Consider the following 111,968-nt stretch of genomic DNA (forward strand, 5'->3'; position numbering starts at 1 on the left):
GGGTTCACGTCGGGGTGCAACTGACGAGCGAGACGGCGGTACGCCTTCTTGATCTCGTCGGCGCTGGCGTCTCGTTCGACGCCGAGGACCTCGTAGTGGTCAGCCACAATCGCCTTCCTGTCCGCGGGTGCGGGGTCGTTCTCGGTGGGGTGCTCGTCAGCGCGCGCTGTCGTCGTCTTCGAGCATCCGGGTCAGATAGTGCGCGACGGCGCGAACCGCCGCGAGGTTGGAGGAGTAGTCCATGCGGGTGGGGCCGAGCAGGCCCACGCGGGCACCGCCCGTCGAGCCGTCGTACCGGCTGGCGAGCACCGAGGCCTCGATGAGTCCGAAGGGTTCGTTCTCGCGGCCGATGCTGGCCGACAAGCCCTTCTCGTCGGCGACCATCTCGGTCATGAGCCGCAGCAGGGTCACCTGCTCCTCGATGGCTTCGAGGAGCGGGTAGATGCTGCCGCGGAAGTCGGACTCGCGCTTGGCGAGGGTCGCCGCCCCAGCCATGACGAGGCGATCCTGACGGAACTCCTCGAGCTCCTCGCCGACGACGCGGAACACGGCGTCGGCGACGGCGTCGAGGGCGATGCCGGGGCGGGGGCCGTCGGCGACGACCGCGGCGACCTGCTGCGCGCAGTCGGCGACGGAGCGCCCGACCAGCACCGCGCCCACACGCGCGCGCAGCTGCACGATGTCGGCCTCGGCCGGCTCGGCCGGGACGAGCGCGATCCGCTGCGAGACGCGGCCGGTGTCGGTGACGAGGATGACGAGCACGCGGGGACCGCCGAGAGCCACGAGCTCCACGTGCGAGAGGTTGGCGCGCGCGAACGACGGGTACTGCACGATCGCGACCTGGCCGGTCAGCTGCGTCAGGGCACGCACCGTGCGGGCGAGCAGGTCGTCGAGATCGCCCGCCTCGTCGAGGAACGAGGTGATCGCGCTGCGCTGCGCTCCCGAGAGCGGGCGCAGTTCGGCGAGGTGATCGACGAACACGCGGTAGCCCTTGTCGGTGGGCACGCGGCCCGACGAGGTGTGGGGTGCGACGATGAGGTCTTCGTCTTCGAGCAGCGCCATGTCGTTGCGGATGGTCGCCGCCGACACACCGAACGCGTGCCGGTCGACGATCGCTTTGCTGCCGACGGGTTCACGCGTGTCGACGTAATCCTGCACGATCGCGCGGAGCACTTGGAGGCCGCGTTCCGACACCATGCGCTGCTCCTCCCCGTCTGGCACTCGACTTGACTGAGTGCCAATTCTACGCCGATCGACGACCTGCCCCGTCGGGGGCTCGCGGATGCCGGATCCTCCGCGCCTGCGTGCGGTCCCGCCGCGGGATGCGACGGCGCGGATCAGACCGTGAGGGCTCGCACCACGGCATCCGCCAGCAGGCGTCCGCGGCGGGTCAGCACGATGCGGCCCCGGATGGCATCCGCCCCCTCGATGAGCCCGTCGGCGATGAGCGACGCCACGGCCTTGCGGCCCTCGCCGTGCAGCTCGCCGACGGCGAGACCCTCGCGAATGCGGCTGCGCAGCAGCACCGACTCGAGTCGTCGGGCCGTCTCGTCGGGGCGCTCGCGCGCGGCGGCCGGTGACTCGTTCGCCGCGAGGCGCTGGGCATAGGCGGCCGGGTGTTTGACGTTCCACCAGCGCAGCCCCGCGACGTGGCTGTGGGCGCCCGGTCCGAACCCCCACCAGTCCGTGCCGCGCCAATAGGCGAGGTTGTGCCGCGAACGGTGGGCGACGCCGCGCGACCAGTTCGACACCTCGTACCAGTCGTACCCGGCATCGGCGAGCAGCTCGTCGGCCAGTTCGTACATGTCGGCCTGCAGGTCGTCGGAGGGCTCCGCGACCGCGCCCGAGCGGATCTGGCGGGCGAGCTTCGTGCCGTCTTCGACGATGAGCGCGTAGGCCGAGATGTGATCGGGAGCGAGGGAGACGGCGGTCTCGAGAGACGACCGCCAGTCGTCGAGCGACTCCCCCGGTGCGCCGTAGATGAGGTCGAGCGACACGTCGAGCCCGGCGCGGCGGGCCGCGGCGACGGCGGTCGCGACGTTCGCGGGGTCGTGGGTGCGGTCGAGGGCGGCGAGCACGTGCGGGCGGGCCGACTGCATGCCGATCGACACGCGCGTGACGCCCGCCGCAGCCAGCGTCTCGACCACGGCGTCGTCGACGGTGTCGGGATTGGCCTCGACGGTGACCTCGGCCCCCTCGGCGATGCCGAATTCCGCGCGCACCGCGTCGAGCATGCGCGCCAGATCGCCGGGAGGCAGGAGCGTCGGCGTACCCCCGCCGAAGAACACCGTGGATGCCGTGCGGCGGCCGCCCGTGGCATCCATCACCCCGCCCGCCAGGCGCACCTCGGCGGCGAGCGTGTCGGCGAAGTCGTCTTGCCGGGCGCCGTGCAGCTCGCTGGCCGTGTAGGTGTTGAAGTCGCAGTAGCCGCAGCGCACGCGGCAGAACGGCACGTGCAGGTAGATCCCGAAGTCGACCGACGGATCGATGGTCAGGTCGTCGGGCAGACGACCATCGGTGGGCGCGGGGTCTCCGAGGGGAAGCGGTCCGCCCATCAGGACGTGTACAGCGGCGAGATCGCGCGAAGGTACCGCGTGAACAGCGCCTTGCGACGACGGCGCACGCGGCTGGTGAGGAGCTTGTAGGACGGCGCGGTGGGGCGGTCGAACGCGCGCACGACGAACCAGACCTCGTCGTTGTCGCGCCACTCGAGCGAGAACAACTCTTCGCCGCTCACGATGGAGTGTCCGACCGTGCCGAGGATGAATCCGACGCGGCGCGGCTCCTCGAACACCGAGATGACCCGCAGCTCGGCGTCGGCGCGGTGGCCATCGACCTTGCCGTGCAGGCGCACGCCCGTTCCGGGGCTGACGAACGGGGTGCCGTCGGCGGCGAAGCGCTGCTCGGCCTCGAGGCGGCTGGGGGCGACGGGAGCGCCCTCGGCGTCGAAGCCGACGCCCGCGTAGCCGGCGCCCGACGCGGGACGCACGTCGGTGATGCTCAGCTCTTCGCTGCGCAGCGGCGCCCACGCGAGCAGCAACTCGCCCGCGGCGACGAAGCGCTCTTCGCCGCTGCCGATACGCCACGCATCTTCGGCGGGGACGGAACGCTCGGGCGGATACTGCATGAGGTCGGGGGCCTGAGTGGCGCCCACCGCCGCGTAGTCGACCGTGTCGTCGGTGAAGTTCTGCCGGCGCATGATCTTCCTCTCGAATCGGTCGTTACTTCTTGGCCTCGACGTCGCCCGAGAGGGCGGCGATGAAGGCTTCCTGCGGCACCTCGACGCGGCCCACCATCTTCATGCGCTTCTTGCCCTCTTTCTGCTTCTCGAGCAGCTTGCGCTTTCGGGTGATGTCACCGCCGTAGCACTTCGCCAGGACGTCCTTGCGGATGGCGCGGATCGTCTCGCGCGCGATGATGCGGGCGCCGATCGCGGCCTGGATGGGCACCTCGAACTGCTGGCGCGGAATGAGTTTGCGCAGGCGCTCGGCCATGAGCGTGCCGTAGGCGTAGGCCTTCTCGCGGTGCACGATCGAGCTGAACGCGTCGACCTTGTCGCCCTGCAGCAGGATGTCGACCTTCACGAGCTCGGCGGTCTGCTGACCGGCGGGTTCGTAGTCGAGGCTCGCGTAGCCCTGCGTGCGCGACTTGAGGTGGTCGAAGAAGTCGAACACGATCTCGCCGAGGGGCATGTGGTACCGCAGCTCGACGCGGTCCTCGCTGAGGTAGTCCATGCCCAGGAGTGTTCCGCGGCGCGACTGGCAGAGTTCCATCACGGTGCCGACGTAGTCCTTGGGCAGCAGGATGCCGACCTTGACGATCGGCTCCGAGACCGAGGCGACGCGACCGTCGGGGTACTCGCTGGGGTTGGTGACCGAGACGGTGTCGCCCGTGTCGGTGGTGACCTCGTAGGTCACCGACGGGGCGGTGGTGATCAGGTCGAGACCGAACTCCCGCGAGAGGCGCTCGGTGATGATCTCGAGGTGCAGCAGGCCGAGGAACCCGGCGCGGAAGCCGAAGCCCAGCGCGACCGAGGTCTCGGGCTCGTACTGCAGCGACGCATCGGACAGCTTGAGCTTGTCGAGGGCTTCGCGCAGCTCGGCGTAGTCGCTGCCGTCGATGGGGTAGATACCCGAGAAGACCATGGGCTTCGGATCGGTGTACCCCGGCAGGGCCTGGGTGGCGGGCTTGCGGTGCGTCGTGATCGTGTCGCCGACCTTCGACTGGCGCACGTCTTTCACACCGGTGATGAGGTAGCCGACCTCGCCGACGCCGAGACCGCGCGTGGGCACCGGCTCGGGGCTCGACACACCGATCTCGAGCAGCTCGTGCGTCGCCGTGGTCGACATCATCTGGATGCGCTCACGCGGCTGCAGCGAGCCGTCGATCATGCGCACGTACGTGACCACGCCGCGGTAGGCGTCGTAGACCGAGTCGAAGATCATGGCGCGTGCCGGGGCGTCGGGCTTGCCGACCGGGGCGGGGATCTTGTCGACGATGAGGTCGAGCAGCTCTTCGACGCCCATGCCGGTCTTGCCGCTCACGCGCAGCACGTCTTCGGGCTTGCCGCCGATGAGGCCGGCGAGCTCGGCCGCGTACTTCTCGGGGTCGGCGGCCGGCAGGTCGATCTTGTTCAGCACGGGGATGATCGTCAGATCGTTCTCGAGTGCGAGATAGAGGTTGGCCAGCGTCTGCGCCTCGATGCCCTGCGCCGCATCGACGAGCAGGATCGCTCCCTCGCACGCGGCGAGCGAACGGCTGACCTCGTACGTGAAGTCGACGTGGCCGGGCGTGTCGATCATGTTGAGGGCGAACGTGCCGTCGCCGGTGGCCCACGGCATCCGCACCGCCTGCGACTTGATCGTGATGCCGCGCTCACGCTCGATGTCCATGCGGTCGAGGTACTGCGCCCGCATATCGCGGTCGCTGACGACGCCGGTGATCTGCAGCATGCGGTCGGCCAACGTCGACTTGCCGTGGTCGATGTGAGCGATGATGCAGAAGTTGCGGATCTGCTCCGGCGGAGTGGCAGACGGCTCGAGGGGCTTCAGGGCGCGCGGTGACATGTTCCGTCGATTCTACGGTGGCGCGCCGACATCGCCGTCCGCGGATGCCCGGGGTACGGCATCCGGGGGTCCCCCACGGGTCGAGATCGCCCGTTCCACGCGCGGGAACGTGCGGCGCGTGCCGCGCAGCGCGTCGGGGGACGCGGACGCACAGCCGGTCGGTAGCGAACGGCTTCTACCCTGGATGCCATGACGGTCCAGGTCGTGTTCGTGCACGGTATCCGCACCTCGGCGACGATGTGGCGCGCGCAGCTCGCCCACCTCGAGGAGCGCGGCAACCCGGCCGTCGCCGTCGACCTGCCCGGACACGGCACCCGCCGCGGCGAGGAGTTCACTCTCGACGAGGCGTTCGCCACCATCGACCGGGCGGTGCAGGATGCCGCGACCCGCGGCCCCGTGCTGCTCGTGGGCCATTCGATGGGCGGGTTGCTGTGCATCGAGTACGTCGGGCGCGAAGACCCGCCGCCGGTCGCGGCGTTCATCGCCGCATCGTGCACCTCGATCCCGCGGGGTGTGGGCCTCGCGGCCTACCGCTTCCTCGCGCGGCGATTCGACAGCCTGCCCGACCGCGGCCTGGGGCTCACCAACCGCGTGCTCGACCGCACACTCCCACCCGAGACGCGGCCCGACTTCGGCGCGGGCGGATACGCCTTCGAGGCGCAGGACACCGCCCTGGCGAGCCTGTCGGTGCTCGACCTTCTGGCGTCGCTGCGCCGCATCGAGGTTCCGCTGTGGTTCATCAACGGGCAGTGGGACCAACTGCGCGCCAACGAGAAGCTGTTCGTGTCGGTGGCGCGCGAGGCCGAGTTGATCGTCGTCCCCCGCACCACGCACCTGGTGACGGCGATGCGGCCCCGCGTGTTCAACGCGCTGGTCGACGTGGCGCTCACCACCGTCGAGGCGACGACCTGATAGGGTTGGTCCTTGGCTTGCGTGTGGGGTTTTTCCCGACCTCCACGATGCCGGTGCAGCGTCCCTCTACCGCTCGCCCGGCTCTTCCATATTCACTTCAAACGAAAGACCGTCGACGTGGCGAATATCAAGTCGCAGATCAAGCGCAACAAGACCAACGACAAGGCGCACGAGCGCAACAAGGCCGTCAAGAGCGAGCTGAAGACGCACGTGCGTCGCACCAAGCAGGCTGTGCTGGCCGGTGACAAGGAAGGCGCTCTCAAGGCGCTCGCCACCGCGACCAAGAAGCTCGACAAGGCCGTGAGCAAGGGTGTCATCCACCAGAACCAGGCCGCGAACCGCAAGTCGGCCATCGCGAAGTCGGTCGCCGCTCTCTGAGTCGCACCTTTTCGACAGCCCGTCCCGCATCACGCGGGGCGGGCTTCGTCGTTTTCGGGGTGGGGGCGCGAGAGCGTAGGAGGCGTCGGGGGTGCGTGCTGCGGATTGCGCGGGGGCCGATGAGGCGTGGCGAGCGGAGGGGTGGGGGCGAGCGGAGGATTCGCGGCCTTGATCCGGTCCTCCGCTGAGCCCGGGCCCTCCCCTGGGCACGGATCTGCGCCGCGGATTGCGCGGCGCAGGGCTTGTGGGACGTCGACTCCGGGCGAGCGGAGGTTCAGGGACGAGCGGAGGACACGCGGCCTCGATCCGGTCCTCCGCTCAGCCCACGCCCTCCCTGGCTCACGGAGCTGCCCCGCGAGCCCACGGCCGGCGAGCCGACCGTGCGCGGTCAGCCGCCGTACGGCGCGCGGGTGGCGATGATCGTGATCATGCGCTCGAGCGCGAAGACCGCGTCGCGCGACGCGCCCTTCACCTCGGCGTCGGCGCGGGCCGTGGCGTGGATGGCCATGCCGAGGGTGTTGCCGGTCCACCCGACCAGGTCGCGCCGGGCGCGGTCGACCTGCCAATCCTTCATGCCGAGGCGTTGGGCGGCCGCCGACGAGGATTCGCGGGTGCCGGCGACCCGGGCCATGGTGCGGAGCTTCATCGCGACCGCGGCCACGAGGGGTACGGGGTCGGCTCCGGATGCCAGCGCGTGCCGCAGCGCCAACATGGCGGGGCCGTAGTGCCCGGCGATGGCGGTGTCGGCGACCGTGAAGGCCGAGGTCTCAACCCGCCCGCCGTAGTACCGCTCGACGATGCGCTCGTCGATGTCGCCGGGGACGTCGGCGATGAGCTGCTGGCACGCGGCGGCGAGCTCGGTGAGGTCGTCGGCGAACGCCGAGACCAGGGAGCGGAGGGCGACGGGGGCGATGCGCTTCTGCGCGGCCTTGAACTCGCCCACGGCGAAGTCGAAGCGGTCGGAGTCGCGCTTCACCGCCGCACACGGGATCTCGATGCCGGCGCCCTGCCCGGCACGGATGGCGTCGAGGAGCTTCTTGCCGCGCACGCTCGCCCCGGTGTGGCGCAGAATGACGGTTGCGCCATCTTGCGTCTGCGAGAGGTACGACACGGCTTCGCTGAGGAACGTGTCGCTGCACTTCTCGACGCCGCTCACGCGGACCAGGCGGGGCTCGCCGAACAGCGAGGGCGACGTGACGCCGAGCAAGGTGCCGGCGGCGTAATCGTCGGCGCGGATGTCGGTGACCTCGAGGCTCGGGTCTTCGCTCTTGAGAAGCGCCCGGATGCCGGCGGTCGCGCGCTCCGCGCACACTTCTTCGGGACCGGAGATCAGCACGACCGGCGCGGGCTGGGGGGTGCGCCAGGACACCTGCGGAATGGCCGACTTGGTCTTCGCGGGGGCGGAGCGTCGGGGTGCCGGGGTCACTCCCCCAGCCTACCGACCGGGTCCGACATCGGAGCCGCCGCGCGGAGGCGCGGAACCCCGACGACGACGCGGCAACGGGTGTCGCCACGCGTGGCCCGGTGCGAGGCTCTCTCACCGGTGCGGCGAGCCACCGACGCCATCTGAACCGGAGCATGCACGGCTATCGAGGTGCAGACGATGTCGGGCTCGGAACGCTGTCGACAGCGGGACCGTTCTCGCGCCAGAGCGACAGACGGCCCTGCTCGTCGATCCACACGGCGAGCGCCCCGTCTCGATCCGTGCGGCCCACGGTCGTGCCCGTGCTCTCGAGGATCGACAGGAGGGATGCCGTGGGATGGCCGTAGCGGTTGTCGGCACCGACGCCGATCAGTCCGATCGCCGCGTGGAGTCGCCGGTAAAGGTCGGCGTCCTGGTCGGCGCTGCCGTGGTGCGCCACCTTGACGACCTGCACCGGCGTCACGTCGGCGCGTCGGAGCAGGGATTCCTGCGCGTCCTCGCCCAGATCGCCGAGCATCTCCGTGCGGGGGAAGCCGGGGCCGGCGACGTCGAGGGCGACGCTGGCGTCATTGCCCGGCTCCGCTCGCGGCGGCGGGTGCAGAGCCTGCCAACGCGTGGCGCCCAGCGTGCCGGTCATCCCGGCCGTCGCCTGCGTGAGCGAGGCGCCGGTGGCGGCGAAGCGCTCCAGCAGCCGCTGATCGGCGCCCTCGTCGGTCGGGCCGTGGAGCACGAGGTCGGTGCGCCCGAGCACCCCCGCCGCGCCGCCGACGTGGTCGAGGTCGAAGTGGGTCAGCACGACGAGGTCGAGGTGCTCCACCCCGAACTTCTCGAGGCAGCCGGTGAGCGCCGCCGGGTCGGGCCCGGTGTCGACGAGCGCGATGGACGCTCCGGATCGCCAGAGCGTGGCATCGCCCTGCCCCACGTCGCACATGACCACCTGCCACGGCGCGGGGACGGTGAGCGGTCCCGCGACCGTGCGGACGGCCGATTGACCGAGCATCAGGCCGAGACTGACGGCGGAAGCCGCGGCGGCGAGGGCTGCGGTGCGGGGCAGACGGCGGGGGCGGACGACCGCGACGAACACGGCGGCGCCGACAAGCCCGAGCAGCCCGGCGCCGAGCAGGCCGTCGGGCCACGGAATGTTCTGCGCCGAGATCCCCGCGGTCGTGTGCGCGACAGCGGCGATCCACGAGGCGGGGATCCAGGCCAGGGCGGTGAGCCCGTCTTGCAGCCAGGGGAACGGGGCAATGGCGGCGAGAGCGCCCGCGATGGTGGCGGGGGCGGCCGCCGGATCGGCGAGGAGGTTCGCGACGATGCCCAGGAGCGGCACGTGCGGATCGATCAGCACGATCAGCGGGCCGCAGATGAGCTGCGCCGAGGCCGGCACGGCGATCGCGAGCGCCAGAGCCCGCGGCATCCAGCGCTCGAGGCCGGCGGCGAGGGGCCGCGCGAGGACGAGCAGGGCGGCGGTGGCCGCGGCCGAGAGCGCGAAGCCCACGGACCTCGAGAGCCAGGGGTCGACGATCAGCAGCACGGTCGTCGCCAGCGACAGCACGGCGATCCCGACCGCCGGTCTGCCCAGGGCCAGGGCGAGGAGTGCCACCGATGCCATGGCCGCGGCGCGCACGACGCTGGGTTCGGGGGTGACCAGCGCGACGAAGCCGGCGAGCACGAGCAGCGCCCCGACGATACGTGCTCCCCGTGGCGCACGGCAGAGGGCGAGGACGGCGAAGGCCGCCCCGACCACGATGACGCAGTTGGCACCCGACACGGCGGTGAGGTGCGAGAGCGACGAGACCGTCATCGCGGTCTCGGTCGCCGCGTCGAGGCTCGAGGTGTCGCCCACCGCGAGGCCCGGCACGAGGCCGGCACCGGGCTGCGGGAGTCCGTCGGTCGACGCGACGAGGCGGCTGCGGAGCCCTTCCAACCACCCCCAGACCCCGCCCGGCGGTGCCGCTCTCGCGACCTCCTCGGCCCGGACGACGAGCACCGCCCGCTCTCCCGGCTCGGCGGGCAGAGCGCGACCGACGACCTCTACCTCGCTGCCCATCGCGGCCTCGGCGAGAGCCCGGCGCCCCTCGGCATCCACTCCGATGCGGGCCGGGATGTCTCCCGAGAGCTGCACGCTCCCGGCGCGGACCTCCGTGGCGACGGCGTCGAACCACGCCCCGCCGTCCGGGGCGCCGTCGATACGTCCGGTCACCGTGAGCTCGAGCACGAGCTGCCGGCCGCCCTCCACCCGCAGGGCGTCGACCTGCTCGCGTACGGCGTCCACGAAAGCCACGCTCGATACGGATGCCGCGGCGCAGGCGACGGCGATGGTGGCGACGGCGAGGACCGCGTGCCGTCTGCCCAGAAAGGCGAGGGCGGTGAGGCCCGCCACCGCGGCGAGGACGAGAGCCAGGACGCGGGCGTCGGGGAGCCCGGTGGAGAGCCCCGCGAAGGCCCAGGTGGTGGCGGCCACCGAGATCGGCCGGAGTGCCCGTCGCCGCAGCGCACGCCGCTCGCTCACACCCGCACCAGGTCGCGCAGGGCCTCGATCATCTTGTCGCCGAACCCCGGTATCGACGACAGGTCGTCGACGCTGGTGAAGCGGCCGTTCTCGTCGCGCCACGCGATGATGCGGTCGGCCAGAGCGGGGCCGATCCGCGGGAGCGTGTCGAGCTGCTCGCGCGTCGCCGTGTTCAGATCGACGACGCCGCCCGAGGCTCCCGAGGCCGGAGCGGCTCCCCCGGCGCCGACGTCGGCTCCTGCCACCGGGACGACGATCTGCTCGCCGTCCGCGACGGGCCGCGCGAGATTCACCCCGTCTCGAGCGGCGTCCTCGGCGAAGCCGCCCGCGCGCGCGACCGCATCGGCGACGCGGTCGCCGACCTCGAGCCGGTAGAGCCCGGCCTCGCGCACCGCGCCCGCCACGTGCACGTAGACACCGACCTGCGGGACGGCGGCCGAGGGGGGCGACGCCGACACGGCGGGATCGACGACCTCCGTCCCGGCCGCGCCCCGGACCATGCCGATCCCGATGGTGACGGCGAACGCCAGCAGCACCAGCACCACGACCGCCCCGATCCCCAGCCGCGCCCGCGCCGGCAGAGGCTCCCCCGCGTGCGGCGGGTGGGCCTCGGCGGGGAGGACGACGTTCTCGGTCACACCGCGACAGTAGGCAGCACCCCCGCCCGCCCGTGCCGCGCGACGGCGATCGGTGAACGCTCGCGCGAAAAGCCTCCCTGGGGAGGAGCGGCGTCTCCTATGCCCTGAGGAACGAGACCGACGGTCCGAGGTCGCCGCCCACGGACGAACGGTCGGATCAGAGCGACGGATGCCACGCCCCCGCGCTCCGTGGAGCGCCGGGGACGTGGCATCCGGAATCAGAACCTACTTCGTCGAGAAGCTGACCACCTTCGGCGGACGCACGACCGCGCGCACGATCTCGCGCTCACCGAGCGCGCGGAGCACGCGCTCGTCGCCCCGGGCGAGGGCTTCGAGCTCGTCGCCGCCGATCTTGGCCGACACCTCGAGCGTGGCGCGCACCTTGCCGTCGATCTGCACGACGGCGGTGACGGTGTCTTCGACCAGCAGCGTCGGGTCGGCCTGGCGCCAGGTCGCGAGCCCCACGAAGCCGGTGTAGCCGAGCGTCTGCCACATCTCTTCGGCGGTGTGCGGGGCGAACAGGTCGAGGGTCATCGCGATGACCTCGGCCGCCTCGCGCACGGCGGGGTCGCTCGCGCCGGCCTTTCCGTCGATCGCCTTGCGGGTGGCGTTGACCAGCTCCATCAGGCGGGCGACGACGACGTTGAACTTCGTCTGCTCGACGAGGTTCGGCGCCTCGGCCAGCAGGCGGTGCGTGACGCGGCGGAGCGAGGGGTCGCCTTCGGCCCACACCACGTCGGTGTCGCTGTCGACGTCGTGCGCGATGCGCAGGGCGCGGGCGAGGAACTTCGCCGCTCCGGTGGTCGAGACGTCGTTCCAGTCCTTGTCGTCTTCGACCGGGCCGGCGAAGGCCAGCGCCACGCGCAGGGCGTCGGCACCGTGCGCGTCGAGCTCTTCCTGGAACAGCACCAGGTTGCCCTTGCTCTTCGACATCTTGGTGCCGTCGAGAATGACCATGCCCTGGTTGATGAGGCTCGAGAACGGCTCGGTGAACTCCACCAGGCCCATGTCGAACAGCGCCTTGGTGATGAACCGCGCGTACAGCAAGTGCAGGATGGCGTGCTCGACGCCGCCGATGTAGAAGTCGACGGGGCCCCACTTGTTGGCCTCGCGAGCCGAGAACGCCTCGGTCGAGCTGTCCGGCGACAGGAAGCGCAGGTAGTACCACGAGCTGTCGACGAAGGTGTCCATCGTGTCGGGGTCGCGCAGCAGCGTCTGGCCGGTCTCGGGGTCGGTGACCTCGACCCATTCGGTCGCGGCCCCCAGCGGCGAGGTGCCCTTGGGCTTCAGGTCGAGGCCCTCCACCGACGGCAGGGTGACCGGCAGCTGGTCGGCGGGGACCGGCGTGATCGAGCCGTCTTCGCCGTGCAGCATGGGGATGGGCGTGCCCCAGTAGCGCTGGCGCGAGATGAGCCAGTCGCGCAGGCGGTACGTCTTGGCGGCACGGCCGACGCCCTTCGCCTCGAGCTCCTCGATCATGCGGGCGATCGCGTGGCGCTTGGACAGGCCGTTCAGCGAACCCGAGTTGACCATGCGGCCGTCTCCGGTGAGCGCGATGCCGGTCTTCACCGGGTCGGTCTCGTCGAGGTCGCCCAGCGGGTCGATCGGCACGCCGTCGTCGTCGAGCTCGATGACGGGGATCGCCCCGGTGACGGGGGCGAGGGTGTCGACGACGACCCGCACGGGCAGGTCGAAGGCGCGGGCGAAGTCGAGGTCGCGCTGGTCGTGCGCGGGAACGGCCATGACGGCACCGTGGCCGTAGTCGGCCAGCACGTAGTCGGCGGCCCAGATCGGCAGCTTCTCGCCGTTGACGGGGTTGATCGCGTGATGCCCGAGGAACACGCCGGTCTTCGGCCGGTCGGTGGCCTGGCGCTCGATGTCGGTCGCGCGCTGCACCTGGGCGAGGTACGCCTCGAAGCTCTCGCGCACGCCCTGATCCGCGGATGCCGCGAGCTCGGCCGCGAGGTCGGACTCGGGCGCCACGACGAAGAACGTCGCACCGTGCAGCGTGTCGGGGCGGGTCGAGAAGACGGTGATCTTCTCGCCGCGGCCCTCGATCTCGAACTCGATGTCGGCGCCGATCGAGCGTCCGATCCAGTTGCGCTGCATCTGGATGACCTTGCTCGGCCAGAAGCCCTCGAGCTGGTTCAGGTCGTCGAGCAGGCGGTCGGCGTAGTCGGTGATGCGCAGGAACCACTGCGTCAGCTTCTTCTTGACCACGACGGCACCGCTGCGCTCGCTGGTGCCGTCGGGCAGCACCTGCTCGTTGGCGAGCACGGTCTGATCCACCGGGTCCCAGTTGACGAGGGCGTCCTTGCGGTACGCGAGGCCCTTGTCGTACAGCTTCTGGAACAGCCACTGGTTCCACCGGTAGTACTCGGGGTCGCTGGTGTGCAGCACCCGGCTCCAGTCGAACGAGACGCCGTAGTCCTTCAGGCTCTCTTTCTGCTGCGCGATGTTCGCGTAGGTCCACTCGACCGGGTCGGCACCGCGCTTGATGGCGGCGTTCTCGGCCGGCAGGCCGAACGAGTCCCACCCGATGGGGTTGAGCACGTTGTAGCCGCGGTGGCGCCAGAAGCGCGCGACGATGTCGGAGTACAGGTAGTTCTCGGCGTGACCCATGTGCAGGTCGCCCGAGGGGTACGGGAACATCGCCAGCACGTACTTGCGGGGGCGCGTGTCGTCGTCGCCGCCGGCACGGAAGGGATCTTTGTCGGCCCACGCTCGCTGCCACTTCGCCTGGATGGCGTGGGTGTCGAAGCCACCTTCGCGGGGGTCGGGTGCGGAATTCTGAGACACGGGTGAAGCCAATCGTGAAGGTCGGGGAGGCCGCGGGGGCCGGCGTCCAGGCTATCGGACCCGGACGTCACCACCCGGGCGGTACCTCGGCGCCCAGGACGGCGAGGGGCGCTCGCGCCTTGATCCCCACCTCGGCGACTTCGGATGCCGCGACCGAACGCCACGTGATCCCCCCGCCGGCGCCGACCCAGGCGGCATCCGCGTCGACGACGACACTGCGGATGACCATGGCGAGATCGGCCGCGCCGTCGTCGCCGATCCATCCGAAGGCGCCGGAGTAGACGCCGCGCGGGGCTTCTTCGAGGCCGGCGAGGATCTGCATCGCCGACTGCTTGGGGGCGCCCGTCATGCTGCCGGCCGGAAAGGTCGCTTCGAGCAGCGCACCGACGCGTGTGCCGGGGAGCAGGCGCCCCGACACCTCGCTGACGAGCTGGTGCACGTGCGGGTAGCTCTCGACCTCGAGAAGACGGTCGACGCCGACGCTCGACGGCTCGCACACCCGCGACAGGTCGTTGCGCATGAGGTCGACGATCATGACGTTCTCGGCGCGCTCCTTGGCATCCGTCCGCAGGGCGTCGGCCAGGGCGGCGTCGCGCACCGGGTCTGCGGAGCGCGGACGCGTGCCCTTGATGGGGTGGGTGTGCACGGCCCCGCCGCGCACCTCGAGGAAGCGCTCGGGCGACGCGCTCGCCAGTGCCGTGTCGCCGGAGCGCACGAAGCCGGCGTGGTGCGAGGTCGAGGCGCGGCGGAGGCGCCGGAACACCGCCACGGGGTCGACGGCTCCGGGCACGGTGAATCGCGTGGTGAGGCACAGCTGGTACGCGTCGCCCTCGCGGATGCGCGCGCGGCAGGCCTCGATGAGTTCCGCGTAGCGGGTGGGTGTCACGCGACCGGATGCCGCACCCCGGCGCTCCGCGACGGGCACCGGCGGCGGCACGGGCGCCTCGGCGGCGCGCCGGGCGATCTCGGCGTCGCCGAAGGCCCACACGCGGCGTGCGGCGTGGTCGAACGCGAGGAACGTCTCCACCCGCAGCCAGACCGGGTCACCCTCGTACGTGAGCCAGCCGACCCATCCCCCGCGGAACGCCCCGGCTTCCTCTCCGGGTGATCCGGGTGCGAGGCCGGGTGAAGTGGCATCCTGATCCATCGGCGCCGACGACGAGTCGGGAACTCCCGTTCCCATCCAGCTCCACCCGGCCGACGCGTCGACCCCGGCATCGAGCCAGAACGCGTGATCGGCGTCGGCGAGAAGGTGCAGGAACACCGCCTCGGGGTCGACCCACGCGGGGAGGGCGACCGGAGCGGAGGAGTGCGGCACGCTCCCAGGCTAGGCGTGGCCGACGGCCATAGGGTGACGGGGTGAACGAGATCCTCACGTGGCTGCTCGACGTCGTTCAAAACGTCGACCCCGTGCTGCGCACGATCGTCGCCGGTGTCGCGATGGTTCTCGAGACGAGCGTGCTGGTCGGTCTGATCGTTCCCGGCGACACCATGGTCATTGTGGCGGGCACCGCGATCGCGTCTCCCCTCGAAGGAGTGCTGCTGGGCGCAGCCGTCGTCCTGGGCGCGCTGATCGGCGAGAGCCTCGGCTTCTGGCTGGGCCGGTACTTCGGTCCCCGCATCCGTGCTTCGCGGCTGGGCCAGAAGCTCGGCGAACGCAACTGGGATCGCGCCGACCGGTATCTGCGCCGACGCGGCGGACCGGCGATCTTCCTCTCGCGCTTCCTTCCCGTACTGCACTCGCTCGTGCCGTTGACGGTGGGGATGAGCGGGTACAGCTACCGCCGGTTCCTGGCCTGGACGACCCCCGCGTGCCTGATCTGGGCCGGGCTGTACATCACCGTCGCGGCCACCGCCGCGGGCACCTACCGCGAGCTCGCCGACCAACTGCACTACGCCGGCTACCTCTTCGTCGGCATCCTCGTGGCGTTCCTCGTGCTGGTCTTCGTCGCCAAGAAGCTGATCGAACGCGCGGAACGTCGCCATCTGGCCGAAGAGACGACTTCCCTCGGACCAGCGGACGGCGACGTGAAAGACTGAGCGGAATGTCTCGCTCTTCTCGCGCCAAAGTGCTCTGGTTCGCCCGACTCGAGCGCCGGTTCCACCGCTGGCGCGAGCGTCGGGCGCGCGCCCGCCACCTGCGTCCCGTGGTCACCGGCTTTCCGGGCTACGGAACCGAGGAGTGGGTGCGCGTGCTCGGTCGCGTGCTGATCGCCCCGCCGATCAAGCGCACCTCGACCGGAGAGTCCGCGAGCCTGCGCGGCTGGCGTGCGTTCGCCGCCGTTCCGGTGGGGATGGCGCGCGTCGACATCGTCATCGACGGGGTGACGCACGAGGTCACCGCCGACCGTGGCGGAGTGATCGACGCCAAGCTCCCCGCGACGCTCGCGCCCGGCTGGCAGGACATCACCATGTCGGTCGAGGGCAGCGAGCCCACCGAGACCCGCGTGTTCATCGTCGGCTCCGACGTGCGCTTCGGCGTCGTGAGCGACATCGACGACACCGTCATGGTCACCGCCCTTCCGCGTCCGCTTCTCGCGGCCTGGAACTCCTTCGTACTCGACGAACACGCCCGCCAGCCCGTTCCGGGGATGGCGGTCATGCTCGAGCGGCTGACGCGGGAGAACCCCGGTACGCCGGTGATCTACCTGTCGACCGGTGCCTGGAACGTCGCCCCCACTCTGACCCGCTTCATGCGTCGGCACCTGTTCCCGGCGGGCTCGTTCCTGCTCACCGACTGGGGCCCCACGCACGACCGCTGGTTCCGCAGCGGTCGCGACCACAAGGAGCAGAACCTCCGCCGTCTCGCGCGGGAGTTCCCCCAGGTGAAGTGGCTGCTCGTCGGTGACGACGGTCAGCACGACGACGCCATCTACACCGGCTTCGCCATCGAGAATCCGCGGAGCGTCGCCGCCGTCGCCATCCGCCGGCTGCTGCCCGCCGAGGCCGTGCTGGCCGGTGGGCGCACCGTGGTCGACGATCACTCGGCCGCCGAGGTGCCGTGGGTGAGCGAGTCCGACGGCGCGGGCCTGCTCGAGCGACTGCAGGATGCCGGGGTCATCTCGCGAGAGGGCTGAGCGCGGGCGGGGCGACGCTGGTCGTAGCCTCCTCGATGCGGACAACCTCCGCGGCATCCGGGCCGTTCGGGCGGAGGATGCGCGCATCGCTGACCACACGCACGCACGCGGGGCGAAGGCCGTCAGCTCCGGACGCCGCACACGGCTCGATGTCGGAGGGGGCGCGTACGGTGGAAGCATGTGCGGTCGTTTCGTCGTAGCCAACGTGGCCTCCCAGCTCGTGGGGGTGCTGCGCGTCGACGTCGAGGCCGACGAGCTGCCCCCGCCGTCGTACAACATCGCTCCCACGTCGCGCGTGGGCATCGTGCTCGACTCGATCAAGAGCGAACCCCCCGTCCGGCGCCTCGAGGTCGCGCGCTGGGGGCTCGTGCCCGGGTGGGCGAAAGACGTCAAGATCGGCGCCCGGGCGTTCAACGCCCGCGCCGAAGAGGTCGAAGACAAGCCCATGTTCCGCACCGCGCTCATCAAGCGGCGCGCGGTGATCCCGGCATCCGGGTACTACGAGTGGAAGACCACCGACGAGGGCAAGACCCCCCACTACATCCACCCGTCCGACGGCTCGCCGCTGTTCTTCGCCGGGCTGTACGAGTGGTGGAAAGACCCCTCGCTCGCCGACGACGACCCCGCCCGGTGGGTGCTCAGCTGCACGATCCTCACCCGCGACGCCATCGGCCGCCTGGGATCGATCCACGACCGCATGCCGCTGTTCCTCGACCCCGATTTCGCCGACGCCTGGCTCGACCCGACCACCGAGAACGTCGGCGACGTGCTCGACGCCGCGATCGACGCGGCCCCCGACGTCGCCGAGACGCTCGACGACCACGTCGTGTCGTCCGACGTCGGCAATGTGCGCAACGACTCCCCCGCGCTGATCGACGCCGTCGAGTGAGCACCGTCCTCGACACGACGACGCTCTCGCGCGCCGAGTGGAGCGTTCTCGCCGATGCGCACGCCGCACGCGCCGACGCGCTGACCGCCGACCATCGCGCGCGGGCGAGTCGGGCCGAGAAGCACCCGGTCGAAGACTTCCTTTTCACCTATTACTCGTACAAGCCGGCGATCCTGCGGCGCTGGCACCCCGGCATCGACGTCGTACTCGGCGACGCCGACGAGCGCGCCGCCTGGCGCTGGTACCGCGGCGACCGTGACGGCGTGCGAGTGGATGCCGAGAGCTTCCGCACCGAGCGCGGATCCCTGTATCGCGGCATCGTCTCGCTGCTGCGGGCCACCGCCGACCGACCGGCGCAGTTCGGCTGCTTCGGGCTGCACGAGTGGGCCATGGCCTACCGCGCCGACGAGGTGCGGCACGCGGTGCCCCTGCGGCTCGGCCGCGACGGGACCGACGCGGTGGTCGAGGCCCACGACCTGCGCTGCACGCACTTCGACGCGTTCCGGTTCTTCACGCCCGATGCGGTGCCGCTGAACCGTACGCCCCTCTCCCGCGATGACCAGGCCGAGCGCGAGCAGCCCGGTTGTCTGCATGCGGGCATGGACGTGTACAAGTGGGCCGTGAAGCTCGGTCCTCTCGTTCCCGGCCCCCTGCTGCTCGCGGCGTTCGAGCTCGCCCGCGACATCCGGACCCTCGACATGCAGGCCTCGCCCTACGACCTGCGCGACTGGGGCTACCTGCCCGTGCCCATCGAAACGGCCGAGGGCAAGGCCGAGTACGTGGCCCGTCAGAGGAGTCTGAGCGAGCGCGGTCAGGGTCTGCGGCGCGACGTCATCCGCGCGGTCACGGGCACCGACGACACGCCCGGCCGCGCCGATTTCTTACGCCCGCGATCTGTGTTGTAAGCTCATGGAGTTGCCTCGAAGGGGGCGGAAAACAAAATATCCGGGCCTGTGGCGCAGCTGGTAGCGCACCTGCATGGCATGCAGGGGGTCAGGGGTTCGAGTCCCCTCAGGTCCACCCAGAGAGAAAGCCTCCGCTTCGGCGGGGGCTTTCGTCGTTCCGGTCGATGCGTGGGTTCCGGCCGCGTCGGCGGGCTCCCGGCATCCGTTCCCGGCCCTTCGCCACACGACGGATGCCCCTCCCGTGCGGGAGGGGCATCCGGTGAGACGACTCAGCGCGACGAGACCGGTACGCGCGTCTTGGCCTGCTGGGCCTCGCGCATGAGGAGTTCATCGTCGAGCCAGTTCGGGGCCTTGTTGCGCAGGGCGAAGATGTACACCGCGAGCGAGGCCGCGATGATGACCGTGACGTAGACGATGAACACGGGCACCTGCTCGGCGCTCTGCGCCCCGGCGTACAGCAGGGGGGCCGTGCCGCCGAACAGCGAGTTCGCCAGCGCGTAGCCGAGGCCCACGCCGAGCGCCCGCACATGGGTCGGGAACAGCTGGGCCTTCACCAGCGCGTTGATCGAGGTGTATCCGGTGAGGATGATGAAGCCTCCGAGCAGGATCGCGAACGCCGCGAACTCGTTCGTCTGCTGCGGGAGCATCGTGATCAGGAACCACGTGTAGAGCACGCCGCCGACGCCGAAGAACACCAGGAGCGACTTGCGGCCGACCTTGTCGGAGAGCCAGCCGCCGATGGGCTGCATGAGCATGAGTGCGGTCAGGGCGACCAGGTTGATGATCGTGCCGGCCACGACGTCGCCGCCCGAGAAGGCGGTCTTGACGATGTTCGGTCCGGTGACCGAGTAGGTGTAGAACGCGACGGTCCCGCCCGCGGTGACGGCGAAGCAGAGCAGCAGCGGACGCCAGTTGTTGACGAGCAGGTCGCGCATCGAGCCCGACTCCTTCGAGCGGCCCGACTTGTTGTCGGTGATGACGCTCTGCTCGAGCGACTCGTCCATCGTGCGGCGCATCCAGAACACCGCCACCGCGGCGACCCCGCCGATGGCGAAGGCAACGCGCCAGCCCCACGCCGAGATGGCCTCGTCGTCGAGGGTGAGCACCATGACGAGCAGGGTCGTCTGGGCGAGCACGTGCCCACCGACGAGCGTGACGTAGTGGAACGACGACAGGAAGCCACGACGACCGGGCATGGCGGCCTCGGACATGTACGTCGCGCTCGTGCCGTACTCGCCGCCGGTGGCGAAGCCCTGCACCAGGCGGGCGAAGACCAGGATGACGACGGCTCCGGCGCCGATCGCCTCGGCCGTCGGGGCGAGGGCGATGACGAGCGAGCAGAACGCCATCAGCGACACCGACACGGTGAGAGACAGCCGGCGTCCGTGGCGGTCGGCGAAGCGGCCGAAGAACCACGATCCGATCGGACGCATGAGGAAAGTGACGGCGAAGATCGCCCACACGTAGAGGGAGGAGTTCTTGTCGTCGGAGTCGAAGAACTGCGACTCGAAGTACACCGCGAACACCGAGTAGACGTAGACGTCGTACCACTCGACCAGGTTGCCGGCCGAGCCCTTCAGCGTGTTCGATATGGAGCGTCGCAGGCTCGTGGGGATCGTCGTCGTCGTTGACATGGGTAATCCGATCGGTCGATGGACGGTTCTCGTCTCGTACGCCGTCGAAGACGGGGCCCGGCGGCGGCGACGAGTCGTATCCCGTTATCGTGGCGGCGCGCGGGGGCCCGTCCCGAGATCCTTACATGCGCCTTACATTGACCCCGGCCCGCCGCCGGGGGCGACCCCGGCGCGTGAGCCTACGATGGGGCCATGCACGTACTCGTAGCCGAGGACGACGGCTCGGTCGCCGCGGCGCTCGTCTCGGCGCTCACGCGCGCCGGGCACGCGTGCACCCGTGTCGCGCGCGGCAGCGACGTGTTGCTGCGCCACCGCGACGCCCAGGTCGTGCTGCTCGATCTCGGGCTGGAAGACATGGACGGGCTCGACGTACTGCGCCAGCTGCGCGAGGTGAGCTCGCTCCCCGTCATCGTCGTCACGGCCCGCGGCGACGAGCGCTCCACCGTGCGGGCACTGTCGCTCGGCGCCGACGACTACCTCGTCAAGCCGGTGCGCCTCCACGAGCTGTTGGCGCGGCTCCTGGCCGTCACCCGTCGCTACAGCCCGCCCGACGAGCCCCTGCGCGTGCGGGTCGGCTCGGTCGAGATCGACATCGACGCCCACCGCGTGCACGCCGCCGACCGCGAGGTCGCGCTGACGCCCAACGAGTTCGGCATCCTGTACGCCCTCGCCCGACGCGCGGGGCAGGCGGTGAGCCGTCGGCAGATCCTCGACGAAGTCTGGGGAGACGCGTACGTGGCATCGTCGCGATCGTTCGACGTGCACCTGGGGCAGGTGCGCCAGAAGCTCCCCGAGGTGACCATCACGACCATCCGCGGCCTGGGCTACCGCCTCGAGGATGCCGCGTGAAGCTGCGGGTGCTGCTCCCCCTGCTCGTCTTCGGTCTCATCGCCGTGATCGCCGTGCTCATCCCCGTGGCGCAGTCGCTCGCCGACTCCCGCACGCAGCAGCTCGCCCTGCAGCGCACCGCGGCGCTCGACCAGGTCGTGCAGCGCGCCCGGACGGCGCTCGTGCAGTCCGACGTCGAGGGACTCCAGGCCTACCTCGAGCGCTTCCACGCGGTCTACGCCGAGTCGGTGCTCGTCCTCGACGAGAGCGGGGAACCGGTCGCCTCGGCGGGCGAGCTGCACCGCGATGCCGCCGTCGATCAGCTCGTCACCGCGGCTTCGCGGGCCATTCCCCAGCTGTCGCTCCCCCGGGTCACCCCCTGGGGACCCCGGAGCGCCCTCGTCGCGGTGCCCGTGATCGCGGCCGGTGATCTGTCGGCCGGCGTCGTGGTGCTCGCGGTCGACCTGCGGGGCGCGCAAGCCGACGTCTCGCGCGCGTGGGCCGTGATCGCCGCGATCGGGGTGCTGCTGCTCAGCGTGCTCATGGTCGCCTCGCTGCTGTGGACCCGCTGGATCCTGCGCCCGGTGCGCGCGCTCGATTCCGCGGTCGCCGACCTCACCGCCCATCGCGATCCCGCACCGCTGCGTCCCTCGGGACCGCCCGAGCTGCGCCGCCTCAGCCGGGCATTCGCGACGATGGCCGATGAGGTCGAGAACAGCCTCGAGCAGCAGCGCGGTTTCGTCGCCGATGCCTCGCACCAATTGCGGACGCCCCTCGCGGCCATCCGGCTGCGCGTGGACGGCCTCGCCCGCGACGGTGACGCGGCCGACGACCTCTCGGCCGTCGACGACGACCTCGATCGCCTCGAGCACACCGTGGAGCGCATGCTGACCCTCGCCAACGCGGAGCACCGCGCTGCCGCGCGAACCCAGGGTCACGACGACGCACGAGACGAGGGCGCCCCGCGTGAATGCTCGGTCACCGCGGCCGACCTGGTGAAACGGCACCGTGCGCGCCTGCACGCCGCGGGACTGACGCTCAGCATCGACGACTCCCCGGCGATCGTGGTCCCCTGCGGCCGCGCCGACCTCGACGAGATGCTCGATGTGCTGCTCGACAACGCGGCGAAGTACGCCGGTGCGGGCGCGCGGGTGCGGGTGAGCGTGGAACAGGATGCCGGACGCCTCGAGGTGCGCGTGGAGGACTCGGGCACGCAGCTCGACGACGCGCACCTTCCGCGCCTGGGCACGCGTTTCTGGCGCGCCGGTCTCGACGGCGGCACCACCGGCACCGGCCTCGGGCTCGCCATCGTCGCGCAGCTGATGCGGGCCGCCGGTGGGCGGCTGGAGCTGCGCCGCTCGCGCGAGGGTGGACTCGCGGCGCACCTGATCTGGGACAGAACGTGACGGGGGTCTCGCGGCGCAGCTTCCTGTGGGCGGGCGCCGCGGCGGGCACCGTCGTACTGGCGGGGTGCGTGCCCACCGCGCCGACCGTGCTGACGCTGGGCTGCGGCGAACCCGGCGGCAGCTACCTGCAGTTCGGCCAGCTGCTGAGCGACGTCGCCCGAGGGTCCGGGTCGTTCGAGATCACCGCCCTGCAGACCGAGGGCAGCGTCGACAACCTCGCCCTGCTGTCGCAGGGCCGCGTGGAGCTCGCCCTCTCGCTCGCGGATTCGGCGGCGGCGGCGAGCGGTGGGGTGGTCGCGATCGGGCGGGTCTACCAGAACTACTTGCAGTGCCTGGTCCGGTCACCCGACGGCCCGCGCTCGCTCGCCGAGCTCGCCGGAACGCGCGTCTCGCTCGGCGCCCCCGGCTCGGGTGCGGCCGCGACCGCGCGCCGGGTGATGGATGCCGCGGGACTGTCGCCCGCGTCGGCGACCGAGCGGCCGCTCCGCGATGCCGCCGTCGATCTGGAGCGGGGCCGCATCGATGCGCTGTTCTGGTCGGGTGGGGTGCCGACGCCCCAGATCGCGGAGCTCGCCGCCCGCACCCCCATCGCGGTGCTCGACACGACGCCCGTGCTGCCGACGCTCCTGCAGCGCTACCCCGACGCGTACGTGGCCACGACCATCCCCGCCGGCGTCTACGGCGCGGACTCCCCGGTTCCCGCCATCGGCGTCGCCAACCTGCTGCTCGCCCGCCCCGACCTCGACGACACGCTCGTGGAGCGCGTCGTCGACGTGCTCATCGACGACGCGGCGCGCCTCGTGGCGCCCGGGGCCCTCGGCATCCAGTACCTGACTCCGGCGAGCCTCATCGACACCCTGCCGATCGCCCTGCACGCGGCGGCCGAGCGGCGGTATCGCGAACGCTACGGGTGAGTGGTCGGGCGGGCACAGCGCGAATGGGCCGGCGCGAACACGCCCCACGCACACAGAACGCCCCCGGCCGTGAGGGCCGAGGGCGTTGTCGTGGGGGTCGTTACTCGGGCGCGCCCGCGGGCGTCGGCAGCTCGATCGGAACGACGGGGCAGTCCTTCCAGAGGCGCTCCAGGCCGTAGTAGACACGTTCTTCCTCGTGGAAGACGTGGACCACGAGGTCGCCGAAGTCGAGCAGCACCCAGCGCGACTCCTGACGCCCCTCGCGGCGCAGACGCTTGTGGCCGTGCTCGAGCAGCTTGTCTTCGATCTCGTCGGCGATCGCGGCGACGTTGCGCTCATTGCGACCGGTGACGAGCAGGAAGATGTCGACGAGCGGAAGGGGCTCGGAGACGTCGAGGGCGACGATGTCGTCGCCGCTCTTGGCGTCGGCGGCGAGAGCGGCGATCTGCGCCATCTCCCGTCCGTTGGCGGTGGCGGTCATCGGAAGACTCCTGTCGTGAAGGCGAGCACGAGGGTGACGGCCACCGCCAGCGCCAGCGCGCCGGTCGTGATGATGAGGCCGATGAGGAGCTTGCTCCCCTTCTCGGGCGCCGGGGGGCGAATGATCTCGCCGGGCTGTTTGACGGTGCTGATGGCGGCACTGGCCGCGATCGGGGTGGGAGACGAGGCGGGCGGGAGCTCGCCGTCGAGAAGAACGGCATCGGCGTCGCGACCGTCGGTCGTGCCCGGGGCGTGACCGACGGAGCCGAGGCCCTCGGGTAGCTCGAACGTGCCGGTGATCATGACCTCGCCCGTCGCGGTGACGGGGCCGACCAGCGGCACGCCCGAGGGCGTCTGCGAGAGGATCAGCGCGTTCGGCGTCGACACCGCGCCGCTCGCCGAGGCGTTGCGCGCGATGAGCTGGTCGAACGAGTCGGGCAGGGTGACGTCGGGCTTGGCGCCGTCGAGCAACTCGGAACCGAGCGCCGGGTTCACCACCGACGCGCCGGGGGCGTCATCGGCCGCGGCGGGCGTCTCGGCGGTGTCGGGCGCCGACGGGCGGAAGATCGCCGGCCGCGTCGACTCGGCCTGGGGCAGAGGAGCGAACGGGGAGTTCTGACGCGGCAGGGCGGGCTCGAGGTCGGGCGTGATGACCGGCACCGCGGCAGTGCGGATCTTCTCCTGCGCGCGCGCCTGGCGGCGAGTGAGTCCCGGAACGCCGAAGTCGGCGCCATGGTCGCCGAACGGAGGCTCGAAGGCCGAGGGGCGCGCGGCGGCCGGAGTGTCTTCGCGCGCGGTGTCTTCGCGTGCGCTGTCTTCACGTGCGGTTTCGTCGGCACCGGATGCCGCGGGCGCGGGCTCGTCGGTGGACTTCGCCGCGGGGAACAACGCGGTCGGGGCCGCGTCGTCGACCGCCGGGGCCTCGGCAGCAGGTACGTCGGCAGCAGGTACGTCGGCAGCCGCGACGTCGGCAGAGGCATCGTCCACCGGGGCGTCGGACGCGGCGGCATCGTCGACGACCGGTGCACTCGACGCCGTGGTCTCGGCGGGCGCCGCCGTCTCGGCGGTGCTGTCGGTCGCGGGCGCCGAGGACTCGGCATCCGTCTCGGGCGCGATGATCGGCGTCGCGCCGGTGTGGCGGAGCTCGCGCAGCTGACGGCGGGTCAGCGCGGGGGTCTCGGGGTTCTCGGAAGTGCTCATGCATTGCTCCGGTAGAGGTGGTGCTTCGCGATGTACTGCACGACGCCGTCGGGCACGAGGTACCACACGGGGTGTCCTCGGCGCACACGGGCGCGGCAGTCTGTGGACGAGATCGACAGCGCCGGGATCTCCAGCTGGCTCACGTTTTCGGTGGGCAGGCCTTCGGTGGTGAGCACGTGTCCGGGCCGCGAGACGGCCACGAAATGCGCGAGATCCCACAGCTGCTGATGGTTTCGCCACCCCAGGATCTGCGCCACGGCGTCGGCACCGGTGATGAAGAACAGCTCGGCTCCCGGACGCTGCTCCTGCAGATCGCGCAGCGTGTCGATCGTGTAGGTGGGGCCTTCCCGATCGATGTCGACGCGGCTCACCGTGAACTGGGGGTTCGAGGCCGTCGCGATCACCGTCATGAGGTAGCGGTGCTCGCTCTCGGTGACGTCGTCCTTCTGCCACGGGCGACCCGTGGGCACGAAGACGACCTCGTCGAGGTCGAACGACTGCGCCACCTCGCTGGCCGCGACGAGGTGACCATGATGGATGGGATCGAACGTCCCACCCATGACCCCGATCCGAGGGGCGCGCGTCACCGACATACGGTGGGCCTCAGTGGCCGTGCGCCTCGGGGGTGGGCGTCCCGTGCTTCTTCGTGTAGGCGTCGGCCTTGTGCGCGTGGCGGTTGGCGACGTTGCGGTACGACAGCGTGACCAGGCTCAGCGACACGAACACGACGAACGCGACGGCGCCGAACCAGAAGGTCTGGGCCTGCACGTTGCCGCCGTGGTGGGCGCCTTCTTCTGCAGCGTGGGCGAGAAGTGAGACGAAAGTCATCTGTGCTCCGTTCGAGAGGTCTGCGCGGGGCGCGCAGCCCATTTTAGGCGGTCAGGCGCGGACCTGGCCGTCGCCGCGCCCGAGCCACTTGGTGCTCGTGAGTTCGGCGAGGCCCATGGGACCGCGGGCGTGCAGCTTCTGAGTCGATATGCCGACTTCGGCGCCGAAGCCGAACTCTCCCCCGTCGGTGAAGCGGGTGGAGGCGTTGACCATGACGACGGCCGAGTCGACCTCGGCGAGGAACCGGTCGGCCGAGGCCTGATCGGCCGTGATGATCGACTCGGTGTGGTGGGTCGAGTAACGGCGGATGTGGGCGAGGGCGTCGTCGAGGTCGTCGACGACACGCACGGCCAGGTCGAGCGTCCCGTACTCACGCGCCCAGTCGTCTTCGGTCGCGGTGACGACGCGCGCGTCGTGTGCCCGCGTGACGTCGTCGCCGTGCACGGTCACCCCGGCATCGGACAGCGATGCCAGCAGCTCGGGCAGCAGTCGATCGGCCGCGTCGCGGTGGACGAGCACTGTCTCGACGGCGTTGCACACGCTCGGCCGCTGGGTCTTGGCGTTGAGCACGATGTCGCGCGCCCAGTCGTCACGGGCCGTGGCGTCGAGGAAGACGTGGACCACGCCGGCCCCGGTCTCGATGACCGGAACGGTCGACTCGGTCACGACCGTCTCGATCAGCGACGCGCTTCCGCGTGGCACGAGCACGTCGACCAGTCCGCGCGCGTTCATGAGCGCACGCGCGCCGTCGCGGCCGAAGTCGTCGACGCTCTGCACGGCCTCGGGGCTGACGCCCTGGGCCTGCAGCGCCGCGCGCATGACCGAGACGAGGGTCGCGTTGGTGCTCTGCGCCGCGGAACCGCCGCGCAGCACGACCGCATTTCCGGAGCGCAAAGCGAGAGAGGCGATGTCGACCGTGACGTTCGGGCGCGCCTCGTAGATCGACCCGACGACCCCGAACGGTACCGCCACCTTCTCGAGGGCGAGTCCGTTGGCGAGCGTCCGGCGGTCGAGCACACGGCCGACGGGGTCGGGCAGGCCGGCGACATCGCGCACCGCCGCCGCCAGGGCTGCGACGCGTCCGGCATCGAGGCGCAGGCGGTCGAGGAGGGCGTCGCCGATGGCATCCGCTCGTCCGCGTTCGAGGTCGTCGGCGTTGGCCGCGACGATCTCGGCGGACGCCGCCTCGATCGCGTCGGCGACCGCGTTCAGCAGAGCGGTCTTACGCTCGGAATCGAGCAGACCGATCTCGCGCGCGGCGTCTTTGGCCAGACGCAAGCGCTCATCGACGGAGGCGGCGATCGTGGTCATGCGCTCAGTGTACCGGCGCGCCCACGGCGCCCACCGGGCCGGTGGCGAGGGTGACGGGGTCGGGATTCGGGGCGAACCAGGTGCCCACCGCATCGCCCGCGAGAGCGGATGAGACGAGGTCGGCGCTGGTGACGAGCACCCCGACGCCGGCGGTGGAGGCCAGCTTCGCGGCCGACGCCTTGGTCGCCGCTCCCCCGGTCCCCACGCCGTTGACGACGCCGGCGCCGAACTCGAACTGCGACAGGTCGTCGCCCCACGCCACATCGACGATCGGGCGCGCTCCGGGCTCGCTCGGCGGCAGCGTGTACAGGCACTCGATGTCGCTCAACAGCACGAGTGCGTCGGCACCGATCAGCTGCGCCACGAGAGCGGCGAGCCGGTCGTTGTCGCCGAAACGGATCTCGTGGGTCGCGACGGTGTCGTTCTCGTTGACGATGGGCAGGATGCCGAGACCCAGCAGCCGTTCCATCGCCCGGCGCGCGTTCGAACGGTGCGTGGCGTTCTCGAGGTCGCCCGCCGTGAGCAGGACCTGCCCGGCAAGCAGGCCGAAGCGGTCGAGCGAGGTCTGGTAGCGCCACATGAGCACGTTCTGACCGACGGCGGCCGCGGCCTGCTGCGTCGCCAGGTCGTTGGGTCGGCCGCCGAGGTCGAGCAACGGCAGGGCCGTCGCGATCGCCCCGGACGAGACGAGCACCACCTCGGTCCCCGCGCCGCGCGCGTGGGCGAGAGCCTCGACGATCGTGTCGATCCGGTGCGCCCCGTCGCCGCTGATCGACGACGAGCCCACCTTCACCACGACGCGGCCGGCTCCCGGGATCGCGGAGCGCGAGGTCGCGCTCACCGCTCCTCGTCCTCGGCGGACGACAGCGAGGGATCCCCGTCGGCGCCGATGCCCACGGCCCGGGCGGCACGCCGCTCGGTCTCGAGCTCGGCGCGGGCCTCGGCCTTGGCATCCATGCGCTCGTGGTACCGCTCGCGGCGCTCCGACGAGGTGCGGCGCGGGTTCTGCACGAGACGGGGGTCGGTGCCGCGGGGGGCCGTCATGAGCTCGGCCGCCGAGGTGAGCGTGGGCTCCCAGTCGAAGACGATCCCGTCGCCGGGGCCGATGACGACGGTCGCACCGGCGACCGCACCGGCGCGGAACAGGCCCTCTTCGATGCCCAGGCGCGCGAGACGGTCGGCGAGGTAGCCCACGGCCTCTTCGTTCTGGAAGTCGGTCTGCTGCACCCACTTGACCGGCTTGTCGCCGAGCACGCGGTAGACGGGACCGTAGGTGCCGCCCTCGACCTTGATCTCGAAGTCCTTGCGAGTGCCCTGCGGGCGGATGACGATGCGCTCCACGGGAGCCTCGTCGATCGACGCCAGGCGGTGCTGCTCCACCACGTCGGCCAGGGCGAAGGTGAGTTCGCGCAGGCCCGTGCGGCTGACCGTGGAGATCTCGAACACACGGAAACCGCGGGCCTCGAGGTCGGGACGCACGAAGTCGGCGAGCTCGCGGGCCTCGGGCACATCGATCTTGTTCAGCGCGATGATCTGCGGGCGCTCGAGGAGCGGGGTCTGCCCCTCGGGCACGGGGTAGGCGCCGAGCTCGGCGAGGATGACGTCGAGGTCGGTGAGCGGGTCGCGACCGGGGTCGAGCGTCGCGCAGTCGAGCACGTGCACGAGAGCCGTGCAGCGTTCGACGTGGCGGAGGAACTCCAGGCCCAGGCCCTTGCCCTCGCTCGCGCCCTCGATGAGACCCGGGACGTCGGCGATGGTGAAGCGGATGTCACCCGACTGCACGACGCCCAGGTTGGGGTGCAGCGTGGTGAAGGGGTAGTCGGCGATCTTCGGTCGCGCCGCCGAGACGGCGGCGATGAGGCTCGACTTTCCCGCCGACGGGAAGCCGACGAGGGCGATGTCGGCGACGGTCTTGAGCTCGAGGACGACGTCGCCTTCCCAGCCGGGCGTTCCGAGCAGCGCGAAGCCGGGGGCCTTGCGCTTGGGCGACGACAGCGAGGCGTTGCCGAGGCCGCCGAGACCACCGGGGGCGACGATGAAGCGCATGCCCGGGGTGAGCATGTCGACGAGCACGGTGCCGTCTGGGTCCTTCACGACCGTGCCGAGCGGCACGGGGAGCTCCTGGTCTTCGCCCATCGCGCCCGAGCGGTGGTCGCCCATGCCGAAACCACCGTTGCCGGCGGTGCGATGCGGCGAGTGGTGGTACGACAGCAGCGTGGTGACCTGGGGGTCGGCGACGAGCACGACGTCGCCGCCGCTGCCGCCGTTGCCGCCGTCGGGGCCGGCCAGAGGCTTGAACTTCTCGCGGCGCACCGAGACGCAGCCGTTGCCGCCCTTGCCCGCACGGAGGTGCAGGGTGACGCGGTCGACGAAGGTGACCATGAGTGTCCTTTCAGGACGGACCGGCGGGTGCCGGGAAGAAAAGAAGAGGGGGCGGGCTGTGTGCCCACCCCCTCTGAAGCGCTGAGCGCTCGGTATTACTCCGCTGCTGCGGTGACGATGTTGACGACCTTGCGGCCGCCCTTGGCGCCGAACTGAACCGCACCGGGGGCCAGGGCGAACAGGGTGTCGTCGCCACCGCGGCCGACGTTGGCGCCGGGGTGGAAGTGCGTGCCACGCTGGCGGACGATGATCTCGCCGGCGAGGACGACCTGACCGCCGAAGCGCTTCACGCCGAGGCGCTGTGCGTTGGAGTCACGACCGTTACGGGTGGAGCTTGCGCCCTTTTTGTGTGCCATCTCTGCGTCTCCTGGCTCTTACTTGATGCCGGTGATCTTGACGCGCGTGAGGTCCTGGCGGTGGCCCTGGCGCTTCTTGTAGCCGGTCTTGTTCTTGAACTTCTGGATCACGATCTTCGGACCGCGCTCCTCGCCGAGGACCTCGGCCGTGACCGAGACCTTCGCGAGCTTGTCGGCGTCGGTCGTGACCGCGTCGCCGTCGACGAACAGGACGGCGGGCAGCTGGATGCTCTCGCCGATCTTCGCCTTCTGGCGGTCGAGCACGACGACCGTGCCGACCTGGACCTTCTCCTGGCGGCCGCCGGCGCGCACAACTGCGTAAACCACTTCACACCTGTTTTCGTTCGGGAGCGCGGAGCTCCGGTTGTCTGATGACGTCGGGAGGGTCTGGCGACCCAAGTCTCGGTGCGATCCGGCGGGCAAAGCCCGCGGGGTCACGCTCCAGTAAGGGCGGACGCGACGCACCAAGGGTCAAGTTTAGCTCACCGGGCGGCATCCGGCAAAAGCATTCGGCCCGCGTGTCGACCTAGGATCGCGGGATGGTGATTCTGATCGACGATCCGCAGTGGCCCGCGCACGGACGACTGTGGGCGCACCTGGTCAGCGACAGCGACCTCGACGAACTGCACGCCTTCGCCGCCGCGGCCGGAATCCCCCGCCGCGCGTTCGATCTCGACCACTACGACGTCCCCGATGAGCGGCACGCCGACCTGGTCGCCGCCGGAGCCCAGCACGTCGGCGGCAAAGAGCTCGTTCGACGCCTGCGGGCCTCGGGCCTGCGGATCACGGCGCGCGAACGCCGCTGACACGCGTGTGGGGCCGCGACCCGTCGCCCGACCGAAGTCGGGAACGATGGGTCGCGGCCCCACACGCACGAGGGAGCGGACTCAGGCCTCGCTGGAGGGCTGGGCGTTGACGGGGGTGCCGGTGAGCGCCGCGGTCGTCACACGGCGCCGTGAGCGGCCCTGTCCGGGCGCCTTGGGCTCGGGGAGGGCCTCGAGCACCGACTCGAGAAGGGCGTCCTTCTCGGTACGGGGCGCCTTGGGCTCGCGCTTCTTGCGCGGACGCTTCTCGCGGACCGGTGCGGGTGCCTCGGCCTGGGCCTCGACGACGGCCTCCACCGACGCGACCACGGCCGCCTCGACCACGGCGGGGTCATCGAGGGTCGGCTTCACGGTGGATGCCGCGATCTGAGCGAGAGCGGACTTCACGCCCTCGGTGATCACGTGGGTGCCGCCGGTCGGCGCCGCTCCCCCGTTGCCGGTGGAGGAGGCTCCGGCCGACGCGCCACCGCCGTGTGCGGCGTGGCCGTTCGATCCGTTGCCGTTCGCGGGAGTGTTGCCCCCGCGACCGCGGCGGTTCGACGAGCCGGTGTTGCCGCCGCCGTTGCTGCTGCCGTTCCCGGCCGGGCGGTGCTTGACGACGGGGTCGTGGTGCACGACCACGCCGCGACCGGCGCACACGTCGCACGCCTCGCTGAAGGTCTCGAGCAGGCCGAGTCCGAGCTTCTTGCGGGTCATCTGCACGAGGCCGAGCGAGGTGACTTCGGCGACCTGGTGCTTCGTGCGGTCGCGGCTGAGGCATTCGATCAGGCGACGCAGCACGAGATCGCGGTTGGATTCGAGCACCATGTCGATGAAGTCGACGACGATGATGCCGCCGATGTCGCGCAGGCGTAGCTGGCGCACGATCTCTTCGGCCGCCTCGAGGTTGTTCTTGGTGACGGTCTCTTCGAGGTTGCCGCCCGAGCCGACGAACTTGCCGGTGTTGACGTCGACGACCGTCATGGCCTCGGTGCGGTCGATCACGAGCGAGCCGCCCGAGGGCAGCCAGACCTTGCGGTCGAGGGCCTTCTCGATCTGCTCGGTGACGCGGAACGCGTCGAACGGGTCCTGCTCGCCCTCGTACTTCTCGACGCGCTCGAGCAGGTCGGGGGCCACGCCCTGGAGGTAGCTCGAGATGGTCTGCAGCGCCTCGTCGCCCTGGATGAGCATGCGCGTGAAGTCCTCGTTGAAGACGTCGCGCACGATCTTGACCAGCAGGTCGGGCTCGGAGTGCAGCAGAGCGGGGGCCTGGATGGTCTTGATCTGGCTCGAGACGTGCTCCCACTGCGAGGTGAGGCGCTGCACGTCGAGGGTGAGCTGCTCTTCGGTGGCGCCTTCGGCGGCCGTGCGGACGATGACGCCCGACGATTCGGGGAGCACCTCCTTGAGGATCTTCTTCAGGCGCGCGCGCTCGGTGTCGGGGAGCTTGCGCGAGATGCCGTTCATCGTGCCGTTGGGCACGTAGACGAGGTAACGGCCGGGCAGCGAGATCTGGCTCGTCAGGCGGGCGCCCTTGTGTCCCACGGGGTCTTTGGTGACCTGCACCAGGACGCGGTCGCCCGACTTGAGCGCGAGCTCGATGCGACGCGGCTGGTTGTTGGTCTCGACGCCGTCCCAATCGACTTCACCGGAGTACAGCACGGCGTTGCGGCCGCGGCCGATGTCGACGAACGCCGCCTCCATGCTGGGAAGCACGTTCTGCACACGACCCAGGTAGACGTTGCCGATGAGCGAGGCGTCCTGGTTGCGGGCGACGTAGTGCTCGACGAGCACGTTGTCTTCGAGCACGGCGATCTGGATGCGGCCGGCCTTGGACCGCACGACCATCACGCGGTCGACGGCCTCGCGACGGGCGAGGAACTCGGCCTCGGTGACGACGGGGCGGCGACGGCCGGCCTCGCGGCCATCGCGGCGACGCTGCTTCTTCGCCTCGAGGCGCGTGGAGCCCTTGATGCGCTGCGGCTCGGTGATGAGCTCGACCGCGCGCTGTCGCACCGGGGCTGCGGGGGCCTCGTGCTGCTCGGCGGGGGCGACGTCGACACCGCCGCGTCGGCGGTTGCGGCGACGGGCGTTGGCGGAGCCGCGCTCGAGGGGGCCGTCGTCGTCGCGGTCGTCGCGCTCGTCACGGTCGTCGCGGTCATCGACGTCGTCGCGCACCGGGAAGGCCGGCAGCGCGGGGGCGTAGAAGTGCAGCGCCGTCGACACGGCCGAGACGAAGACCTCGGGCAGCAGTCCGAGCGAGACGGCCGTGGGACGCGCGGGAGCCTCGGACTCGGTGGCGGCCTCGGGCTGTGCGGAGACCTCCGGCTGAGCGGGAGCCTCGGGCTGAGCGGCGACCTCGGGCTGAGCCGGAGCCTCCGGCTCAGCGACGTCGGGGGCGGCGACCTCGGCAGCGGATGCCGTGGCGTCGGCGCCCTGGTCCGCCGCGGACGCGTCGGCGACAGGCTCCTCGACGCTCGCGACGTTCGCTTCGGCAACGTCGTCACCAGCAGCGTCGTCACCGGCAGCGGCCTGAGCCGGTGCGTCGTCGGATCCCTCGTCGAGCACGGCGGGGGGTGCCACATCGTCGGCGGCGGCCTGCTCGGCATCCTGCACCGCGGCCTCTTCGTCGTCGACGGGGGGCACGAATCCCGCGGCGGCCTCCGTCTCGGACGCGAGGGTCTCGAATTGCGGAGCCTCGGTCTCGGGCGTCACCTGGTCAGCGGGGGTCTGATCGTCGGTCTTGTCGGCCATATCGGGGATACTCCCTAGCGGGCGACACCGCGCGTCACCCGGCGAAATCTCATGCGGCGCCGCACCCGGCGGGGCCGCGAACTCACTCGGTCTGCAGCAGGCCTGTGGCGCTTGCTGCGATGGGCGGTCATCGCCCGAAGTCTTCTGGGTGATGTTCCTGCGGCGCGGCCGCGGTCACATCAGCTTTCATTATCGCACGGACCACGCGTTTCGCCCGCAGAAGGTCGACGACGAGCCGTCTTCAGCCGGCGGAGAAGTCAGCGGTGGCAGAATCGCGGCATGAGCGAAACCGTCACGACCCGTCGTCCGATCGTCACGGCGGTCTGGCTCATCTTCGCCGGGATCGTCGGCTGGTGGGCAGCGTTCTCGCTGACGATGGAGCGGTTCCACCAGCTCATGGATCCCACGGCCGCCGCGTCGTGCGACTTCAGCGTCCTCGTGCAGTGCTCGGCCAATCTGCAGTCGTCGCAGGGAAGCGTGTTCGGCTTCCCCAACCCGATCATCGGACTGTCGGCGTGGATCGCTCCCATCGTGGTCGGGGTCGCGCTGCTGGCCGGCGCCCGATTCGCACGCTGGTTCTGGGCCCTCTTCTGGCTGGGCTTCGCTCTGGCCCTGACCTTCGTCATCTGGCTGATCGCGCAGAGCCTGTTCGTTCTGGCCACTCTCTGCCCGTGGTGCATGGTGACGTGGTCGGTCGTCATCCCCTCGTTCTTCGTCGTGACCCTGCACGTTCTGCGCGAGGGCGTCCTTCCGGGCGCGCGGGTGCGCGAGGTCGCCGACCGTCTCATGGTGTGGGTGCCGTTGATGAGCATCGTGGCCTTCGCCGTCATCGCGGTGATCGCGCAGCTGCGGCTCGACGTGCTCGCGCAGCTGTGAGGTCACGGCGGCCCTGACCCACCGGCCCGGCGATGGGCATCCGAGTCGCGCGGCTCGCCTCGCGGGCCCTATCCTCCAGGAATGGATGTGATGAACCCGCTGGTGCCGGCCGCCTACGACGTCGTGTGGGCGGTCGTCGCACTGGTCGCGTTCGCTCTCGCCGTCTGGGCGATCGTCGGCCTGTCCCGTGGAGCGGCCCGGCTGTCGTCCCTGACGGTGGTGCTGTGGGCCGTGGTCATTCTGCTCGTGCCCGTCCTGGGACCGGTGGCCTGGCTCGCCGCCGGTCGTCGTGCGGGGCGCGGGATCGCGCGCAGCTGACAAACGCGCCGCCGCGCGGATCCGATTCGACAGGCCGTGCGGCCACGCGGGCCGATCAAACGACGATGGCCGCCACCCCCTCGGGGGCGGCGGCCATCTCGGCATCCGGGATCAGGCGAACCAGATCGCCAGTTCGCGTTCGGCGGACTCGGTGCTGTCGCTGCCGTGCACGAGGTTCTGCTGCACCTTGAGGCCCCAGTCGCGACCGAAGTCGCCGCGGATGGTGCCGGGGGCGGCCGTGGTCGGGTCGGTGGTGCCGGCCAGCGAGCGGAAGCCCTCGATCACGCGGTTCCCGGCGAGGCGGATCGCGACCGACGGGCCCGAGAGCATGAACTCCAGCAGCGGCTCGTAGAAGGGCTTGCCCTCGTGCTCGGCGTAGTGCTGGGCGAGGCGCTCACGATCGGGCTCGACGAGGCGGATGTCGACGAGCGCGTAGCCCTTCGCCTCGATGCGGGCGAGGATGGCGCCGGTCAGTCCGCGGGCGACGCCGTCGGGCTTGACCAGGACGAGGGTCTCTTCGGTAGCCATGGGTCATTCTCCGTTCGAGAGGTCGGGATGAGCGGCGCGTCGGGCGTTCTGCCGGTCCAGTGCCGCTCCCTTGATGGTGGCATACGCCCACATGCCGCCGAAAATGAGGGCGACCACCGCGAGGGCGGGAACGAGGAATCCGCCGAGCAGCAGCAGGATCTGCAGGGCCCAGCCGACGACGATCGCCGCGCGATGCTGCAGCAGCCCCGCCACGGCGACCATGGCGACCGCCATGACGACGCCGCCGACGATGCCCCACCAGGGTTCGATGCCGAAGGGCAGCACCTTCAGGCCGTAGACGACCAGGCCGCCGAGGAACACCACGATCGATTCGAAGCCGAGCACGACGGCGCCGAGCGACTCGAGCGCACCGCGCTGACGCCGCACGCGCGGGGTCCGTGGGGCGCGCGGGCTCACTCCTGCCACCCCGACTTCCAGTCCTCGAGCTCCGACAACCGCAGCGCCTCGCCCGCGAGCACGACGGAACCGGCGATGATGACCGCGCGCCGGTCGGATTCCGCGGCCCACGCGCGCGCCGCGTCGGCGGCGTCTTCGAGCGTCGGGTGCACGGTGACGGGCAGGTCGGCCGCCTCGGCGACGTCGGCGATCACGTCGGGGTCGCTGGCGCGGTCGCTCGCGGGGGCCGTGGCGAACACGCGCGCGACGGCGGGCACGAGCGCCGACATGATGCCCCGGGCGTCTTTGCCGTCCAGGATGCCGACGACGGCACCCCACTCGTCGATGTCGAACGCCTCGTCGAGGGCGGCGACGAGCGCGCGGGCGCCGTGCGGGTTGTGCGCCGCGTCGACGAAGACGGTCGGCGCCGTCCCGACGAGCTGAAGGCGCCCGGGCGAGGTGGCGTTCGCGAGGCCGTCGGCCACGACCTCGGCGGCCAGGGGCTGCGTGCCCCCGCCGATGAGCGACTCCACGGCCGCGACCGCCAGGGCGGCGTTGGTGCCCTGGTGCGCGCCGTACAGCGGCAGGTACAGCTCGGGGTACGACCCCGCGACCCCGCGGATCGTCAGCATCTGCCCGCCGACGGCCAGCGCCTGGGCCTCGAGCGCGAAGCCGTCGCCGGCCACCGACACGGTCGCGCCCTCCTTCTCGGCGCGTGCGCGGATGACGCGGAGCGCCGCGTCGGGCTGCGCGGCCGAGACGACGGCGGCGCCGGGCTTGATGATGCCCGCCTTGACCGTCGCGATCTCGGTGATCGTGGAGCCCAGGCGGTCGGTGTGATCGATGTCGATGGGCGTGAAGACCGCGACGTCGCCGTCGGCGGTGTTGGTGGAGTCCCACTCCCCGCCCATGCCGACCTCGAGCACCAGCACGTCGATCGGCGCGTCGGCGCAGACCACGAAGGCCAGCACCGTCAGCAGCTCGAAGAACGTCAGCGGCGCATCGTCGTCGGCGGTGAGCTCGGCGTCGACCATGTCGACGAACGGCGTGATCTCGTCCCACGCGTCGGCGATCGCGGCATCCGCCACCGGTTCGCCGTCGATGAGGATCCGCTCGGTGAAGCGCTCGAGGTGCGGGCTCGTGAACAGGCCCGTACGCAGTCCCAGGCCGCGCAACAGGCTCTCGATCATGCGGCTGGTCGAGGTCTTGCCGTTCGTGCCCGTGACGTGGATGACGCGGTAGGTGCGCTGCGGGTCGGCGAGCAGCTCGAGCACTCGGCGTGTGCGCTCGACGCGCGGCTGCACCCACTGCTCCCCCTGGCGTTCCAGCAGGGCGCTGTAGACGGCGTCTGCTCGGGTGCGGTCGCTCATGCGGTGGCTCCGATCCGCGCGACGGCGACCGTGACGGCACCGACGTTCGCGTAGGTTCTCGCGGCGATCTGGGTCTCGTACGCGGCGGGGGCGATGGCCCCGCGTTCGATGAGCCTTCCCTCGGGGCCGGCGAGCACGACGGCTTCGGCGAGGGTCTCGGATGCCACGCCGGCGACGTCGAACGCCTGGGCGACCGCCCGCGCGTCGGCGTCGTCGACGAAGGTGAGCGAGAGGAAGATCCGGTCGCTCACGTCGAAGCCGGCGGCCTTGCGGGTGTCCTGGATGCCGCGGATCATGTCGCGCGCCAGGCCCTCGGCTTCGAGCTCGGGGGTGGTGACGGTGTCGAGCAGCACGAAGCCGCCCGTCGCCAGCACGGCGAGAGCTTCGCCCTCGGGGCGACCCGCGGTCTCGACCACGAGGTCGTACTCGGCGGGCTCCAGCGCGATGCCGCCGGCGACGACCCGTCCGTCGACCTCGTTCCAGTCGCCCTCGCGGGCGGCCTTGATCGCCTGCTGCACTTGCTTGCCCAGGCGGGGACCCGCCGCGCGGGCGTTGACCGACAGGCGGTGCGTGATGCCGTACTCGGCGGCGGTGCCGGCCTGCAGGGTGACCTGCTCGACGTTCTTCACGTTGAGCTCCTCGCGCAGGATGTCGTCGAACTGCGCCAAGCCGGTGGCACCCGGAGTCACCACCGTCAGGCGCGGCAGCGGCAGGCGCACGCGCTTGCCCTCGCGCTTGCGGAGCGCGTTGGCGACGCTCGAGACGTCGCGGACGGTGTCCATCGCCGTGCGGATGTCGGCCGCGGCGGGGAACGCGTCGGCGTCGGGCCAGTCGGTCAGGTGCACGCTGCGCCCACCCGTCAGGCCCTGCCACACGCGCTCGGTCACCAGCGGCAGCAACGGGGCGGCGACGCGGGTGAGCGTTTCGAGCACCGTGTAGAGCGTGTCGAACGCTTCACGGCTGGTCGGGTCGTCGGTCACGCCCACCCAGAAACGGTCGCGCGAGCGGCGGATGTACCAGTTGGTCAGCACCTCGGCGAAGTCGCGCAGACGCTCGGCCGCGGTCGTGGAGTCGAGCCCCTCGAGGTCGGCGGCGACGCCCTTCACCAGGTCACCGGTGAGCGCGAGGATGTAGCGGTCGAGCACGTCGGTGGAGTCGGTGCGCCACTCGGCCGTGTAGCCCTCCCCCGACGCGTTGGCGTACGTGGCGAAGAAGTACCACGCGTTCCACATCGGCAGCAGGAACTCGCGCACCCCCGAGCGGATGCCCTCCTCGGTCACGACGAGGTTGCCGCCGCGCAGCACGCTCGACGACATGAGGAACCACCGCATGGCGTCCGAGCCGTCGCGGTCGAAGACCTCGCGCACGTCGGGGTAGTTGCGCAGCGACTTCGACATCTTCTGCCCGTCGTTGCCCAGCACGATGCCGTGGCACGACACGCCCGTGAAGGCCGGGCGGTCGAAGAGCGCGGTCGAGAGCACGTGCATGACGTAGAACCAGCCGCGCGTCTGCCCGATGTACTCGACGATGAAGTCGGCGGGGGCGTGCTCGTCGAACCACTCGTGGTTCTCGAACGGGTAGTGCACCTGCGCGAACGGCATGGAGCCCGAGTCGAACCAGACGTCGAGCACGTCTTCGATGCGGCGCATCGTCGAGCGTCCCGTCGGGTCGTCGGGGTTCGGACGCGTGAGGTCGTCGATGTAGGGGCGGTGCAGGTCGACCTCGCCGTCGCCGTTCACCGGCAGGCGGCCGAAGTCGGCCTCGATGTCGGCGAGAGAGCCGTACACGTCGACGCGCGGGTAGTTCGCGTCGTCGCTCTTCCACACCGGGATCGGCGAGCCCCAGTAGCGGTTGCGGCTGATCGACCAGTCGCGTGCGCCCTCGAGCCACTTGCCGAACTGACCTTCCTTGACGTTCTCGGGCACCCAGGTGATCTGCTGGTTGTTCGCCAGCAGGTCGTCCTTGATCTCGGTCACCCGCACGAACCAGCTCGACACGGCCTTGTAGATCAGGGGGTTCCGGCAGCGCCAGCAGTGCGGGTACGAGTGCTCGTACGACGCCTCGCGCAGCAGACGGCCCTGCTGCGTGAGCAGGCGGATGAGGGGCCGGTTGGCCTCCATCCACAGCTCGCCGGCCACGTCGGTCACGGCCGAGAGGAACCGGCCGCCGTCGTCGAGCGAGATGATCGTCGGCAGGCCCGCGGCGTCGGCGAGGCGCTTGTCGTCCTCACCGTACGCGGGCGCCTGGTGCACGATGCCCGTGCCGTCGCTGACGGTGACGTAGTCGTCGACGAGGATCTTCCAGGCGTTGCCGGTCCCCCACGTCTCGGCGTCGGCGTAGTAGTCGAAGAGGCGGTCGTACGACACGCCCTCGAGCTCGGCGCCGGTGAGCGTGGTCTGCACGGCCTGGCGGGCGGCATCCGGGGTCTCGTACCCCAGGTCCTTCGCGTAGCCCGGCAGCAGGTCTTCGGCGAGCAGATAGCGGTGGGCGGTGGCCTCGATCGCTTCGTCGGGGGTGCCGTCGGGGGCGCGGTGCACGTCGGCGGCACCGTGGGGACCGCCCTCGATGACCGCGTACCGGATGCCGGGACCCACCGCGAGAGCGAGGTTCGTCGGCAGGGTCCACGGCGTCGTCGTCCACGCCAGCGCCCGCACGCCGGTGAGCCCGAGCGCCTCGGCCTTTGCACCGACGAGCGGGAAGGTCACGGTGACCGAGGGGTCCTGGCGCATCTTGTAGACGTCGTCGTCCATGCGCAGCTCGTGCGTCGACAGGGGGGTCTCATCGCGCCAGCAGTACGGCAGCACGCGGTAGCCCTCGTACGCGAGGCCCTTGTCGTGGAGCGTCTTGAAGGCCCAGAGCACGCTCTCCATGTAGGTCGTGTCGAGCGTCTTGTACCCGCGGTCGAAGTCGACCCAGCGGGCCTGGCGGGTGACGTAGTCCTGCCAGTCGCGCGTGTACTCCAGCACCGACTCGCGGGCCTTGGCGTTGAAGGTCGCAACGCCCATGCGCTCGATCTCGTCCTTCTCGGTGATCCCGAGCTGCTTCATGGCCTCGAGCTCGGCCGGGAGACCGTGGGTGTCCCACCCGAAGACGCGGTCGACCTTCTTGCCGCGCATGGTCTGGAAGCGCGGGAACACGTCTTTGGCGTACCCGGTGAGCAGGTGCCCGTAGTGCGGCAGGCCGTTGGCGAAGGGAGGGCCGTCGTAGAACACCCACTCCTCGCCGCCGTCGCGGTTCGCGATCGACGCGCGGAAGGTGTCGTCGGCCTCCCAGAACGCGAGGGTGTCGTTCTCGATCGCCGGGAAGCGAGGGCTCGGGACGACGGATGCCGCGGACGCCGGGGTGGTGGCATCCGGGCTCGCGGACGCGTCGGCGGCGGGGCCGAAGGATGAGGGGCGTGGGTAGGTCATGTCACTCCGCGGGTCGAGGTTCACTCGCCGGGACGACCCTTGCGGACCGCGGTACCACCCTGCGTTGCGCCCTCTCGCGAGGACGCCTCTCTCACTGCGGCGATGACGGGCCTGCCCCGCTCGGTTCTACCGCGGGCCGTGACCCGTTTCTTCCGAGAGCTCCCCGGTGATGGCCGGATCGGTGCTGATGCGCCCAGTCTACGCGCTCGGGCTGTTGTGCGGTGCGGTGGGGTGCGGCGGGGTGCGGCGGGGCTTGAGGTTGCGTCGCGGGGGGTGGTGCGGGCGTGGGGCGGCGGTTGCGGGCGTGGGGCAGCAAGGGCGTTGAGTGTCCGAGACACGCCGCGTGTGGCGGTGCGGGTGCGGTGTGTCCTGGACACTCAACGGGGCTGCGCCCGCGCGGTCGGCACCCGGTGCCGCCGGACGGGCGGGCTCGGGCCGGGCGCGGGCCCGGGGGCGGTCGCGCGACCGGGTCGGCAGAGGCGTTGAGTGTCCAAGACACGCCGCGTGTGGCGGTGCAGTTGCGGCGTGTCCTGGACACTCAACGGGGTTGCGTCGCGCGCGGGCTGACGGCCCGTGCCGCTGCCTGCAGTCGCGCGCGGGGTCCCGGCGACCGCACGCGGGGGCCGACAGAGGCGTTGAGTGTCCAAGACACGCCGCATGGAGCGGTGCGGGCACGGCGTGTCCTGGACACTCAACGGGGCTGCGCCCGTGCGGTCGGCCGCCCGCTGCCGACGGCCGGCAGTCGCGCAGTCGCGCGTGCGGGCGGGCGCGCGCAGCTCACCCGGCGGTGGACGGGCCGGGACCCACGCCCGCCGCGGCGAGCAACTCCCTCGTGAACGGATGCCGGGGATCGGCGAAGACGCACGACACCGTGCCCGAGTCCACAACGCGGCCGTCCTTCATCACGATGACGTCGTCGGCGATCGAGGCCACGACGTCGAGATCGTGAGTGATGAACACCATCGCGAGGTCGCGCTCGCGCTGGAGGGCGAGCAACCGTTCGAGGATCCGCTCGCGCACCGTCGCGTCGAGCGCCGACACCGGCTCGTCGAGCACGAGCAGGTCGGGGTCGGCGGCGAGGGCGCGAGCGATCGCGACGCGCTGGCGCTGACCACCCGACAGCTGGGCCGGAAGCCGTCGGCCGAACGCCGAGCCGAGCCCCACCTCGTCGAGCAGGTCGCCGACCGCGGCCCGACGGCCGGCCCGCGGCACACCCGCGGCGGCGACCGCCTCGCCGAGCGTGCGTCCGACGCTCCAACGCGGGTCGAGGGCGCCCCAGGGGTTCTGCTGTACGAGCTGCACGCGACGACGGGCGGCGCCCCTGGCCGCGCGGGGCGACCACGGGCGGCCGTCGAAGGTCAGGGTCCCGGCATCCGGTTCGGTGACGCCGACGATCATGCGCGCGAGCGTCGTCTTGCCCGAGCCCGACTCCCCGACGACGGCGAGCGTGCGACCGCGCCGCACGGCGAACGAGACGTCGTCGACCGCCGCGCGGTCGCCGAACCGCTTCGTCAGAGAGGTGCCCGAGGCCAGCGGAGCGTCGGTGCGGGGGGCGCGATGCAGCGGCGGATGCCGGGTGGCATCGACCAGCGCCCGGGTGTGGGGGTCTCGGGGCGCGGCCATCACCTCGGCCGTGGTCCCCGTCTCGATCGCGCGTCCGTCGTGCAGCACGATCACCCGGTCGGCCACGCGGCGGACGGCAGCCAGGTCGTGGCTGATGAACACCACGGCCACGCCGCTGTCGGCGATCGCGCGCACCTGATCGAGCACGCGCGCCTGCACGGTGGCATCCAGTGCCGTCGTGGGCTCGTCGGCGACCAGGATGCCGGGACCCGCCGCCAACGCCGAGGCGAGCAGCGCGCGTTGGCGCAGGCCGCCCGACAGCTCGTGCGGGTACTGCCGCACGCGACGCTCGGGCTCGGGCAGGGCCACGCGTTCCAGCACCGCGCGCACCCGATCGCGCAGGGCGTCGCCGCGCACGGCGGGTTCGTGGATGCGCAGGGGCTCGGCAACCTCGGCGCCGATCCGGCGCAAGGGGTCGAGCGAGACCAGGGCGTCCTGCGACACGAGGGCGATGCGTCGCCCCCGGAGCCTGCGCCAGGCCCGCTCGCCGAGGGCGCGCGCGTCGACGCCGTCGATGCGCAGGGCGTCGGCGCTCCACGACAGCGTGCGCGGCAACAGTCCGAGCAGTGCGCGGGCGCTCAGCGACTTGCCCGTGCCCGATTCCCCCACGATCGCGACGCACTCCCCCGGCGCGACGTCGAGGTCGAGTCCGCGGACGAGCTCAGTGTCACCGTCGGCGATGCGGAGCCCGCGCACGTGCACGCCGCCCGCGGCGCCCCCGCCCGCGCTGCCCACGCTCGCCCCGCTCCCGCCGCCCGCGCCGCTCCCGCCCGCGCCGCCCCCGCCCGCCGCCCTCACGCCCCGCCCCTCTCGCCCGCTCATACGCCGCGCTCCTCGGCCCGCGCCCGCAGGATACGACCGACGACGCTCACGCTGACCACCGTCGCGGTGATCGCGAGGCCCGGGAACACGGCGACCCAGGGCGCCTGCAGCAGCAGGTTGCGCCCGGCCGAGAGCATGAGCCCCCACTCCGGTGTCGGTTCGGTCGGTCCGAGGCCCAGGAAGCTCAAGCCGGCGGCGGCGAGGATGCTCGTGCCGATGCCGATGGTGCCCAGCACGCTCACCGCGCCCAGCACTCCCGGCAGCACGTGCCGCACGTGCACGGTGACTGCCGGAACCCCCACGATGCGCGCCGCTTCGACGTGCTCGGCGGCGGCCGAGGTGCGCGTCTGCGCACGCGCCAGGCGCACGTACACGGGGACGGCGGCGATCGTGACGGCCACCGCGACGTTGACCGGGCCGGGACCGAGAACGGCGACGACCAGCAGTGCGACGAGGAACTCGGGGAACGCCAGCAGCACGTCGACGACGCGCATCGCCGCGGCGTCGACCAGGCGCGGTGCCATCGCCGACAGCGACCCGACGATCACGCCCACGACCAGCGCGAGCCCCGTCGCGAGCAGTCCGATGCCCACCGAGCGTCCCGCGCCGAAGACCACGCGCGAGTAGACGTCGCGTCCGCTCTGGTCGGTGCCGAACCAGTGGGCGCTGCTCGGCGGCTGGAGCGCCGCCCGCACGTCGGTCAGCAGCGGGTCGTGGGTGGCCAGCAGCCCCGGCGCGAAGGCGGCGAGGGCGACGACGGCGAGAACGGCGCCCGCCGTGCTCAGCGCGACGACGCGGCCCCTCACCCCGGCACCCCCACCCGGGCGCGCAGGGCGGCGTCGGCCCGCCGCAGCCTCGGGTCGAGCACGGGCACGACGAGGTCGACCACCGTGTTCACGACGACGAAGACGAGGGCGCTCAGCAGGATGACTCCCGTGATGACGGGCAGGTCGCGATCGGTGATCGCGGTGAGGGTCACGCGGCCGATTCCAGGACGCGCGAACACCGTCTCGACCAGCACCGCACCCCCCAGCAGCGAGCCGACGAGGTAGGCCGCGAGCGTCACGCCGCCGACGCTCGCGTGGCGCAGGGTGTGGTGCACGCTCTCGCGCAGCGGCGTCGCCCCGCGGGCACGGACGGTGGTGAGGAACGGTTCCCGTTCGGCCGACTCCACGCCGTCACGCAGCACCTGCGACAGCAGCGCGGCGACCGGCAGAGCGAGGGTCACCGCGGGCAGCACGAGGGCCGCGGCATCCCTCGCGCCCGACACGGGGAACCACCCCAGCTGGAAGGAGAAGACCGACAGCAGCACGAGTCCCGTCCAGAACACCGGCGAGGAGAGCACGACGAGTTCGATCCCGGATGCCAGTGCGCGGCCCGTCCGCCCGCGCACGAGCAGGGCGCTGGCCAGGGCCAGCAGCACCGCGATCACGAGTGCGAGGGCGGAGAGCTGCAGCGTGGGTCCGAGCTGACGCCCGATCACCTCGGTCACGGGCTGGCGCAACTGGTACGACTCCCCCAGGTCGCCGCGCAGCAGCCGGCCGAGGAAAGCGCCGTACTGCTCGAAGACCGGGCGGTCGAGGCCCAGCTCGCGGCGGATCCCGTCTTTCACCGCGTCGCTCACCTGCGCCTGCGGGCCGAGCATGACGTCGACCGGATCGCCGGGGATGATGCGGAACGCCACGAACGCCAGCGTCGCCGCCCCCCACAGCACCACGACGACGGATGCCACGATCCCGCCGATGCGCCTCAGCAGGGCGCGCGAGCGAGATCGTGGCATTCCGGGTCCGAGTCTCAGCCGACGGCGGCCGTGGCGAACAGCGGCCGACCGTAGAGGTCGAACGTCAGGCCGGTCACGTCGGGACGGACGGCGCTGATGAGCGCGGGGCTGTACAGGGGCACGATCGCGGCGTGCTGAGCGTTCCACTGCTGCACCTGGGCGTAGATCTCGGCGCGCGCGGTGGGGTCGGTGGTCGACGCGCCCTCGGCGAGCAGCGCGTCGACGGTGGGGTCGCTCACCTGCGAGGCGTTCTGGAAGCCGTCGGTGGCGAGGTGGCTGCGCAGCAGATCGGCGTCGACGCCCGAGAAGCCCCAGTCGGTGACGTCGTAGGTCTTCGGGCCGTACTGCTCGTTGTACGCACCGGGCTCCAGCACCTCGCGCTGCAGGTCGAATCCGACCGCCTTGAGGTCGCTCTGCACGGCGTTGGCGAGTGCGGCGCGGTCGTCGGGCACGGGGGTCCAGGCGATCCAGCGGGCCGTGAGGCGCTGGCCGTCCTTGGTGCGGATGCCATCGGCATCCCGTCCGGTCCATCCGGCCTCATCGAGCAGGGCGCCGGCGGCGGCCGCGTCGAAGGGCCACGAGTTCTCGAGGCTCGCGTCGTAGCCGGGAGTCGTGGAGCCGAGGATGCTCCAGGCGCGCGGGTACTGGCCGAAGAAGATCTCCTGCACGGCGGTGTCGACGTCGATGGCCCGCGTGAAGGCCTGGCGCACCTTCTCGTCGGCGAAGACGCCGTATTTCTCGTTGAGGAACAGCGAGTAGGGCAGGCCGGGGTACTCGATCGACTCCACGGTGTCATCGGCGGGGACCTGGCTGACGAGGTTCGGGGGCAGGTTGGTCACGACGTCGGCCTGGCCGCTCGACAGTGCGCCGACGCGCACCGAGGCCTCGGGCAGGATGTCGACGCGCAGGGTCTGGAAAGCGGGCTTGCCGCCCCCGTCGGGTCCCCACGTGTAGTCGTCGTTGCGGGTGTACACGATGTCCTGGTCGGGCGTGTACTCGGTCAGCTCGAACGGGCCGGTGCCCACCGTGACGCCGGGGCCGCCGGCCTTGAGCTGGTCGGCCTTCGTCTCGAGCACGGCCGGGGAGTAGAACCCGAGCAGCGCCGTGCTCGCGGCCTGCAGGAACGGGGCGTAGGGCTGCGAGAAACGCACGCGCACCGTGTGCTCGTCGACCACGTCGGTGCCGGCGTACAGGTCGCCGCCGAGCATGGATGCCGCCTGCGCCGACGCCGTGTCGGGATCGACGATGCGGTCGAAGTTCGCCTTCACGGCCGCCGCGTCGAAGGGCGTGCCGTCGTGGAAGGTGACGTCGGTGCGGAGGCGGAAGAGGTAGCTCGCGCCGCCGTCTTCGACGTCCCACGACTCGGCGAGCCACGGCGAGAACGAACCGTCGGCCTCTTGGAACACGAGCGAGTCGAGCACCGCGCGCTGCACCATGGCCGACACGTCGAGCTGGCTCGTCTGCGGGTCCATGTGCCCGGCCGAGAGGTTCGCGCCCTCGATCGCCCAGACGATCTCGCCGTCGCCCGAGGCGCCCGGGTCGGAGCCGGAGCACGCCGACAGGGAAAGGGCGGCGACCGCGGCGACGGCGACCGCCGACAGCACGCGACGGGAGAGCGAAGAAGGCATGGACGAACCTCAGAGTTTTCGATGGGGAGGTTTCAGACTACCCGGGTTCCTGGACGCGGTGCGGAAACCTCGACGCCGTGGGCCGTTGTGCACCTCGGCATCCACCCCGCCCCACGGACTTTGCGCACATCGCCGAGCACGCGCCCGCCGGCGCCACGCGCGCACGGCGACCCCGGTATCCTGGAGGCCACCCCCTTCAGGCACGCTCACACAGTGCCGCCCATATCGCTCGAGGAGTACTCCCATGGCCACGATTCCCGACAAGCCCGCCCTGGAAGGCCTCGAGCAGAAGTGGGACGCCGCGTGGAAAGAACGCGGCACGTACGTCTTTGACCGCCTGCGCGCCGCCGAGAGCGGCCGGCAGGGCGTCTACTCGGTCGACACCCCGCCGCCGACGGCATCCGGGAGCCTGCACATCGGCCACGTGTTCTCGTTCACGCACACCGACGTGAAGGTGCGCTTCGAGCGCATGCGCGGCAAGACCGTGTTCTACCCGATGGGCTGGGACGACAACGGCCTGCCCACCGAGCGCCGTGTGCAGAACTACTACGGCGTGCGCTGCGACCCCTCGCTCCCCTACGACGCCGACTTCACCCCGCCGTTCGCCGGCGGCGACAACAAGAGCAGCAAGGCCGCCGACCAGGTGCCGATCAGCCGCCGCAACTTCATCGAACTCTGCGAGCAGCTCACGATCGAGGATGAGAAGCAGTTCGAGGAGCTCTTCCGCGAGCTGGGGCTCAGCGTCGACTGGACGCAGACCTACCGCACCATCTCCGACGACTCGATCCGCACGAGCCAGCTGGCGTTCCTGCGCAACATCGAGCGCGGCGAGGCGTATCAGTCGATGGCGCCGACCCTGTGGGACGTCGATTTCCGCTCGGCCATCGCCCAGGCCGAGCTCGAAGACCGCGACCAGCCCGCCGCCTACCACCGCGTGGGCTTCGCGAAGACCGACGGCTCCGGCGACGTGTTCATCGAGACCACCCGCCCCGAGCTGCTCGCCGCGTGCGTCGCTCTCGTGGCCAACCCCGACGACGAGCGCTACCAGCCCCTCTTCGGCACGACCGTGCGCACCCCGCTCTTCGACGTCGAGGTGCCGGTGCTCGCGCACCCGCTCGCGCAGAAGGACAAGGGCTCGGGCATCGCCATGATCTGCACCTTCGGCGACGTGACCGACATCATCTGGTGGCGAGAGCTCGACCTGCCGAACCGCACGATCATCGGTAAGGACGGACGCATCGTCGCCGACGCCCCCGACGTGATCGTGACGGATGCCGCGAAGGCGGCGTACGGCGAACTCGCCGGCAAGACGGTCTTCAGCGCCAAGAAGCGCATCGTCGAGCTGCTGCAGGAGGCAGGCGCCATGGAGGGCGCCCCGAAGCCCTTCACCCACCCCGTCAAGTTCTTCGAGAAGGGCGACCGCCCGCTCGAGATCGTCTCGACGCGCCAGTGGTACATCCGCAACGGTGCGCGGGATGCCGAGCTACGCGAGCGTCTCGTCTCGCTGGGGCGCGAGATGTCGTGGCATCCCGACTTCATGCGCGTGCGCTTCGAGAACTGGACCAACGGCCTCACCGGCGACTGGCTCGTCTCGCGCCAGCGCTTCTTCGGGGTGCCGATCCCCGTCTGGTACGCGCTGGATGAGAACGGGGAGCGCGACTACGCGCGCGTGCTGACCCCCGACCTCGCCGCCCTTCCGGTCGACCCGACGGTCGATGTGCCCCCGGGGTACACCGAGGACCAGCGTGGAGTGGCCGGCGGCTTCGACCCCGAGCTCGACATCCTCGACACGTGGGCGACGTCGTCGCTCACCCCGCAGCTGGCCGGTGGCTGGCAGCGCGACGAGGAGCTGTGGAACCTCGTCGCACCGTTCGACCTGCGTCCGCAGGGTCAGGACATCATCCGCACCTGGCTCTTCTCGACGATGCTGCGCAGCGCCCTCGAAGACGATCGGAGCCCCTGGTCGGATGCCGCGATCTCGGGCTTCATCGTCGACCCCGACCGCAAGAAGATGTCGAAGTCGAAGGGCAACGTCGTCACTCCCGCCGACATCCTGAAGCAGCACGGCTCCGACGCCGTGCGCTACTGGTCGGCGTCGAGCCGCCTGGGCACCGATGCCGCCTTCGACCCGCAGAACCCGACGCAGGTGAAGATCGGTCGGCGCCTGGCGATCAAGCTGCTGAACGCGGCGAAGTTCGTGCTGTCCTTCCCCGTGCCCGAGGGCGCCGAGGTCACGCACGACCTCGACGCGTCGATGCTCGCGACCCTGGATGCCGTGATTCGAGACGCCACCGCCGCCTTCGAGGCGTACGACCACGCGCGGGCGCTGGAGATCACCGAGTCGTTCTTCTGGACGTTCTGCGACGACTACCTCGAGCTGGTCAAGGAACGCGCGTACGACCAGTCCGACGTGGGTCAGGCGTCGGCAGCGCTCGCGCTGCGCACGGCCCTGTCGGCGCTCGTGCGCCTGTTCGCCCCGGTGCTGTCGTTCGCGGCCGAAGAGACGTGGTCGTGGTTCGAAGAGGGTTCGGTGCACACCGCCGCGTGGCCGGAGCCGCTCGGCATCGACGGGGACCCCGCCGTGCTCACCGCCGTCAGCGCCGCGCTCATCGGCATCCGTCGTGCCAAGACCGAGGCCAAGGCTTCGCAGAAGACGCCGGTCACCTCGCTCACCGTCTCGGGTCCGAACGTCGAAGCCCTGCGTCTGGCCGAGGGCGATCTGCGCGCCGTGGGCCGCATCGAGACCATCTCTTTCGTCGGGGCCGAGACCACCGCGGTCACCGACATCGTGTTCGCACCCCAGGAGGACTGATGCAGCTCGGAACCCGTTGGACCGCCCGCGAGCAGCCGCCGAAGGCCGTGCCCGAGGCGCTGCACGCGCAGATCGCCGCGGTCGAGGCCGCACTCACCCCCGACGGCCTGAGCGCCCCCGCCCCGCGGTGGACGCTCACGTTCCTCGAGGGGCGTGCGGTCGCCGAGCTCGACACCGGGGTCGTCGTGACCCAGGATGCCGCGGGCGAGGTCGTCGTGCGCTACGACGACGACGACGAGTTCGCCTGAGTCAGCGCACGCGCAGGTAGAATTCCGCCTCGGCGTACGGCGATCGCCCGTCGCCTCGGGCGGCGTGCCGTGCTTCGCTGTGCACGGGCCTCATCGCCCGCGCCCGCATGCGGGACTCCGCGGCTCGGGCGAGCATGCGGGACAGACCCAGCAGGGCGCGGTCGAGGGCGGTGGGGGCGAGCGTGCGCGGCGCCGCGGTCGTGAGGGCGGTCATGAGGCGACTCCGTCGGCGGGAAGAGGGAAGACGTCGGCACGCATGGTCACCACGCGAACGTCGTCGCCGGTCTGATCGCGGTACCGGTCGGTCGTGTCGTCGATCACCGCCTGCAGGCGTGCGCTCAGGTCGGCCATCTGCGCCGACGTCAGTCGGGCGCTCGCGGTGGCGATGAGCGTGGCATCGCGCCAGGCGGGTGCTTCTTCCCAGCCGTCGCGCACGAAGCGCATGAGCTGCTGCTGCCGCAGGGTGAGGGTCTCGCTCGCGACGGCCTCCTGCACGGCACGACCGGCCGGGGTCTCGGCCAGCTCGGGGTTGGTGAGCGTGATCGCACCCACCGGGCGTTCCCACCAGCGCTCGCGGGCGGTGCCGCGCCCCTCGACCTCGCGGATGAGGTCGTGGCGCGCGAGCGCACGCAGGTGGTAGCTCGTCGCGCCCGTGGACTCCCCCGTGAGCGTCGCGAGGCCGCTCGCCGTCTGGGCGCCGTACTGGCTGAGCAGGTCGAACAGGCGGACGCGAAGCGGGTGGGCGAGCGCGCGGAGGGCACCGGCGTCGAGGACGCGTTCCCGGGGTCGGTTCTGCTCGGTCATGATGCAAAGATACCTTTGCACGGATTTCTTTGCAACCACTTCTTTGCATCCGGTCGCTGAACGCGTGACTACGCTGGAACGATGACGGATGCCGTGACCAATCCCCTCCTCTCACCGCCCGCCCTCCCCTACGACCTGCCGCCCTATGGCAGCATCCGCGCCGAGCACTACCTCCCCGCGTTCCGCGCGGCGTTCGACGCCCACCGGGCCGAGGTCGACGCCATCACGGCGCAGACCGATGCTCCGACGTTCGAGAACACGCTCTTGGCGCTCGAGCGCAGCGGTGACCTGCTCGACCGCGTCGCGAGGGCGTTCTACACCGTGTCGTCGGCCGACGGAACGCCCGACATCCAGGCCGTAGAGGAAGAACTCGCGCCGCTCCTGGCCGCGCACGGCGACGCCATTCAGCTCGACGCGGCCCTGTTCGCCCGCATCGCGGCGGTGCACTCCTCCCTCGACGACCTCGAGCTGGATGCCGAGAGCCGATACCTCGTCGAACGCCACCACCGCGAGATGGCCCTCGCCGGCGCCGGTCTCGACGATGCGCAGAAGGCCCAGCTGACCGACCTCAACCAGCGGCTGTCGGTGCTCACCACCGCGTTCGAGAAGAACCTGCTCGCCGACACGAACGACCTCGCGGTCGTCTTGGACGACGTCGCCGAGCTCGACGGTCTCGGCGCCGGCGAACTGTCGGCCGCAGCCCAGGCGGCGACCGCCCGCGGTCTCGAGGGTCGCTACGTCGTCACCCTCACCCTGTACACCGGTCACCCCTACCTGGCGTCGCTCACCAACCGCGAGAGTCGCCGACGCCTGCTCGAGGCCTCCCGCTCGCGCGGGACCCGCGGCAACGCGCACGACAACCGTGCGGTGCTGCGCGACATCGTGCGACTGCGCGCCGAGCGTGCCGCCCTGCTGGGGTACCCGTCGCACGCCGCGGCCATCCTCGCCGACCAGACGGCCGGCTCCCCCACCGCCGTGCACGAGCTGCTGCGCCGCCTGGCTGCCCCCGCCGCGGCGAACGCCCGCGCCGAGCAGGCCGCGCTCCAGCGCATCGCCGACGCCGACGGTATCGAGATCGAGGCGCACGACTGGGCGTTCTTCACCGAGAGGGTTCGGGCAGCCGAGTACGACCTCGATCGTGCGGCACTCCGGCCCTGGTTCGAGGCGGAGCGCGTGCTGCGCGACGGCGTGTTCTTCGCCGCGGAGCAGCTGTACGGCATCCGCGTGAGCGAGCGACACGACCTGCAGGGCTATCACCCCGACGTGCGCGTGTTCGAGGTGCACAACGCCGACGGCAGCGAGCTGGGCCTGTTCCTGCTCGACCTGTACACCCGCGACACCAAGCGGGGCGGCGCGTGGATGAACTCGATCGTCACGCAGTCGGCGCTGCGTGGCACCGCGCCCGTGGTGGTGAACAACCTCAACGTCAACAAGCCCGCGCCGGGTACGCCGACGCTGCTGACCCTCGACGAGGTCACCACGCTGTTCCATGAGTTCGGCCACGCTCTGCACGGGCTCTTCGCGACGGTCACGTACCCGCACTTCGCCGGTACCGCCGTGCACCGCGACTTCGTGGAGTTCCCCAGCCAGGTGAACGAGATGTGGATCCTCTGGCCCGAGATCCTGACGAACTACGCCCGCCACATCGACACCGACGAGCCCCTCCCCGCTGACGTCGTCGAGCGCCTGCACGCGTCGGAGGCGTTCAACCAGGGCTTCGCCACGAGCGAGTACCTGGCGGCTTCGTGGATCGACCAGGCCTGGCACAGCCTTTCCGTCGACGAGGCGGCGGCCGAGATCGACGTCGCCGAGTTCGAGGCCGCCGCTCTGGCGGACATCGGCCTGGACATCCCGGCGGTGCCGACCCGGTACTCGTCGACGTACTTCGCCCATGTGTTCTCGGGCGGGTACAGCGCGGGCTACTACTCGTACATCTGGAGCGAGGTGCTCGACGCCGACACGGTCGAGTGGTTCCGCGCCAACGGTGGCGTGCGCCGCGAGAACGGCGATCGGTTCCGGCAGCGCCTGCTCGGCGTCGGCGGCTCGGGCGATCCGCTGGCGGCCTACCGCGACTTCCGCGGGCGCGACGCCGACATCCAGCCGCTGCTGGAGCGCCGCGGTCTCACGGGCTGAGGCGTCCCGCCGTGGCCCTCGCCGCCGACGGGCATGGGCGGGGCCACGGCGGGACGTCACCGAGCACGCTCAGCGGGTGAGCGACTCGACGAAGTCGCCGACGCGCTGCGCCAACGCCTCCGGCACCTCGGCCGCGGTGAAATGACCGCCCTCGGACAGGCGCTCGAACACCCGCAGGTCGCGGTAGAACGCTCGAGCCATCACCTCGGGATAGTCGGCCTCGTGGCGCTGGATGAAGACCGCGGCCGGCACGGTCGTCGTCGCGGTGGGGTCGTCGACGGCGGAGTGGTGGTCGAAATAGGGCCGGAACGACGTCGCGATCGTCTGCGTGACCCAGTACAGGGTCACCTCGGTCAGGATCCTCTCGCGGGAGATGCGCGTCTCGAGCGAGCGCGGGTCGTCGGTGTCGACGTCGGCCCACTCGACGAACTTCTCGACGATCCACGCCAGCAGGGCCGCGGGCGAGTCGTTCAGCCCGACCGCCAGGGTGTCGGGCCGTGTCGCCTGCGCGTGGCTGTACGCGCCGCCCGATGCGCGTTCGCGCTCCAGGTGAGCGCGGAACGCCTGCACCTCGGGGACCGCGGACAAGGTCTCGTCACTCGGGGCGGCGAAGTGCGGGTGCGTGGCGATGATGCCGGTCACCTGATGCGGATACCGCACGGCCAGAAGGTCGTTGATCGACGCCGAGACGTCTTCGCCGTAGGTGACGTACGTCTCGTATCCGAGATGCTCGGTCATGAGTTCGTGCACGGACCGCACCAGCCGTTCATCGGTCATCGGCCCCTCCCGGTAGGGCGTCGAGAAACCGAACCCGGGCAGGCTGACGACCACGACATGCATGCGAGACTGCAGCCGTTCCGCGAAGTCGAGCTGCAGTGCGAAGGTGTGCGGCCACCCGTGCATGACGAGCAGGGCCGGCGCCTCGGGGTCGGGCGCGCGGAGGTGGACGGCGTGCAGCGTCGCCCCCTCGACGTCGACGAGCACCTGCGGGTGCGCGTTCAGCCACTCCTCGCGGGCGCGCCAGTCGAAGTCGGCCCAGGACTCCACCAGCTCGGCGAGGTAGTCGGCCGACATGCCCGAGGCCGGTCGGCCCGGGGAATCCGGGAGCAGCCGGGAACGGCGCAGACGCTCTCGCAGGTCGACGAGGTCGTGCTCGGGAACGGAGATTCGAAAGGGTGTGACGGTGGCCATGTCGCGAGGTTAGCGGCCACCTCCGACATCGCTCGCCGACGCCACGGGTCGTCTGGTCACCGCCGGTGCGGGACCGCGTGTGCGGACGCTCGCGCTACGGCGCCGCCGTCGTTCGAAACAGTCCCGATCTTCTCAGGCGAGACGAGCCGGGCGTTCGCGCTCAGGCGCTCCGGCGCTTCTGCGCGAGCACGATCGTCGGCGGCACACGGTCTTCGACCGACGCCCGCGTGATGACCACCTTGGCGATGTCATCGGCCGAGGGCACATCGAACATGATCGGTCCGAGCACGTCTTCGAGGATCGCGCGCAGACCGCGGGCACCCGTCTTGCGCAGCACCGCGAGGTCGGCGATGGCGCGCAGCGCGTCTTCGTCGAACTCCAGCTGGACGCCGTCGAGCTCGAACATGCGCTGGTACTGCTTGACCAGGGCGTTGCGCGGGGCGGTGAGGATCTCCATCAGCGCGTCCTGGTCGAGGGGCGAGACCGATGCCACGACGGGAAGGCGACCGATGAACTCGGGGATGAGACCGAACTTGTGCAGGTCTTCGGGAAGCGCCTCGCTGAAGAGGTCGGGCGCATCTTCTTTCCGCTGGAGCGGGGCGCCGAAACCGACGCCGTGCTTGCCGACGCGGGCGGAGATGATCTCTTCCAGCCCCGCGAAGGCGCCGGCCACGATGAACAGAACGTTCGTCGTGTCGATCTGGATGAACTCCTGGTGCGGGTGCTTGCGCCCGCCCTGCGGGGGAACCGACGCGACGGTGCCCTCGAGGATCTTCAGCAGGGCCTGCTGCACGCCCTCGCCCGACACGTCGCGCGTGATCGAGGGGTTCTCGGCCTTGCGGGCGATCTTGTCGACCTCGTCGATGTAGATGATGCCGGTCTCGGCGCGCTTGACGTCGAAGTCGGCGGCCTGCAGCAGCTTCAGCAGGATGTTCTCGACGTCTTCGCCGACGTATCCCGCTTCGGTGAGCGCCGTGGCATCCGCGACCGCGAACGGCACGTTGAGACGCTTGGCCAGGGTCTGCGCGAGGTAGGTCTTTCCGCAGCCGGTGGGACCGAGCAGCAGGATGTTGCTCTTGGCGATGTCGATCTCTTCGGCACGCGCCTCGGCGGGCTGCAGGGTGCCGTGCGAGCGCACGCGCTTGTAGTGGTTGTAGACGGCGACGGCGAGGGCACGCTTGGCGGCCTCCTGACCGACGACGTACTCCTCGAGGAACGAGAAGATCTCGCGGGGCTTGGGGAGGTCGAACTCGGCGACTTCTCCCGCCGAGGACTCGGCCATGCGCTCTTCGATGATCTCGTTGCACAACTCGACGCATTCGTCGCAGATGTACACGCCGGGACCGGCGATGAGCTGCTGCACCTGCTTCTGGCTCTTGCCGCAGAAGGAGCACTTGAACAGGTCGGCGCTTTCACCGATACGTGCCATGCCGGTTCCTCCTGTCACCCGGCCCCCGCCGGTGTGTACCCGAGCCTAACCCGTGCCCGTACGAACCAAGGGCATTTGGGCCCGCGGCGGTGTCGTGATCGCCCAGGGCGGACGCCGGCATCCGTTCTCTCCCCCGTTTCCCGCGCGCGAATCGCCGAGATATGTCCCTGCGGACCACCCTCGAGCGACGACTCTTGGCGAGTCGCGCGAGGAACGACGAAGCCCCGCAGACCGAAACGGGTCTGCGGGGCTTCGAGACGAGAAGCGCGTCAGGCGGTGAGAGCCGCGGGCATGCGCTTGCGCGTGGTCAGCACCTGGTCGACGAGGCCGTACTCGAGGGCCTCCTGCGCCGACAGGATCTTGTCGCGGTCGATGTCCTTGTTGATCTTCGCGACGTCCTGGCCCGTGTGGTGAGCCATCGTGTGCTCGAGCCAGGTGCGCATGCGCAGGATCTCCTGCGCCTGGATCTCGATGTCGGACGCCTGCCCGTGACCCGCTTCGCCCATGGCGGGCTGGTGGATCAGGATGCGGGCGTTCGGCAGCGCCAGGCGCTTGCCCGGGGCACCGGCGGCCAGCAGCACCGAGGCTGCCGATGCGGCCTGACCGAGCACGACGGTCTGGATCTGCGGCGAGACGTACTGCATCGTGTCGTAGATCGCCGTCATGGCCGTGAACGAGCCACCGGGCGAGTTGATGTACATGATGATGTCGCGGTCGGGGTCCTGCGACTCGAGAACGAGAAGCTGGGCCATCACGTCGTCGGCCGACGCGTCGTCGACCTGCACGCCGAGGAAGATCACGCGGTCTTCGAACAGCTTGTTGTACGGGTCCTGGCGCTTGTAGCCGTAGGCCGTGCGCTCCTCGAACTGAGGAAGAACGTAGCGGCTGCTGGGCATGTGTGACGCTGCGCCGCCGAAAGTGGGGATGTTCATGTCGGTGTCCTTTCCTCTCGGCCTCAGGCCGCGGTCCCGCCGCCGCCGGTGACGTCGGTGGCGTGCTCGCGCATGTGGTCGACGAAGCCGTACTCGAGAGCCTCGGCGGCGCTGAACCAGCGGTCGCGGTCGCCGTCGGCGTTGATCTGCTCGACGCTCTTGCCCGTCTGCGCGGCGGTGATCTCTGCCAGACGACGCTTCATGTCGAGGATGAGCTGCGCCTGCGTCTGGATGTCGCTGGACGTTCCGCCGAAGCCGCCGTGCGGCTGGTGCAGCAGAACGCGCGCGTTGGGCGTGATGTAGCGCTTGCCCTTGGTGCCGCTGGTCAGCAGCAGCTGACCCATCGACGCCGCCATGCCGATACCGACGGTCACGATGTCGTTCGGGACGAACTGCATCGTGTCGTAGATGGCCATGCCGGCGGTGATGGAGCCGCCGGGCGAGTTGATGTAGAGGTAGATGTCCTTCTGCGAGTCCTCTGCGGCCAGCAGCAGGATCTTGGCGCAGATCTCGTTGGCGTTATCGTCGCGCACCTCGGAACCGAGCCAGATGATGCGGTCCTTCAGCAGCCTGTCGAAGACGCTCGTTGCCATAAGGGGTTCGGGCATGTGTGCTCCTCTTCCGGTGATCTGCAACGAATCTACCGGCGGGCCGCGGACCGGGATGCCGTGTTCGCCGCGGGCGGATCAGCGGGATTCGTCGGCGATTTCATGCGCATACCCGGTCACCGAGCGGGTATAGCGCGGCAGGTGCGGCGCGAGGGCCCGGAGGGCGATGGATGCCGCCTGCTCGGGCGCACCGGTCGACACCAGCGCGAGGGCGTAGAACGCCGCAGCGGCATCGTGCAGCGGTCCGCGCGGTTCGCGCTCGTACTCGGCGCGGAGCAACGCCAGGGCCTCCTCGGTCTTGCCGAGGTTGCGGATCGTGCTCGCCAGCTGGATGGTGGCTCGGGTGCGTCGCTCGTCGTCGAGGCCGAGGGCCAGCGCGCGGCGGTAGAGCACCTCCGCCTCGTTCTCGACGCCCGCGGAGTCCCGTGCGCCGGCCCGCTCGAACAGCGCGACGGCGTCGTCGTCGGGCCGCTCCGCGGCCAGCGCGTCGATGCGTGCGATCACCGCGGTGGGTTCGAGCGTCTCGTCTGCCCACACGGCATCCACTCGGTCCTGCCAGTCGTCCATGTCGTCGATCCGCCCTCTCGGCGTCGTCCTTCTCACTCGAGTGTCCACAACACTCCGCATCGCCGAAGCTGGCGCGGCACGTCCTGGACACTCAACAGCATTCGGGGTCGGCGCCGGGCGCGCCGCCCCGCGCGCACGCGCATCCCCGGGGGTTCGCGCCCGGGTGCGCACCCCCGGGGGTTCGCGCCCGGGTGCGAACCCTCGGGTTCGTGGCCGAGTGCGCACTCTCGGGTTCCGGCCCGCGGCGCGCCGCGCACCGCACCGCCCGTGCGCCCCGGGGCGCAAACCCCCTGTTGAGTGTCCAAGACTCGCCGCTCAGAGCGCGCGGCGCGCGGCGTGTCTTGGACACTCAACAGAGAGTCCGGGAACGGGAAAGGGGGCGGATGCCGTAGCACCCGCCCCCTCGTCACGACTTACTCGCTCTCGGCGGCCTTGTCGTCGGCCTTCTTCTTGGCGGGCGCGCGCTTCTTGGCGGGAGCCTTCTTCGGAGCCTCCGCGGCGGGAGCCTCTTCGGCCTCGACGATGGCGTCGGCGTCGGCCGCGGCATCCGCGATCTCCTGCGCCTCTTCGACGACCTCGTCGTCACCTTCGGTGGGCTCTTCGCCCTCGACGGCGACGAAGCCGGTCAGGTCGACGGCCTTGCCGTTGGTGTCGACGACGGACACCTTGCCGAGCGCGATCGCGAGGGCCTTGTTGCGGGCGACCTCACCGACGAGCGCGGGCAGCTGGTTGCCCTGCTGGAGCGCGTTGACGAAGTCCTGCGGCGCCATGTTGTACTGCGCGGCCGACTGGATCAGGTACTGCGTGAGCTCGTCCTGCGACACCTGCACGTTGGCGTCTTCGGCGATCTTGTCGAGCACCATCTGCGTGCGGAACTGCTTCTCGCTCGCCTCGGTGACCTCGGCGCGGTGCTCGTCGTCTTCGAGGCGGTTCTCGCCCTCGAGGTGCGTGTGCACCTCGTCTTCGATGAGCGCCGGCGGAACCGGGATGTCGACGGCCTCGAGCAGGGCCTCGATGAACTTGTCACGCGCGGCGGAGCCCTGCGTGAACACGGCCTGCTGCGACACGCGCTCGCTCAGCGACTCGCGGAGCTCCGCGAGCGTGTCGAACTCCGACGCCATCTGCGCGAAGTCGTCGTCGGCGTCGGGGAGCTCGCGCTCCTTGACGGCGGTGATGGTCACCGCGACCTCGGCCTCTTCGCCCGCGTGGTCTCCGCCGACCAGCTTCGAGCGGAACGTGGTCTGCTCGTCGGCGGTGAGCGATTCGATGGCCTCGTCGATGCCCTCGAGCAGCTCGCCCGAGCCGACCTCGTACGAGACGCCCTCGGCGCGGTCGATCTCGGCGCCGTCGATGGTGGCGACCAGGTCGAGCTCGACGAAGTCACCGGTGGTCGCGGGGCGGTCGACGGTGACGAGCGTGCCGAAGCGCGCACGAAGGCGGTCGAGCTCGGCGTCGATGCCGGCCTCATCGGCCTCGACCGCGTCGACGGTCACCGTGAGGGTGTCGTAGGCGGGGAGGTCGAACTCGGGGCGCACGTCGACCTCGACGTCGATGACCAGGTCACCGGAGAAGTCCTTGAGCTCGGGGAGCTCGATGATCTCGGCGTTGGGGCGACCGATGACGCGCAGTTCCTGGTCGTCGACGGCCGCGCGGTAGAAACCGTCGAGGCCCTCGTTGACGGCGTGCTCGATGACCGCGCCGCGGCCCATGCGCTGATCGATGATCGGGGCGGGGACCTTGCCCTTGCGGAAGCCGGGGATCTGCACGTCGCGCGCGATGTGCTCGTAGGCGTGAGCGATGCTCGGCTTGAGCTCGTCGGGCGAGACCGTGATGTGGAGCTTGACCCGGGTGGGGCTGAGCTTCTCTACGGTGCTGTTGACCATGCGGTTCGTTCTCCTCGTGTGGCCCGCGCGCACGCGGGGGCCGATTGGGCCTGTGGTCTGTGGGGCCGTGACGTCGGGGCGACAGGATTTGAACCTGCGGCCTCCCGCTCCCAAAGCGGGCGCTCTACCAAGCTGAGCTACGCCCCGGGGCGACGCGCGGCACGCGCCGACGAAACGACCGAGGAAAGTCTAGTCGATCGGCCTGGGCGCGCCGGTTTCTCTGCGGCGGGGTTGTCCGATCCGCTCAGGAGGCGTCCGCGGGCGGCACCTCCGGCCGGTCCGACGGATGCCGAGGAGCCACCCGCCCGCGCACGAGTGCCCCGCAGGGTGTCGGAGGCACTCCCATGGGTGTCGTAGAGTAGAGATGTCCGATTCCGCGACTCCTCGAGTCGCCGGATTTCGGGGCTGTAGCTTAGTGGTAAAGCCTCTGTCTTCCAAACAGATGATGCGAGTTCGATTCTCGTCAGCCCCTCCACCGTAAGTGCCTGGTCAAGCACTGTTTCCGTAGCTAGTTCGGCTCCTTCCGCTGGAGCTGATCGGCGTCCGTGGACAATCCGTGGACGAAAGCCTTTCGCAGCACCCGCTCTCCGGCGTAACACGGTCATGAGCGGAAACAGCATGAAGCGCAGCCACGGCACAGGCACCATCGTTGAGTACAAGGACGGCTTCCAACTGAAGTGGTCCACCCCGGAAGGGGGACGCAGCTCGAAGGTGCTCCGGCCCTCGACGCGACGGCAGGCGGAGCAGGAGCTTCGCCGCATCCTCGCTGAAGTGGACAGGGGCGAGCACCAGGACGACCGACGAGGGTCAATGACCTTCGACGCGTTCTTCAAGGACTGGCTAGCTCTGCGTGAGCTGGAGGTGAAGCCCTCCACCTTTAAGAACCTCGTGAGCCTGCACAAGACGGTCCTGAGCCCCACTTTCGGCTCCCGCAAGCTGAACACCATCACGCGCCGGTCCGTGGATCTCTGGTGGGCCAAGCACTCCGGCCACCCCGTCACGAGGCGGAACGCCTACTACGCACTCAGAGGGGCGCTGGAGCAGGCGGTGGACTGGGGCATGATCTCCGTGTCACCGTGCAAGGTGAAGGATCCCGGGAAGGACGTCTCGAAGAAGCGGCCGACGTGGGGCGTCGAGGACTTCGACGCGGCGCTCTCGCACGTTGACGCGTTCTACCGACCGGCAATCGAGGTGATGTTCGCCGGTCATCTTCGACTCGGTGAGCTGATCGCGCTCGACTGGTCAGACGTGTCGCGGGACGGCTTCATCACGGTGACTAAGCAGAAGCTCGGTTTGGGCTTCACTGCCGACACAAAAACCGGACAGCACAAGCGCATCAAGCTTCTTCAGCGGGGCGTGGATGCCCTCCAGAAGCTACCGAGAGGGATCGGGTCCACTCCCCTGTTCCCGGGCGAGCGCGCCGAGTGCATGCCCCGTAGGAGCCTCCAGGATGCGTGGAACGACGCCCTGGAGGCCGCTGGGTACGAGAACTTCCATGTGCACGATGTCCGGCACATCGGCCTGAGCCTGGTCGCCGAGGCGGGAGCATCGGAGCGCGTCGTGCAGGAGCGTGCGGGGCACGCTTCTGCGACCTCCACCAGGCGCTACCTGCACTCGAACGAACGGATGCACGCGGACGCAGTTAGGAAGGTAGACGCGCTGGTGTCCAAGTTGCGCGACAAGGCTTCCTAACCCCTCTCCCCCATGCGGGGCGCGGTTCGCTCGGGCAGTGTCGGTGGTCGCCCCTAGAGTGCCGGTGGAGGCTTTGCCTCGGAACCCGGGGGGGGCTGAATGCTGAGTTCTCGTGAGTCGGCAACACTCATAATCATCTTCGCCGCCATCGTGGCGATGCTCCTATGGCCAAAGACCAGGCGGGGTGTTGTTCCCCACCTCAAGCCATTGATGACAGCGGCGTTCGCGCCGCGCCTAGTTGCCGTGTATCTGATCGTCCTCGCAATGTGCGTCTTGTCCACGCTCATTGCGAGGGCGGTCGGTCTTTGGGAGCCCGCGCTTCTGAAGGACACGGTCATTACAACCTTCACAGTGATACTGCCGATGACCTTCCGCTCAATGAACTTCACGACGGGCGGCGCTCTGACTCATCGCCTTATCCGCGAAACGTTGACGCTCGCAGCGCTGCTCACTCTCTACTTGGACACTGCCCCTCTGGCCCTCGGATGGGAGATTGTTGTCCAGCTCGCGGCTATCTTCTTTGGTGCCCTCACCGCGGTGGCCGCGACGAGACCCGAGTGGGCTCCGGTCAAGCGGCTGTGCGATGTTGTTCTGGCGTTGTTGGGTGCGTTCCTCATCGTCTGGACGACGGTGCGCCTGTTCCAGGAGCCGCCCGACTGGGCAGAGTTCTTCCGCTCGTTGTTCTTCGGCTTCTGGCTGCCGCTCTCTCTCCTCCCCTTCTTTTACCTATTTGGTTTTTACGCACGCACAGATGCCGTGCGCGCTCGGGCACGAGCTTTCGGCGGACCGCTGACGCCCGCGCTCGTTGCTGCCCTTCTCGTCGGCACCCGGCTGCGGCTGGGCTTATTGGCAAAGTTCACCGGACGGTACAGCGACCTCGGGCGCAAGTCGGGTTTGAGAGAGGGCCTGGCCTACATGCGCTCGTTTCGTGAGGACGTTGCGCGGCGCGAAAGAGAGGAACTGGAGCGACTTCGCACTCTGGATGAGCACACCGGGAATAGCGGTCTAGATGACCACGGTGCGCACCTGGATCGCCGAGAGTTCGACGTCACTAAAGACCGCCTCGACTGGATCTGGACATGTCAGAACGGCCAGTTCGATCGGCAGGGAGGGCGCTACTGGACGGACCTTCTTGATTGGATCGTTGACGCCGAGAAGCATGGACTCCCCCGGGCGCACGGCTTCGCCGTAGAGGTCACCCGAGACGGTCAAATGTTCCGCGCCTGGCGGCGCACGCCGGGTGGTGCGGTGCTGGGAGTTGGGGGGCGCGAGCGGGGCTCTAAGTTTCTTTTCGAGGGCGAGGAACCTCCGACGCCTTGGCCGGGTGAAGCCCTAGCGTGGGTTGACGCCGTCCGCGCGGAGTGGCCTCCCGACTGGGACAAGTCTGATCGGACGCGACTTTGAGTAGATGTGGAGTGTGACGGCACCGTGCGTAGTTGGGACTTCCTGAAGCAGGAAGATGTCCCCGATTTTTGGGGTGGGCAGTCAACGAGCACGCAGACGGTAATCAATAGCCACCTGCTCGATGCCGTGGCAGCGGGTCCGATACCCGACCACCCCGACGTTGAGGTAGCGGTCGCCTTAGCTCGTTTCGTGCATGAGGAGTACGAAGGGCGCGGGACCCATGAGAATCAGGTCTCGTCGCAGGAGGATTCCGCCACGATCATGCGCGCTTTGAAGGCGGTCCTTCGACGAATGAACATCGATACCTTCGACCCGCCCTACCGCGACTTTGACACGTTCTACAAGTACTGGCGGACATCAGGGGCAACGGGGAGCTGGCAAGCTCGCCGGGATCTGCTCGATGCGGACTTCGAGCCCCTCCACCGGCTTCTGGACAAGTGCGAGGCGGGCTCTATTCACTCCACCCTTGCGACAGCAATCTCACCTCACCAAGTGACCGGATGGCCGCGCGTTGACGAGGAGATATCGGAACTGAGGCGACACTTCGAGACGGCGACGACACGGCAGGATTACTCCAATGTCGGCAACGATGTGGTCTCGGTGCTGGAGGCGCTGAGCGCGACCGTGTACGACCATGCGACTCACGGCCGTGCCAACGAATCGGAACCTCCTATTGCTAGCACCAAAAACCGCCTCGATCGCTTCGTTGAGGTTGCTCTCGACGGCCGGGATAACGCTGAGCTTCGCAAACTAACACGCGCTTCTATCGAGCTTGCGCAAGCAGTAAAACACCGGCGGGAGACGGTCACACGGCTGGAGGCAGGTGTCGCGGCCGACGCGGTGATCCTGCTTGCCAACATGCTGAGACGAATCCAGGGCTAACGAACCGAGGATGGCAGGGCGTGCCCTCTGTGCCATGCTTCCCAAATGGGGTGGAAAGAGTTTGCGGCTTCCGTCATCGGAGATGTGCTCTCGTGGCCCGTCATGTTCCTGGTGGTCATCTTGCTCCTTCTCAAGCCACTACGCCGACTGATCGGGCGGTTGCGCAGCTTCAAGGGGTGGGGCGCTGAAATGAACCTGGCTGAGGACCTCCTGACCATCTCCACAAGAACTGAAGAGAGGCTGGAGGCGGCAGGGCCCAACGGTGCGAGCAGCGTGGGAACGCGGGACGGCACAACAGTGCCCCTCCGGCCTACGCGCCGTGACAACGGCGGTCGCAGACCGGACAGCAAGGACAAGCATGCCCAGTCAGGCGGCGAGACGTCGGAGGAGGTCTCGTTTTACGACACTGAAGCGGGGGCTGAGATCGATCCCGTTGGGGCGATCATCTTTTCCTGGTCTGACCTGCTGCACAGCCTGGTGATGCTTGACATCGCCTCACTAGGTTCCGATAAGCCAGCGAGCGGCGAACGAAACATCTTGAATGAGCTGGAGCGAGCGAAGCTTCTCGACGAGGGCCTCATTACGTCAATCCGGGGGCTTCAAAAAGTTCGAAACCTCGTGGCGCACGGTCAAGTCGTCCCATCACCGGCAGAGGCGCTCAGCTATAGACGCACGGCGCGAAAACTCGCCAATCGAGCCGATACGTTGACGAGTCAGCTCACAGCGCAGTCGAAGCCACCGGGGCACCTTGACCCCTAGATCTTCGACGCGGGCGATCGAGTGATCCGGTAAATCGTTGCGATCGAGACTCCCAGCGTCCGGGCGATGTCGGGCACGCTCTCGCCCGAGTCGCGCAACGTCTGCGCCGTGCGAGCTTGCTTTGGGTCGGTCGCCCTGGGGCGGCCACCGACGCGGCCCTGCGCTTTAGCTGCGGCGAGTCCGGCGACGGTGCGCTCGGCGATGAGGTTGCGCTCCAGTTCGGCGAAAATACTGGCCATCTGAAGCATCGCGCGTCCCATGGGGGTGGCACTATTCAGGCCGTCCGACACCGACTCAATGTTGATCCCGCGCTCTGTGAGGTCGGCGAGGAGCTGCGCGATGTGCAGAGAGCTGCGGCCCAGGCGATCGAGGCGGTAGACGACGATCGTCACCTCGTGCCCGGCCTCGCGCTCGGCGTAGGCGTCGGCGAGCATCGCGTCGAGTCCGGGCCGCGAGGTCTTCGTGCCGCTGACGCCGTGGTCGGAGTACCTGTTCCGGCGCAGGACCTTGGCGTCGTCCAGGGCGTTGAGCTGGAGGGCCTCATCCTGAGCCGAGGTCGAGACGCGGGTGTAGCCGAGGCGGATGCTCTGCGAGGTGGTCATGCAGCTAGTCTCTCAAGTACTCAGACGTATAAGCGACTCAGTATTGCATGGGTTTTGACGCGCACCTCGCTGCTACTCAGCCCCAGAATCACGCGGACCCGTTCTCAAGTTCGTGTCTCTCGCCTCGGCTTCGTTTTTGAGAGGCCTCAGTCGGCTAATCGATCGAGCTGCGGCGCGATGTCGTCCCCGGAGTCGTCGCCCACGCGCCGCATTCCGATCTGAATAGGAGGCGCTTCGCCCATCAGGATGGCCTCGACGTCGCGGGAATGCTGCGCGTCCTCGGCGATCGACATGGGGCGGAACACCGGTTCCCATCGGTCGGTCACCGTGGGGCCTCGCCTTCGCCGAGGACCCCTCTCAGGGCCTGACTCCGTCCAATCGCGCCGGTACGCGGGACGGAGCGCCAGGGACCAATTCGGCACACCATGGATGTCGGACATGCGGTTGAGCTGCCGGAAGCCGACAGGGCGCTCGACGGGAAAGCCGGTCACTGCGCGAAGCAGCCATGCGACGGCCTCGCCCCAGTCGTGAGCGCGGCGGTCCACCTTCTCCCGCGCCCCGCGCTGTCGGTGGGTAAGGCCGGTCATCGCAGCGCCCCGCCCCGGGCTCGCTCATCTGCTGCGCGGGCGACTTCTTCGAGGCGCTCCCGTTCCGCGGGGTCACTCCAGGTCGTGCTGGACGTGAGGGGAGCGGCTCCGAACCGGCGCTCCACGGCTGCGCGGGCGAGTGCTCGCTCCTGGGGGTCTTCGATGCGCCACGCGGCCTTGCGGGCGGTCTCTCGCGCCTCTTCCCAGTCGGGCGTGCCGTACTCGGGGACGCCGAGATCCTCGACGACGTCGTCGGCCGGTGTGAGCATCCGACGCCCCCAGAATGCGAGCTGCGCCGCCTCGTCGTGGACTAGTGCGGGCCACCCGAGCGCGCCGTTCCGATCGCGGCTCGCCTCGATCAGTGCGTCGGTGACAACGAACGTCTGACCGCGCGTCAGGGTCATGCCTGCGCCGCCGAGAGCGTTCGCCCCCGTGGCGACCGTCAGGCCATCCAGGAGCGCGGTGACTCGCTCTCCGGGGGCTGCAATGCGTGGATTCGTCATACGGAGACCGCCTTTCGGGTCGTTTCAGAAAACAGGATGCGGAGGTCCGCTGCGTCCTCTGCCCGGTCGGCGGAGTCCAACTCGGTGGCGAGTGCCTCGCCGACGGCGGGGTTAGCGCGAACGGCTCGCTGGACGGCGGCAGCGAGGGCGGCGAGGCGGGGTAGCTCTGCGAGGGCCTGGTCGGCCGGGATGCCCACGCGGTCCGCGATCGAGGTCAGGATGCGCTCCTCCGCGACGATCGCTCGGATCGCGGTCGAGTCGCGATTCGCCGCCATCGCCCGCACACGAATCTCGCTCGCGGCATCCATCAGCTCGACGAGGCGACTCGCTATGGTCACAGCTCCGAGGCCCAGGCGAGCGCCCTCTGTGCCGCGCAGCTCTGGTGCGACGTGGTTCGCCCAATGCCGCTCGACGCTGTCGGGGAAGTACCTAGAAAACCCCGTGTCCCGCGAAACGGACGCAAAGGAGGCACCGTTAGCGAGGGCTCGCTCGATGCGATCACGGTTCTGGCTGTCTCGACACAGTAGGCAGTCGCGCGGCATGATGCTCCCCTCCGAAGGGGCTTCATGCCGCTTCACTAAGGATATCGACCTCACACAGGCGGAATGATGGCGACGGCGGGGATGAACTTCAGGACGCCCCCGAGGCGAGTAGGTCGTCGAGGTCGAGAACAGGTCGGCATGTGCCTGTCGTGGTCCAAGCGCGGCGACGGAAGCTCCCAGCCTCCAGTTCGTGGACCAGGCTCAGTGCGTCTGCGTCTCCGTCCCGCACGCTGCTCCAAAGGGCAGACGGGGTGTCGCTGGCGTTAGCGCGTATGCGGCTCTTAGTGACGTAGCGGGCGGCGCGGTGGAGGTCAGAGGCCCCGATGAGCGCGATGTGCTGCCCCTGCGGCGATGCATGCCGGTCCAACTCAGCGGCTTTGACGATCCAGCGGTCGCGAAGGGTTAGCGCGAACTCGCGGGCTGCATCACGGCTGAGACGTTTCGGAAAACAGATCAGGAGGTGCCCATGCGGATGCCATCCGGCCGCGGTGTGCTCGACCTCGATCGCACGAGCGGTTCCGGAGACTCCTCGACGCTTGAGCCATCCTCCTGCGGTGGTTGTTTGAAAGACCTGCACAAGGGCGCTCCAGTGGCTTCTGAGGCTCTCTCCGGGCGCTTCTGCGATCGTGGGAGTCCAGAGCAGCACCGTGCCGTGCTGGGCCGTTGTGAGCGAGTCGAGCAGAGACCTGCGGTTCTGACTGGCCCGGGCGGTGCTGCATACGGCGCAAAGCGCGGACTCGCATCGTCGCCCACCTTGTCGGCATCGCCGGATGCCCTGGCGGAGTGAATAGAGGCGCTGCACTTCGTTTAGTTCGTATTGGGCTTTATATCGAGCGCCTCGACTTAACCCGTCTTGATATATGGACAATGTCGCGACGAGGCTCGCGGCTGCGCGGTCGGCGCGTTCGTGATTCAGGCGGGCCGCACGGGAGAACGCGACGCGACGCGGCGTGCGTGGGTGCGCTGGGTCGGCTAAGGTCGCCATCGAGAAAACAATCTTCGCCGCCTCGGACCCTGCAAGGTCGGGGCGGCTTCTCGTTGCCCCGAGCGGATACGGCCGACAGTACCCATGAGTCGGTTATGTTGGCTGACCGGGTATTTATTGCATGGCTCGCGCTAACCGCCTATTGACACTCGTACGCGCTAGATATTCACAATGTTGCTAACAGGGCGTTCGCGCTGCCGCCGAAACAGACCGACGGAACGCTGTCGAAGCACCCCGAAGACACCCCCGACCACTAATGCCCAGGGGCCGATGTCAGAGGGCGCGCCTATCGTGAGCCCCATGTTCATTAACCACAAGCTCCGAATCGGAGACACCGTAACCATCAGCTTCACGGGCGACGTCTCGCACGAGATCACCGGCAAGCTCATCGGCTGGGACCAGCATCACGTGGGGCTCCAGCGAGAGTACGAGCAGTACATCCCCTGGACCGCGGTGGGGTCACTCGCCATCATTGAGAAGGCTCCCGAGGAGACCTACTCGGTTGAAGATTCCATCGGCTGATTCGCCTCCTACCAACTGAGCCCCTCTCCTGCTTCGGGTGAGGGGCTCAGCGACTTTCCGTTTCAGCCCTGTACGAGCCCCCAAGTTCGCGCCTGCTCCTTCGCGAATTCCTCATCTGTGGCGCTTCGGAGGTCGGCAAGCTGGTCCATCAGGATCTCACGACGGGCATTCAACGACTCGACCGCCCGCTTCGCTGCTTCCGACTCACCTCGCGCGATCGCGGCCTCATCGTCTCGGTGTTGCCACCCGAGCCCCCGGGCCTCCAGGGCGTGCGACTCGATGCGGGCCTCCGCCCGAGCAATCTCCTGGTCTAGATCGCTGATGCGGTTAATTTGATCCAGGATTGACTCCTGTCGGGTTGGCAACGCTGCCACCATTTTCAGCCTCCGAGCAAGGACAGCCTTCTCAGCGCCGATCAGCCGTCGCTGACGGTCCGACAGCATGACCCAGCCGACCAGAAAGCTCGCAAGCGTCCCGCCGAAGACAGCTCCGATGGCGAGCACGATCCAGTCACGACCAACCACTGTCTGCGTCGCCGCGAAGAACACGATGCCAAGAACGAAGCTCGCGACCGTCAGCACACCCGACACCATCGTCCATCTCGCACCCATGGTCGTGAGCTTATATCCCGGCGCAGAGCCGCCTGGCGTGGACAAAACGTGGACAATCCGAGCCCGGAAACAGCTAGGTTATGACGCGAAGGAACCGCCATGTTTTGCGAAATATCGCGGGTCCAGACACAAGCAGAAGGGTCCTACATCTGTCTTCCAAACAGATGATGCGAGTTCGATTCTCGTCAGCCCCTCCACCCGTCCCGCGCCTAGGGATTCTCCGCATCGGCATCCGATCGCCGACGACCCTCTCCGCGGAATGATTCCGGCAGCACGACGTTCTGCCCGGCTCCCGCGAAGAACCCCGACACCTGCGCGGGTCGATATCCCGCGATCCCGCACCCGACCTCGGTGACGAGGAACCGCAGATGCGGGTGATCCGCCGCGAAAGCGACGAATCGCCGTGCCTGCTCCTCGAACACCGTGAGGCCCGACATCGTGTCGATGCCGTAGGCCTGCCCCTGCAGCCCCTCGCTCTGGCCCCAGACCGCTCCAAAACGGTCGAGGGCGAACCGCGCGGCTCCCCCGCCGTGCGCCCCGGACGCGTTCGATCCGAACACGAAGACCTCGTCGGGGCCGAGCGTCGTGATGTGCATCTCGCGAGACTACGCGTCGCGCTGCTGCTCGGGGCCGGCCCACCCGCCCAGCGACAGGTCGAGCTCGAGGCCCGCCTGCGCCTCGGTGGGAACGTCGAATCCGCAGGTGGCGTAGAGCGCTGCTCGCCGCCACGACCCGCGTGGCCATGATCCGCGCGCCGCTGCGGGACGGACCCGCTCACGGCGGATCGACGAGGCGGTTGCGCAGATGGCGGCTCCCGGGCGGCGACGGCATCGCCGACAGCGACACCGCTCGCCACGCCACCACAGTCCCGGCGCGGACCCCCGTCAGAGCCGCGGAACTTCACCCGTCGGACGCGTCGATTCGCTCCCCCCGGGTCAGTCCGTCCACATGTCCGGGTCTCGATCGAGGTCCGTGACCGGCGACGCCGCGCGATGCCGAGCCGTGTGCGCCACGTACGTCTGGGCGTTTCGCAGAATCTTCGCGCGCTCCTCGTCGGTCAGCGCGCGACGCACCTGGGCCGGAACGCCCGCGACGAGCGATCCCGCCGGCACGACGGTGCCCTCGAGCACGACCGCTCCCCCGGCGATGAGGCAGCCGGGACCGATATCGGCACCCGAGAGGATCACGCTCCCCATGCCGATCAGCGAACCGTCGCCGATGGTGCACCCGTGCACGACGGCGTTGTGTCCGACCGAGACGTCGGCGCCGATGACGACGGGGCGTCCGGCGTCGACGTGGACCGAGACGTTGTCCTGCACGTTGCTCCGGGCGCCGACGGTGATCGACGCGCTGTCGCCCCGCAGAACCGCGTTGTACCAGACGCTCGCATCCGTCGACAGTCGCACGTCGCCCACGACTCGGGCTCCGGATGCCACGAACGCGGTGTCGTCGATCTCGGGAGCGGCATCGGGAAGGGCGAGCACGACGGCGTCGCGAGCGATGGTCATGGCCCGACCCTAACGACCCGCGACTACTGGCCGCACGCGCGGCCCGACTACCGGCGAGCGCCGCTTCGCCTACCGGGAAGGCGAAACCGGTAGCGCCGCGGACGGGCGGCGCTCATAGGTTCGGTCCCGCACCGCAGCCGCATCCCGCCCTGGAGAACATCATGTCCCGCACCGTTGAAACATCCCCCGCCACCCGCACCCGTTCGGTTCGGCGCCACCCTCGAGGCGTCGCGATCCTCGCGATCGCCGCCGGCACCGCCCTCCTGCTCGGTGGCGCCGGCACGTACGCGTACTGGTCGACCGAGACCGCGTTGAGCGCCGGCACCGTGGAGTCGGGAGACCTCGACCTGACGTTGGGGGCGGGCTCGTGGACCCTGGCGGGCGCACTGCAGCCGGCCACGGCCGTCGACGAGGCAGACCTGGGCGATGTGCGACTGGTTCCGGGCGACGTGCTGACGCTGTCGCAACCGCTGACCGTGACGCTGGAGGGTGACACCATCGCCGCGGACCTCACGGCGGCCCTCGGCGACGACTTCACCACGGGTGCGCTCGCGGCCTATCTCGACGTGGACCTGACGGTGCCGGGCCTCGGCACCGAGACCACTCCGAACACTTACCGCATCACGGGCGACACCGAGGAGACGGTGACCGCCACTCTGACCATCACGTTCCGCTCCACCACCGACCAGCGAAACGGCGTCAACAGCACCGTCGACCTCAACGGTGTGGCCTTCGCGCTGTCGCAGGCGACCTCCTGACACGGGCCTCGGCATGTCGCAGCGTGACGACGGCGTCCCGCGACGGCTGCGCTGGGGAGCGATGCTGGCGACGGTCCTCGTGCTCGGTGGGGGGACCACCGCGGCGCAGGCGTTCTGGCAGAGCCGTGTGCCCCTCGCCGCGGGGGTCGTGGCATCCGGTGACCTGGCCCTCGCGACGCAGTGGGTGGGTTCCTGGTCGGCGTGGAAGCCGCTGTACCCGAGCGGCGTGAGCGACACCGCGACGCTGCGAGTCACCGCGACGGGGAGCGGGACGACGCTCCGCTGGAAGCTCAGCGCGACGCCGACGACGCAGTCGACGTGGGTCACCACGCAGGTGTTCGTCGGAGCGTGCGGGAGCGGCACCGTGATCCCGCCGGGGGGTTCCTACGCCCCGGCGGGAGGGTTGAAGACGGGACAGTCGGTCGACCTGTGCCTGCGGGTGACGCTGCGCGCAGACGCGCCGTCTACCGCGCAGAACACAGCCATCTCGCCGTCGATGACGGTGACGGCCGATCAGGTGCTCTCGTGACGGGGCTGTCGCCGGGGGGCCGGTCGGTGATCGCCGGCGCCGTTGCCCTGTCGTTCCTCTGGGGTCTGACCGCTCCGCCCGCAGAGGCCGCCTGGCAGTCGACCGCCGCGGCGCCCGCGTTCTCGCTGTCGACGGGCTCGCTCGCCGCACCCGTGACCCAGTGCAAGAACGTGACATCGAACCCCCGAGCAGCGCGAATCGAATGGGCAAGTGTCGCGGGCGCGACCGGTTACGACGTCAGGGTCGGGAACACCGTCAACAGCAGCACCACCTTGCTCAGCCAGCAGCAGACGAACCTGTTCTTCGAGGTGCGGGGCTCCCTGCTCGAGAACCTCGGTCTCACCCTCGGTTCGCTCCTCACCGGAGGGTCGGTCCTCGTGACCGTCAAAGCCCGCGTCGGGGCGTGGGAATCCGCGGCCAGCAACGCACAGCCCGTGGTGCTGTCGAGCCTCGTCGGTGGTCTGCTGACCGGAGGGCTGAAGTGTCAGGGAACCTGACCCGACGCTCCACGCGCGAGGCCCACCCCCGCCCGCGCTCCCGCTGGCCGCGTGTGCGTTCCCTCGTCGGCACCGTCGTCATCCTGGCCCTCTCGCTGTTCGCGCTGCTGACCATCGTCATCCCGAACCTGCTCGGGGCTCAGACCTACACCGTGCTCACCGGGAGCATGCAGCCCGGGATGCCGCCCGGCACCATGATCGCGGTGCGCGCCGCGTCGATCGACGACGCGCGGGTCGGCGACGTCGTGACCTACCAGATCCGCTCGGGCGACCCCGCGGTCGTCACGCACCGAGTCGTCGGGACGACGAACAGCACGGGCGGAGATCGTCTGCTCGTGACACGGGGCGACGCCAACGACGTCGACGACCCACCCGTGCAGCGAGAGCAACTGCGCGGGACGGTGATCATGGCGGTGCCGTACCTCGGGTATCCGGGTGTGCTGCTGGGCGGGCATGACCGCGGGGCGATCGTCGCCGTGATCGGCGTCCTCATCGTCGGGTACGGCGTCACGCTGCTGGTCATCGACCTGGCGCGGACCCGGCGTCGGCGGGCTGCGGCGGCGACGCTCGCCGTGCTCGTCGCCGTCGCGGCTCTCACTCCCTTCCTCGCTCCGGCGCCCGCGAGAGCGGGCGAGCCGGGGACGCTGTCCTCGGCGGCGGCGTCTCGTGACGCGGCGGAGGGGAACCTGCAGCTCAGCGCCGATGGCATCCGGTTCATTTCCGACGGCTCGCTGCACCCGATCGACGACCTCGGCCGTCTCGCACCGGGAACCACGCTCACCACGCCCGTGTGGATCCGCAACGTCAGCAGCGATCCCGCTCGCGCTGCGGTTCGCCTCGACCTCCCGGGCGCCGACGGGACGCGCCCCACCTTGGCGGGGGCCCTGCGACTCGTCATCGACGACCAGACGGTCGCGCCGGGTGGCGAGTGGCGCAGCGCCGTCATCCCGGCCGGCGGCACCGTGCGCATCGCGATGGGCGTGGGAATGGATGCCGCGGCGGGCAACGACACGCGACGCGCGGCGACGAGCGTCACCCCCGTCGTGCGGCTCAGCGAGCACGTCGAGGGCGCCGACCCGGACTCGCCCCGATCGCCCGGCGATGCGCTGCCCCGGACGGGGCGGGGCACGGACCCGCTCGCCGCCGTCGCGCTCGTGGCGACCGGAGCCGTGGGAGCGGGGCTCGCGCTCGCGACGAGAAGGCGGGAGCATAGGTGAGGATTGCCTATTCATCAGGTATTTAGCCGAGCCTCATCTTGCTTGCGGAATGTCCGCGACTGAGTAGCGTTGCATCCATCGAGACTTCGAACGTCGCCTAAGGAGCAAACATGAGCACCGTTCACACCCCCGCCGCCACCACCGTCGACTCCACCATGGCGTCCGGCACCGCGCAGTTCCTGTCCCCCGTCGTGATCGGCCTCGAGGCGCTCGTCGTCAACGGCAAGCAGGCGCACTGGCACGTCCGCGGATCCAACTTCATCGGCGTGCACGAGCTGCTCGACACGGTCGTGGCTCACGCGCAGGATTGGGCCGACCTGGCCGCCGAGCGCATCGTCGCCCTGGGCCTGCCCATCGACGCGCGCCTGTCGACGGTCGCGGCCAAGGCGAAGGCCACCGAGGTCCCCGCCGGCTTCGCGCAGTCCGACGTCGTCATCCGCGCCGTCATCGCCGACATCGACGCCGTGCTGCTCGACATCGAAGCCGCCATCGAAGGCCTCGACGAGCTCGACATGACGAGCCAGGACGTCGCCATCGAGATCAAGCGCGGTCTCGACAAGGACCGCTGGTTCCTGTTCGCGCACCTCGCGGCGTAATTCCTCCACGAAGGGGGCGGTGCTTCGGCACCGCCCCCTTCGTCGTTCCCCGAGCGAAACGCCGGGGCTGTCGTCGCGCGCGAATCCGAAGCGGCGAGGACGTGTGCGTCACGCGCCGTGCGTCACGCGCCCCGCGAGCAGCGTCGTTCGCACCGGCATGGCGCGCAGGCCCCGCTCGTCGGCGGCGTGCGGATCGTCGCCCACGATGACGAGATCCGCCAGGGCCCCGGGGCTGATCTGCGCCGGCGCCGTCGATCCTCCGGCGGTGGATGCCGCGATGGCGGTGTCGATGTCGATCCGCTGGTGCGGGTGCCAGGCGTCGCGCCCGTCGCGCGTGCGGAACACGGCCGACGCCATCGCCGCCCACGGATCCAGCGACGCCACGGGCGCGTCGGAGCCGAACCGCACGTTCGCCCCGCTGTCGACCAGTGCGCGCAGGGGGTAGGGCTGCGCGGATTGCTCGGCCCAGATGGCATCCGTCATGTCGCGATCGTCGAGCGCGTGCTCGGGTTGCACGCTCGCCGCGACTCCCAGCCGGGCGAAACGCGGAATGTCGGCGTGCGCGACGAGCTGGGCGTGCTCGATGGTGCCCACCGCGCCGGTGCGCGCGTACGCGTCGAGAGCGTGGGCGTTCGCGACGTCGCCGATGGCGTGGATCGCGCACTCGAGCCCTGCGGCGGTCGCCCGCGTCATCATGTCGACGAGCGCGTCGGGGGGCACGGTGAGCAGTCCGTGGTTGCCGATCTCACCCGGGTAGTGGTGGGCGCACGCCGCCGTGCGGGTTCCGAGCGACCCGTCGGTGATGGCTTTCAGCGGTCCGACGCGCACGAGGTCGTGCGCCGCCCCGCGCACCCGGTCGCCGGTGCGCAGGCCCTCGGCGATCGCGCGGTCGAGGTGCTGCGGGTAGGTGCCGTACGAGACGCGGAGCGTGTCGAAGCCCCGCGCGACCCGCCGCTGCCAGGGCTCGTCGTTCCACGTCATGTCGAGGTCGACGAGTCCGACGATCCCGCGCGCCGCGGCGGCGCGAGCCATGCGCTCGACGGCGTCGTCGGCACGGTCCGGCTCCATGGCGTTGAGTCGGCGCGAGATCTCGAATGCGTCCTCTTCGCGCAGCATCCCGGATGCCACGGGCTCGAAGCCCTCGCGACGGAACGCGGCGCTGTTCATCCAAACGCTGTGCACGTCGGCGTTGACCAGGTACGTCGCCCCGTCTCCGGTCGCGGCGTCGAGCAGGGCGAGACTCGGTTCGTCGGGCCACAGCCCGTCGCGGAAGCCGACGCCGACGCGGCGTCCGTCGCTCTCGGGGGCGAACGCCATGATCGATGCGGCATCGCGCGCCGAGGCGACCTCGCCGAGCGGCACGCGCTCGGCGACCAGGGCCCACTGCAGCACGTGCACGTGGTGGTCCCAGAGGCCGGGCAGCAGCCAGCCGCCCTCCCCGTCCACCACCACGCCGGTGGGCCGGAGATTCCCCGTGGGGGCGATGTCGGCGATCACCCCGTCGGCGATGACGAGGTCGACGGGCTCCGAGGTGGGGAGGAACTCACGACCCGGCCCCGCCACCCGCACGGCGCGGACGAATCCGACGTGCTCGCCGATCACGCGCGTCCCCGGGCGTCTTCGGCGCGGCGCATCTCGCCGGCGAGCTCGGGGTGCTGCACGGACAGCCCCGCGACGATGGTCTCGACCACTTCGGCGCTCTTGTTCTGGCTCAGCTTGCGTTTGGCCGTGACCCGCGTGGGCGTCAGGCGGAAGCCGACGGTGCCGCGCTCGAGGCGTTCGACGAACGTCGCGTCGTTCGGCAGGGCGTACAGGGTCCGCGCGTCGTCGGCGTCGCCCTCGAACCGCTCGACGAGACGTTCGAGTACGCGGAGGTTCTCGTCGGGCGTCAGGATCTCCGGGATGCCGGAGAGGTGCGCCGACACGAAGTTCCAGGTGGGGACGGCGGGCACATCGCCGTACCACCGGGGAGTGACGTATCCGTGCGGGCCCTGCACCACCACGAGCAGCTCGCGGTCACCGAGACCGAGGATCGCGTCGTCGGGCTTGCCGACGTGCCCGACGATGGTCAGGTCGTCGCGCTGGTCGTCGAGCATGACCGCATAGTGCGAGGCGACGAGACCGTCGTCGCCCTGACCGACGAGGGTGACCCATGGGTGGCGGTCGATGAGACGCCGGATCTCACCGACGTCGGTCATCGCGAAGCTGGGGTTCTGGCGCACCGGATCAGCCTAGAACGCGGCGGGCTTCACCAGGCTCATCCGCCGACGCGGCGCGCGAGGCACCGGGCTCGTCGACGGGACCGTCCCCGGCAGATCAGGCCTGGCAGCGTGGGCACCAGTAGAGCTTGCGCCCCGCCGCCTCTTCCATCACGATGTCGGTGCCGCATACGCGGCACGGCAGACCCGCGCGGTGGTAGACCCAGTGCCGGTCGTCGCGATGGGCCATGGCACGGCGATACGCCTCGGGGTCGAGGTCGTCCATCGTCATCATCTGGCCGGTCTCGACGCCGATCGACAGCAGTCGCACCCAGTCGCGCCACATGCCGCGGACGACCTCTTCGGGCACGTCGCGGCCAGGCGTGTGCGGATTCTGCCGGGCGCGGAAGAGGATCTCGGCGCGGTAGACGTTGCCGATTCCGCTGACCACGGCCTGATCCATCAGCAGCAGGCCGATGGCGGTGGGCTTCTTCTTGACGGTCGCGGTGAAGCGTTCCTCGCCCTCGGCGACGTCGTCGACGAGAGGGTCGGGGCCGAGCTTCGCGATCGTCGCCGCCACCTCGTCGGGCGTCTGCAGCACGCAGGCCGTGGGGCCGCGCAGGTCGGCGCACGTCGTCTCGGTGAGAAGACGCAGCCGCACGGCGCCGACCACCGGCGGCGGCCACTCGACCTGTTCGTCGAGGCCGGTCGTCTGCTCCGACATGCGCACGCGCGCGCGCCGCGGGGCGCCGATCGAGCTCAGGGAGTTCTCGCCCGCGGCGTCGAGGATCGGCGCGTCGTCGAACGTCGTGCCGCGCTGGTTGGTGTGCCCCATGCGGCCGTTCGCCGAGGCGATCGTCGCGTCGAGCGCCACCTCGCCCGAGAAGTCCCACGCGCCGTACATGCCCAGGTGCACGCGAAGCCACACGTCACCGTCGAACCGCAGGAACATCTGCTTGGCGACGGCCCGCACCTCGACCGCTTCGCGCCCGTCGAGCACCGACGCGCCCTCGACGAAACGACCCTGGGGGCTGGATGCCGCCACGATGCGCCCCACGATGTTGCGGTCGAACTGCCGCGCGATGCGGTGGACGGAATGCCCTTCGGGCATCAGCCTGCCTCGGGGTCGAACGAGTCGCTGGCGTCGGTCAGGGTGTTCTCGCCGCGAGCCGCCCGCGGGTCGGGCAGCAGCACGCCGTCTTGCTCGTACGCCGCGAGCTGGCCGATCCGGCGCGCGTGGCGCTCTTCGCCCGAGAACGGTGTCGCGATGAAGCGGTCGATGAACGATGCGGCCTCGTCGAACGTGTGCTGACGCGCGCCGATCGAGATGACGTTGGCGTCGTTGTGCTCGCGCGCCAGCTCGGCGGTCGACACGTTCCACACCAGAGCGGCGCGCACGCCCAGCACCTTGTTCGCGGCGATCTGCTCGCCGTTGCCCGAGCCGCCGAAGACGACGCCGAGCGCGTCGACGCCATCGGCCTGATCACGCACGACCGCTTGAGCGGCGCGGATGCAGAAGGCCGGGTAGTCGTCGAGCGGGTCGTACTCGAGGGGGCCGTGGTCGACGACCTCGTGCCCCTGGGCGGCGAGGTGGTGCTGGATCTGGGTCGAGAACTCGAGACCGGCGTGATCGGTGCCGATGTGGATGCGCATGCGCTCATCTTATTGACGGCCGCCGACATCAGGGGGCGGACGCGACGACGCCGCCCGCTCCCCGGAAGAGAGAGCGGGCGGCGTCGGATCGGGTCAGGGGCGAACGCCCGCGGCGACGGGCTTGAACCCGGCGCGGATGTTCTCGCAGCAGCCGGGGCGGCACACGTCGTACCACGGCCCCAGGTCGGTCAGGTGCGGGCGTTCCGATTTCGGAGTGCCGTTCAGTCGCTCCTCGACGAGGTCGACGAGGCCCGAGACGTAGGCCGGGTCGACGCCGGGCGTGGGCGTGCGGACTGCGCGGATGCCGGCCTCCTCGGCGGCCTCCATGGCCTCGGTGTCGAGGTCCCAGAGCACCTCCATGTGGTCGCTGACGAAGCCGAGCGGCACGATCGCGACGGCCTCGACCCCGCGGCCGGGGAGTTCGGCGATCACGTCGTTGACGTCGGGCTCGAGCCAGGGCTGCGTGGGCGGGCCGGAGCGCGACTGGTAGACGAGCTCCCACTCGACCTCGGCGACGGCGTCGGCGACAGCGGCCATGACGACCTCCGCGACGGCCTTGTGCTGCGCCTCGTACGCGCCCCCCTCGCCGAACTCGACGTCACGGGGGCCCGAGCGCTGGGCGTCGGCCATCGGAATGGAGTGGGTCGAGAACAGCACGCGGATCTTCTCGGGCGCGATCCCGTCGGCGACGAAGCCGGCCACGGCATCCGTCACTCCGCGCAGGAACGTGTCGACGAAGCCGGGGTGATCGAAGAACTGGCGCACCTTGTCGATCGTCACGGTCTCGCCGAGCCCCGTCGACTCGAGCACGCGGGCGTAGTCCTCGCGGTACTGCCGGCAGCTCGAGAACGAGCTGTACGCGCTCGTGGCGATCGCGAGAAGAGTGGTGTGGCCGGCTTCGGCGGCCTCGGTCACGGCCTCTTCGAGGTAGGGCGCCCAGTTGCGGTTGCCCCAGTAGACGGGCAAGCCCAGCCCGCGCGCAGCGATCTCCGCCTCCAGAGCCGCCTTCAACTCGCGGTTGTGCTCGTTGATGGGGCTGACCCCGCCGAAGTGGCGGTAGTGATGGGCGACCTCTTCGAGGCGCTCGTCGGGGATGCCGCGTCCGCGCGTGACGTTGCGGAGGAAGGGGATGACGTCGTCCTGCCCCTCCGGGCCGCCGAATCCGGCGAGGAGGATGCCGTCGTACGCGACGGGCGTCTCGACCCACTTGGGCCCCGACGCCGCGGCGGGCGAGGCATAGAGGACGGGTTCAGGGGTAGTGTCCGTGTCGGTCGTGCTCACGCAGACATCCTCGCACCTGCATGGCGAGCCCGGGCGCGGGTTATCTCGTGACTAGGCTTATCTGGTTGTCATCGTCGCCGACGGCGTCCGTCGTCACCCGCGAGAGCGCTCGATCTGCGACGATCCACCCTCATCCCAGGGAGTACGCCAGTGCCAGGAGAGAACCTCACCCGCATCGAAGCGCAGGAACGCCGCGCTGTCGTCGACACGCACGCCTACGACGTGCAGCTCGATCTCACCCGCGGCGACGAGGTCTTCTCCTCGCGCACCGTCGTCACCTTCGCCGCCACCGAGGGCGCATCGACGTTCATCGATCTCATCGCGCGCACCGTGCACTCCGTCACGCTGAACGGCCGATCCCTCGACCCGGCCGCCGTGTTCGTCGACTCGCGCATCGCGCTCGACGAGCTGGCATCCGAGAACGAGCTCGTCGTCGAGGCCGACTGCGAGTACACGAACACCGGCGAGGGCCTGCACCGCTTCGTCGACCCCGTCGACGGCGAGGTCTACCTCTACTCGCAGTTCGAGGTTCCCGACTCCCGCCGCATGTACACGGTGTTCGAGCAGCCCGATCTCAAGGCCGCCTTCACGTTCTCGGTGACCGCCCCCGCGCGCTGGAAGGTCGTCTCCAACTCCCCCACGCCCGAGCCCGTCGCCGTCGGCGACGACACCGCCCGCTGGGACTTCCCCCCGACGCCCCGAATCTCGTCGTACATCACCGCGCTCGTGGCGGGTCCGTACGAGGCGACCTTCTCGGAGCTGACCAGCGCCGACGGCCGCGTCATCCCCCTCGGCGTCTTCGCGCGCAAGAGCCTGTGGCAGCACCTCGACGCCGACTACGTCTTCGACAAGACGCGCCAGGGCTTCGCGTACTTCGAGGAGAAGTTCGGGTTCCCGTACCCGTTCGCCAAGTACGACCAGCTCTTCGTGCCCGAGTTCAATGCCGGCGCGATGGAGAACGCCGGTGCGGTGACCTTCACCGAGACCTACGTCTTCCGCAGCAAGGTCACCGACGCGGTCAAGGAACGCCGCGTCGTGACGATCCTGCACGAGCTCGCCCACATGTGGTTCGGCGACCTCGTCACCATGAAGTGGTGGAACGACCTCTGGCTCAACGAGTCGTTCGCCGAATGGGCGTCGACGATCGCCACCGCCGAGGCCACCGAGTGGAAAGCCGCCTGGACCACCTTCAACGCGATGGAGAAGACCTGGGCCTACCGTCAGGACCAGCTCCCCTCGACCCACCCGGTCGTCGCCGAGATCACCGACCTCGAAGACGTGCAGGTCAACTTCGACGGCATCACCTACGCCAAGGGCGGGTCGGTGCTCAAGCAGCTCGCCGCCTGGGTCGGGATCGAGCAGTTCTTCGCCGGGGTCGGCGCGTACTTCCAGAAGCACCAGTGGTCGAACACCGAGGTCGGCGACCTGCTCGTCGAGCTCGAGGCCACCAGCGGCCGCGACCTGGGCGACTGGTCGAAGAAGTGGCTCGAGACGGCGGGCGTCAACACGCTCTCGCCGCTCATCGAAGAAGGCTCCGACGGCACCATCTCGCGCTTCGCGATCGTGCAGACGGCGCCCGCCGACTACCCCACCATCCGTCCGCACCGCCTAGGCGTCGGCTTCTACTCGCTGAACGACACCGGAGCGCTCGAGCGCGTGCATCGCGTCGAGATCGACGTCGACGGCGACCGCACCGAGGTCGCCGAGCTCCGCGGCATCCGTCGTCCCGATCTCGTGCTGCTCAACGACGACGACCTCGCCTACGCGAAGATCCGCCTCGACGAGCGCTCGCTCGCCACGGCGATCGCCCACCTCAAGGACATCTCCGACCCGCTGGCCCGCTCGCTCGTCTGGGGCGCCGCCTGGGATCAGACCCGGGATGCCGAGTCCTCGGCCACCGACTACCTGGATCTCGTGCTGCGCAACATCGGTTCCGAGACCGAGTCCACGACGGTGCGCACGACGCTCGGTCAGCTGCAGCTCGCCGCCAACTCGTACGTGACGCCCGCGTCGCGCGAGGCGGCTCGCGCACGCGTCGCCGACGGCCTCTGGGCGCTCGCCCAGGCCGCCGAGGCCGGCAGCGACAGCCAGCTGCAGTTCGTCACCGCGTTCGCCTCGGCGGCCTCGACCCCGGCACACGCCGAGACGGTGCGGGCCCTGCGCTCGGGCGAGACGGTGCTCGACGGCCTCGAGATCGACACCGACCTGTCGTGGCAGTTGCTCATCTCGCTGGCCACGGCCGGCGCGGTGTCGGCCGCCGACATCGACGCGGCCCGCGCGGCCGACAACACCTCGAAGGGTGGGGAGCTCGCCGCCCAGGCGAAGGCCTCGCTGCCCACGCACGAGGCGAAGCAGCAGGCGTGGAACTCGCTCATCGACAACGCCGACGCGCCGAACACGATCGTGCGTTCGACCGCCCTCGGCTTCACGCACCCGGCGACGGTCGACGTGCTGGCCGAATTCGTCGAGCCGTACTTCGCGATGCTGCTGCCGATCTGGGAGTCGCGCAGCTACCAGATCGCGCAGTACCTGATCGTGGGTCTGTACCCCGCCGCCCTCGCGAACACCGCCCTGCGCGATGCGACCCGCGCCTGGCTGACGCAGAACGCCGACGCCGCCCCGGCGCTGCGCCGCCTCGTCGGCGAGAACCTCGCCGGCGTGGAGCGTGCGCTGTCGGTCCAGGAGCGCGACTCGCAGTAATCGAGGTCCTCAGAATGCCCCCTCCCTCACCGGGAGGGGGCATTCGTCGTTCGCGGGTCATCCCCGGGTGGACCCGGATCATCCCCTGGGAGGATGCCCCCGCCCGGGGCGCCTCCGTAGCGTGAAGGCATGATCGTTGCAGAGCACCTCACCAAGCGTTACGGCGACAAGACCGCCGTCGACGACGTCTCGTTCACCGTGGCTCCTGGCCGCGTCACCGGCTTCCTCGGCCCCAACGGCGCGGGCAAGTCGACCACCATGCGCATGATCGTCGGTCTCGACCGTCCCTCGACGGGTTCGGTCACCGTCGGCGGGCAGGACTACCGCCGTCTGCGCTCCACCCTCACCGAGGTCGGCGTGCTGCTCGACGCCAAGGCGATCCACACCGGGCGCTCGGCGCGCAACCACCTGCGCGCCATGGCCGCGACGCACGGCATCGGGCGCAGCCGCGTCGACGAGGTGATCGAGCTCACCGGCATCGGCTCGGTCGCCGGCAAGCGGGCGGGCAAGTTCTCGCTCGGCATGGGCCAGCGTCTCGGCATCGCCGCCGCTCTCCTCGGCGACCCGCACACCCTCATCCTCGACGAGCCGGTCAACGGCCTCGATCCCGAGGGCGTGCGGTGGGTGCGCCAGTTCGTCCGCCATCTGGCGGGTGAGGGTCGCACCGTGCTGCTGTCGAGTCATCTGATGAGCGAGATGGCGCAGACCGCCGACCACGTCATCGTGCTCGGCCGCGGACGCGTCCTGGCCGATGCGCCGCTCGCCGACCTCGTCGGCACCTGGACCACCACGACCCTGCTCGTGCGCTCCCCGCGCCTGGCCGACCTCGTCTCGGCCCTGCAGATCCCGGATGCCACGGTGACGGCCACCGAGCCCGGTGCCGCCCAGATCACCGGCGTCACGGCGCAGACGGTCGGCGACCTCGCCGCCGCTCGCGGCATCCCCCTCTATGAACTGACCCCGCGAGCGGGCTCGCTCGAGGACGCCTACCTCGCCCTCACCGACGACTCGGTCGAGTACAAGACCAAGGAGATCGCATGACCGCCGTCGCTTCCGCGCCGACCACGCGGGCCCACGCCCACGCCTCGACCGCGCACCGCCTCAGCTTCATCCACCTGATGAAGAGCGAGAGCATCAAGATGCTCACCCTGCGCTCCACCTGGTGGTCGCTCGGCGTCACCGCCGCCCTGTCGGTCGGGATCTCGTTGCTGATCGCCGCGGCCTCGAGCGACATCGGCGGCGGCTTCCCCGCGGCGAACGTGATCCTGGCGCCGACGCAGTTCACGATGCTGGTCGCCGGCATCCTCGGTGCGATCGTCATCACGGGTGAGTACTCGACCGGCATGATCCGTTCGACGCTCACCGCCGAACCCCGTCGGGGGGCGGTGCTGGTGGCGAAGGCCCTCGTCGTCGCACTCGTCATGGCCGTGACCACCGTCGTCATCTACGCGGTGGCGATCGCCGCGACCGCGCCGCTGGTCAGCACGGGCCTCGACTGGTCGACGCCCTCGGAGTCCCTGGTCCCTCTCTCGTTGGGGGTCGTGTCGATGGCGGCCTTCACGCTGATCGGTCTCGGCTTCGGCTTCGTCATCCGCAGCGGCGCCGGCGCCATCGCGGCCACGGTCGGGGTGCTCTTCGTGCTGCCCATCGTGTTCAGCCTGTTCTCGTTCGCGGGACCGAGCTGGCAGTGGATCCTCGACGCGGCCGACTACCTGCCGGTCAACGCCGCGGTGCAGCTCACCACGCCCGGCGGCACGGAACTCGGCCAAGGCGCCCTCACCCTGGCCGCGTGGGCCCTCGCGCCGCTCGTGCTGGGCTGGATCGCCCTGCGGTCGCGCGACGTCTGACCCCTCCTCCCCACCACGGATGCCTCGACGCTCAGCCAGCGCCGAGGCATCCGTCGTTACGCTGTGACGGATGTCTGTTCTCGCCGAAGTCCCCGAACCGAGCCCGTCTTCCACCGCGCCCCCGGCCGACATCGGCAGCCTCGATTTCTGGACCTGGGTCGGCGGCCAGCTGCTCGGCTTTGGTGGCGTGCTGCTGCAGATTCTCGGCATCGTCGTCGGGATCGCCATAGCGGCGTGGATCCTGCGCGTCATCATTCGGCACGTGGTCGATCGCATCGTCAACGGTGCGAAGAGCAAGGCGCGCGTCGACGACACCCAGGCCCTCGACCGGTCCCCGCTCAGCGCGGTGCGACTCGTGCAACGCACGCGCACCCTCGGCACGATCCTGCAGAACATCGTCAACGTCATCCTGGTGATCGTGGCGCTCGTGTGGGTCGCCGGGATCGTCGCGCCGAACGCGCTGGCCTCGCTCACCCTGCTCACGGCTGCCGTCGGCGCCGGTCTCGGTTTCGGCGCGCAGAACATCGTCAAAGACGTGCTCAACGGCATCTTCATCGTCGCCGAAGACCAGATCGGCATCGGCGACGTCGTCGACCTGGGCCTGGCGACCGGCATCGTCGAGTTCGTCAGCGTGCGCATCACCCACGTCCGCGACGTCAACGGAACGCTCTGGTACGTCCGCAACGGCGAGATCACCCGCATCGGCAACATGTCGCAGGGCTGGTCGCGCGTCATCATCGACCTCGCCGTTCCCACCGACGCCGACATCGACGACGTCGAGACGGCGATGCTCGCCGCGGCGAAGACGATGTCGAAAGAGTCCAAGTGGCGCTCGCGCATCATCGAGCAGCCCGAGATCTGGGGCCTCGAATCCATCAGCGGTGACGCTCTCGTCATCCGCCTGGTCATGAAGACGCGCTCGAGTGCCAAGGACGACGTCGCCCGCGAGCTGCGCGCGCGCCTCAAGCGTGCGATCGATGCGATGGGCATCGCCCTGCCCCAGCTGAACTCCATCATGCTCAGCGGGCCCGAGGGCGCGCAGAGCGTGCGCGGTGCGCACCCGCCGAAGACGAAAGAGACGCCGGTGGCGCCCGGCGCCGACCGGCCTCGCTGGAAGCCCCGCGGCCGCCGCGTCGAGGCGCCCGACACCGCCGACGACCACGACGACGCCGTCCCCGCGAAGACGAAGAAGAAGACCCTGCGCGACGAGACCCCGACGGCGACCCTGGACCTTCCGGGCGCCGAGATGCCCGGGGCCGACGTCGCCAAGCCGACGCCTCCGGCCGTCCGTGCCGACCACGAGGAGCAGTCGTGACCGAGCCCATCAGCTTCTACGACCAGGTCGGCGGCATGGACACCTTCCGTCGCCTGGTCGATGCGTTCTACCGCGGCGTGGCCGGCGACGAGGTGCTCAAGCCCATGTACCCCGAAGAAGACCTCGGGCCGGCGGCCGAACGTCTGACGCTCTTCCTCGCCCAGTACTGGGGCGGGCCGGCGACCTACGGCGAGACCCGAGGTCATCCGCGCCTGCGCATGCGCCACATGCCGTTCCACGTCGACCCCGACGCCCGCGACCGGTGGCTTCGGCACATGCGCGCCGCCGTCGACGAGATCGCCCTGCCGCCCGGGTTCGAGGCACCCCTTTGGGACTACCTCGAGCGCGCCGCGTACGCGATGGTCAACACGTTCGAGCCCCGCGGCATCGGGCCGCAGCAGAACGGGCGCCCCGACACGGGTCTGCCCGTGCGCGCCGCCGACTGAGCGACGTCACGGGGCGGCGGGTGCCGATCACTGCCGCTCCGGCGCGGTTCTCGACCGGCCCGCGCGCCGTCGGGTCGGCCGCGCCGTCCGCCTTGCCGCGTCGACCGGCTTGCCGCGTCCCCCGGCCTGCCGCGTCGACCGGCTCAACGTCGACCGGCGCAGCCTCGACCGGCGTCACGTCAGCTGGCCCGAAGGCGGCCGCCCGCGCACCGTCGCGCATTCACGCGGTGACGGGGTCGTCGGGCCGCTCAGCGCCCGAGGAAGTCGCCGAAGCCCGGGATGTCGAAATTCGACAGACGTTCGCCGAGTCCGCCGACCTGATCGCCCAGACCCGACACCGCGTCCTGCGCGCCGCTGGCCCAGTCGCCCGCCGCCCCCAGGTCGACGCCGCCCGCGAGTGTCTCGAGGTCGACACCGGATGCCAGAGCGTCGAGGTCGACGCCCTCGGCGAGCCCGGCGAAGTCGACGCCCAGCTGACCCGCCTGGGCGAGCAGGGGCCCGGCGACCGCACTGACGATCGCTCCGCCGGCCACGGCGGCGAGCAGCCCGCCCGCACCCACCACTCCCGCGCCGATCAGCCCGCCGCGGCCCGCGCGGGACAGCATCTGCGACATGCGACCCGGACGCGTGGCCTCGGCGCGTGCGGCCGTGCGGGCGAGGTCGTCGGGGGCGTCCGAGCGCGGACGCTCGTGCGGTTGCAGGTCGGCATCCATGCGCTCGCGCACGTGCGCGCGCTGGTCGGGTGTCAGTCGCGCGAAGGCCTCGCGATGCATCTGCTCCACGCGATCGGGGTCGGCCGTGCGCAGCAGGTAGTCGTACCGCGCGATCGCCGCGCGGTCGTCGGCCGAGAGCGCCGGGGCCGAGCCCGACGTGGGCGGCGGCGCGTATCGGCCCGTCACACCGGCGTCTCGGCGCGAATCGGCGACGGGCGCGGGCGCGGAGTCTGCGCGGCGATCACCGGTGACGGCATCGGCGGCGGAGCGCACCATGGTGCGCCAGTCGCGGGAGGCACCCGACGAGGGGTGGGGAGCGGAGCCGTCCCGCGAAGACGAGGACGACGACGCCTTGTCGACGGCCTTCGAAGCGAGGTCGAACAGACGGGAGAACGAGACCATGGGGTACCTCTCGACGGGCAGCGGAAACTGCGACGTCAAGGTCTCCTCCGCCCCGGACGGGACCGACGCACCCGGAGCCCAACGGTGGGCTCGTGATGACGGATGCATCGCGACGGGAGTACTCCCCTTGCTTCCCTCAGCGTAAAGCGGCCACCTATGCGCGGGCTGGATCAGCTCCCGGTCGCGCGCACGGCGGTCAGCCCCGAGCGCACGGGGCCTCGAACGAGCACGTGACCGCGAGTGAGGCTCACGCGCGTCCACGGGCCGCTCGTGCGGACGGGCGCCATCTCGCTGCCGGCGATGAAGCCCAGCGCGAAGGCGGCGAAGGCAGTACCGAGCGGCAGACCCCCGAGGGCGTCGTCGGGCTGACCCCACACCTGCGCGCGGATCACCCGCACGATGTCCTCACCGGCATCGGCGGGGAGCGCGTCGGCGACGGCGGCGACCCCGTACTGGGCTCGGGATGCCAGAACGGCGGCGTCGATGGCATCCTTCTGCTCCCATCCGCTGCGCGGGGGCGAGATCCCCGCCCACGCGGGCGAGGTGGCGGTCTCGGGAAGGACGACCGCTGAGGCGTCGTCGGGGGCCGGGAGCAGCGCGGAGGCGTCGACCACGAGGTCGCACTCGAGCTCGGGATCGATCGCCGAAACACGCAGGCCCAGCACCGTCGGGGTGGCGTCGAGCAACCCGCGGGGGGCGAGGGGGGCGGCGGTGGCGACGAGCACTCCCCCGTCGGCACGCAAGCGCACGGTGCCGTCACCCAGACGGATCGTGCGGGAGGCGAAGGTCAGCAGGTCGGCTGCCGCCTGGGGGTCGGGGAACAACAGGCGCGCGGACACCCGCCCTAAACTATCAAGCGGCGCGGGCTCGCTGCGCCGGAAAGCGAGTCGCCATGACCGATGCCCTCGATCCCGTGGCGTCGCTCCTCGCGGTGCTCGACCTGCGCGACGCCGGCGCCCGCACCACCGAGGACATCTTCACCGGTGTCTCGCAGCCCATGCCGTTCGGGCGGGTGTACGGCGGCCAGGTGCTGGCCCAGTCGGTCGTGGCCGCGTCGCGCACGCTCCCGCCCGAACGCGCGGTGCACTCGATGCACGGGTACTTCCTCCGTCCGGGCGACCCGGCCGACGGCATCACCTTCTCGGTCGACCGCATCCACGACGGACGCTCGTTCTCGACCCGGCGCACGCAGGCCTACCAGGCCGGCGTCCCGATCTTCTCGATGATCGCCTCGTTCCAGGACGAGCACCCGGGCCTGGAGCACGCCGAACCGATGCCCGATGGCATCCCTCAGCCCGAAGACCTCGCGCCGTTCGACGTCGAGGGACTCCACCCGCTCAGCCGCCGGATATTCTCGGAGCGACCGGTCGACGTGCTGCACGTCCCGTCGCCGATCTACACCTCGGTGGAGGGGCCGCGAGTTCCGCGACAGGCCGTGTGGATGCGCACACGCCGCGCACTGCCAGACGACCCGGCGGTGCACCGCGCGGCGCTGGCGTATCTCAGCGACCTCACGATCCAGGAGTCCATCATGCGTGCGCACGGCGTCGCGTGGAACGTCCCGAACCTGAAGGTCGCGAGCCTCGACCACGCCATGTGGTGGCACCGTCCGGGTCGCGTCGACGACTGGCTGCTGTACGTGCAGGAGTCCCCCAACGCCCGCGGCGGCCGAGGCCTGTCGACCGGGCGCATCTACTCGCGCGACGGCGTGCTGGTCGCGAGCGTGGCCCAGGAGGTCATGGTGCGGGTGCCGAACGACTGACGGCGCCGAAGGCTCAGGCGCGGGCGGCTCGCCGCCGGTACTCGATCGGATCGCCCGTGTAGGGCGCCCATGCCGCGCGCTCCGCATCGGTCCATCGGATCGGGCGACCGGTCGAGGTGTCGACGAGCACGACGACGGCCGTGGCGCGCGCGTAGAGCACGCGCTCGGGATCGCCGACCGGACTGTAGACCTCGAAGCAGATGTCGGCGCTCGAGCCGCCCATCGCGCCGATCCACATCCGCACGTCCAAGGGGCGCTGGGTGTACGGCGTCGGTCGGAAGTACTCGATCTCCTGCCGCGCGATGAGGGTTGCGCGTTCCCCGCCGCTGGCGAGGACGTCCATGTCGAACACCGCGGTCGGCAGGGGCTCTTCGTCGCCGTCGCTGTACCAGAAGGCCCGCAGGCGCGCCTCTTCGAGCAGTTTCAGCATCGCGGTGTTGTTCACGTGCCCGAGCGCATCGAGGTCGCCCCACCGCAGGTGGATGGGGACGTGCACCCGCGAGGGTCCGGCCGCGACCGGACCCTCGTCGGGGGATGCCGCGCCCGCCGACGCGGCGGCCGCGTCAGTCACGCGTGAGCTTGCGGTACGACGACCGCGACGGGTTGGCGGCGTCGGCACCGAAGCGCTCGATCTTGTTCTGCTCATAGGCCTCGAAGTTGCCCTCGAACCAGTGCCACTGGTCGGGGTGCTCTTCGGTGCCCTCGTAGGCGAGGATGTGCGTCGCGATGCGGTCGAGGAACCACCGGTCGTGAGTGATGACCACGGCGCAGCCGGGGAACTCCAACAGCGCGTTCTCGAGCGAGCTCAGTGTCTCGACGTCGAGGTCGTTGGTGGGCTCATCGAGCAGCAGCAGGTTGCCGCCCTCTTTGAGCGTCATCGCCAGGTTGAGGCGATTGCGCTCACCACCGGAGAGCACGCCGGCCTTCTTCTGCTGGTCGGGTCCCTTGAAGCCGAACTTCGACACGTACGCGCGGGAGGGGATCTCGGTCTTGCCGACCGTGATGATGTCGAGTCCGTCGGACACGACCTCCCACAGGGTCTTCTCGGGGTCGATGTTCGCGCGGGACTGGTCGACGTAGCTGATCTTGACGGTCTCGCCGATCTTCAGCGTGCCGCCGTCGAGCGGCTCGAGACCGACGATCGTCTTGAACAGCGTGGTCTTACCCACACCATTGGGCCCGATGACACCGACGATGCCGTTGGGGGGAAGGTTGAAGCTGAGGTTGCTGATCAGCGAGCGGTCGCCGAAGCTCTTCTCGAGCTTCTTCGCATCGATGACGATGCCGCCCAGACGCGGACCCGCGGGGATCTGGATCTCGTCGAAGTCCAACTTGCGCGTGCGCTCGGCCTCGGCTGCCATCTCTTCGTAGCGGGCGAGTCGAGCCTTGGACTTGACCTGGCGACCCTTGGCGTTGGAGCGCACCCACTCCAGCTCCTCTTTGAGGCGCTTGGCGAGCTTGGCGTCCTTCTTGCCCTGGACTTCGAGGCGCTGGCCCTTCTTCTCGAGGTAGGTCGAGTAGTTGCCCTCGTAGGGGTACAGGTGACCGCGGTCGACCTCGGCGATCCACTCCGCGACGTTGTCGAGGAAGTACCGGTCGTGAGTGATCGCGATGACGGCGCCCTTGTAGGCCTTCAGGTGCTGCTCGAGCCAGAGCACGCTCTCGGCGTCGAGGTGGTTCGTGGGCTCGTCGAGCAGGAGCAGGTCGGGCTTCTGCAGCAGAAGCTTCGCGAGCGCGACGCGGCGGCGCTCACCACCGGAGAGCGGCACCACCGACGCATCGGCGGGCGGGGTGCGCAGGGCGTCCATCGCCTGGGCCAGCTGGGAGTCGAGGTCCCACCCGTCGGCCGCGTCGATCTCTTCCTGCAGCGTGCCCATCTCGGAGAGAAGGGCGTCGAAGTCGGCGTCGGGATCGGCCATGAGGGCGGAGATCTCGTTGAACCGATCGAGCTTGGGCTTGATCGCCACGCCGTCCTGGATGTTCTCGAGCACGGTCTTGCTGTCGTCGAGCTCCGGCTCCTGCATGAGGATGCCGACGGTGAAGCCCGGGCTCAGCCGCGCCTCGCCGTTGGACGGGACGTCGAGACCGGCCATGATCTTCAGGATCGTCGACTTTCCCGCACCGTTCGGCCCGACCATGCCGATCTTGGCACCCGGGAGGAACGACATCGTGACGTCGTCGAGAATCAGCTTGTCGCCCACAGACTTACGGGCGCGGACCATGGAGTAGATGTATTCCGCCATAACCTCTCCAGTCTAGGGGCGCAGAGCCTCCGCGCCGACGCCCAGGGTCCGCTGCTGCCGATCGGTGGACGCTCGTCGCTTGAGGTCCGCGTCGCGCGGGGAGGTCGGACCGCCGGCGCCGAGGGAGGGCACGCGCAGCCAAGGGCTGCGCCCGGATCGGGCGCGATGGCTCACCAGTCGATCGTGCGCGTCTGCCCGATCAGACAGCCCCCGGCCGACAACCCGGGAAGCACCGTCGACACGGGGTTGCCGATCGAGGGACCGACCTGTCCGACCAGGCAGTCGTCACCGAGGCGCACCGAGAACTCGATGCTCTCGGCGGGGTTGCCGATCATGGTCTGGTCGGCCGTGACCTGCATCGACCCCTTGTCGAACCCGGCTGCGGCGAGGGCGTCGATGTAGGCCCGACCGGCGACCTGATCGGGTCCGGACCAGACCGCACCGACGACCTGCGTGAAGAACGGGAGGTTCTCGGCGGCGGTTCCGTTCGGCACGAGTGCCACGGGCGCCGGAGCGCTCGTCGCGGCACCGGCGTCGGAGGGCGTCGTCCCCTCGGTGGCGATGGCCGCAGGCGTCGCGGACCCCTCGGGCGTCGTCGGCGACTGGCCGCCCGTACAGCCGGCCAGCGACAGCACGGCCAGAAGGGTCAGAGCGGCGAGGGGACGACCGTGGGAGCGGGACACGCGGTCAATCCTACGGACGCGGCCCGCGACCGCGGCCTCGACGGCCTCCGCCCCCGCGCCGACCGTCTCAGAAGGGCACGTCGACGGGCTCGGCCGACGAGTCGGCGGCAGCGCCGGACTCGGTCTCGTCGCGTGTCGCCGCCTCGGGCGACTCCCCTCCCGGAAGTGCCCATCCGTCGGCGTCGCTGTGGGCCGCCGCCGCCGTTCGTCCGGCCGATGCCGCCGCCACGACCGCGGGGCCCGCGGGAGCATTCGACGACTCCGGCCGCGGCGTGCGTTCGAATCGCGAGATCCCCCACCGCAGATCGTGGCCGATCGCCTCGGCGGTGACGTCGGCGCTGACGCCGCGTTTGCTCTCGGTCTCCCATTCCCGCAGCCGCAGGCGACCGTTGAGGATGATGCGCTCCCCTTTCTGGAACGACCGCAGCGCGTGCGCCCCCAACTCGCCGAAGACGGACACGGCATAGAAGCTGGTGTGCCCGTCGACCCATTCGCCGCGTTCCCGATCGAGACGTCGCTCGCCGACGGCGAGACGGAAGGCCGCGACGGTCCCGCCTCCGCGCGTCGAGCGCTGCTCGAGATCGCCGACGATGTTGCCCACCAGGGTGATGTGGTCGCTCATGATGAAGTCCTCTCGGTGTGTGTGGTGCGCTCCGGCATCCGTGTGCCCGACGGATGCCGGAGCCCCGCCAGAATGACCGCACCCGCCTGGTCCGCGCGGGCGCGAACCGCACATCCGGGGAGGGATCGAGCAATCCCTGTCGTGGGGAGGAAGGGTGAGATTCCCCGTCCGCGGCGATGTCGGAGGTTGGTTCTACCGTGTCCGCATGAGCACCGCACTCTGGAACGACCTCGCCCCGGCACCGCGTCCGGCCGGGTGGGGCGCAGCGACCCATGTCGCCGCGGGTCTGTGGCGCGTCGCCGACCCACGCGGCCTCGTGGTGGGTCACATTCGCGCGATCGCGGCCGAGGGGGGCTGGCGGTACACCGCCGAGCGCTTCCATGCCGCGTCGGGACGCTTTCGTGAGCTCGGCGCGTTCTGGTCGTCGTCCGAGGCCTTCGAGTGCCTGCGGTACAGCCGCTGACCCGGTGCCCCGCGGGCTCAGCCACTCGCCCTGCACTCCCCCGGCTCAGCCGCGCGACCGCGCTCCGCGCGCCGACGCAGCTCGACCGACGTCAGACCACCGTCGAGAGCTCGTCGCGCGTTGCGACCGAGCCGCCGCCGCGCACGTCGTCCCAGGCGGTCCGCAGAATGTCGACCGCGCGCTCGAGGGTCGGGGGCGCCGCGGTGAAGGGCAGCCGCAGCCGGCGATCGTGGCCTCCTTCGACCGCGAAGCGCGAACCCGCCGACAAAGCCAGCCCGCGCGCCCGCGCGTTCATCACAAGCGGGGTGCTGAGCGGGTGCCCGATGCCCACCCACAGCGAGACGCCACCGGAAGGTTCCGGCACCTCCCACTCGGGGAAGGTTCGGCGAAGCGCCGCGACCAGGCTGTCCCGTCCGGCGCGCAACAGGTCGCCGCGCTGCACCGAGATCTCGTCCAGCCGGGGAACGAGACGCGCCGCGATGGCCTGCTCGAACTCGGGTGTGCCCAGGTCGTGCACCGGGCGACCGGCGGCGAGCCGTCGGATGATGTCGGGCGCGGCGCGGATCCATCCGACGCGGAGCCCGCCCCACACGGTCTTGCCGAGCGACGCCACACGAATGATCCGGTCGTCGTCCGGGAACGGCGCGGCCGTCTCGCGCCGATCGATGTCGAGTTCCGCCGTCGTCTCATCGAGCACCAGCACGCTCCCCACCCGACGGGCGCCCTCGACGAAGGTCGCCGCCTCGAGCGAGGTCATGGTGCGGCCGGTGGGGTTGTGGAAGTCGGGCATGAGGTACGCCAGGGTCGGCAGGGCACGCGCGAAGGTCTGTGCCGCCCGCTCCAGGTCCCAGCCGCGCTCGGGGTCGACGGGAACGCCGACCAGGCGCGCGCCGACACGGCGGAAGGCGTCCGCGGCGTGCGGATAGGTCGGCGTCTCGATCATCACTCGGTCGGCGCGCGTCAGCAGGATCGACGCGATCAGGTGGATCGCGCTCTGCGCACCGGTCGTGACGAGGATTTGATCGGGGTCCGTCGGCAGACCGCGCCGCACATAGCGTTCGGCGATCGCCGAGCGCAGCGTCGGATCGCCGACCACGTCGTAGCCGATCCGGGCGACCAGCGCGGGGGCGTCTTGGGCCACTTCCGAGACGACGGCCGGAAGCCCCGGCCACGCCGCCGGGCTGGCCTGCTGCAGGTCGATGATCGTGTCGTCGGCCTCGTAGCGTCCGGGATCGTTGCGCCCCACGGGAAGGGTGACGCTCCCGCTGCCGCGAAGGCTCTCGATATGGCCGGTGTCCCGCAGGCTGCGATACGCGGCGGCGACCGTCGTGCGGCTCAGCGACAGCGCCGTCGCGAGTTCGCGTTCGGCGGGCAGCGCGGTCGAGGGCGCGAGGCGGTTGTCGAGGCAGAGCAGTCTGACGCCGTCGGCCAGCGCCTCGTACGCCGGGCCGGTCCCCCGCCACCCCCCGAGTGCTTCAGCCAGAGCGCGGGCGGAGATGCGGGAATCCATGGGGCCACGGTATCCGTATTGGCCTTATTCGACCAAGCCAATCACGTGATTGGATTCCTTCATGTTCTCCCGCATCACCCGTCTCATCGTCGGACTCGCGCTCTATGGCGTGGGCTGCGCGTTCACCGTCGCCGCGGGCCTCGGCGTCGACCCGTGGACGGTCTTCGCGCAGGGCATCTCGCGGGTGTCCGGGATCGGCATCGGATGGATCACCAACATCGTGGGCCTGGGGGTCCTGCTGCTCTGGATCCCCCTCCGCCAGAAGCCGGGCGTGGGTACCGTCGCGAACATCCTTCTCGTGGGGACGAGCATGCAGGTGGCACTCGGTGTCCTCCCCCACCCCGACGTGTTCTGGGTCCAGGCGGCGATGCTCGTGGCGGGCGTCGTCCTGGTGGCCGTGGCATCCGGTCTGTATATCGGCGCGCGCTTCGGCCCCGGTCCGCGCGACGGCCTCATGACGGGCGTGCACGCGCGGTTCGGATGGCCCATCTGGGCCTGCCGCCTCGGGGTCGAGGGCAGCGTGCTCGTTCTGGGGTGGATGCTGGGCGGAACGGTGGGGATCGGCACCGTCGTGTTCGCCCTCGGTATCGGACCCCTGGTCCACGTCGCGCTTCCGCTCCTGGCCACGCCCGAACCGTCGCGACGCGCGCGCCGCCCGGTCCGGGTGTGACCTCGAACGCTCAGTGCTCCCGGAACTCGGGGCGATCGCTACCGGGCTTCAGGTGCGAATGCAGCGCGTTCTTGGCGATCTCCATCGACGGATAGACCCCCAGCCGCTCGTCCTTGCCCGCCATGTGGACGGCGTAGCCCTCGGCATCCTTCTGGATCTTGCCGACGACCCCGGAGGGGCCGTACGCGACCCAGAGACGGCGGTGCGTGATGGTCTCAGACATGAGTGCTCCTTCGCTCTCGATGGCGGCAGATTACGCTCGCGTGCCGGGCCGCGCCAGGGGCTGGTGTCGACGGAACGGCCCGACGGATATCCTGGAGCGGACCCCCAGTAGCTCAGTGGATAGAGCAGCGGCCTTCTAATCCGCCGGTCACACGTTCGAATCGTGTCTGGGGGACCAGATGCCGTGTCGGAGCCCCTCACTAGACTGAGGGGATGGTGAATGCCTCCGAGAACGACCGTCTCGTCTGGATCGACTGCGAGATGACGGGACTCGACCTCGCGGTCGACGAGCTCGTCGAGATCGCCGTCGTCGTGACCGATTTCGAGCTCAACGTGCTCGACCCCGGCTTCCAGATCGTGATCAAGCCCGATGACTCCGCGTTGGACAACATGGGCGAGTTCGTCACCGACATGCATCGCTCGTCGGGACTGCTCGACGAGATCCCCCACGGGGTCAGCCTCGCCGACGCGGAGTTCCAGGCGCTCGAGTACATCCAGCGGTTCGCGCCCGTCGAGGGCAAGGCCCCGCTGGCGGGCAACACCATCGGCACCGACCGCATGTTCCTCGCCAAGTACATGCCGCGCGTCGACCGCTGGCTGCACTATCGCAACGTCGACGTGTCGAGCATCAAAGAGCTGTCGCGCCGCTGGTACCCGCGAGCGTATTTCCAGGCGCCCGCGAAGCACGGTGGGCACCGCGCCCTCGCCGACATCCGTGAATCGATCCGCGAACTCGCCTACTACCGCGCCGCGGTCTTCGTGCCGCAGCCGGGTCCCACCAGCGAAGAGGCGAAGGTCATCTCGGCCTCGGCCGTGTCGTCGTTCGCGCTGGACCTATGACATAATCGTTCAGTTGTCTGCTGCGGCGGACACATGGTGGCTATAGCTCAGTCGGTAGAGCACCGCGTTGTGGTCGCGGGGGTCGCGGGTTCAAGTCCCGTTAGCCACCCCACACCCACGAAAGCCCGGTCGAGTCCTCTCGCCGGGCTTTCGTGGTCCCGGACTCCCGGGCGCAGCGCCCGTAGAATCGTCTATGTCCGCCGGCGTCGCCGGCTCGGCATCCATCGATCGGCTTGCGACCCCGGGAGGCCCGCCGTGAACGACGACGCCGACACGCGCGCGGCCCTCGACCTCGACGCCGAAGCGTTCGAACGCCTGGTCGTCGATGAACTCGACCGCCTGCCCGACGACATGGTCGACGGGCTCGACAACGTGGTGTTCGTCGTCGAAGACCGCCCCGAAGACGGCTCCCTCGATCTGCTGGGCCTGTACGACGGGTGGGCACTGACCGAGCGCGAGCGCTACGGCGTCGGCGAACTGCCCGACAGGATCATCCTGTACCGCGAACCCCACCTCGCCGCGTGCGACGACGAGGGCGAGTTGCGCGACGAGATCCACACCACGCTCGTGCACGAGATCGCGCACTTCTACGGCATCGACGACGAGCGTCTGCACGAGCTGGGATGGGCATGATGGCCGGGCTCGCGACACCCGACCTCGACGTCGTGGACGAGACCGACCTGCGCGCGCAGCCGCCGTCGTCGTGGCAGACGGTCGTGTGGAACGACCCCGTCAACCTCATGAGCTACGTGCGCCACGTCTTTCGCACCTACTTCGGCTTCGACACCGCCACGGCCGAGCGACTCATGCTCGCCGTCCACCACGACGGGCACGCCGTCGTGGCGCGCGGTCCCCGCGAAGTCATGGAAGCCCACACGCACGCGATGCACGACTTCGGACTCTGGGCCACCGTGCGGAAGGAGCCCGCGTGAGCGAGCAGATCGTGGTGCTCGAGATCAGTGGTCTCGAAGCCCTCCACCTGGCCGGCATCGTGGGTCAGTTCCGCGACGTGATCGCCGACAGTCGACGCGACGACGACCCCGCCGTGGCACGACTGCTGCCCGACGCCTATCCCGACGACGACGACGCCACGCGCGAGTTCCGCCGCCTCACGGGCGACGACCTGCTCGGACGGCGGGCCGACGACGCCGCGATCGTGCTGCGGACGTTGGGCATGGACGGCGGCGACCTCGACGCCGACGATGATCCGGATGCCACGATCTCGGTCGCACTCGGTGAGACCGAGGCTCTCGCGTGGATGCGCACCCTCTCGGCCGTGCGGCTCGTACTGGCCACGCGTCTCGGCATCCAGAGCGAAGACGACCACCAGCCCGACGATCCGCGCTTCGGCATCTACGACTGGATCGGCTACCGTCTCGACGGCCTCGTCACCGCTCTCGATCGGCGCTGAACGCGGAGAGTTCCGGATGCCGTGCCCCTGGCGCGCGGGCGGTCACGGGGCGTTCTGCATGTCGTGCCGACCCGGCGCCGGACTCGCCGGCGCGTTACGGCACCCGCACGACCACCGAGGCCAACGACACCGGATCGTGCGCAACGAGGTGCTGCTCCTCTTGCGCCGCCCAGCCGTCCCAGTGCGGCCGGTAGGTGTCGCCGTCGCGGTCCAGCGCGCGGTGCTTGCGGGAGGACGATGGCGCGTCGACCCACACCGCGACATCGGCCAGGCGCGCCGACTCCGGAGTGAGCACCCCGGCGCCCTCGACGACGAGAGGAAGAGACGGGTCGACGGCGTGCGCCTCGGCGCGCGCGTCGCTCCGCCAATCCCACCGCTGCCAGACGCCCACCATGCCCCGCGCGTGCGGTGACAACACGGTCTCGCGGGCGTACTCCGCCCCCGCGGCGAGCCCGCCCCAGCCGGGATAGAGATCGTCGAGGGCCACGAGCTGCACCCGACCGCGACCCGGCCACGCGGCGACGAGCCGACGCGCGAGAGAACTCTTGCCCGCGCCGCTGCGGCCGTCGACGACGACCACCGGATTCGCCACGCCGAGGGCGCTGACGCGCGCCACGACGCAGGCCGTCGCCGCGGCGAGGGCGTCGTCGACCGGGTCTGCGCTACTTCTTGAGGGCGCGGATGACACGGCTGAGCGCGCGACCGGCGACCCACACGAACGGGATGCCGACGGCAAGCAGCGACACCAGGTTCGGGTCGAACCGCAGGTCGTCGCCGCGGCGGATGTAGGCACCGAGAGGCAGGGTGTAGCCACCGCCGCCGCCGCCGCCGTTGCCCTGCTCGTCGGAGCCGCCGCCGTACCCGGCCCACACCAGGGCGACGGGAACGATGCGCACGCCGTCGACGTCCTGCTGCTCGCCGTAGGCGGAGGTGACGCCGAAGTGGGTGGACTGCTGGCCGAGTTCCAGAGCGATGTTGGGCATGAGCCCACCGTACCGGCCCGGGGATCCGCGACCCAAGGGCGTTGCGTCGATGCCGACGGCGTGTCAGTGGTCGTATGACGGCCGGGGGTTGGTGGGCAGAGCGCCCCCGCCGCGCGTGGGCCCGAGGAGCGACCCCCGGGTCACCGCACCGCGCCCGAAGCGCGCCGTGGCCCCGTCGAGCGCTCCCTCGATGCGACGCCACTCGGCATCGTCGTCCCAGAGCGTCGCCGCCATGGCCGCGGGCTTGAGCTTCTCGCCCCGCACGCCCACCAGACGCACCGCCTGGCGGCGGTCGATGGAATCGAACAGCTCGATCGCGGCGTCGCCGATGCGCTGGCCGACCGAGGTGGGCTCGGCGAGCGTGCGCGAACGGCTGAGCGTGGTGAAGTCCGAGAAACGCACCTTGATCGCAATCGTCAACGCCTCGTACTGCTGCGCGCGCAAGCGGGCCCCGACGCGGTCGGCGAGTCGACGGAACTCGACGTGCAGGGTGCGCGTGTCGGAGATGTCGGTGTGGAACGTCTCTTCGTGCCCCACGCTCTTCTCGGCGCGACCCGTGTGCACCTCGCGCGCGTCGACCCCGCGCGACAGGTGCCAGATGCGCTCGCCCATGGCCGCGCCCAGCACCTGGTCGAGCGCGTGCCGCGGAGTGTCGAGGATGTCGGACACCAGGCGGATCCCCCGGGACTCCAACGCCTCGGCCGCCTTCGGGCCCACGCCCCACAGGGCGCGCACCGAGCGCGGCCGAAGGAACGCCTCGGTGTCGGCGGCCGAGACGACGAGCAGCCCATCGGGTTTCGAGATGGTGGACGCCATCTTGGCGACGTGCTTGGTGGCCGCGACACCGATGCTGCACGTCAACCCGGTCTCGGCCTTGACCCGGGCTCGCAGATCGCGGGCGATGGTGGCGGGACTCCCCCACAGCCGGCGCGCTCCGCGCACGTCGAGGAAGGCTTCGTCGATCGACAGGGGTTCGACGAGCGGGGTCACGTCATGGAAGATCGCCATGACCTGCCGCGACATCTCGGTGTAGCGCTGATACGGCGGGTTGACGACGATCGCCGTCGGGCAGAGCCGCAGAGCGATCGCCACGGGCATGGCCGACTTGACCCCGTACCGACGCGCCTCGTACGACGCGCTCGACACGACGCCGCGGCCCTCGGAGCCGCCGATGATCAGGGGCTTGCCCGCGAGCGAGGGATCGTCGAGCACGGCGACCGACGCGAAGAACGCGTCCATGTCGACGTGCAGGATGCCCGCGCCGGTGTCGTCGGCGTCGGGACGCGAGACGAGCCTCCCGGTGCCGTCGCCTCGTCCCATGGCATCCATTCTCCCCCCGACCTCCGACATCGGGCGGAGTGGAGGCGTCGACTCCGACGGGAAACGACGGATGCCACGGCACCGGCCCCTCGCGGGGCGGCGGTGCCGTGGCATCCGGGGCGTTCTACTGGGCGGCGGCGCGCTCCAGCACGAGCTCGCGCACGCGCGCGGCGTCGGCCTGGCCCTTCATCGCCTTCATGACCGCGCCGATGACGGCGCCTGCGGCCTGCACCTTGCCGTCGCGGATCTTCGCCAGCACATCGGGCTGAGCCGCGAGGGCGTCGTCGATCGCCGCGATGAGCGCTCCGTCGTCGGAGACCACGGCCAGGCCGCGGGCGTCGACGACCTCTTGCGGGGTGCCCTCGCCCGCGATGACGCCCTCGAGCACCTGACGGGCGAGCTTGTCGGTGAGTGTGCCCGCCTCGACCAGCTGCTGCAGGGCGGCCACGTGCGCGGCCGACACGAGGTCGGCGGCGTCGCGCTCCTGCGCATTGGCGACGCGGGTGATCTCACCCGTCCACCACTTGCGCGCGGTCGCGGGGGTGGCACCGGCGGCGATCGTCTCGGCGACGGCGTCGAGCAGGCCACCGTTGGCGACGTCCTGGAACTCGAGGTCGGTGAAGCCCCACTCGGACTTCAGACGACGGCGACGGGCCGCCGGCGGCTCAGGAAGGGCCGCGCGCAGCTCCTCGATCAGCTCGGGAGCCGGTACGACGGGCAGCAGGTCGGGCTCGGGGAAGTAGCGGTAGTCGTCGGCATCCGACTTCGGGCGCCCGGGAGAGGTGCGACCGGTGTCCTCGTGCCAGTGGCGCGTCTCTTGCGTGATCGTGCCGCCCTGGGCCAGGATCGCGGCCTGGCGCTGGATCTCGTACCGCACGGCGCGCTCGACCGAACGCATCGAGTTGACGTTCTTCGTCTCGGTGCGCGTGCCCAGCTTCTCTTGCCCGCGGGGACGCAGCGACACGTTCGCATCGCACCGAAGGTTGCCGCGCTCGAGCTTGGCCTCGGAGATGCCGAGACCGCGCACGATGTCGCGGATCGTGGCCACGTACGCCTTCGCCAGGTCGGGAGCCGAGTGCTCGGCGCCGATGATCGGCTTGGTGACGATCTCGACCAGCGGGACACCCGCGCGGTTGTAGTCGACCAGCGAGTACTCCGCGCCCTGGATGCGACCGGTCGCGCCACCCATGTGGGTGAGCTTGCCGGCGTCTTCTTCCATGTGGGCGCGTTCGATCGGAATCGTGACGAGCGTTCCGTCGGCCAGCTCGACCTCGACCGAGCCCTCGAAGGCGATCGGCTCGTCGTACTGCGAGATCTGGTAGTTCTTGCCGAGGTCGGGGTAGAAGTAGTTCTTCCGCGCGAAGCGGCTCGACGGCGCGATCGAGCAGCCGAGGGCGAGCCCCAGGCTGATCGAGGAGCGGATCGCCTCGGCGTTCACGACCGGGAGCGCACCCGGCAGTCCCATGTCGACGGGCGCGACCAGGGTGTTCGGCGCGGCGCCGTGGTGGGCCTCGTTCGCCGGGTTCGGCGCGGACGAGAACATCTTGGTCGCGGTGTTCAGCTCGACGTGCACCTCGAAACCGAGGACGGGCTCGAATCGCTCGAGCGCCTCGTCGAAGTCCATCAGCGCATCTTTCGCCATCAGCTCGACGCTCCGTTCGTGAGAGAGGGGGCCTTGTCCAGCAGCAGTCCGCCCCACTGGTCGACCAGCAGCGCCTCGAGCGCCGCGCCGACGCGGTACAGACGCGCGTCTTCGCGGGCGGGAGCGAGGAACTGGATGCCGACGGGCAGGCCGTCTTCGGCGGCGAGGCCGCTCGGCACCGAGATGCCGGGGACACCGGCCAGGTTGGCGGGGATCGTGGTGATGTCGTTGAGGTACATCTGCAGCGGGTCGTCGATCTTCTCGCCGAGGCGGAATGCCGTGGTCGGCGCCGACGGCGTCGCGATGACGTCGACCTCGGCGAAGGCGGCGTCGAAGTCCTGCTGGATGAGCGTGCGCACCTTCTGGGCGCTGCCGTAGTAGGCGTCGTAGTAGCCCGCCGACAGCGCGTAGGTGCCGAGGATGATGCGGCGCTTGACCTCGGGACCGAAACCGGCGTCGCGCGTGGCGGCCATGACGTTCTCGACCGTGGCGGGGCCCTGGGGGTTCACCCGCATGCCGAAACGCACCGAGTCGAACTTGGCGAGGTTGCTCGACGCCTCGGCGGGGAGGATCAGGTAGTACGCGGCGACACCGTACTCGAAGTGCGGGGCGCTGATCTCGACGATCTCGGCACCCTGCTCCTGCATCGCGGTGAGCGAGGCGCGGAACGAGTCGGAGACACCCTTCTGGAAACCCTGGTCGTCGAGTTCGCGGATGACGCCGATCTTGAGTCCCTTGAGCACCTGACCGGTGGCGCCCTCTCGGGCGGCCGCGGCGAACGAGGGCCACGCGTCGGAGAGCGACGTCGAGTCGTTCGCGTCGTGTCCGCCGATGACGTCGTGCAGCAGCCCGGCGTCGAGGACGGTGCGGGTCACCGGCCCCACCTGATCGAGGCTGGATGCCAGGGCGATGGCGCCGTATCGGCTGACTCCGCCGTACGTGGGCTTGACGCCCACCGTGCCGGTCACGTGAGCGGGCTGACGGATCGACCCCCCGGTGTCGGAACCGAGGGCCAGCGGCGCTTCGAACGCCGCCACGGCGGCGGCGGAGCCACCGCCGGAGCCGCCCGGGATGCGGTCGAGGTCCCAGGGGTTGCGCGTGGGACCGTAGGCCGAGAACTCGGTGGACGAACCCATGGCGAACTCGTCCATGTTCGTCTTGCCGAGGGGCACGAGGCCTGCGGCGCGCGAGCGCGCGACGACGGTGGCGTCGTAGGGCGACATGTAGCCCTCGAGGATCTTGGATCCGCTGGTCGAGGGCATGTCGGTCGTGACGAGAACGTCCTTCACCGCGAGGGGCACACCGGCGAGCTCGTGGAGCTGCTCGCCCGCGGCGCGGCGGCGATCGATGTCGGCCGCCACCTCGAGGGCGTGGTCGCTAACGTGCAGGAACGCATGCACGTCGCCGTCGACGGCGGCGATGCGGTCGAGGTGCGCTTGCGTCGCCTCGACGCTCGACACCTCTTTGCGGGCGAGAGCGGCGGCCAGGTCGGCGGCGCTCAGGCGGGTCAGGTCGGTCACTGTTCCTCCCCCAGGATGGCGGTCACGCGGAATCGGCCGTCGGCCTGGTCGGGTGCGTTCTGCAGCACCTGCTCGCGCGTGAGCGGTTGCTGAACGACATCCGGGCGGAACACGTTCTCGAGCGGGATCGGGTGGCTCGTGGCGACGACGTCGGGCGTTGCGACCTCGGACACCTTCGCGATGTTGTCGACGATGGCATCCAGCTGGCCGGTGAGGCTGTGGACCTCTTCGTCGCTCAACTGGATCCGAGCGAGCACACCGAGATGGCGCACGAGATCAGGAGTGATTTCAGACACCCGTCGAGTCTAGTTCGCGCGGCGCCGCGCGCCGGGCCGCGATGGACGAGCGGAGACCGGTGACATGCCGCGCGTATCCCCGCTGTGCGGAACGCCGGGCCGGTTGCGACGGTACGGCGCTCGCCCCTCGCCGTAGGCTGGCCGCGTGACGCGCTTCGACCCGCCCCGTCCCTGGACCCGCAGCTACGCCGACGGCGTCCCCGAGAACGTCGGAGCCCAGACCGGCTCGCTCGTCGACATCGTCGACGCCTCGACGCGCGACTACCCGGACGCCCCGGCGCTGCAGTTCTTCGGACGCGAGACGACCTACGCCGACATGTCGGCGCAGATCTCGCGGGCCGCAGCCGCTCTGGCGGCCCACGGCGTACGCGCCGGAGACCCCGTCGCGATCGTGCTGCCGAACTGCCCCCAGCACATCGTGGCGTTCTACGCGGTGCTGCGGCTCGGAGCGGTGGTCGTCGAACACAACCCGCTCTACACCCCGCGCGAGCTGCGCAAGCAGTTCGAAGACCACGGCGCGAAGCACGCCATCGTCTGGAGCAAGGTCGTGCGCACGGTGCAGGAGTTCCCCGCCGACCTGCGGGTGAGCACACTGGTGTCGGTCGACGTCACCCTGGCGATGCCTCGGCTCACGCGTCTCGCGCTCCGACTGCCGATCGCGAAGGCCCGCGAGTCCCGCGCTGCGCTCACCGAGAAGACGCGGGATGCCACCCCCTGGACCGAGCTCGTCCGTCACGCGCCGCTGCCCGAGTCGCACCCCCGACCGAGCGCCGAGGATCTCGCGATCATCCAGTACACCAGCGGAACCACGGGCACCCCCAAGGGCGCCATGCTCACGCACGCCAACCTGCTCGCGAACGCCGCCCAGGCCCGCGCCTGGGTTCCGCAGATCGTCCGCGGCGAGGGGTGCGTCGTCTACGCGGTGCTGCCGATGTTCCACGCCTACGGGTTGACCCTGTGCCTCACCTTCGCGATGTCGATGGGCGCGCGGCTCGTGCTCTTCCCGAAGTTCGACCCCGACCTCGTGCTCGCCGTGACGAAGAAGCACCCCGCGACGTTCCTGCCCCTCGTTCCGCCGATCGCCGAACGACTGCTCGCCGCCGCCGAGGCCCGGGGAATCTCGCTGGCCGGGACGGACGTCGCGATCTCGGGGGCGATGGCACTGCCCCACGACCTCGTCGTGCCGTTCGAGAAGGCCACCGGCGGCTACCTCGTCGAGGGATACGGACTCAGTGAGTGCTCCCCCGTGCTCATGGCGAACCCCGTGGCCGACAACCGGGTCGCCGGGACCGTGGGGCTCCCCCTGCCGGGCACCGAGTGCCGCGTCGTCGACCCCGACGACCCCCGCACCGACGTCGAACGCGGCGAGCTGCTCGTCCGCGGTCCCCAGGTGTTCTCGGGCTACTACGGCAAACCCGAAGAGACCGAGTCGGTGTTCGTCGACGGCTGGTTCCGCACGGGCGACATCGTGACGATCGACGACGACGGGTTCGTGCGCATCGTGGACCGCATCAAGGAGCTCATCATCACCGGCGGCTTCAACGTCGCACCGACCGAGGTCGAGAACGTGCTGCGTCAGCACCCGTCCGTCGCCGATGTGGCCGTGGTCGGGGTGCCGAGCGAGCACTCGGGTGAAGACGTCGTCGCCGCCGTCGTGCCGACCACCCCGGGTGACTTCGACGCCGAGGCGGTGCGGGCGTTCGCGCGCGGCATCCTGACCCCGTACAAGGTGCCCAAGCGTCTCGTGGTCGTCGACGAGCTGCCCCGCTCGCTGATCGGCAAGGTGTTGCGCCGGCAGGTGCGCGATCAGCTGCTCGGCGGCTGAACGAGAGGCCCCGCGCGGCTCCGAAGCAAGTCCCGGGCACAAGATGGCGCCCCTCGTCGTGCCCTCGATATCGTGAGCCCCACCCGGAGCGATCCGCTCGGGGAGACAGAGGGGGATCACATGATCATCAAGCGCACTCCGCTCGCCGCGCTGGCGGCGTCGGCTTTGCTGCTGCTGGCCGGCTGTTCGGGAGGCGGCGCTCCGGCGTCCGATCAGTCCAAGGCCGACGCGTGCGACATCGTCAAGACGCAGTTCGAAGAGGTCAGCAAGGCGGGCTCGTCGATGAGCTCGTCCGACCCCGAGGCCGCGATGACGAGTTTCAAGAGCCTCGCGACGAACGTCGACGACGCCTTCTCGTCGATCACGAACACCGAGGTCGCCCCCGCCGCCGCTCAGGCGAGCGGTGCGCTGAACGACTACGTCGCCTTCCTCGAGGGCGTGGTCGCCGACCCGAGCGGCGTCGACGGCTTGGGCGAGCAGGTGCAGACGCTGCAGCAGAGCTTCACCGACGCCGCGGCGGTCTGCGCCGGCTGACGTCGTAATACGCGCGCTGAGGGGCGGGGCCGGTTTCGGCTCCGCCCCTCCGTGCGGGAGGGAGGGGCCGATCCGGGACCGCCGCCTCGCCGCGGCGCGGACCTCGGGCATCGCCCACGGTAGGTGCGGTCAGGCCGTCGTTGCGACCCCACGGATGCGCGCGCACGCGAACGGCCTGCGGTGTCTGCGCTCCGGGGGGCGTCTGCGGGTGTCCGGGGCTGCTCAGTCGTCCGAGGTCGGCGTGTCGGAGCTCGGCGTGTCGGGGGTCGCTTCGTCTACGTCGCCGACAGCCCTCGCGTCGCCGTCTGCGGTGACGTCAGCGGTCGCGTCGGCAGTCGCATCCGCGTTGCCGCCGTCCTCGCCGTCGAGAGCCGCGGGCCCTTGCTCGACCAGCACGCGGAACTGTGCGGCGTCGAGAATGCGCAGACCGAGCTCTTCGGCCTTCGCCAGCTTTGACCCGGCTCCCGGGCCGGCCGCCACGAAGTCCGTCTTCTTCGACACGCTCGATGCGGCCTTGCCCCCGGCAGCGAGGATGGCCTCCTGCGCCCCCTCGCGGGAGTACCCCTCGAGAGACCCGGTCGCCACGACCGTGAGCCCCGCGAGCACACCACCGGCGGCTGCTGCGGCGCCTGGCCCCGGGTGGCCGGGGATGGCGAAGCGCACGCCCGCGGCCGTCCATCGTTCGACGATCTCGCGGTGCCAGTCGACCTCGAACCAGTCGATGACCGCGTCGGCGATGATGCCCCCGACGCCCTCGACGGCGGCGAGCTCTTCTCGCGAGGCCGCGCGGATGGCATCCAGCGATCCGAACCACTGCGCGAGCGCGCGAGCGGCCACCGGTCCGACATGGCGGATGTTCAAGGAGACGAGCAGGCGGTACAGGTCTTTCGTCTTGGCCTTCTCGAGTTCGGCCACCAGTTTCAGCGCCTGCTCCGACGGACGCACCTCGCGGTGATCCTTGCGGATGCCGCGGCGTCGGCGCTCGGCGGGATCGAGATCCTCGGTCCCCGGCGGATACGTCGCCGGGCCGAGCTTCTGGAACGGCGCGCGACGCACGAGGTCTCCGGTGTCGGGGTCGACCTTGCGCTCGCCCGTCTCGGAGTCGCGCACGACGACCTCGATGGGAACGAGCTGCTCGATCGTGAGATCGAACAGCCCCGCCTCGGTGTCGAGGGGTGGGCGGTCGGGGACCTCGGGCTGGGTGAGCGCCGCGGCGGTCACTTCGCCGAGCGCCTCGATGTCGAGCGCGCCGCGGGAGCCGATGTGCTCGACACGCCCGCGCACCTGCGCGGGGCAGGAGCGGGCGTTCGGACACCGCAGGTCGATGTCGCCCTCTTTCGCGGGGCGCAGCGCGGTGCCGCACTCGGGACAGTCGGCGGGCATGACGAACGCGCGTTCCGTGCCGTCGCGCAGTTCGACCACCGGGCCGAGGACCTCGGGGATGACGTCGCCCGCCTTGCGCAGCACGACGGTGTCGCCGATGAGCACGCCCTTGACCTTGACCACGTCTTGATTGTGGAGAGTGGCCTGGCGCACCACGCTGCCGGCGACCTTCGCCGGCTCCATCACGGCGAAGGGCGTGGCCCGCCCGGTACGCCCGACCGAGACGACGATGTCGATGAGCTTCGTATTGACCTGCTCCGGCGGGTACTTGTAGGCGATGGCCCAGCGCGGAGCGCGGCTCGTGGCGCCGAGCTCGTCGTGCAGCGCCAGCTCGTCGACCTTGACCACGACGCCGTCGATCTCGTGCTCCACGTCGTGGCGGTGCTCGCCGTAGTGCGTGACGAACGACAGAACGCCGTCGATCGACGATTCGACCCGGCTGTACGGCGACGTGGGGAGTCCCCACGACGCCAACAGGTCGTAGATCTCGCTCTGGGCGGCGACCGGCGGATCGGGCCACGCGCCGAGGCCATGGACGTAAAGGGAGAGGGAGTCGATGCGGGCGAGGCCGGCCTCGAGCTCGAGGCCGGTCTTCTTCTCGATCTGCTGGCGCAGTCCGCCGCTGGCCGCGTTGCGCGGATTGGCGAAGGCGGGAAACCGTCGCGCGGCCGCCTGCTCGGCCTTCTCTTCGTCGAAGGCCCGGCTGCCGCGTCGACCGGCGGCGCGCTCGCGGGACTCGGCCACCGCGCGCTCTCGGTACTCGCCCTGCAGTCTGTTGAGGTTCTCGAACTTCGCGACGGGGATGAACACCTCGCCGCGCACCTCGACGAGGGCGGGATGCCCCTCGCCGGACAGCTGTCGCGGAACGCCGGCGAGACGGAGCGCGTTGTCGGTCACGATCTCACCGACGCGCCCGTCGCCCCGGGTGGCCGCCGAGGTGAGAACGCCGTGCTCATAGCGGAGGTTGAGGGCGAGGCCGTCGATCTTGAGCTCGCTGAGCCAGTGCACCGCTCGACCCGCCGCCGCCTCGGTCTTCACCGCCCAGTCGCGCAGCTCGTCGGGAGAGAAGACGTTGTCGAGGCTCAGCATGCGCTCGGCGTGCTCGATGGTCGCGAGGTCGGTGGCCTCGGCGGCGCCCACCGACTGCGTGGGGCTGTCCTGCCCCTGCAGCTCGGGGTGCAGTCGCTCGATGGCCTCGAGCCTTTGCATCCATCCGTCGTAGGTGGCGTCGTCGACGAGCTCGGCGTCCCGGCCGTAGTACGCCTCGCGCGCGTCGACGATGCGCTGCGTCAGGTCGGCCGCCTCGACGCGCGCGTCGTCGAGAGAAAGGTCGGGAAGCTGGTCGTGCTCGGTCACGTCCTCCAGCTTAGGGAGGGGTCCCGACATCGCCGTCGGGGTTGCCTCACTGCCGTGATGAGCGGAGGGCCAGGGACGAGCGGAGGAGGGATGCCACGGCATCCGCCCTCCCCAGACCCCACACCCTCCGCCCATCACCGCCGGCGGACGCCCCACGCCCGCGCAAGAAGGTCAGGCGCCGACCGGTACCGCCGACACCGTCCGGTCGATCGTGAACTGGCCCATCACGCGCGTGCCGTCGTAAAGCACAGCCGTCTGGCCCGGGGCGACGCCGTCGAAGGGCGCATCGGGCCGTACCGTCAGCACACCGTCCACCAGAGAAGCGCAAGCGGGCACCGGGTCGGCGTGCGCGCGGATCTGCACGTGGCAATCGAAGCGGTCGTCGGCGGGCGCGCGGCCGGCCCAGGTGAAGCGCTCCCCCGCGATCTCGGCGCACGCGAGGGCCTCTTTCGGCCCCACCACGACGGTGTTGTTGATCGGGCGCACCTCGAGCACGAAGCGCGGCTTTCCGTCGGCGGCGGGAACGCCGAGCGACAGGCCCCGTCGCTGACCGACGGTGAAGGCGTGCGCCCCCTCGTGCGTGCCGACGACGGCGCCCGAGCGGTCGAGGATCTCGCCGCGCTCGGCCCCGACCTTGTCGGCGAGCCAGCCGCGCGTGTCGCCGTCGGGGATGAAGCAGATGTCGTGGCTGTCGGGCTTCTGTGCCACCGTCAATCCGCGCTCGGCCGCCTCGGCGCGCACCAGGGCCTTCGACGGGGTCGACCCCAGCGGGAAGTAGGTGTGGGCCAACTGCTCCGCCGTCAGCACGCCCAGCACGTACGACTGGTCCTTGGCGTTGTCGGACGCACGGTGCAGCTCCCGCCCGTCGGGCGTGTCGATGAGCGTGGCATAGTGCCCGGTGCACACGGCGTCGAAGCCGAGCTCGAGAGCGCGTTCCAGCAGAGCCGCGAACTTGATCTTCTCGTTGCACCGCATGCACGGGTTGGGAGTGCGCCCCGCGCGGTACTCCGACACGAAGTCGTCGATGACGTCGTCGCGGAAACGCTCCGAGAAATCCCAGACGTAGAAGGGCATGCCGAGTTTGTCGGCGGCGCGGCGGGCGTCCATCGCGTCTTCGATCGTGCAGCATCCGCGACTGCCGGCGCGCAGCGTTCCGCCCGCGCGCGACAGCGCCAGGTGCACGCCCACCACGTCGTGGCCCGCCTCCACCGCGCGGGCCGCGGCCACCGCGGAGTCGACGCCACCGCTCATCGCCGCCAGAACTCGCATGGGTCCAGTCTACGAACGCGGGGCTGAACGGGCGCCGGATGCCACGGCCCGGGCGTACGCGTCGGGAAGACGGGCGAGCACCGCCTCGACGTCCGCCGACGTCGAGGTGCGTCCCAGGCTGAACCGCAGCACCGAGCGGGCGGCGCGGTCGTCGAGTCCGAGAGCGAGGACGACGTGCGAGGGCTCGGCGACACCGGCCTGGCACGCCGATCCCGTCGACACGGCGATCCCCGCCATGTCGAGCAGGAACAGCAGCGTCTCGCCCGCGGCATCCGGGAACAGCACGTGCGCGTTTCCGGCGAGCCGATCGGTCGGATCGCCCAGCAGGCGGGCCGCGGGGACGGAGCTCAGGATGCCGTCGACCAGGCGATCGCGCAGCGCTCCGAGCCGCGCGTTCTCGCCCTCGCGCTCGGCCTCGGCTGCCGTGGCCGCTGCGGCGAAGGCGGCGGCTCCCGCGACGTCCTGCGTTCCGGCGCGCAGCCCCCGCTGCTGCCCGCCCCCGTGCACGAGGGCCGTCAGCTTCGCGTGCCGCGACACCACCGCGGCCCCCACCCCGACGGGGCCGCCGACCTTGTGCGCCGAGACCGACATCGCCGCCAGTCCCCCGGTCGCGGTCCCGGCACCCCGCCAGGCCGCGAAGTCGACCGCGATCTGACCGAGCGCCGAGACGGCGTCGAGGTGCAGGGGAACCCCGGCTCCGGATGCCAGCTCCGCGAGAGCCGCCGGATTCTGCACCGTCCCGACTTCGTTGTTGGCCACGAGCGCGGTGGCGACGGCGGCTCCCGGGAGCGCCGCGGCGAACGCGTCGGCGTCGATCCGACCGAGGGCGTCGAGGCCGACCGGGCGTACGAGCGCGCCCTGGGTGGCGAGCCAGCTCACGACGTCGAGCGTGGCGTGATGCTCGCCGTCGGGCAGGACGAGGGCGTCGACCCCGGTCGGGCGGGACCACCACAGGCCCTTCAGGGCGAGATTGGCCGCCTCGGTGCCGCTGCCGGTGAAGACGATCTCGATGGCCTGGCACCCCAGTACGAGGGCGAGCTGGTCGCGGGCGTCTTCGAGCAGGCGACGCGCCGCCTGGCCGGCCCCGTGGATCGACGACGGATTGCCCAGCACATCGTGTGCGGCGAGCCAGGCATCGCGCGCTTCTGCGCGCAGCGGCGTGGTCGCTGCGTGATCGAGGTAGACCTGCATCGTGCTGTCCTTCCGACGACGCCTGCCGCCGTTCACTACCCTAAGACGCATGGTCCGACCCGAGACTGTCCTTCCCGCCCGCCCCGGCCTGCTCGGCAGCGCCTTCGACGATCTCGGAGTGAGGCTGGGCCCCGATGGCGGCACCCTCCGCGTGTGGTCGGGTCACGCCGACGCGATGCAGATGCTCGTGTTCGACGACGTCGACCTCGACTGGGCGACCGAGACGGTGACGATGGTCCCCCTCGGCGACGGGGTGTTCGAGGCGACCTCCGCCCTGCTGCGGCCCGGAGCCCGCTACGCCATCCGCGTGGGCGGTCCGCTCGGCCCCGGCAACACCTTCAATCCGCAGACGCTCCTGGTCGAGCCGTACGCGCGGGGGCTCGTCTCGGGCAACTTCGGCGACTGGCGCGCGGTCGTGGTCGAGGGCGGCTTCGATTGGGGCACGTCGACGAAACCGCGCGTGCCGCTGGACAAGACCGTGATCTACGAGGGCCACGTGAAGGGGCTGACCAAGCGGCATCCCTTCATTCCGCCGGCGCTGCACGGCACCTACGCCGGTCTCGCGCACCCCGCCATGATCGATCACTTCCTGTCGCTCGGCATCACCAGCGTCGAGCTGCTGCCGATCCACGCCTTCGCGACCGAGCCGCGTCTGCTGCAGCTGGGGCTGACGAACTACTGGGGCTACAACAGCCTCAACTTCTTCACCCCGCACGCCGCCTACGCCACCGCGGCCAGCCGCGCCGAAGGTCCCGAGGCGGTGCTGCGCGAGTTCAAGGGCATGGTGAAGCTGCTGCACGAGGCCGGCCTCGAGGTCATCCTCGACGTGGTCTACAACCACACCGCCGAAGAGGGCATCGGCGGCCCCCGCACGAGCTTGCGGGGCATCGACAACCGGTCGTACTACCGCCAGACCGACGACGGCGCCTACATCGACGAGACCGGGTGCGGCAACGCGGTCGACACCTCGACCGACGCCGCCGCGCGGCTGGTCCTCGATTCGCTGCGTTACTGGGCCAACGACGTGCAGATCGACGGGTTCCGCTTCGACCTCGCCGTCACGCTGGGCCGCGACGAGCGGCACTCGTTCACGCCGGAGCATCCGCTGCTCCAGGCCATCCGCGACGACGCCGAACTCGCCGACGTGAAGCTCATCGCCGAGCCGTGGGACGTCGGCATGGGCGGGTGGCAGACGGGGAACTTCGGCGACGGCTGGCAGGAGTGGAACGACCGCTACCGCGACCGGGTGCGCAACTTCTGGCTGAGCGACATCGACTACGCCCGCCGCGCCGACACCACCCCCGTGGGGATCGGCGGCTTCGCCACGCGCCTGGCGGGGTCCTCGAACACGTTCTCAGAGGAGCGCGGTCCGCTCGCGAGCATCAACTTCGTGACGGCGCACGACGGCTTCACACTGCGCGACCTCGTCTCGTACGACGTCAAGCACAACCTGGGCAACGGCGAGCAGAACCGCGACGGCGCCGACACCAACCGCTCCTTCAACCACGGCGCCGAAGGGCGCACCGATGACGAACGCGTCCTCGCCACCCGTCGCAAGGCCATGCGCAACCTGATGGGCACGCTGCTCGTGTCGGCCGGCATCCCGATGATCACCGCGGGCGACGAGATGGGACGCACCCAGCGGGGCAACAACAACGCCTACTGCCACGACTCGGCCCTCACCTGGCTGTCGTGGGATCTCGCGCCCTGGCAGCGCGATCTGTTCGCGCACACGCAGCGTCTCTTGCAGATCCGCCGCGACAACCCGGCCCTGCGTCCTCGGCGGTTCGCCCGACTCGGGGAGCGCATCCCCTCGGCCTCGGTCATGCAGTGGTTCGACGAGAAGGGGCGCACGATGTCGAGCGACGCCTTCAACGACCCCGCGCATCGCACGCTGCAATACCTCGCGACCTCGACGCCCGAGCACGAGGACCTCAACCAGGTCCTGCTGGTCGTGCACGGGACCGAGGCGCCGGCCGACATCGTGCTTCCCGCTCTCGACGACGATGCCGGCACGGCCTACGTCTCGCTGTGGTCCAGTGCCGACGAGGCGCCGACCCCCGGCGGCGAGCGTTTCGCCCCCGGCGAGACGGTCTCGCTGGCGGGCGCATCGATGCGTTTGTTCCGCGTCGAGTAAGCGACGCGCCCTGTCAAGGGCGCGAGAAAGGTGAGGGCACGTCGTCGCCCCGCGGTAGGTTCGGACCGTGGCTGACACGACGACTCTCACGCCCGAGCTGCCCTGGCGCAGTGCCGCCTCGATCCCCGTGCGGCCGGTCAAGCCGACACCGACGTCACGGAACGTGGTCACCCCACGCATCCCCCTGGCCCTTCCGCATCCGAGTGTTCCCGGCGGGCGGTTCCGACCGTCGGCCTTCGTCGGCGAAGCCGTGCCCTTCACGGTGACCGCCTTCCGCGAGGGACACGATCTGATCGGCGTGCACGTGCGCCTGTTCTCGCCCTCGGGCGACGAATCGCTGCACCGTCTCAGCCCACTGAACGACGGGTTCGACCGCTGGTCGGCGCTCGTGGTCCCCCTCGAGCAGGGTGTCTGGCGGTTCCGGTTCGAGTCCTACGCCGACGACTTCGCCACCTGGGAGCACGCGGCAGACCTGAAGATCGCC

At 70.3% G+C, this 111,968-nt stretch carries 108 protein-coding genes and 5 tRNA genes (2 of these 113 only partly in view); 45 read left to right on the top strand and 68 right to left on the bottom strand.

All coding sequences use genetic code 11. The features are described from left to right. The 5 genes from dnaJ to lepA all read right to left on the bottom strand — a co-directional run. A protein-coding gene (gene dnaJ / locus IFU40_RS06495; RefSeq protein WP_055939967.1) for a molecular chaperone DnaJ crosses the window boundary here: on the bottom strand, positions 1-107 show its beginning. 1,021 nt of this gene lie to the left of the window's left edge; only the first 107 of its 1,128 coding nucleotides appear in the window; its start codon is at positions 105-107; its stop codon lies off the left edge, out of view. A gap of 49 nt (positions 108-156) precedes the next feature. Further along, positions 157-1,197 carry a heat-inducible transcriptional repressor HrcA gene (gene hrcA / locus IFU40_RS06500; RefSeq protein WP_070407928.1) on the bottom strand — a complete coding sequence of 347 codons (1,041 nt, stop codon included), beginning with the start codon at positions 1,195-1,197 and terminating at the stop codon, positions 157-159. A 140-nt stretch (positions 1,198-1,337) separates the two neighbouring features. Continuing rightward, entirely contained in the window at positions 1,338-2,555 is a 1,218-nt protein-coding gene (gene hemW / locus IFU40_RS06505; RefSeq protein WP_191925805.1) for a radical SAM family heme chaperone HemW, read from the bottom strand. Continuing rightward, on the bottom strand, positions 2,555-3,199 hold the full coding sequence (locus tag IFU40_RS06510) for a DUF1990 family protein (protein WP_055939964.1): 645 nt from the start codon (positions 3,197-3,199) through the stop codon (positions 2,555-2,557). The genes hemW and IFU40_RS06510 overlap by 1 nt, the downstream gene beginning before the upstream one ends. A 22-nt stretch (positions 3,200-3,221) precedes the next feature. Next, positions 3,222-5,066, bottom strand: coding sequence for a translation elongation factor 4 (gene lepA, locus IFU40_RS06515; protein WP_191925806.1), 1,845 nt, complete (start codon positions 5,064-5,066; stop codon positions 3,222-3,224). A 189-nt stretch (positions 5,067-5,255) separates the two neighbouring features. On the opposite strand from lepA, the gene IFU40_RS06520 reads away from it, so the two are divergent. Continuing rightward, positions 5,256-5,978 carry an alpha/beta fold hydrolase gene (locus IFU40_RS06520; RefSeq protein WP_191925807.1) on the top strand — a complete coding sequence of 241 codons (723 nt, stop codon included), beginning with the start codon at positions 5,256-5,258 and terminating at the stop codon, positions 5,976-5,978. A gap of 117 nt (positions 5,979-6,095) precedes the next feature. Then, entirely contained in the window at positions 6,096-6,356 is a 261-nt protein-coding gene (gene rpsT / locus IFU40_RS06525; protein ID WP_055836993.1) for a 30S ribosomal protein S20, read from the top strand. 388 nt (positions 6,357-6,744) lie between these two features. Here rpsT and holA read toward each other — a convergent pair whose 3' ends face one another. From holA to IFU40_RS06550, 5 genes are all read right to left on the bottom strand, one after another. Further along, positions 6,745-7,782 (bottom strand): DNA polymerase III subunit delta, encoded by a 1,038-nt coding sequence (gene holA, locus IFU40_RS06530; RefSeq protein ID WP_191925808.1) that lies wholly within the window; start codon positions 7,780-7,782, stop codon positions 6,745-6,747. Between the two features lie 160 nt (positions 7,783-7,942). After that, entirely contained in the window at positions 7,943-10,291 is a 2,349-nt protein-coding gene (locus IFU40_RS06535) for a ComEC/Rec2 family competence protein (protein WP_191925809.1), read from the bottom strand. Continuing rightward, the gene (locus IFU40_RS06540; protein WP_342343492.1) at positions 10,288-10,929 is read right to left on the bottom strand and encodes a helix-hairpin-helix domain-containing protein; all 642 of its coding nucleotides are present in this window, start codon (positions 10,927-10,929) and stop codon (positions 10,288-10,290) included. Before IFU40_RS06540 ends, IFU40_RS06535 begins: the two co-directional genes overlap by 4 nt. A 225-nt stretch (positions 10,930-11,154) precedes the next feature. Next, entirely contained in the window at positions 11,155-13,728 is a 2,574-nt protein-coding gene (gene leuS, locus IFU40_RS06545) for a leucine--tRNA ligase (RefSeq protein WP_191925810.1), read from the bottom strand. 67 nt (positions 13,729-13,795) lie between these two features. Next, positions 13,796-15,046 carry a chorismate-binding protein gene (locus IFU40_RS06550; RefSeq protein ID WP_191925811.1) on the bottom strand — a complete coding sequence of 417 codons (1,251 nt, stop codon included), beginning with the start codon at positions 15,044-15,046 and terminating at the stop codon, positions 13,796-13,798. Positions 15,047-15,087: 41 nt separating this feature from the next. Between IFU40_RS06550 and IFU40_RS06555 the strand changes: the two genes are divergently transcribed. The 5 genes from IFU40_RS06555 to IFU40_RS06575 all read left to right on the top strand — a co-directional run bounded on the left by IFU40_RS06555 (position 15,088) and on the right by IFU40_RS06575 (position 18,714). Continuing rightward, complete coding sequence (locus IFU40_RS06555) at positions 15,088-15,768, top strand: DedA family protein (RefSeq protein ID WP_070407921.1); 681 nt, start codon at positions 15,088-15,090, stop codon at positions 15,766-15,768. 5 nt (positions 15,769-15,773) lie between these two features. Beyond that, positions 15,774-16,805, top strand: coding sequence for an App1 family protein (locus IFU40_RS06560; protein WP_055836972.1), 1,032 nt, complete (start codon positions 15,774-15,776; stop codon positions 16,803-16,805). A 178-nt stretch (positions 16,806-16,983) separates the two neighbouring features. Next, positions 16,984-17,694, top strand: coding sequence for an SOS response-associated peptidase (locus tag IFU40_RS06565; protein ID WP_055836970.1), 711 nt, complete (start codon positions 16,984-16,986; stop codon positions 17,692-17,694). Continuing rightward, positions 17,691-18,599: a 3-methyladenine DNA glycosylase gene (locus tag IFU40_RS06570; protein ID WP_191925812.1), complete on the top strand. Its 909-nt coding sequence runs from the start codon at positions 17,691-17,693 to the stop codon at positions 18,597-18,599. The genes IFU40_RS06565 and IFU40_RS06570 overlap by 4 nt, the downstream gene beginning before the upstream one ends. Positions 18,600-18,641: 42 nt before the next feature. Beyond that, positions 18,642-18,714, top strand: a tRNA-Ala gene (locus IFU40_RS06575). Positions 18,715-18,868: 154 nt separating this feature from the next. Here IFU40_RS06575 and IFU40_RS06580 read toward each other — a convergent pair. Further along, positions 18,869-20,233, bottom strand: a complete 1,365-nt coding sequence (locus IFU40_RS06580; protein WP_055836964.1) for an MFS transporter — start codon at positions 20,231-20,233, stop codon at positions 18,869-18,871. Between the two features lie 192 nt (positions 20,234-20,425). On the opposite strand from IFU40_RS06580, the gene IFU40_RS06585 reads away from it, so the two are divergent. From IFU40_RS06585 to IFU40_RS06595, 3 genes are read left to right on the top strand one after another with little or no spacing between them, the layout of a single operon-like run. Continuing rightward, the gene (locus tag IFU40_RS06585; protein ID WP_191925813.1) at positions 20,426-21,082 is read left to right on the top strand and encodes a response regulator transcription factor; all 657 of its coding nucleotides are present in this window, start codon (positions 20,426-20,428) and stop codon (positions 21,080-21,082) included. Beyond that, on the top strand, positions 21,079-22,467 hold the full coding sequence (locus IFU40_RS06590) for an ATP-binding protein (protein ID WP_191925814.1): 1,389 nt from the start codon (positions 21,079-21,081) through the stop codon (positions 22,465-22,467). Before IFU40_RS06585 ends, IFU40_RS06590 begins: the two co-directional genes overlap by 4 nt. Then, positions 22,464-23,381, top strand: a complete 918-nt coding sequence (locus tag IFU40_RS06595; protein ID WP_191925815.1) for a TAXI family TRAP transporter solute-binding subunit — start codon at positions 22,464-22,466, stop codon at positions 23,379-23,381. The genes IFU40_RS06590 and IFU40_RS06595 overlap by 4 nt, the downstream gene beginning before the upstream one ends. Before the next feature lie 100 nt (positions 23,382-23,481). Here IFU40_RS06595 and rsfS read toward each other — a convergent pair whose 3' ends face one another. The 9 genes from rsfS to rplU form a co-directional block, all read right to left on the bottom strand. Further along, complete coding sequence (gene rsfS, locus IFU40_RS06600) at positions 23,482-23,862, bottom strand: ribosome silencing factor (RefSeq protein WP_055836953.1); 381 nt, start codon at positions 23,860-23,862, stop codon at positions 23,482-23,484. Beyond that, positions 23,859-25,061 (bottom strand): hypothetical protein, encoded by a 1,203-nt coding sequence (locus tag IFU40_RS06605; RefSeq protein WP_191925816.1) that lies wholly within the window; start codon positions 25,059-25,061, stop codon positions 23,859-23,861. The genes rsfS and IFU40_RS06605 overlap by 4 nt, the downstream gene beginning before the upstream one ends. Continuing rightward, a complete protein-coding gene (gene nadD, locus IFU40_RS06610; protein ID WP_055836947.1) occupies positions 25,058-25,654 on the bottom strand; it encodes a nicotinate-nucleotide adenylyltransferase in 597 nt (198 codons plus the stop codon). The genes IFU40_RS06605 and nadD overlap by 4 nt, the downstream gene beginning before the upstream one ends. A 10-nt stretch (positions 25,655-25,664) precedes the next feature. Next, on the bottom strand, positions 25,665-25,889 hold the full coding sequence (locus IFU40_RS06615; RefSeq protein ID WP_055836944.1) for a hypothetical protein: 225 nt from the start codon (positions 25,887-25,889) through the stop codon (positions 25,665-25,667). A gap of 51 nt (positions 25,890-25,940) precedes the next feature. Continuing rightward, entirely contained in the window at positions 25,941-27,200 is a 1,260-nt protein-coding gene (locus IFU40_RS06620) for a glutamate-5-semialdehyde dehydrogenase (RefSeq protein WP_070407911.1), read from the bottom strand. Positions 27,201-27,204: 4 nt separating this feature from the next. After that, positions 27,205-28,041: a glutamate 5-kinase gene (gene proB / locus IFU40_RS06625; RefSeq protein WP_055836938.1), complete on the bottom strand. Its 837-nt coding sequence runs from the start codon at positions 28,039-28,041 to the stop codon at positions 27,205-27,207. Then, complete coding sequence (obgE, locus tag IFU40_RS06630) at positions 28,038-29,582, bottom strand: GTPase ObgE (RefSeq protein ID WP_055836935.1); 1,545 nt, start codon at positions 29,580-29,582, stop codon at positions 28,038-28,040. Before obgE ends, proB begins: the two co-directional genes overlap by 4 nt. Positions 29,583-29,677: 95 nt before the next feature. Beyond that, positions 29,678-29,938: a 50S ribosomal protein L27 gene (gene rpmA, locus IFU40_RS06635; protein ID WP_055836932.1), complete on the bottom strand. Its 261-nt coding sequence runs from the start codon at positions 29,936-29,938 to the stop codon at positions 29,678-29,680. An 18-nt stretch (positions 29,939-29,956) separates the two neighbouring features. Continuing rightward, complete coding sequence (gene rplU / locus IFU40_RS06640) at positions 29,957-30,265, bottom strand: 50S ribosomal protein L21 (protein ID WP_055836929.1); 309 nt, start codon at positions 30,263-30,265, stop codon at positions 29,957-29,959. Positions 30,266-30,477: 212 nt separating this feature from the next. Between rplU and IFU40_RS06645 the strand changes: the two genes are divergently transcribed. Next, entirely contained in the window at positions 30,478-30,744 is a 267-nt protein-coding gene (locus tag IFU40_RS06645) for a DUF4031 domain-containing protein (RefSeq protein ID WP_055939938.1), read from the top strand. A gap of 81 nt (positions 30,745-30,825) precedes the next feature. Here IFU40_RS06645 and IFU40_RS06650 read toward each other — a convergent pair whose 3' ends face one another. Then, on the bottom strand, positions 30,826-33,495 hold the full coding sequence (locus IFU40_RS06650; protein ID WP_191925817.1) for an Rne/Rng family ribonuclease: 2,670 nt from the start codon (positions 33,493-33,495) through the stop codon (positions 30,826-30,828). Positions 33,496-33,774: 279 nt separating this feature from the next. On the opposite strand from IFU40_RS06650, the gene IFU40_RS06655 reads away from it, so the two are divergent. Continuing rightward, positions 33,775-34,371, top strand: a complete 597-nt coding sequence (locus IFU40_RS06655) for a vitamin K epoxide reductase family protein (protein WP_070407908.1) — start codon at positions 33,775-33,777, stop codon at positions 34,369-34,371. Between the two features lie 81 nt (positions 34,372-34,452). After that, on the top strand, positions 34,453-34,689 hold the full coding sequence (locus IFU40_RS06660) for a PLDc N-terminal domain-containing protein (RefSeq protein ID WP_191925818.1): 237 nt from the start codon (positions 34,453-34,455) through the stop codon (positions 34,687-34,689). A gap of 111 nt (positions 34,690-34,800) precedes the next feature. On the opposite strand, the gene ndk is transcribed toward IFU40_RS06660, so the two are convergent. The 8 genes from ndk to IFU40_RS06700 form a co-directional block, all read right to left on the bottom strand. Continuing rightward, positions 34,801-35,217: a nucleoside-diphosphate kinase gene (ndk, locus tag IFU40_RS06665; protein WP_055836910.1), complete on the bottom strand. Its 417-nt coding sequence runs from the start codon at positions 35,215-35,217 to the stop codon at positions 34,801-34,803. Between the two features lie 3 nt (positions 35,218-35,220). After that, the gene (locus IFU40_RS06670) at positions 35,221-35,604 is read right to left on the bottom strand and encodes a DUF4233 domain-containing protein (RefSeq protein WP_342343493.1); all 384 of its coding nucleotides are present in this window, start codon (positions 35,602-35,604) and stop codon (positions 35,221-35,223) included. A 26-nt stretch (positions 35,605-35,630) separates the two neighbouring features. Continuing rightward, positions 35,631-36,983, bottom strand: coding sequence for a bifunctional folylpolyglutamate synthase/dihydrofolate synthase (locus tag IFU40_RS06675; protein ID WP_191925820.1), 1,353 nt, complete (start codon positions 36,981-36,983; stop codon positions 35,631-35,633). Beyond that, the gene (gene ileS, locus IFU40_RS06680; protein ID WP_191925821.1) at positions 36,980-40,393 is read right to left on the bottom strand and encodes an isoleucine--tRNA ligase; all 3,414 of its coding nucleotides are present in this window, start codon (positions 40,391-40,393) and stop codon (positions 36,980-36,982) included. Before ileS ends, IFU40_RS06675 begins: the two co-directional genes overlap by 4 nt. Before the next feature lie 777 nt (positions 40,394-41,170). Further along, on the bottom strand, positions 41,171-42,838 hold the full coding sequence (locus tag IFU40_RS06685; protein ID WP_191925822.1) for a dipeptide ABC transporter ATP-binding protein: 1,668 nt from the start codon (positions 42,836-42,838) through the stop codon (positions 41,171-41,173). Next, complete coding sequence (locus IFU40_RS06690; RefSeq protein WP_342343494.1) at positions 42,835-43,644, bottom strand: ABC transporter permease; 810 nt, start codon at positions 43,642-43,644, stop codon at positions 42,835-42,837. The genes IFU40_RS06685 and IFU40_RS06690 overlap by 4 nt, the downstream gene beginning before the upstream one ends. Further along, positions 43,641-44,618 carry an ABC transporter permease gene (locus tag IFU40_RS06695; protein WP_191925823.1) on the bottom strand — a complete coding sequence of 326 codons (978 nt, stop codon included), beginning with the start codon at positions 44,616-44,618 and terminating at the stop codon, positions 43,641-43,643. Before IFU40_RS06695 ends, IFU40_RS06690 begins: the two co-directional genes overlap by 4 nt. Positions 44,619-44,632: 14 nt before the next feature. Continuing rightward, entirely contained in the window at positions 44,633-46,246 is a 1,614-nt protein-coding gene (locus tag IFU40_RS06700) for an ABC transporter substrate-binding protein (protein ID WP_191925824.1), read from the bottom strand. A 244-nt stretch (positions 46,247-46,490) separates the two neighbouring features. Between IFU40_RS06700 and valS the strand changes: the two genes are divergently transcribed. Continuing rightward, positions 46,491-49,058 carry a valine--tRNA ligase gene (gene valS / locus IFU40_RS06705; protein ID WP_191925825.1) on the top strand — a complete coding sequence of 856 codons (2,568 nt, stop codon included), beginning with the start codon at positions 46,491-46,493 and terminating at the stop codon, positions 49,056-49,058. Further along, entirely contained in the window at positions 49,058-49,306 is a 249-nt protein-coding gene (locus tag IFU40_RS06710) for a hypothetical protein (RefSeq protein ID WP_055836886.1), read from the top strand. Before valS ends, IFU40_RS06710 begins: the two co-directional genes overlap by 1 nt. A 1-nt stretch (position 49,307) precedes the next feature. On the opposite strand, the gene IFU40_RS06715 is transcribed toward IFU40_RS06710, so the two are convergent. Continuing rightward, a complete protein-coding gene (locus IFU40_RS06715; protein WP_191925826.1) occupies positions 49,308-49,520 on the bottom strand; it encodes a hypothetical protein in 213 nt (70 codons plus the stop codon). Beyond that, positions 49,517-50,110: a winged helix-turn-helix domain-containing protein gene (locus IFU40_RS06720; RefSeq protein ID WP_191925827.1), complete on the bottom strand. Its 594-nt coding sequence runs from the start codon at positions 50,108-50,110 to the stop codon at positions 49,517-49,519. Before IFU40_RS06720 ends, IFU40_RS06715 begins: the two co-directional genes overlap by 4 nt. A gap of 81 nt (positions 50,111-50,191) precedes the next feature. On the opposite strand from IFU40_RS06720, the gene IFU40_RS06725 reads away from it, so the two are divergent. Beyond that, on the top strand, positions 50,192-52,243 hold the full coding sequence (locus tag IFU40_RS06725; protein WP_191925828.1) for a M3 family metallopeptidase: 2,052 nt from the start codon (positions 50,192-50,194) through the stop codon (positions 52,241-52,243). A 69-nt stretch (positions 52,244-52,312) separates the two neighbouring features. Here IFU40_RS06725 and IFU40_RS06730 read toward each other — a convergent pair whose 3' ends face one another. From IFU40_RS06730 to IFU40_RS06760, 7 genes are all read right to left on the bottom strand, one after another. Then, on the bottom strand, positions 52,313-53,434 hold the full coding sequence (locus IFU40_RS06730; protein ID WP_191925829.1) for an epoxide hydrolase family protein: 1,122 nt from the start codon (positions 53,432-53,434) through the stop codon (positions 52,313-52,315). Positions 53,435-53,594: 160 nt separating this feature from the next. Next, positions 53,595-54,863, bottom strand: coding sequence for an ATP-dependent Clp protease ATP-binding subunit ClpX (gene clpX / locus IFU40_RS06735; protein WP_055836872.1), 1,269 nt, complete (start codon positions 54,861-54,863; stop codon positions 53,595-53,597). A 269-nt stretch (positions 54,864-55,132) separates the two neighbouring features. Continuing rightward, the gene (locus IFU40_RS06740) at positions 55,133-55,795 is read right to left on the bottom strand and encodes an ATP-dependent Clp protease proteolytic subunit (protein WP_055836869.1); all 663 of its coding nucleotides are present in this window, start codon (positions 55,793-55,795) and stop codon (positions 55,133-55,135) included. A gap of 23 nt (positions 55,796-55,818) precedes the next feature. Next, on the bottom strand, positions 55,819-56,403 hold the full coding sequence (locus tag IFU40_RS06745; RefSeq protein WP_055836866.1) for an ATP-dependent Clp protease proteolytic subunit: 585 nt from the start codon (positions 56,401-56,403) through the stop codon (positions 55,819-55,821). Positions 56,404-56,481: 78 nt separating this feature from the next. Continuing rightward, positions 56,482-56,970 carry a tetratricopeptide repeat protein gene (locus IFU40_RS06750; RefSeq protein WP_191925830.1) on the bottom strand — a complete coding sequence of 163 codons (489 nt, stop codon included), beginning with the start codon at positions 56,968-56,970 and terminating at the stop codon, positions 56,482-56,484. Positions 56,971-57,383: 413 nt separating this feature from the next. Next, a complete protein-coding gene (gene tig / locus IFU40_RS06755; RefSeq protein ID WP_055939909.1) occupies positions 57,384-58,853 on the bottom strand; it encodes a trigger factor in 1,470 nt (489 codons plus the stop codon). Positions 58,854-58,926: 73 nt separating this feature from the next. Further along, a tRNA-Pro gene (locus IFU40_RS06760) sits at positions 58,927-59,000 on the bottom strand. 254 nt (positions 59,001-59,254) lie between these two features. Here IFU40_RS06760 and IFU40_RS06765 point away from each other — a divergent pair. The 5 genes from IFU40_RS06765 to IFU40_RS06785 all read left to right on the top strand — a co-directional run bounded on the left by IFU40_RS06765 (position 59,255) and on the right by IFU40_RS06785 (position 63,590). Beyond that, positions 59,255-59,328 (top strand) — tRNA-Gly (locus IFU40_RS06765). A gap of 143 nt (positions 59,329-59,471) precedes the next feature. Then, positions 59,472-60,545, top strand: a complete 1,074-nt coding sequence (locus IFU40_RS06770) for a tyrosine-type recombinase/integrase (RefSeq protein ID WP_191925831.1) — start codon at positions 59,472-59,474, stop codon at positions 60,543-60,545. Between the two features lie 99 nt (positions 60,546-60,644). Next, on the top strand, positions 60,645-61,949 hold the full coding sequence (locus tag IFU40_RS06775) for a hypothetical protein (protein WP_191925832.1): 1,305 nt from the start codon (positions 60,645-60,647) through the stop codon (positions 61,947-61,949). A gap of 24 nt (positions 61,950-61,973) precedes the next feature. Beyond that, positions 61,974-62,831 (top strand): hypothetical protein, encoded by an 858-nt coding sequence (locus tag IFU40_RS06780; RefSeq protein ID WP_191925833.1) that lies wholly within the window; start codon positions 61,974-61,976, stop codon positions 62,829-62,831. Positions 62,832-62,876: 45 nt separating this feature from the next. Further along, entirely contained in the window at positions 62,877-63,590 is a 714-nt protein-coding gene (locus IFU40_RS06785) for a hypothetical protein (RefSeq protein ID WP_191925834.1), read from the top strand. On the opposite strand, the gene IFU40_RS06790 is transcribed toward IFU40_RS06785, so the two are convergent. The 5 genes from IFU40_RS06790 to IFU40_RS17300 form a co-directional block, all read right to left on the bottom strand. Next, positions 63,587-64,192: a recombinase family protein gene (locus tag IFU40_RS06790; RefSeq protein ID WP_191925835.1), complete on the bottom strand. Its 606-nt coding sequence runs from the start codon at positions 64,190-64,192 to the stop codon at positions 63,587-63,589. The genes IFU40_RS06785 and IFU40_RS06790 overlap by 4 nt on opposite strands. A gap of 146 nt (positions 64,193-64,338) precedes the next feature. Further along, positions 64,339-64,485, bottom strand: a complete 147-nt coding sequence (locus IFU40_RS06795; protein ID WP_191925836.1) for a hypothetical protein — start codon at positions 64,483-64,485, stop codon at positions 64,339-64,341. A gap of 290 nt (positions 64,486-64,775) precedes the next feature. Then, the gene (locus IFU40_RS06800; protein ID WP_206754871.1) at positions 64,776-65,282 is read right to left on the bottom strand and encodes a hypothetical protein; all 507 of its coding nucleotides are present in this window, start codon (positions 65,280-65,282) and stop codon (positions 64,776-64,778) included. Next, entirely contained in the window at positions 65,279-65,824 is a 546-nt protein-coding gene (locus IFU40_RS06805) for a hypothetical protein (RefSeq protein ID WP_191925838.1), read from the bottom strand. The genes IFU40_RS06800 and IFU40_RS06805 overlap by 4 nt, the downstream gene beginning before the upstream one ends. 88 nt (positions 65,825-65,912) lie before the next feature. Then, positions 65,913-66,809: a protein rep gene (locus IFU40_RS17300; protein ID WP_446724821.1), complete on the bottom strand. Its 897-nt coding sequence runs from the start codon at positions 66,807-66,809 to the stop codon at positions 65,913-65,915. Positions 66,810-67,109: 300 nt separating this feature from the next. Between IFU40_RS17300 and IFU40_RS06815 the strand changes: the two genes are divergently transcribed. After that, a complete protein-coding gene (locus IFU40_RS06815) occupies positions 67,110-67,331 on the top strand; it encodes a hypothetical protein (protein ID WP_191925840.1) in 222 nt (73 codons plus the stop codon). A gap of 62 nt (positions 67,332-67,393) precedes the next feature. Here the strand turns inward: IFU40_RS06815 and IFU40_RS06820 are convergent, their stop codons facing one another. From IFU40_RS06820 to IFU40_RS06830, 3 genes are all read right to left on the bottom strand, one after another. Further along, a complete protein-coding gene (locus tag IFU40_RS06820) occupies positions 67,394-67,942 on the bottom strand; it encodes a hypothetical protein (RefSeq protein ID WP_191925841.1) in 549 nt (182 codons plus the stop codon). Positions 67,943-68,151: 209 nt separating this feature from the next. Next, entirely contained in the window at positions 68,152-68,538 is a 387-nt protein-coding gene (locus tag IFU40_RS06825; protein WP_191925842.1) for an A1S_2505 family phage non-structural protein, read from the bottom strand. Between the two features lie 339 nt (positions 68,539-68,877). After that, positions 68,878-69,450 (bottom strand): gamma carbonic anhydrase family protein, encoded by a 573-nt coding sequence (locus IFU40_RS06830; RefSeq protein WP_191925843.1) that lies wholly within the window; start codon positions 69,448-69,450, stop codon positions 68,878-68,880. 161 nt (positions 69,451-69,611) lie between these two features. Between IFU40_RS06830 and IFU40_RS06835 the strand changes: the two genes are divergently transcribed. The 5 genes from IFU40_RS06835 (at position 69,612) to IFU40_RS06855 (ending at position 73,047) form a co-directional block, all read left to right on the top strand. Continuing rightward, entirely contained in the window at positions 69,612-70,208 is a 597-nt protein-coding gene (locus tag IFU40_RS06835) for an alternate-type signal peptide domain-containing protein (protein WP_181015955.1), read from the top strand. Between the two features lie 13 nt (positions 70,209-70,221). Then, on the top strand, positions 70,222-70,737 hold the full coding sequence (locus tag IFU40_RS06840; protein WP_191925844.1) for a hypothetical protein: 516 nt from the start codon (positions 70,222-70,224) through the stop codon (positions 70,735-70,737). Further along, entirely contained in the window at positions 70,734-71,234 is a 501-nt protein-coding gene (locus IFU40_RS06845) for a hypothetical protein (RefSeq protein ID WP_070407890.1), read from the top strand. The genes IFU40_RS06840 and IFU40_RS06845 overlap by 4 nt, the downstream gene beginning before the upstream one ends. Positions 71,235-71,287: 53 nt before the next feature. Continuing rightward, on the top strand, positions 71,288-72,451 hold the full coding sequence (locus IFU40_RS06850; RefSeq protein ID WP_191925845.1) for a signal peptidase I: 1,164 nt from the start codon (positions 71,288-71,290) through the stop codon (positions 72,449-72,451). Positions 72,452-72,561: 110 nt separating this feature from the next. Continuing rightward, positions 72,562-73,047: a Dps family protein gene (locus IFU40_RS06855; protein WP_055939900.1), complete on the top strand. Its 486-nt coding sequence runs from the start codon at positions 72,562-72,564 to the stop codon at positions 73,045-73,047. A gap of 108 nt (positions 73,048-73,155) precedes the next feature. Here the strand turns inward: IFU40_RS06855 and IFU40_RS06860 are convergent, their stop codons facing one another. The 5 genes from IFU40_RS06860 to IFU40_RS06880 all read right to left on the bottom strand — a co-directional run bounded on the left by IFU40_RS06860 (position 73,156) and on the right by IFU40_RS06880 (position 78,179). Continuing rightward, complete coding sequence (locus IFU40_RS06860; RefSeq protein WP_191925846.1) at positions 73,156-74,649, bottom strand: amidohydrolase family protein; 1,494 nt, start codon at positions 74,647-74,649, stop codon at positions 73,156-73,158. Beyond that, entirely contained in the window at positions 74,646-75,269 is a 624-nt protein-coding gene (locus tag IFU40_RS06865; RefSeq protein WP_191925847.1) for an FMN-binding negative transcriptional regulator, read from the bottom strand. Before IFU40_RS06865 ends, IFU40_RS06860 begins: the two co-directional genes overlap by 4 nt. 94 nt (positions 75,270-75,363) lie before the next feature. Further along, positions 75,364-76,356, bottom strand: a complete 993-nt coding sequence (locus IFU40_RS06870) for an Fpg/Nei family DNA glycosylase (protein ID WP_191925848.1) — start codon at positions 76,354-76,356, stop codon at positions 75,364-75,366. Next, the gene (locus tag IFU40_RS06875) at positions 76,356-76,898 is read right to left on the bottom strand and encodes a ribose-5-phosphate isomerase (RefSeq protein WP_055836828.1); all 543 of its coding nucleotides are present in this window, start codon (positions 76,896-76,898) and stop codon (positions 76,356-76,358) included. The genes IFU40_RS06870 and IFU40_RS06875 overlap by 1 nt, the downstream gene beginning before the upstream one ends. A 93-nt stretch (positions 76,899-76,991) precedes the next feature. Next, positions 76,992-78,179, bottom strand: coding sequence for a ferrochelatase (locus IFU40_RS06880; protein WP_055836825.1), 1,188 nt, complete (start codon positions 78,177-78,179; stop codon positions 76,992-76,994). A gap of 150 nt (positions 78,180-78,329) precedes the next feature. Between IFU40_RS06880 and pepN the strand changes: the two genes are divergently transcribed. The 5 genes from pepN (at position 78,330) to IFU40_RS06905 (ending at position 84,487) form a co-directional block, all read left to right on the top strand. Continuing rightward, complete coding sequence (gene pepN, locus IFU40_RS06885; protein WP_191925849.1) at positions 78,330-80,879, top strand: aminopeptidase N; 2,550 nt, start codon at positions 78,330-78,332, stop codon at positions 80,877-80,879. A 129-nt stretch (positions 80,880-81,008) separates the two neighbouring features. Continuing rightward, positions 81,009-81,920 (top strand): ABC transporter ATP-binding protein, encoded by a 912-nt coding sequence (locus IFU40_RS06890; RefSeq protein WP_191925850.1) that lies wholly within the window; start codon positions 81,009-81,011, stop codon positions 81,918-81,920. Beyond that, complete coding sequence (locus IFU40_RS06895) at positions 81,917-82,726, top strand: ABC transporter permease (RefSeq protein ID WP_191925851.1); 810 nt, start codon at positions 81,917-81,919, stop codon at positions 82,724-82,726. Before IFU40_RS06890 ends, IFU40_RS06895 begins: the two co-directional genes overlap by 4 nt. Positions 82,727-82,796: 70 nt before the next feature. Continuing rightward, positions 82,797-84,041: a mechanosensitive ion channel family protein gene (locus IFU40_RS06900; protein ID WP_191925852.1), complete on the top strand. Its 1,245-nt coding sequence runs from the start codon at positions 82,797-82,799 to the stop codon at positions 84,039-84,041. Then, positions 84,038-84,487, top strand: coding sequence for a globin (locus IFU40_RS06905; protein WP_191925853.1), 450 nt, complete (start codon positions 84,038-84,040; stop codon positions 84,485-84,487). The genes IFU40_RS06900 and IFU40_RS06905 overlap by 4 nt, the downstream gene beginning before the upstream one ends. 248 nt (positions 84,488-84,735) lie before the next feature. On the opposite strand, the gene IFU40_RS06910 is transcribed toward IFU40_RS06905, so the two are convergent. Both IFU40_RS06910 and IFU40_RS06915 read right to left on the bottom strand, forming a co-directional pair. Then, positions 84,736-85,602, bottom strand: a complete 867-nt coding sequence (locus IFU40_RS06910) for a cation-transporting ATPase (protein ID WP_191925854.1) — start codon at positions 85,600-85,602, stop codon at positions 84,736-84,738. Between the two features lie 170 nt (positions 85,603-85,772). Continuing rightward, positions 85,773-86,441 carry a hypothetical protein gene (locus tag IFU40_RS06915; protein WP_055939884.1) on the bottom strand — a complete coding sequence of 223 codons (669 nt, stop codon included), beginning with the start codon at positions 86,439-86,441 and terminating at the stop codon, positions 85,773-85,775. Between the two features lie 53 nt (positions 86,442-86,494). On the opposite strand from IFU40_RS06915, the gene IFU40_RS06920 reads away from it, so the two are divergent. Beyond that, complete coding sequence (locus IFU40_RS06920; protein WP_191925855.1) at positions 86,495-87,364, top strand: acyl-CoA thioesterase; 870 nt, start codon at positions 86,495-86,497, stop codon at positions 87,362-87,364. 13 nt (positions 87,365-87,377) lie between these two features. On the opposite strand, the gene IFU40_RS06925 is transcribed toward IFU40_RS06920, so the two are convergent. From IFU40_RS06925 to IFU40_RS06940, 4 genes are all read right to left on the bottom strand, one after another. Next, a complete protein-coding gene (locus tag IFU40_RS06925; RefSeq protein WP_055837884.1) occupies positions 87,378-87,860 on the bottom strand; it encodes an acyl-CoA thioesterase in 483 nt (160 codons plus the stop codon). Between the two features lie 67 nt (positions 87,861-87,927). Further along, a complete protein-coding gene (ettA, locus tag IFU40_RS06930) occupies positions 87,928-89,607 on the bottom strand; it encodes an energy-dependent translational throttle protein EttA (RefSeq protein WP_055836803.1) in 1,680 nt (559 codons plus the stop codon). A gap of 170 nt (positions 89,608-89,777) precedes the next feature. Further along, entirely contained in the window at positions 89,778-90,290 is a 513-nt protein-coding gene (locus IFU40_RS06935; RefSeq protein WP_191925857.1) for a DUF6993 domain-containing protein, read from the bottom strand. Positions 90,291-90,357: 67 nt separating this feature from the next. Then, complete coding sequence (locus tag IFU40_RS06940) at positions 90,358-90,912, bottom strand: single-stranded DNA-binding protein (protein WP_191925858.1); 555 nt, start codon at positions 90,910-90,912, stop codon at positions 90,358-90,360. A gap of 205 nt (positions 90,913-91,117) precedes the next feature. Here IFU40_RS06940 and IFU40_RS06945 point away from each other — a divergent pair, with 205 nt between their 5' ends. Continuing rightward, complete coding sequence (locus IFU40_RS06945) at positions 91,118-91,375, top strand: hypothetical protein (RefSeq protein ID WP_191914978.1); 258 nt, start codon at positions 91,118-91,120, stop codon at positions 91,373-91,375. A 91-nt stretch (positions 91,376-91,466) separates the two neighbouring features. On the opposite strand, the gene yczR is transcribed toward IFU40_RS06945, so the two are convergent. Further along, the gene (gene yczR, locus IFU40_RS06950; RefSeq protein ID WP_191925859.1) at positions 91,467-92,885 is read right to left on the bottom strand and encodes a MocR-like transcription factor YczR; all 1,419 of its coding nucleotides are present in this window, start codon (positions 92,883-92,885) and stop codon (positions 91,467-91,469) included. A gap of 61 nt (positions 92,886-92,946) precedes the next feature. Here yczR and yczE point away from each other — a divergent pair, with 61 nt between their 5' ends. Then, entirely contained in the window at positions 92,947-93,555 is a 609-nt protein-coding gene (yczE, locus tag IFU40_RS06955) for a membrane protein YczE (protein ID WP_191925860.1), read from the top strand. Positions 93,556-93,565: 10 nt separating this feature from the next. On the opposite strand, the gene IFU40_RS06960 is transcribed toward yczE, so the two are convergent. Continuing rightward, a complete protein-coding gene (locus IFU40_RS06960; protein ID WP_055836783.1) occupies positions 93,566-93,778 on the bottom strand; it encodes a hypothetical protein in 213 nt (70 codons plus the stop codon). A gap of 101 nt (positions 93,779-93,879) precedes the next feature. Here IFU40_RS06960 and IFU40_RS06965 point away from each other — a divergent pair. The 6 genes from IFU40_RS06965 to IFU40_RS06990 all read left to right on the top strand — a co-directional run bounded on the left by IFU40_RS06965 (position 93,880) and on the right by IFU40_RS06990 (position 96,028). Next, positions 93,880-93,955, top strand: a tRNA-Arg gene (locus IFU40_RS06965). A gap of 35 nt (positions 93,956-93,990) precedes the next feature. Next, entirely contained in the window at positions 93,991-94,617 is a 627-nt protein-coding gene (gene orn / locus IFU40_RS06970) for an oligoribonuclease (protein ID WP_191925861.1), read from the top strand. A 36-nt stretch (positions 94,618-94,653) separates the two neighbouring features. Then, positions 94,654-94,729, top strand: a tRNA-His gene (locus IFU40_RS06975). Between the two features lie 239 nt (positions 94,730-94,968). Beyond that, the gene (locus IFU40_RS06980) at positions 94,969-95,250 is read left to right on the top strand and encodes a metallopeptidase family protein (RefSeq protein WP_374754289.1); all 282 of its coding nucleotides are present in this window, start codon (positions 94,969-94,971) and stop codon (positions 95,248-95,250) included. Continuing rightward, positions 95,241-95,549 (top strand): ATP-dependent Clp protease adapter ClpS, encoded by a 309-nt coding sequence (gene clpS, locus IFU40_RS06985; protein WP_055939876.1) that lies wholly within the window; start codon positions 95,241-95,243, stop codon positions 95,547-95,549. The genes IFU40_RS06980 and clpS overlap by 10 nt, the downstream gene beginning before the upstream one ends. After that, positions 95,546-96,028: a DUF2017 family protein gene (locus tag IFU40_RS06990; protein WP_342030229.1), complete on the top strand. Its 483-nt coding sequence runs from the start codon at positions 95,546-95,548 to the stop codon at positions 96,026-96,028. Before clpS ends, IFU40_RS06990 begins: the two co-directional genes overlap by 4 nt. A gap of 94 nt (positions 96,029-96,122) precedes the next feature. Here the strand turns inward: IFU40_RS06990 and IFU40_RS06995 are convergent, their stop codons facing one another. The 6 genes from IFU40_RS06995 to gatC form a co-directional block, all read right to left on the bottom strand. Further along, complete coding sequence (locus IFU40_RS06995) at positions 96,123-96,716, bottom strand: hypothetical protein (protein WP_191925862.1); 594 nt, start codon at positions 96,714-96,716, stop codon at positions 96,123-96,125. Next, a complete protein-coding gene (locus IFU40_RS07000) occupies positions 96,691-97,011 on the bottom strand; it encodes a hypothetical protein (protein WP_055836765.1) in 321 nt (106 codons plus the stop codon). The genes IFU40_RS06995 and IFU40_RS07000 overlap by 26 nt, the downstream gene beginning before the upstream one ends. Positions 97,012-97,074: 63 nt before the next feature. Further along, on the bottom strand, positions 97,075-98,331 hold the full coding sequence (locus IFU40_RS07005; RefSeq protein ID WP_191925863.1) for a DNA polymerase IV: 1,257 nt from the start codon (positions 98,329-98,331) through the stop codon (positions 97,075-97,077). A 124-nt stretch (positions 98,332-98,455) separates the two neighbouring features. Then, positions 98,456-99,973, bottom strand: coding sequence for an Asp-tRNA(Asn)/Glu-tRNA(Gln) amidotransferase subunit GatB (gatB, locus tag IFU40_RS07010; protein WP_191925864.1), 1,518 nt, complete (start codon positions 99,971-99,973; stop codon positions 98,456-98,458). After that, positions 99,973-101,493 carry an Asp-tRNA(Asn)/Glu-tRNA(Gln) amidotransferase subunit GatA gene (gene gatA, locus IFU40_RS07015; RefSeq protein WP_191925865.1) on the bottom strand — a complete coding sequence of 507 codons (1,521 nt, stop codon included), beginning with the start codon at positions 101,491-101,493 and terminating at the stop codon, positions 99,973-99,975. The genes gatB and gatA overlap by 1 nt, the downstream gene beginning before the upstream one ends. Continuing rightward, positions 101,490-101,789 carry an Asp-tRNA(Asn)/Glu-tRNA(Gln) amidotransferase subunit GatC gene (gene gatC / locus IFU40_RS07020; protein WP_055836752.1) on the bottom strand — a complete coding sequence of 100 codons (300 nt, stop codon included), beginning with the start codon at positions 101,787-101,789 and terminating at the stop codon, positions 101,490-101,492. The genes gatA and gatC overlap by 4 nt, the downstream gene beginning before the upstream one ends. A 145-nt stretch (positions 101,790-101,934) precedes the next feature. On the opposite strand from gatC, the gene IFU40_RS07025 reads away from it, so the two are divergent. Beyond that, positions 101,935-103,614 carry a long-chain-fatty-acid--CoA ligase gene (locus IFU40_RS07025; RefSeq protein ID WP_191925866.1) on the top strand — a complete coding sequence of 560 codons (1,680 nt, stop codon included), beginning with the start codon at positions 101,935-101,937 and terminating at the stop codon, positions 103,612-103,614. Between the two features lie 120 nt (positions 103,615-103,734). Continuing rightward, the gene (locus tag IFU40_RS07030) at positions 103,735-104,148 is read left to right on the top strand and encodes a hypothetical protein (protein WP_070407874.1); all 414 of its coding nucleotides are present in this window, start codon (positions 103,735-103,737) and stop codon (positions 104,146-104,148) included. A gap of 222 nt (positions 104,149-104,370) precedes the next feature. Here IFU40_RS07030 and ligA read toward each other — a convergent pair whose 3' ends face one another. The 3 genes from ligA to IFU40_RS07045 all read right to left on the bottom strand — a co-directional run bounded on the left by ligA (position 104,371) and on the right by IFU40_RS07045 (position 109,347). After that, positions 104,371-106,917: an NAD-dependent DNA ligase LigA gene (ligA, locus tag IFU40_RS07035; RefSeq protein ID WP_249404103.1), complete on the bottom strand. Its 2,547-nt coding sequence runs from the start codon at positions 106,915-106,917 to the stop codon at positions 104,371-104,373. Between the two features lie 141 nt (positions 106,918-107,058). After that, positions 107,059-108,156, bottom strand: coding sequence for a tRNA 2-thiouridine(34) synthase MnmA (gene mnmA, locus IFU40_RS07040; protein ID WP_191925867.1), 1,098 nt, complete (start codon positions 108,154-108,156; stop codon positions 107,059-107,061). Between the two features lie 9 nt (positions 108,157-108,165). After that, positions 108,166-109,347, bottom strand: a complete 1,182-nt coding sequence (locus IFU40_RS07045; protein ID WP_191925868.1) for a cysteine desulfurase family protein — start codon at positions 109,345-109,347, stop codon at positions 108,166-108,168. Positions 109,348-109,396: 49 nt separating this feature from the next. Between IFU40_RS07045 and glgX the strand changes: the two genes are divergently transcribed. Next, positions 109,397-111,484: a glycogen debranching protein GlgX gene (gene glgX / locus IFU40_RS07050; RefSeq protein ID WP_191925869.1), complete on the top strand. Its 2,088-nt coding sequence runs from the start codon at positions 109,397-109,399 to the stop codon at positions 111,482-111,484. Between the two features lie 67 nt (positions 111,485-111,551). Next, positions 111,552-111,968: the start of an alpha-1,4-glucan--maltose-1-phosphate maltosyltransferase gene (locus IFU40_RS07055; protein ID WP_342343495.1), read on the top strand. Its footprint extends 1,668 nt past the window's final position; 417 of the gene's 2,085 nt are visible here — the first part of the coding sequence; the start codon lies at positions 111,552-111,554; the stop codon falls past the right edge of the window.

This window comes from Microbacterium sp. CFBP 13617 (genome assembly GCF_014839445.1).
GTDB lineage: Bacteria > Actinomycetota > Actinomycetes > Actinomycetales > Microbacteriaceae > Microbacterium.

What these genes read in the sequence shown, in the direction of transcription:
- hrcA (WP_070407928.1), bottom strand. Translation starts at nt 1,197, where the DNA reads ATGGTGTCGGAACGCGGCCTCCAAGTGCTCCGCGCGATCGTGCAGGAT.
- hemW (WP_191925805.1), bottom strand. Translation starts at nt 2,555, where the DNA reads ATGGGCGGACCGCTTCCCCTCGGAGACCCCGCGCCCACCGATGGTCGT.
- IFU40_RS06510 (WP_055939964.1), bottom strand. Translation starts at nt 3,199, where the DNA reads ATGCGCCGGCAGAACTTCACCGACGACACGGTCGACTACGCGGCGGTG.
- lepA (WP_191925806.1), bottom strand. Translation starts at nt 5,066, where the DNA reads ATGTCACCGCGCGCCCTGAAGCCCCTCGAGCCGTCTGCCACTCCGCCG.
- IFU40_RS06520 (WP_191925807.1), top strand. Translation starts at nt 5,256, where the DNA reads ATGACGGTCCAGGTCGTGTTCGTGCACGGTATCCGCACCTCGGCGACG.
- IFU40_RS06560 (WP_055836972.1), top strand. Translation starts at nt 15,774, where the DNA reads ATGTCTCGCTCTTCTCGCGCCAAAGTGCTCTGGTTCGCCCGACTCGAG.
- IFU40_RS06565 (WP_055836970.1), top strand. Translation starts at nt 16,984, where the DNA reads ATGTGCGGTCGTTTCGTCGTAGCCAACGTGGCCTCCCAGCTCGTGGGG.
- IFU40_RS06580 (WP_055836964.1), bottom strand. Translation starts at nt 20,233, where the DNA reads ATGTCAACGACGACGACGATCCCCACGAGCCTGCGACGCTCCATATCG.
- IFU40_RS06585 (WP_191925813.1), top strand. Translation starts at nt 20,426, where the DNA reads ATGCACGTACTCGTAGCCGAGGACGACGGCTCGGTCGCCGCGGCGCTC.
- rsfS (WP_055836953.1), bottom strand. Translation starts at nt 23,862, where the DNA reads ATGACCGCCACCGCCAACGGACGGGAGATGGCGCAGATCGCCGCTCTC.
- IFU40_RS06605 (WP_191925816.1), bottom strand. Translation starts at nt 25,061, where the DNA reads ATGAGCACTTCCGAGAACCCCGAGACCCCCGCGCTGACCCGCCGTCAG.
- nadD (WP_055836947.1), bottom strand. Translation starts at nt 25,654, where the DNA reads ATGTCGGTGACGCGCGCCCCTCGGATCGGGGTCATGGGTGGGACGTTC.
- IFU40_RS06615 (WP_055836944.1), bottom strand. Translation starts at nt 25,889, where the DNA reads ATGACTTTCGTCTCACTTCTCGCCCACGCTGCAGAAGAAGGCGCCCAC.
- IFU40_RS06620 (WP_070407911.1), bottom strand. Translation starts at nt 27,200, where the DNA reads ATGACCACGATCGCCGCCTCCGTCGATGAGCGCTTGCGTCTGGCCAAA.
- obgE (WP_055836935.1), bottom strand. Translation starts at nt 29,582, where the DNA reads ATGGTCACCTTCGTCGACCGCGTCACCCTGCACCTCCGTGCGGGCAAG.
- rpmA (WP_055836932.1), bottom strand. Translation starts at nt 29,938, where the DNA reads ATGGCACACAAAAAGGGCGCAAGCTCCACCCGTAACGGTCGTGACTCC.
- IFU40_RS06645 (WP_055939938.1), top strand. Translation starts at nt 30,478, where the DNA reads ATGGTGATTCTGATCGACGATCCGCAGTGGCCCGCGCACGGACGACTG.
- IFU40_RS06650 (WP_191925817.1), bottom strand. Translation starts at nt 33,495, where the DNA reads ATGGCCGACAAGACCGACGATCAGACCCCCGCTGACCAGGTGACGCCC.
- IFU40_RS06655 (WP_070407908.1), top strand. Translation starts at nt 33,775, where the DNA reads ATGAGCGAAACCGTCACGACCCGTCGTCCGATCGTCACGGCGGTCTGG.
- IFU40_RS06660 (WP_191925818.1), top strand. Translation starts at nt 34,453, where the DNA reads ATGGATGTGATGAACCCGCTGGTGCCGGCCGCCTACGACGTCGTGTGG.
- ndk (WP_055836910.1), bottom strand. Translation starts at nt 35,217, where the DNA reads ATGGCTACCGAAGAGACCCTCGTCCTGGTCAAGCCCGACGGCGTCGCC.
- IFU40_RS06675 (WP_191925820.1), bottom strand. Translation starts at nt 36,983, where the DNA reads ATGAGCGACCGCACCCGAGCAGACGCCGTCTACAGCGCCCTGCTGGAA.
- ileS (WP_191925821.1), bottom strand. Translation starts at nt 40,393, where the DNA reads ATGACCTACCCACGCCCCTCATCCTTCGGCCCCGCCGCCGACGCGTCC.
- IFU40_RS06685 (WP_191925822.1), bottom strand. Translation starts at nt 42,838, where the DNA reads ATGAGCGGGCGAGAGGGGCGGGGCGTGAGGGCGGCGGGCGGGGGCGGC.
- IFU40_RS06695 (WP_191925823.1), bottom strand. Translation starts at nt 44,618, where the DNA reads ATGCCACGATCTCGCTCGCGCGCCCTGCTGAGGCGCATCGGCGGGATC.
- IFU40_RS06700 (WP_191925824.1), bottom strand. Translation starts at nt 46,246, where the DNA reads ATGCCTTCTTCGCTCTCCCGTCGCGTGCTGTCGGCGGTCGCCGTCGCC.
- valS (WP_191925825.1), top strand. Translation starts at nt 46,491, where the DNA reads ATGGCCACGATTCCCGACAAGCCCGCCCTGGAAGGCCTCGAGCAGAAG.
- IFU40_RS06710 (WP_055836886.1), top strand. Translation starts at nt 49,058, where the DNA reads ATGCAGCTCGGAACCCGTTGGACCGCCCGCGAGCAGCCGCCGAAGGCC.
- IFU40_RS06715 (WP_191925826.1), bottom strand. Translation starts at nt 49,520, where the DNA reads ATGACCGCCCTCACGACCGCGGCGCCGCGCACGCTCGCCCCCACCGCC.
- IFU40_RS06720 (WP_191925827.1), bottom strand. Translation starts at nt 50,110, where the DNA reads ATGACCGAGCAGAACCGACCCCGGGAACGCGTCCTCGACGCCGGTGCC.
- IFU40_RS06725 (WP_191925828.1), top strand. Translation starts at nt 50,192, where the DNA reads ATGACGGATGCCGTGACCAATCCCCTCCTCTCACCGCCCGCCCTCCCC.
- IFU40_RS06730 (WP_191925829.1), bottom strand. Translation starts at nt 53,434, where the DNA reads ATGGCCACCGTCACACCCTTTCGAATCTCCGTTCCCGAGCACGACCTC.
- clpX (WP_055836872.1), bottom strand. Translation starts at nt 54,863, where the DNA reads ATGGCACGTATCGGTGAAAGCGCCGACCTGTTCAAGTGCTCCTTCTGC.
- IFU40_RS06740 (WP_055836869.1), bottom strand. Translation starts at nt 55,795, where the DNA reads ATGAACATCCCCACTTTCGGCGGCGCAGCGTCACACATGCCCAGCAGC.
- IFU40_RS06745 (WP_055836866.1), bottom strand. Translation starts at nt 56,403, where the DNA reads ATGCCCGAACCCCTTATGGCAACGAGCGTCTTCGACAGGCTGCTGAAG.
- IFU40_RS06750 (WP_191925830.1), bottom strand. Translation starts at nt 56,970, where the DNA reads ATGGACGACTGGCAGGACCGAGTGGATGCCGTGTGGGCAGACGAGACG.
- tig (WP_055939909.1), bottom strand. Translation starts at nt 58,853, where the DNA reads ATGGTCAACAGCACCGTAGAGAAGCTCAGCCCCACCCGGGTCAAGCTC.
- IFU40_RS06770 (WP_191925831.1), top strand. Translation starts at nt 59,472, where the DNA reads ATGAAGCGCAGCCACGGCACAGGCACCATCGTTGAGTACAAGGACGGC.
- IFU40_RS06775 (WP_191925832.1), top strand. Translation starts at nt 60,645, where the DNA reads ATGCTGAGTTCTCGTGAGTCGGCAACACTCATAATCATCTTCGCCGCC.
- IFU40_RS06785 (WP_191925834.1), top strand. Translation starts at nt 62,877, where the DNA reads ATGGGGTGGAAAGAGTTTGCGGCTTCCGTCATCGGAGATGTGCTCTCG.
- IFU40_RS06790 (WP_191925835.1), bottom strand. Translation starts at nt 64,192, where the DNA reads ATGACCACCTCGCAGAGCATCCGCCTCGGCTACACCCGCGTCTCGACC.
- IFU40_RS06795 (WP_191925836.1), bottom strand. Translation starts at nt 64,485, where the DNA reads ATGTCGATCGCCGAGGACGCGCAGCATTCCCGCGACGTCGAGGCCATC.
- IFU40_RS06800 (WP_206754871.1), bottom strand. Translation starts at nt 65,282, where the DNA reads ATGACGAATCCACGCATTGCAGCCCCCGGAGAGCGAGTCACCGCGCTC.
- IFU40_RS06805 (WP_191925838.1), bottom strand. Translation starts at nt 65,824, where the DNA reads ATGCCGCGCGACTGCCTACTGTGTCGAGACAGCCAGAACCGTGATCGC.
- IFU40_RS17300 (WP_446724821.1), bottom strand. Translation starts at nt 66,809, where the DNA reads ATGGCGACCTTAGCCGACCCAGCGCACCCACGCACGCCGCGTCGCGTC.
- IFU40_RS06815 (WP_191925840.1), top strand. Translation starts at nt 67,110, where the DNA reads ATGTTCATTAACCACAAGCTCCGAATCGGAGACACCGTAACCATCAGC.
- IFU40_RS06820 (WP_191925841.1), bottom strand. Translation starts at nt 67,942, where the DNA reads ATGGGTGCGAGATGGACGATGGTGTCGGGTGTGCTGACGGTCGCGAGC.
- IFU40_RS06825 (WP_191925842.1), bottom strand. Translation starts at nt 68,538, where the DNA reads ATGCACATCACGACGCTCGGCCCCGACGAGGTCTTCGTGTTCGGATCG.
- IFU40_RS06830 (WP_191925843.1), bottom strand. Translation starts at nt 69,450, where the DNA reads ATGACCATCGCTCGCGACGCCGTCGTGCTCGCCCTTCCCGATGCCGCT.
- IFU40_RS06835 (WP_181015955.1), top strand. Translation starts at nt 69,612, where the DNA reads ATGTCCCGCACCGTTGAAACATCCCCCGCCACCCGCACCCGTTCGGTT.
- IFU40_RS06840 (WP_191925844.1), top strand. Translation starts at nt 70,222, where the DNA reads ATGTCGCAGCGTGACGACGGCGTCCCGCGACGGCTGCGCTGGGGAGCG.
- IFU40_RS06855 (WP_055939900.1), top strand. Translation starts at nt 72,562, where the DNA reads ATGAGCACCGTTCACACCCCCGCCGCCACCACCGTCGACTCCACCATG.
- IFU40_RS06870 (WP_191925848.1), bottom strand. Translation starts at nt 76,356, where the DNA reads ATGCCCGAAGGGCATTCCGTCCACCGCATCGCGCGGCAGTTCGACCGC.
- IFU40_RS06875 (WP_055836828.1), bottom strand. Translation starts at nt 76,898, where the DNA reads ATGCGCATCCACATCGGCACCGATCACGCCGGTCTCGAGTTCTCGACC.
- IFU40_RS06890 (WP_191925850.1), top strand. Translation starts at nt 81,009, where the DNA reads ATGATCGTTGCAGAGCACCTCACCAAGCGTTACGGCGACAAGACCGCC.
- IFU40_RS06895 (WP_191925851.1), top strand. Translation starts at nt 81,917, where the DNA reads ATGACCGCCGTCGCTTCCGCGCCGACCACGCGGGCCCACGCCCACGCC.
- IFU40_RS06900 (WP_191925852.1), top strand. Translation starts at nt 82,797, where the DNA reads ATGTCTGTTCTCGCCGAAGTCCCCGAACCGAGCCCGTCTTCCACCGCG.
- IFU40_RS06910 (WP_191925854.1), bottom strand. Translation starts at nt 85,602, where the DNA reads ATGGTCTCGTTCTCCCGTCTGTTCGACCTCGCTTCGAAGGCCGTCGAC.
- IFU40_RS06920 (WP_191925855.1), top strand. Translation starts at nt 86,495, where the DNA reads ATGACCGATGCCCTCGATCCCGTGGCGTCGCTCCTCGCGGTGCTCGAC.
- ettA (WP_055836803.1), bottom strand. Translation starts at nt 89,607, where the DNA reads ATGGCGGAATACATCTACTCCATGGTCCGCGCCCGTAAGTCTGTGGGC.
- IFU40_RS06940 (WP_191925858.1), bottom strand. Translation starts at nt 90,912, where the DNA reads ATGAGCGACCACATCACCCTGGTGGGCAACATCGTCGGCGATCTCGAG.
- IFU40_RS06945 (WP_191914978.1), top strand. Translation starts at nt 91,118, where the DNA reads ATGAGCACCGCACTCTGGAACGACCTCGCCCCGGCACCGCGTCCGGCC.
- yczR (WP_191925859.1), bottom strand. Translation starts at nt 92,885, where the DNA reads ATGGATTCCCGCATCTCCGCCCGCGCTCTGGCTGAAGCACTCGGGGGG.
- yczE (WP_191925860.1), top strand. Translation starts at nt 92,947, where the DNA reads ATGTTCTCCCGCATCACCCGTCTCATCGTCGGACTCGCGCTCTATGGC.
- IFU40_RS06960 (WP_055836783.1), bottom strand. Translation starts at nt 93,778, where the DNA reads ATGTCTGAGACCATCACGCACCGCCGTCTCTGGGTCGCGTACGGCCCC.
- orn (WP_191925861.1), top strand. Translation starts at nt 93,991, where the DNA reads ATGGTGAATGCCTCCGAGAACGACCGTCTCGTCTGGATCGACTGCGAG.
- IFU40_RS06980 (WP_374754289.1), top strand. Translation starts at nt 94,969, where the DNA reads ATGGTCGACGGGCTCGACAACGTGGTGTTCGTCGTCGAAGACCGCCCC.
- clpS (WP_055939876.1), top strand. Translation starts at nt 95,241, where the DNA reads ATGGGCATGATGGCCGGGCTCGCGACACCCGACCTCGACGTCGTGGAC.
- IFU40_RS07000 (WP_055836765.1), bottom strand. Translation starts at nt 97,011, where the DNA reads ATGCCCAACATCGCTCTGGAACTCGGCCAGCAGTCCACCCACTTCGGC.
- IFU40_RS07005 (WP_191925863.1), bottom strand. Translation starts at nt 98,331, where the DNA reads ATGGGACGAGGCGACGGCACCGGGAGGCTCGTCTCGCGTCCCGACGCC.
- gatB (WP_191925864.1), bottom strand. Translation starts at nt 99,973, where the DNA reads ATGGCGAAAGATGCGCTGATGGACTTCGACGAGGCGCTCGAGCGATTC.
- IFU40_RS07030 (WP_070407874.1), top strand. Translation starts at nt 103,735, where the DNA reads ATGATCATCAAGCGCACTCCGCTCGCCGCGCTGGCGGCGTCGGCTTTG.
- ligA (WP_249404103.1), bottom strand. Translation starts at nt 106,917, where the DNA reads ATGTCGGGACCCCTCCCTAAGCTGGAGGACGTGACCGAGCACGACCAG.
- mnmA (WP_191925867.1), bottom strand. Translation starts at nt 108,156, where the DNA reads ATGCGAGTTCTGGCGGCGATGAGCGGTGGCGTCGACTCCGCGGTGGCC.
- IFU40_RS07045 (WP_191925868.1), bottom strand. Translation starts at nt 109,347, where the DNA reads ATGCAGGTCTACCTCGATCACGCAGCGACCACGCCGCTGCGCGCAGAA.
- glgX (WP_191925869.1), top strand. Translation starts at nt 109,397, where the DNA reads ATGGTCCGACCCGAGACTGTCCTTCCCGCCCGCCCCGGCCTGCTCGGC.